The sequence below is a fragment of the Gluconobacter cerinus genome, from assembly GCF_002723935.1.
GTDB classification, from domain to species: domain Bacteria; phylum Pseudomonadota; class Alphaproteobacteria; order Acetobacterales; family Acetobacteraceae; genus Gluconobacter; species Gluconobacter cerinus.
On record NZ_BEWM01000002.1, the window covers coordinates 457273 to 572615 of the forward strand.

96 protein-coding genes, 1 pseudogene and 1 riboswitch (2 of these 98 only partly in view) are annotated in these 115343 nt (G+C 56.4%); of the genes and pseudogenes, 56 read left to right on the forward strand and 41 right to left on the reverse strand.

From position 1 onward, the window contains the following. From GCE01_RS06080 to GCE01_RS06105, 6 genes are all read left to right on the forward strand, one after another. Positions 1 to 1150, forward strand: the 3' portion of a protein-coding gene (locus GCE01_RS06080; RefSeq protein WP_244591106.1) for a mechanosensitive ion channel family protein. The gene continues 29 nt to the left of window position 1, outside the view; 1150 of the gene's 1179 nt are visible here — the last part of the coding sequence; its start codon lies off the left edge, out of view; it ends in the stop codon at positions 1148 to 1150. A gap of 171 nt (positions 1151 to 1321) precedes the next feature. Further along, a complete protein-coding gene (locus GCE01_RS06085; RefSeq protein ID WP_099211676.1) occupies positions 1322 to 3847 on the forward strand; it encodes a TonB-dependent receptor plug domain-containing protein in 2526 nt (841 codons plus the stop codon). A 149-nt stretch (positions 3848 to 3996) separates the two neighbouring features. After that, positions 3997 to 4335, forward strand: coding sequence for a P-II family nitrogen regulator (locus GCE01_RS06090; RefSeq protein WP_029495718.1), 339 nt, complete (start codon positions 3997 to 3999; stop codon positions 4333 to 4335). After that, on the forward strand, positions 4335 to 5678 hold the full coding sequence (locus tag GCE01_RS06095) for an ammonium transporter (protein ID WP_099211678.1): 1344 nt from the start codon (positions 4335 to 4337) through the stop codon (positions 5676 to 5678). Before GCE01_RS06090 ends, GCE01_RS06095 begins: the two co-directional genes overlap by 1 nt. A 58-nt stretch (positions 5679 to 5736) precedes the next feature. Beyond that, on the forward strand, positions 5737 to 6279 hold the full coding sequence (locus GCE01_RS06100; protein ID WP_099211680.1) for a hypothetical protein: 543 nt from the start codon (positions 5737 to 5739) through the stop codon (positions 6277 to 6279). Between the two features lie 137 nt (positions 6280 to 6416). Further along, on the forward strand, positions 6417 to 7460 hold the full coding sequence (locus GCE01_RS06105; protein WP_244591107.1) for a hypothetical protein: 1044 nt from the start codon (positions 6417 to 6419) through the stop codon (positions 7458 to 7460). Between the two features lie 11 nt (positions 7461 to 7471). Here GCE01_RS06105 and GCE01_RS06110 read toward each other — a convergent pair whose 3' ends face one another. Next, entirely contained in the window at positions 7472 to 8257 is a 786-nt protein-coding gene (locus tag GCE01_RS06110; protein WP_099211682.1) for a meso-2,3-butanediol dehydrogenase, read from the reverse strand. Between the two features lie 77 nt (positions 8258 to 8334). On the opposite strand from GCE01_RS06110, the gene GCE01_RS06115 reads away from it, so the two are divergent. Beyond that, positions 8335 to 8619 carry a helix-hairpin-helix domain-containing protein gene (locus GCE01_RS06115; RefSeq protein ID WP_099211684.1) on the forward strand — a complete coding sequence of 95 codons (285 nt, stop codon included), beginning with the start codon at positions 8335 to 8337 and terminating at the stop codon, positions 8617 to 8619. Here GCE01_RS06115 and GCE01_RS06120 read toward each other — a convergent pair. Together GCE01_RS06120 and GCE01_RS06125 are read right to left on the reverse strand one after the other, a co-directional pair. After that, complete coding sequence (locus GCE01_RS06120; RefSeq protein ID WP_099211686.1) at positions 8616 to 9515, reverse strand: retroviral-like aspartic protease family protein; 900 nt, start codon at positions 9513 to 9515, stop codon at positions 8616 to 8618. The genes GCE01_RS06115 and GCE01_RS06120 overlap by 4 nt on opposite strands. Continuing rightward, positions 9512 to 10462 (reverse strand): tyrosine recombinase XerC, encoded by a 951-nt coding sequence (locus GCE01_RS06125; RefSeq protein WP_099211688.1) that lies wholly within the window; start codon positions 10460 to 10462, stop codon positions 9512 to 9514. The genes GCE01_RS06120 and GCE01_RS06125 overlap by 4 nt, the downstream gene beginning before the upstream one ends. A gap of 33 nt (positions 10463 to 10495) precedes the next feature. Between GCE01_RS06125 and GCE01_RS06130 the strand changes: the two genes are divergently transcribed. Continuing rightward, positions 10496 to 12736 carry a primosomal protein N' gene (locus GCE01_RS06130; protein ID WP_099211690.1) on the forward strand — a complete coding sequence of 747 codons (2241 nt, stop codon included), beginning with the start codon at positions 10496 to 10498 and terminating at the stop codon, positions 12734 to 12736. A 66-nt stretch (positions 12737 to 12802) separates the two neighbouring features. Here the strand turns inward: GCE01_RS06130 and GCE01_RS06135 are convergent, their stop codons facing one another. The 3 genes from GCE01_RS06135 to ykgO all read right to left on the reverse strand — a co-directional run bounded on the left by GCE01_RS06135 (position 12803) and on the right by ykgO (position 13891). Then, entirely contained in the window at positions 12803 to 13033 is a 231-nt protein-coding gene (locus GCE01_RS06135; protein WP_046900693.1) for a hypothetical protein, read from the reverse strand. 64 nt (positions 13034 to 13097) lie between these two features. After that, positions 13098 to 13724 (reverse strand): tetratricopeptide repeat protein, encoded by a 627-nt coding sequence (locus GCE01_RS06140; RefSeq protein ID WP_244591108.1) that lies wholly within the window; start codon positions 13722 to 13724, stop codon positions 13098 to 13100. Positions 13725 to 13765: 41 nt separating this feature from the next. After that, positions 13766 to 13891, reverse strand: a complete 126-nt coding sequence (gene ykgO, locus GCE01_RS06145) for a type B 50S ribosomal protein L36 (protein ID WP_007281615.1) — start codon at positions 13889 to 13891, stop codon at positions 13766 to 13768. A gap of 142 nt (positions 13892 to 14033) precedes the next feature. Here ykgO and GCE01_RS06150 point away from each other — a divergent pair, with 142 nt between their 5' ends. From GCE01_RS06150 to GCE01_RS06170, 5 genes are all read left to right on the forward strand, one after another. Continuing rightward, entirely contained in the window at positions 14034 to 14522 is a 489-nt protein-coding gene (locus GCE01_RS06150; RefSeq protein ID WP_244591109.1) for a hypothetical protein, read from the forward strand. Positions 14523 to 14688: 166 nt separating this feature from the next. Continuing rightward, the gene (locus GCE01_RS06155; RefSeq protein WP_099211696.1) at positions 14689 to 16698 is read left to right on the forward strand and encodes an FUSC family protein; all 2010 of its coding nucleotides are present in this window, start codon (positions 14689 to 14691) and stop codon (positions 16696 to 16698) included. Further along, complete coding sequence (locus tag GCE01_RS06160) at positions 16692 to 16892, forward strand: DUF1656 domain-containing protein (RefSeq protein ID WP_046900697.1); 201 nt, start codon at positions 16692 to 16694, stop codon at positions 16890 to 16892. Before GCE01_RS06155 ends, GCE01_RS06160 begins: the two co-directional genes overlap by 7 nt. Before the next feature lie 16 nt (positions 16893 to 16908). Further along, positions 16909 to 17859, forward strand: coding sequence for an efflux RND transporter periplasmic adaptor subunit (locus GCE01_RS06165; protein WP_064274642.1), 951 nt, complete (start codon positions 16909 to 16911; stop codon positions 17857 to 17859). A gap of 129 nt (positions 17860 to 17988) precedes the next feature. Beyond that, positions 17989 to 19176 carry a lipase family protein gene (locus GCE01_RS06170; RefSeq protein ID WP_099211698.1) on the forward strand — a complete coding sequence of 396 codons (1188 nt, stop codon included), beginning with the start codon at positions 17989 to 17991 and terminating at the stop codon, positions 19174 to 19176. Between the two features lie 44 nt (positions 19177 to 19220). Here the strand turns inward: GCE01_RS06170 and GCE01_RS06175 are convergent, their stop codons facing one another. Continuing rightward, entirely contained in the window at positions 19221 to 20336 is a 1116-nt protein-coding gene (locus GCE01_RS06175) for a CDP-glycerol glycerophosphotransferase family protein (RefSeq protein ID WP_099211700.1), read from the reverse strand. A 228-nt stretch (positions 20337 to 20564) separates the two neighbouring features. Here GCE01_RS06175 and GCE01_RS06180 point away from each other — a divergent pair, with 228 nt between their 5' ends. Further along, on the forward strand, positions 20565 to 21878 hold the full coding sequence (locus GCE01_RS06180; RefSeq protein ID WP_099211702.1) for a lipopolysaccharide biosynthesis protein: 1314 nt from the start codon (positions 20565 to 20567) through the stop codon (positions 21876 to 21878). 40 nt (positions 21879 to 21918) lie between these two features. On the opposite strand, the gene GCE01_RS06185 is transcribed toward GCE01_RS06180, so the two are convergent. After that, positions 21919 to 24030 (reverse strand): S9 family peptidase, encoded by a 2112-nt coding sequence (locus tag GCE01_RS06185; RefSeq protein WP_244591110.1) that lies wholly within the window; start codon positions 24028 to 24030, stop codon positions 21919 to 21921. A gap of 232 nt (positions 24031 to 24262) precedes the next feature. On the opposite strand from GCE01_RS06185, the gene GCE01_RS06190 reads away from it, so the two are divergent. Further along, complete coding sequence (locus GCE01_RS06190; RefSeq protein WP_099211706.1) at positions 24263 to 24745, forward strand: DUF2501 domain-containing protein; 483 nt, start codon at positions 24263 to 24265, stop codon at positions 24743 to 24745. A gap of 73 nt (positions 24746 to 24818) precedes the next feature. Here the strand turns inward: GCE01_RS06190 and GCE01_RS06195 are convergent, their stop codons facing one another. After that, entirely contained in the window at positions 24819 to 25583 is a 765-nt protein-coding gene (locus tag GCE01_RS06195; RefSeq protein WP_099211708.1) for an SDR family oxidoreductase, read from the reverse strand. 105 nt (positions 25584 to 25688) lie between these two features. Between GCE01_RS06195 and GCE01_RS06200 the strand changes: the two genes are divergently transcribed. Next, the gene (locus tag GCE01_RS06200; RefSeq protein ID WP_099211710.1) at positions 25689 to 26111 is read left to right on the forward strand and encodes a winged helix-turn-helix transcriptional regulator; all 423 of its coding nucleotides are present in this window, start codon (positions 25689 to 25691) and stop codon (positions 26109 to 26111) included. Between the two features lie 34 nt (positions 26112 to 26145). Here the strand turns inward: GCE01_RS06200 and mdoH are convergent, their stop codons facing one another. The 7 genes from mdoH to GCE01_RS06235 form a co-directional block, all read right to left on the reverse strand. Beyond that, positions 26146 to 28320, reverse strand: a complete 2175-nt coding sequence (gene mdoH / locus GCE01_RS06205; RefSeq protein ID WP_099211711.1) for a glucans biosynthesis glucosyltransferase MdoH — start codon at positions 28318 to 28320, stop codon at positions 26146 to 26148. After that, on the reverse strand, positions 28296 to 29843 hold the full coding sequence (locus GCE01_RS06210; RefSeq protein WP_099211713.1) for a glucan biosynthesis protein: 1548 nt from the start codon (positions 29841 to 29843) through the stop codon (positions 28296 to 28298). The genes mdoH and GCE01_RS06210 overlap by 25 nt, the downstream gene beginning before the upstream one ends. A 168-nt stretch (positions 29844 to 30011) precedes the next feature. Then, entirely contained in the window at positions 30012 to 30662 is a 651-nt protein-coding gene (gene bioD, locus GCE01_RS17085; protein ID WP_099211715.1) for a dethiobiotin synthase, read from the reverse strand. Then, on the reverse strand, positions 30659 to 31429 hold the full coding sequence (locus tag GCE01_RS17090; protein WP_099211716.1) for a methyltransferase domain-containing protein: 771 nt from the start codon (positions 31427 to 31429) through the stop codon (positions 30659 to 30661). Before GCE01_RS17090 ends, bioD begins: the two co-directional genes overlap by 4 nt. Then, complete coding sequence (locus GCE01_RS06225) at positions 31422 to 32048, reverse strand: alpha/beta hydrolase family protein (RefSeq protein ID WP_099211718.1); 627 nt, start codon at positions 32046 to 32048, stop codon at positions 31422 to 31424. Before GCE01_RS06225 ends, GCE01_RS17090 begins: the two co-directional genes overlap by 8 nt. After that, the gene (locus GCE01_RS06230) at positions 32045 to 33226 is read right to left on the reverse strand and encodes an aminotransferase class I/II-fold pyridoxal phosphate-dependent enzyme (RefSeq protein WP_099211720.1); all 1182 of its coding nucleotides are present in this window, start codon (positions 33224 to 33226) and stop codon (positions 32045 to 32047) included. Before GCE01_RS06230 ends, GCE01_RS06225 begins: the two co-directional genes overlap by 4 nt. Continuing rightward, positions 33223 to 34575, reverse strand: coding sequence for an adenosylmethionine--8-amino-7-oxononanoate transaminase (locus GCE01_RS06235; protein WP_099211996.1), 1353 nt, complete (start codon positions 34573 to 34575; stop codon positions 33223 to 33225). Before GCE01_RS06235 ends, GCE01_RS06230 begins: the two co-directional genes overlap by 4 nt. Positions 34576 to 34701: 126 nt before the next feature. Between GCE01_RS06235 and GCE01_RS06240 the strand changes: the two genes are divergently transcribed. Further along, positions 34702 to 34905: a hypothetical protein gene (locus tag GCE01_RS06240; RefSeq protein ID WP_046900711.1), complete on the forward strand. Its 204-nt coding sequence runs from the start codon at positions 34702 to 34704 to the stop codon at positions 34903 to 34905. A gap of 6 nt (positions 34906 to 34911) precedes the next feature. Here the strand turns inward: GCE01_RS06240 and GCE01_RS06245 are convergent, their stop codons facing one another. After that, positions 34912 to 36366, reverse strand: coding sequence for a protein adenylyltransferase SelO (locus tag GCE01_RS06245; protein WP_099211721.1), 1455 nt, complete (start codon positions 36364 to 36366; stop codon positions 34912 to 34914). Positions 36367 to 36709: 343 nt separating this feature from the next. Here GCE01_RS06245 and GCE01_RS06250 point away from each other — a divergent pair, with 343 nt between their 5' ends. The 6 genes from GCE01_RS06250 to GCE01_RS06275 all read left to right on the forward strand — a co-directional run bounded on the left by GCE01_RS06250 (position 36710) and on the right by GCE01_RS06275 (position 47668). Further along, positions 36710 to 38932: a peptidase domain-containing ABC transporter gene (locus tag GCE01_RS06250; protein ID WP_369826507.1), complete on the forward strand. Its 2223-nt coding sequence runs from the start codon at positions 36710 to 36712 to the stop codon at positions 38930 to 38932. 3 nt (positions 38933 to 38935) lie between these two features. After that, positions 38936 to 40393 (forward strand): HlyD family type I secretion periplasmic adaptor subunit, encoded by a 1458-nt coding sequence (locus GCE01_RS06255; protein ID WP_174694797.1) that lies wholly within the window; start codon positions 38936 to 38938, stop codon positions 40391 to 40393. A gap of 63 nt (positions 40394 to 40456) precedes the next feature. Beyond that, positions 40457 to 42229 carry a tetratricopeptide repeat protein gene (locus GCE01_RS06260; RefSeq protein WP_099211723.1) on the forward strand — a complete coding sequence of 591 codons (1773 nt, stop codon included), beginning with the start codon at positions 40457 to 40459 and terminating at the stop codon, positions 42227 to 42229. 6 nt (positions 42230 to 42235) lie between these two features. Beyond that, a complete protein-coding gene (locus tag GCE01_RS06265; RefSeq protein WP_099211725.1) occupies positions 42236 to 45190 on the forward strand; it encodes a glycosyltransferase in 2955 nt (984 codons plus the stop codon). A 172-nt stretch (positions 45191 to 45362) separates the two neighbouring features. Beyond that, the gene (locus GCE01_RS06270) at positions 45363 to 46286 is read left to right on the forward strand and encodes a hypothetical protein (protein ID WP_099211726.1); all 924 of its coding nucleotides are present in this window, start codon (positions 45363 to 45365) and stop codon (positions 46284 to 46286) included. A 146-nt stretch (positions 46287 to 46432) separates the two neighbouring features. Next, positions 46433 to 47668: a glycosyltransferase family 4 protein gene (locus GCE01_RS06275; protein ID WP_099211728.1), complete on the forward strand. Its 1236-nt coding sequence runs from the start codon at positions 46433 to 46435 to the stop codon at positions 47666 to 47668. Positions 47669 to 47684: 16 nt separating this feature from the next. On the opposite strand, the gene GCE01_RS06280 is transcribed toward GCE01_RS06275, so the two are convergent. Further along, a complete protein-coding gene (locus GCE01_RS06280; protein ID WP_099211730.1) occupies positions 47685 to 48821 on the reverse strand; it encodes a glycosyltransferase family 32 protein in 1137 nt (378 codons plus the stop codon). A 218-nt stretch (positions 48822 to 49039) separates the two neighbouring features. Here GCE01_RS06280 and GCE01_RS06285 point away from each other — a divergent pair, with 218 nt between their 5' ends. Further along, the gene (locus tag GCE01_RS06285; protein WP_099211732.1) at positions 49040 to 49450 is read left to right on the forward strand and encodes a hypothetical protein; all 411 of its coding nucleotides are present in this window, start codon (positions 49040 to 49042) and stop codon (positions 49448 to 49450) included. 45 nt (positions 49451 to 49495) lie between these two features. Here GCE01_RS06285 and GCE01_RS06290 read toward each other — a convergent pair whose 3' ends face one another. The 3 genes from GCE01_RS06290 to GCE01_RS06300 all read right to left on the reverse strand — a co-directional run bounded on the left by GCE01_RS06290 (position 49496) and on the right by GCE01_RS06300 (position 54004). Next, positions 49496 to 50722: a glycosyltransferase family 32 protein gene (locus GCE01_RS06290; RefSeq protein WP_174694798.1), complete on the reverse strand. Its 1227-nt coding sequence runs from the start codon at positions 50720 to 50722 to the stop codon at positions 49496 to 49498. Between the two features lie 163 nt (positions 50723 to 50885). After that, the gene (dps, locus tag GCE01_RS06295; protein ID WP_046900719.1) at positions 50886 to 51425 is read right to left on the reverse strand and encodes a DNA starvation/stationary phase protection protein Dps; all 540 of its coding nucleotides are present in this window, start codon (positions 51423 to 51425) and stop codon (positions 50886 to 50888) included. A gap of 59 nt (positions 51426 to 51484) precedes the next feature. Continuing rightward, positions 51485 to 54004, reverse strand: coding sequence for a glycosyltransferase family 2 protein (locus tag GCE01_RS06300; protein ID WP_099211734.1), 2520 nt, complete (start codon positions 54002 to 54004; stop codon positions 51485 to 51487). A 268-nt stretch (positions 54005 to 54272) separates the two neighbouring features. On the opposite strand from GCE01_RS06300, the gene pstC reads away from it, so the two are divergent. The 6 genes from pstC to GCE01_RS06330 are packed head-to-tail and all read left to right on the forward strand — an operon-like array spanning position 54273 to position 59606. Next, a complete protein-coding gene (gene pstC / locus GCE01_RS06305) occupies positions 54273 to 55241 on the forward strand; it encodes a phosphate ABC transporter permease subunit PstC (RefSeq protein ID WP_046900721.1) in 969 nt (322 codons plus the stop codon). Beyond that, positions 55238 to 56110, forward strand: a complete 873-nt coding sequence (gene pstA / locus GCE01_RS06310) for a phosphate ABC transporter permease PstA (protein ID WP_086633433.1) — start codon at positions 55238 to 55240, stop codon at positions 56108 to 56110. Before pstC ends, pstA begins: the two co-directional genes overlap by 4 nt. 17 nt (positions 56111 to 56127) lie before the next feature. Further along, positions 56128 to 56898 carry a phosphate ABC transporter ATP-binding protein PstB gene (pstB, locus tag GCE01_RS06315; RefSeq protein WP_283092261.1) on the forward strand — a complete coding sequence of 257 codons (771 nt, stop codon included), beginning with the start codon at positions 56128 to 56130 and terminating at the stop codon, positions 56896 to 56898. A gap of 6 nt (positions 56899 to 56904) precedes the next feature. Further along, a complete protein-coding gene (gene phoU, locus GCE01_RS06320) occupies positions 56905 to 57624 on the forward strand; it encodes a phosphate signaling complex protein PhoU (protein ID WP_086633432.1) in 720 nt (239 codons plus the stop codon). Then, positions 57621 to 58343 carry a response regulator gene (locus GCE01_RS06325; RefSeq protein ID WP_046900725.1) on the forward strand — a complete coding sequence of 241 codons (723 nt, stop codon included), beginning with the start codon at positions 57621 to 57623 and terminating at the stop codon, positions 58341 to 58343. Before phoU ends, GCE01_RS06325 begins: the two co-directional genes overlap by 4 nt. A 3-nt stretch (positions 58344 to 58346) precedes the next feature. Continuing rightward, entirely contained in the window at positions 58347 to 59606 is a 1260-nt protein-coding gene (locus GCE01_RS06330; RefSeq protein WP_099211736.1) for a sensor histidine kinase, read from the forward strand. Positions 59607 to 59666: 60 nt separating this feature from the next. On the opposite strand, the gene GCE01_RS06335 is transcribed toward GCE01_RS06330, so the two are convergent. Then, positions 59667 to 61082, reverse strand: coding sequence for an amino acid permease (locus tag GCE01_RS06335; protein ID WP_086633430.1), 1416 nt, complete (start codon positions 61080 to 61082; stop codon positions 59667 to 59669). Positions 61083 to 61251: 169 nt separating this feature from the next. Continuing rightward, a complete protein-coding gene (locus GCE01_RS06340) occupies positions 61252 to 62493 on the reverse strand; it encodes a lytic transglycosylase domain-containing protein (protein WP_099211738.1) in 1242 nt (413 codons plus the stop codon). Positions 62494 to 62556: 63 nt separating this feature from the next. On the opposite strand from GCE01_RS06340, the gene GCE01_RS06345 reads away from it, so the two are divergent. Genes GCE01_RS06345 through GCE01_RS06365 form a run of 5 tightly spaced genes read left to right on the forward strand, consistent with a single transcriptional unit; the run spans position 62557 to position 67818 of the window. After that, positions 62557 to 63030: a flagellar basal body-associated FliL family protein gene (locus GCE01_RS06345; RefSeq protein WP_099211740.1), complete on the forward strand. Its 474-nt coding sequence runs from the start codon at positions 62557 to 62559 to the stop codon at positions 63028 to 63030. Further along, positions 63030 to 64136, forward strand: coding sequence for a flagellar motor switch protein FliM (gene fliM, locus GCE01_RS06350; protein ID WP_099211742.1), 1107 nt, complete (start codon positions 63030 to 63032; stop codon positions 64134 to 64136). The genes GCE01_RS06345 and fliM overlap by 1 nt, the downstream gene beginning before the upstream one ends. An 18-nt stretch (positions 64137 to 64154) precedes the next feature. Further along, complete coding sequence (locus GCE01_RS06355; protein WP_099211744.1) at positions 64155 to 64658, forward strand: DUF6468 domain-containing protein; 504 nt, start codon at positions 64155 to 64157, stop codon at positions 64656 to 64658. 5 nt (positions 64659 to 64663) lie between these two features. Next, positions 64664 to 65383, forward strand: a complete 720-nt coding sequence (locus GCE01_RS06360) for a MotE family protein (protein WP_099211746.1) — start codon at positions 64664 to 64666, stop codon at positions 65381 to 65383. Further along, positions 65383 to 67818, forward strand: a complete 2436-nt coding sequence (locus tag GCE01_RS06365) for a hypothetical protein (RefSeq protein ID WP_099211748.1) — start codon at positions 65383 to 65385, stop codon at positions 67816 to 67818. The genes GCE01_RS06360 and GCE01_RS06365 overlap by 1 nt, the downstream gene beginning before the upstream one ends. 5 nt (positions 67819 to 67823) lie before the next feature. Here GCE01_RS06365 and GCE01_RS06370 read toward each other — a convergent pair whose 3' ends face one another. Beyond that, positions 67824 to 68480, reverse strand: a complete 657-nt coding sequence (locus tag GCE01_RS06370) for a TetR/AcrR family transcriptional regulator (RefSeq protein ID WP_232309175.1) — start codon at positions 68478 to 68480, stop codon at positions 67824 to 67826. 115 nt (positions 68481 to 68595) lie between these two features. Between GCE01_RS06370 and GCE01_RS06375 the strand changes: the two genes are divergently transcribed. The 5 genes from GCE01_RS06375 (at position 68596) to GCE01_RS06395 (ending at position 77363) form a co-directional block, all read left to right on the forward strand. Beyond that, positions 68596 to 69804, forward strand: a complete 1209-nt coding sequence (locus GCE01_RS06375) for an efflux RND transporter periplasmic adaptor subunit (protein WP_099211750.1) — start codon at positions 68596 to 68598, stop codon at positions 69802 to 69804. A gap of 6 nt (positions 69805 to 69810) precedes the next feature. Further along, positions 69811 to 72987, forward strand: a complete 3177-nt coding sequence (locus tag GCE01_RS06380) for an efflux RND transporter permease subunit (protein ID WP_099211752.1) — start codon at positions 69811 to 69813, stop codon at positions 72985 to 72987. Continuing rightward, a complete protein-coding gene (locus GCE01_RS06385; RefSeq protein WP_099211755.1) occupies positions 72984 to 74438 on the forward strand; it encodes an efflux transporter outer membrane subunit in 1455 nt (484 codons plus the stop codon). The genes GCE01_RS06380 and GCE01_RS06385 overlap by 4 nt, the downstream gene beginning before the upstream one ends. Before the next feature lie 12 nt (positions 74439 to 74450). Next, positions 74451 to 74792: a hypothetical protein gene (locus GCE01_RS06390; RefSeq protein ID WP_046900735.1), complete on the forward strand. Its 342-nt coding sequence runs from the start codon at positions 74451 to 74453 to the stop codon at positions 74790 to 74792. A 354-nt stretch (positions 74793 to 75146) separates the two neighbouring features. Beyond that, positions 75147 to 77363, forward strand: a complete 2217-nt coding sequence (locus GCE01_RS06395) for a TonB-dependent receptor (RefSeq protein ID WP_099212000.1) — start codon at positions 75147 to 75149, stop codon at positions 77361 to 77363. 64 nt (positions 77364 to 77427) lie between these two features. Here GCE01_RS06395 and pnuC read toward each other — a convergent pair whose 3' ends face one another. From pnuC to GCE01_RS06410, 3 genes are read right to left on the reverse strand one after another with little or no spacing between them, the layout of a single operon-like run. Next, a complete protein-coding gene (gene pnuC / locus GCE01_RS06400; RefSeq protein ID WP_099211757.1) occupies positions 77428 to 77988 on the reverse strand; it encodes a nicotinamide riboside transporter PnuC in 561 nt (186 codons plus the stop codon). Then, the gene (locus GCE01_RS06405; RefSeq protein WP_099211759.1) at positions 77979 to 79121 is read right to left on the reverse strand and encodes a phosphotransferase enzyme family protein; all 1143 of its coding nucleotides are present in this window, start codon (positions 79119 to 79121) and stop codon (positions 77979 to 77981) included. The genes pnuC and GCE01_RS06405 overlap by 10 nt, the downstream gene beginning before the upstream one ends. A gap of 4 nt (positions 79122 to 79125) precedes the next feature. Continuing rightward, positions 79126 to 81501 carry a TonB-dependent receptor gene (locus tag GCE01_RS06410; RefSeq protein WP_099211761.1) on the reverse strand — a complete coding sequence of 792 codons (2376 nt, stop codon included), beginning with the start codon at positions 81499 to 81501 and terminating at the stop codon, positions 79126 to 79128. An 83-nt stretch (positions 81502 to 81584) separates the two neighbouring features. Next, positions 81585 to 81717, reverse strand: a riboswitch (TPP riboswitch). A gap of 138 nt (positions 81718 to 81855) precedes the next feature. Between GCE01_RS06410 and GCE01_RS06415 the strand changes: the two genes are divergently transcribed. From GCE01_RS06415 to GCE01_RS06425, 3 genes are all read left to right on the forward strand, one after another. Beyond that, on the forward strand, positions 81856 to 83937 hold the full coding sequence (locus GCE01_RS06415; RefSeq protein ID WP_244591113.1) for a S46 family peptidase: 2082 nt from the start codon (positions 81856 to 81858) through the stop codon (positions 83935 to 83937). Positions 83938 to 84055: 118 nt separating this feature from the next. After that, positions 84056 to 85285 carry an MFS transporter gene (locus GCE01_RS06420; RefSeq protein ID WP_174694799.1) on the forward strand — a complete coding sequence of 410 codons (1230 nt, stop codon included), beginning with the start codon at positions 84056 to 84058 and terminating at the stop codon, positions 85283 to 85285. Then, positions 85282 to 85863, forward strand: coding sequence for a YdcF family protein (locus GCE01_RS06425; protein ID WP_244591114.1), 582 nt, complete (start codon positions 85282 to 85284; stop codon positions 85861 to 85863). Before GCE01_RS06420 ends, GCE01_RS06425 begins: the two co-directional genes overlap by 4 nt. Here the strand turns inward: GCE01_RS06425 and GCE01_RS06430 are convergent. Then, positions 85857 to 87116, reverse strand: coding sequence for an AGE family epimerase/isomerase (locus GCE01_RS06430; RefSeq protein ID WP_099211765.1), 1260 nt, complete (start codon positions 87114 to 87116; stop codon positions 85857 to 85859). The two genes, GCE01_RS06425 and GCE01_RS06430, sit on opposite strands and share 7 nt — an antisense overlap. Before the next feature lie 161 nt (positions 87117 to 87277). On the opposite strand from GCE01_RS06430, the gene rpe reads away from it, so the two are divergent. The 4 genes and pseudogenes from rpe (at position 87278) to GCE01_RS06450 (ending at position 92080) form a co-directional block, all read left to right on the forward strand. Continuing rightward, positions 87278 to 87952: a ribulose-phosphate 3-epimerase gene (rpe, locus tag GCE01_RS06435; RefSeq protein ID WP_046900742.1), complete on the forward strand. Its 675-nt coding sequence runs from the start codon at positions 87278 to 87280 to the stop codon at positions 87950 to 87952. After that, positions 87952 to 89619: pseudogene (locus tag GCE01_RS17390) on the forward strand (heparinase II/III family protein). Before rpe ends, GCE01_RS17390 begins: the two are co-directional and overlap by 1 nt. 10 nt (positions 89620 to 89629) lie before the next feature. Beyond that, the gene (locus GCE01_RS06445; RefSeq protein WP_099211767.1) at positions 89630 to 90748 is read left to right on the forward strand and encodes a glycosyltransferase family 4 protein; all 1119 of its coding nucleotides are present in this window, start codon (positions 89630 to 89632) and stop codon (positions 90746 to 90748) included. Positions 90749 to 90853: 105 nt separating this feature from the next. Further along, a complete protein-coding gene (locus tag GCE01_RS06450) occupies positions 90854 to 92080 on the forward strand; it encodes an SMP-30/gluconolactonase/LRE family protein (RefSeq protein WP_099211769.1) in 1227 nt (408 codons plus the stop codon). 19 nt (positions 92081 to 92099) lie between these two features. On the opposite strand, the gene GCE01_RS06455 is transcribed toward GCE01_RS06450, so the two are convergent. Genes GCE01_RS06455 through tyrS form a run of 4 tightly spaced genes read right to left on the reverse strand, consistent with a single transcriptional unit; the run spans position 92100 to position 95713 of the window. Beyond that, positions 92100 to 92705 (reverse strand): response regulator transcription factor, encoded by a 606-nt coding sequence (locus tag GCE01_RS06455; protein ID WP_046900746.1) that lies wholly within the window; start codon positions 92703 to 92705, stop codon positions 92100 to 92102. After that, positions 92702 to 93826 carry a sensor histidine kinase gene (locus GCE01_RS06460; RefSeq protein WP_099211771.1) on the reverse strand — a complete coding sequence of 375 codons (1125 nt, stop codon included), beginning with the start codon at positions 93824 to 93826 and terminating at the stop codon, positions 92702 to 92704. Before GCE01_RS06460 ends, GCE01_RS06455 begins: the two co-directional genes overlap by 4 nt. Further along, positions 93823 to 94437 carry a hypothetical protein gene (locus GCE01_RS06465; protein ID WP_099211773.1) on the reverse strand — a complete coding sequence of 205 codons (615 nt, stop codon included), beginning with the start codon at positions 94435 to 94437 and terminating at the stop codon, positions 93823 to 93825. The genes GCE01_RS06460 and GCE01_RS06465 overlap by 4 nt, the downstream gene beginning before the upstream one ends. A gap of 25 nt (positions 94438 to 94462) precedes the next feature. Then, positions 94463 to 95713 carry a tyrosine--tRNA ligase gene (tyrS, locus tag GCE01_RS06470; RefSeq protein WP_099211775.1) on the reverse strand — a complete coding sequence of 417 codons (1251 nt, stop codon included), beginning with the start codon at positions 95711 to 95713 and terminating at the stop codon, positions 94463 to 94465. A 189-nt stretch (positions 95714 to 95902) separates the two neighbouring features. Between tyrS and GCE01_RS06475 the strand changes: the two genes are divergently transcribed. Beyond that, positions 95903 to 98692, forward strand: coding sequence for a TonB-dependent receptor domain-containing protein (locus GCE01_RS06475; protein ID WP_099211777.1), 2790 nt, complete (start codon positions 95903 to 95905; stop codon positions 98690 to 98692). Between the two features lie 115 nt (positions 98693 to 98807). Here the strand turns inward: GCE01_RS06475 and GCE01_RS06480 are convergent, their stop codons facing one another. The 6 genes from GCE01_RS06480 to GCE01_RS06505 form a co-directional block, all read right to left on the reverse strand. After that, positions 98808 to 101027: a pyrroloquinoline quinone-dependent dehydrogenase gene (locus GCE01_RS06480; protein WP_099211779.1), complete on the reverse strand. Its 2220-nt coding sequence runs from the start codon at positions 101025 to 101027 to the stop codon at positions 98808 to 98810. Then, positions 101027 to 101407 (reverse strand): glycerol dehydrogenase, encoded by a 381-nt coding sequence (locus GCE01_RS06485; RefSeq protein ID WP_099211781.1) that lies wholly within the window; start codon positions 101405 to 101407, stop codon positions 101027 to 101029. Before GCE01_RS06485 ends, GCE01_RS06480 begins: the two co-directional genes overlap by 1 nt. Before the next feature lie 87 nt (positions 101408 to 101494). After that, positions 101495 to 103051, reverse strand: coding sequence for a carbohydrate porin (locus GCE01_RS06490; protein WP_099211783.1), 1557 nt, complete (start codon positions 103049 to 103051; stop codon positions 101495 to 101497). A 280-nt stretch (positions 103052 to 103331) separates the two neighbouring features. Continuing rightward, positions 103332 to 104750: an ABC transporter permease gene (locus GCE01_RS06495; RefSeq protein WP_099211785.1), complete on the reverse strand. Its 1419-nt coding sequence runs from the start codon at positions 104748 to 104750 to the stop codon at positions 103332 to 103334. A gap of 2 nt (positions 104751 to 104752) precedes the next feature. Beyond that, positions 104753 to 105622: an ABC transporter ATP-binding protein gene (locus GCE01_RS06500; protein WP_099211787.1), complete on the reverse strand. Its 870-nt coding sequence runs from the start codon at positions 105620 to 105622 to the stop codon at positions 104753 to 104755. A gap of 105 nt (positions 105623 to 105727) precedes the next feature. Beyond that, positions 105728 to 106393: an alpha/beta hydrolase gene (locus GCE01_RS06505; RefSeq protein WP_064274695.1), complete on the reverse strand. Its 666-nt coding sequence runs from the start codon at positions 106391 to 106393 to the stop codon at positions 105728 to 105730. Positions 106394 to 106530: 137 nt separating this feature from the next. Between GCE01_RS06505 and GCE01_RS06510 the strand changes: the two genes are divergently transcribed. Further along, positions 106531 to 107622 (forward strand): cysteine desulfurase family protein, encoded by a 1092-nt coding sequence (locus tag GCE01_RS06510; protein WP_099211789.1) that lies wholly within the window; start codon positions 106531 to 106533, stop codon positions 107620 to 107622. Here the strand turns inward: GCE01_RS06510 and GCE01_RS16820 are convergent. Continuing rightward, positions 107619 to 107789 carry a hypothetical protein gene (locus GCE01_RS16820; RefSeq protein ID WP_167386124.1) on the reverse strand — a complete coding sequence of 57 codons (171 nt, stop codon included), beginning with the start codon at positions 107787 to 107789 and terminating at the stop codon, positions 107619 to 107621. The two genes, GCE01_RS06510 and GCE01_RS16820, sit on opposite strands and share 4 nt — an antisense overlap. A gap of 86 nt (positions 107790 to 107875) precedes the next feature. Between GCE01_RS16820 and GCE01_RS06515 the strand changes: the two genes are divergently transcribed. Genes GCE01_RS06515 through GCE01_RS06530 form a run of 4 tightly spaced genes read left to right on the forward strand, consistent with a single transcriptional unit; the run spans position 107876 to position 111103 of the window. Beyond that, the gene (locus GCE01_RS06515) at positions 107876 to 109024 is read left to right on the forward strand and encodes a cysteine desulfurase family protein (protein ID WP_099211791.1); all 1149 of its coding nucleotides are present in this window, start codon (positions 107876 to 107878) and stop codon (positions 109022 to 109024) included. A 17-nt stretch (positions 109025 to 109041) separates the two neighbouring features. After that, positions 109042 to 109356, forward strand: a complete 315-nt coding sequence (locus tag GCE01_RS06520; protein ID WP_046900759.1) for a ferredoxin family 2Fe-2S iron-sulfur cluster binding protein — start codon at positions 109042 to 109044, stop codon at positions 109354 to 109356. Between the two features lie 5 nt (positions 109357 to 109361). Then, positions 109362 to 110444: a tRNA 2-thiouridine(34) synthase MnmA gene (mnmA, locus tag GCE01_RS06525; RefSeq protein WP_086633404.1), complete on the forward strand. Its 1083-nt coding sequence runs from the start codon at positions 109362 to 109364 to the stop codon at positions 110442 to 110444. 2 nt (positions 110445 to 110446) lie between these two features. Next, on the forward strand, positions 110447 to 111103 hold the full coding sequence (locus tag GCE01_RS06530; protein WP_099211793.1) for a glutathione S-transferase family protein: 657 nt from the start codon (positions 110447 to 110449) through the stop codon (positions 111101 to 111103). Positions 111104 to 111117: 14 nt separating this feature from the next. Here GCE01_RS06530 and GCE01_RS16825 read toward each other — a convergent pair whose 3' ends face one another. After that, positions 111118 to 111333 (reverse strand): hypothetical protein, encoded by a 216-nt coding sequence (locus GCE01_RS16825; protein ID WP_160298810.1) that lies wholly within the window; start codon positions 111331 to 111333, stop codon positions 111118 to 111120. A 154-nt stretch (positions 111334 to 111487) separates the two neighbouring features. Here GCE01_RS16825 and GCE01_RS06540 point away from each other — a divergent pair, with 154 nt between their 5' ends. The 3 genes from GCE01_RS06540 to GCE01_RS06550 all read left to right on the forward strand — a co-directional run bounded on the left by GCE01_RS06540 (position 111488) and on the right by GCE01_RS06550 (position 114500). After that, complete coding sequence (locus tag GCE01_RS06540; protein ID WP_099211795.1) at positions 111488 to 112573, forward strand: DNA topoisomerase IB; 1086 nt, start codon at positions 111488 to 111490, stop codon at positions 112571 to 112573. A gap of 149 nt (positions 112574 to 112722) precedes the next feature. Next, a complete protein-coding gene (locus GCE01_RS06545; protein WP_099212006.1) occupies positions 112723 to 113976 on the forward strand; it encodes a cation:proton antiporter in 1254 nt (417 codons plus the stop codon). A gap of 59 nt (positions 113977 to 114035) precedes the next feature. Beyond that, positions 114036 to 114500: a hypothetical protein gene (locus GCE01_RS06550; protein WP_232309178.1), complete on the forward strand. Its 465-nt coding sequence runs from the start codon at positions 114036 to 114038 to the stop codon at positions 114498 to 114500. A gap of 17 nt (positions 114501 to 114517) precedes the next feature. Here GCE01_RS06550 and GCE01_RS06555 read toward each other — a convergent pair whose 3' ends face one another. Next, on the reverse strand, positions 114518 to 115343 hold the 3' portion of the coding sequence (locus GCE01_RS06555; protein ID WP_099211798.1) for an SMP-30/gluconolactonase/LRE family protein. 119 nt of this gene lie beyond the right edge of the window; 826 of the gene's 945 nt are visible here — the last part of the coding sequence; the start codon falls outside the window, past its right edge; its stop codon occupies positions 114518 to 114520.

The following is a 115343-nucleotide window of genomic DNA, read 5'->3' on the forward strand; positions in this document are numbered from 1 at the left end:
GCTGCCTGACCCGCTGGGTTCTGTTCTTCTGCTGATTGCAGCGGCGCTGATTGCTCTTCTGTTCAGTCGGATCATCACGGATGCGCTGCCCCGTCTGCCGGGTCTGAGGAAGATCCAGTTCATTCATGCTTTAACCATCAGGTTAAGGATGAATGTCCGCTATTTTCTGATGATCATAGCCGCCAGCGCAGCTTTGCCAGCGACGGAGGGCTTCTCTCCCGAGACTGAAAAGCTTCTCGCGCACGTGCTGGCCTGTCTGTTCATTATGAACCTCGGCTTCGGCATTATCAGGGCGTTTCGTCTGGCGACCGATCAGTACCTGAACCGGATCAGTGCCAAGGAAAACGTGGATGACATTACGGTCCGGTCTCATCAGACGCAGATCCGGGTGCTCCGTCGTCTGATTGAGATCACCTTCGGGGTGCTGACCGTCGCTGCGTCTCTGATGGTTTTCAATTCAGTTCAGAAATTTGGCGTTTCGCTCTTTGCCTCTGCCGGTGCGGCCTCCCTGATCGTGGGTCTCTCCGCCCGACCGGCCTTGTCCAACTTGATTGCGGGTATTCAGATCGCCATTACGCAGCCGATCCGTATGGAAGATATGCTGATCCTGAACGGAGACTGGGCCTGGGTTGAGGAGATCAATGCGACCTACGTCGTCCTGCGGACATGGGATCGCCGCCGCTATATCGTGCCTATTTCCTATTTCCTCGAAAACCCTTTCCAGAATTGGACTCATAGTTCGCAGTCTTTGATCGGCTCCATCTTTCTCTGGCTGGATTACCGCACACCGATGGACCGATTGCGGGCAATCTTCATGGAAGAAATCGAGCATTGTCCAGACTGGGACAAGGACCGTTCCTCCATCGCCTGCCAGATTGCAGACAGTAATGCTCAGGTCATTTCCATCCGCATGATTGCAGGGGCGGCGGATGCAGGAAACATGTGGAACCTGTCTTGCGATATCCGCGAACGCATGCTGCGCCGTATCCAGGTGGAAATGCCGGAATGTCTGCCGCGCGGACGGACTGCGGTCGTATCGGATTCTCCATCTGACACGCCGTGGCCCGAAAGCCTCATGTCACCGCCCGTTAACCGGCCAGGCGACGGAAAATATCGCGGACCGGACCTAAACAAGTCAGCAGTTTCCTGAAATTTCTCAGTGTCGCACTCCTGGGTTCAAAAGTTTCGTTTTGACCCCGCAGGAGTGTGGCATTTATGCACTGGAAATCCTGTGATACATTCTGACAAAGGAATAATCGTAGACACATTTTAAAACGTTTCTAATCTGAACCGAACACCGGATCTGATTAGGACTGCCTGAATGCGCCTCAAGTCACTTCTTCTCGCTACTACAATCGTTACGGTTTTGCACCCAGCACATCAGGCCTCTGCTGCCGTGCATAAAACGACCAAGGCCACGGCGCCTGCAAAGGTGACGGCCAAGACCACAGGGAAGAAAACAGTCGTCCGCCAGGCTGCCGCCACGCCGCGTCGCCCACACGCGGTTGATAGCAACAGCAATGAACAGATGATCGTGACGGGAACGCACGCGTTCAACCGCCGCGCCCGGGATTCCACGAGCCCGATCAGCGTTCTTACCGCTGCCACGCTGCGTCGTTCCGGTCAGATGAACCTTGCGGACGCTATCGTCCGTACGGATCCGTCGATCACAGTAAACGCCATGGGCAGTGATGCCGGTGCGCTGACGTCCTCGATCCGTATGCGTGGTCTGAACCCGAACGAAGTTCTGGTTCTCGTGGATGGAAAGCGTCGTCATACGACAGCCAACATCTACGCCGATGCCGGTCCGCAGCAGGGCTCAACGCCGGTCGATCTGAACATGATCCCGGCTTCTGCAATCGATCATATCGAAATTCTGCGCGATGGCGCGGCCGCAATGTATGGCTCGGACGCCATTGCAGGTGTTGTGAACATCATTCTGAAAAAGACGCCGCATGGCCTGAACATGACCGCGCAGACGGGTGCAAACGCCTATAACGGCGATGGCTGGCAGTATCAGCTTGGTGCAGATGGTGGCTTTGGCTTCCTGGGTGATGGGTATGTCCACATCAGCGGGCAGATGTACCACACCGATCACATGGTCCCGAACACGACGGACGTGCGAACTGTTCCGGGGAATTCTGAATACAAGGGCTATAATGTCCCGCACGATTCCAACAAGATCCTGAGCACACCAGAAGAAACCCGCGAAAATCTCAGCATCGAGTTTGGCAAGACGCTGACGGAAGGTGTGAATGGCTATGGCCTCATCACCTATGCTCACCGTCATTCCGAGGCTTACGAAAACTATCGTATGCCGTCTGTTGCCCCGACGCTGTATCCTTATGGTTTCTCTCCGCTCGAAACCATTGAAGAGAACGATTATGCCGCGACACTGGGTCTGAAGGGAGACAATTTCTTCGGTTTCTCCTGGGACCTCAGCTCCACGTATGGTGCGGATGAAGACGATGTCGGCAACAAGAACACTGCCAACCCGAATCTGATTGCAGCTACGGGAACGTCTCCAACAACGGTTCGTGCCGAGACGTATCGCCTGTCCCAGTGGACCAACAATCTGGATTTCCGCCGGCAGTTAAAAATCGCTGATCTTGTACCGGTCACGGTGGCTTTCGGCGGCGAGCATCGTCTTGAAACCTACCAGATCTGGCCGGGCGAAGTTGGATCTTATGCTGACGGTGGAACGCAGGGTTATGCGGGTCTGATGCCAGAGAACGCCGGTAAGTGGAGCCGTGACGTCTGGGCTGCCTATCTTGATGGTGACTTCCATCCTCTGAAGCATTGGGATCTCGATTTTGCAGGCCGTTTTGAGCACTACACGGACGTTGGCAATACCGAGAATGGTAAGGTTTCCACACGGTACGACATCACCAAGCGCATTGCCGTTCGCGCCACGATCAGCAATGGCTTCCGTGCTCCGACCCTGCCGGAAGAAAATTTCAGCTCTTTGAATGTGTCGCCGACGGGGGCATCCGGTCTGCTGTCCACGTCCGGTGCGGCTGGCAAAAGCCTTGGCGCGCAGCATCTGAAGCCTGAGCGCTCCACGAGTGCTGAGGGTGGTATTATTCTTGAGCCTGTTGATGGCTGGCATCTCTCGGCGGACGTTTATCAGATCAACATTCGTGATCGGATTTCCGGCGCCGGTTCTGTTTATGGTCCCTCTGCAATTTCGGCTATTGGAATGACGGGTGCGACCCTGCCAGTGGGTATTGATACGTCTGACGTGTCTGCAAATTACTTTGCCAACGTTGGCAGCACCCGGACCCAGGGTCTCGATATCCAGTCTGACTATCTGCTGCACATGCATCAGTATGGCAATCTGGACCTGACCATGGCTCTCAACCTCAACCGGACCCGTGTCAGTCACATCAACACGAATTCCCAAGGCAATCCTTACCTCAACGAACAGAGCATTGCGTATCTGACGTCAACCTCTCCGCGGAGCAAGATCATCCTGAACGCGTATTGGACGATCGGGAAGTGGGATGTGAACCTCCGTCAGACGCGCTACGGCGAAACGACGTCCATGCTGACCTATCAGGATCAGACGCCTGCCAGCCTGAGCTGCAAGGGGCAGAGCCTTCAGTATTCCAACGTCTGCTGGGGACAGTTCAAGAATACGCCGGTCTGGCTGACGGATCTTGAGGTTGGGTACCGTCTCAACCACATGTGGCACTTCGCTGTGGGCGCCAATAACATCTTCAACCAGCGTCCGCGTCGCCTGACCAAGTATCTGAACTACCTCGGGGCGAATGCTTACGACACGGACTCTTCCGGTATTGGCATTGCTGGCGGTTATTATTACGGCCGTATCAACGCCACGTTCTGATTGTCCTTCAAGACCCAGACGGAGCAGAAATGCCCGGAGGTGCCGGTTTTCCGGTGCCTCCGGGCTGTTTCGTATATTGTTGTTGAACTGGTACAATCTGGGCCATACTGGCCACCAGTCTTCTGATTCCCAACGAGGATATGCCGTTCGTGAAGCTCGTCACCGCAATTATCAAACCCTTCAAGCTTGACGATGTCCGGGAGGCGCTGACGCCACTGGGCGTGCAAGGTCTGACCGTGACGGAAGTCAAAGGTTTTGGCCGTCAGAAAGGCCAGACGGAAATCTACCGCGGCGCCGAGTATCACGTCAGTTTTCTTCCGAAGCTCAAGATTGAGATCGCAGTGGCGGATTCCGTTGTGGAAGATGTTATTGAAGCAATCATGACGGCAGCGCGTACCGGCAAGATCGGGGACGGCAAGATCATGGTCTCCAATCTCGACCAGCTCATTCGCATCCGCACGGGAGAGACCGGGGAGGGCGCTCTGTGATGAGACGTTCCGGTCTTTCGGTCATGGCTGCTGGCGCACTTCTGCCAGTATCCGCGATGGCTGCTGATGCGCCTGCGGCCATCGACACAGGCGATACAGCCTGGATGCTGATCAGCACGGCACTCGTCCTGATGATGACAGTGCCTGGTCTTGCGTTGTTCTACGGCGGCATGGTTCGCAAGAAGAACGTTCTCGCGACCCTGATCCAGTCTTTTGCCATCTGTTGTATCGCCAGCCTCGTCTGGATGGTTGCGGGTTACAGTCTGGCCTTCTCGAACGGCACGCCGTGGATCGGTGATCTGTCCCGCGCTTTGCTGAACGGTGTTGCAGCAAACTTCCACAACGGCGTTGATTCCGCTTTCACGCTTGGGGCAGGGACGGCAGCCGCTGTTCCGATGACGATCCCGGAAAGCGTCTATATGATGTTCCAGATGACGTTCGCCGTCATCACGCCAGCCCTGATTACAGGGGCCTACGCGGAACGCATGAAGTTCTCTTCCATGTGCGTCTTCACGATTTTCTGGCTGCTGCTGGTTTATGCGCCTGTCGCTCATTGGGTCTGGAGCCCAACGGGCTGGGTCGCTGGCCTAGGCGCTGTGGACTTTGCCGGTGGCACGGTCGTGCACATCAACTCCGGTGTGGCTGGCCTTGTCTGTGCGTATGTTCTTGGCAAGCGCCGGGGCATCGGAACGGATGACATGTCTCCGTTCAACCTGACATACGCCATTATCGGTGCGTCCCTGCTTTGGGTTGGCTGGTTTGGCTTCAACGCAGGCTCCGCGTTGGGCGCAAACGGTCGTGCAGGCATGGCCATGCTGACAACGCAGCTTGCTGCCGCCGCTGGTGGTGTCGCCTGGATGGCTGTCGAGTGGGCACGGACGGGTAAGCCGACGGCACTCGGCATTATTTCTGGCGTGGTCGCCGGCCTGGTCGCCATCACGCCAGCTGCGGGCTTTGTCCTGCCGGGTGGTGCTGTGGTGATTGGTCTGATTGCCGGTGCAGTCTGCTTCTGGAGTGCGACGTGGCTCAAGCACGCTCTCGGCTATGATGACAGCCTCGATGCGTTCGGTGTTCACGGTACGGGTGGTATTATTGGGGCTCTGCTGACAGGCGTTCTGGCTTATGGGCCGCTCTCTGCGACGGACGCCAACCCGTCCGGTACGGTTGGAAGCCTTTCACAGCTTCTGGCTCAGGCGGAAGCTGTCTGCGTGACGATTGTCTGGTGCGTCATCATGACATTCGTGATCCTGAAGGTTCTGGATCGTGTCATGGGTCTGCGTGTTTCTGCAGAAGAGGAACTTGAAGGCCTCGATACGACCATGCATGGTGAACGCATCAACTGATCGTAGTCACCGGTGTTTCTGAACCGGGAGGCTGCGACTTCCCGGTTGACAGACAAGGATGTTTTTCATGGTTTCCAGCCGTATGTTGTCCCGCCTCTCCCTGGCCGCTGTTCTGGCTGCCGGTCTTGCCTCGGTTCCTGCACACGCGATGACAGCCAAGGAATGCCATGCTGCATTCCAGTCCGCCAAGAAGGGCGGCACCCTGAACGGTCAAAGCTACAAGGCCTTCAAGGCTGCAAGCTGTGGTAGCGAAACGGCTGAAGCCGCGCCTGCGACAACTGCTGCCCCGGCAACGGCTGCGACAGCACCAACAACGACGGCGCCTGTTACGACGGGTAAGGCGAACCCACCTGATTCGTCTGTTGCAGGCACGAAGGCACCGATTGCGTCCAAGAGTGCTCCGGTCACGTCTGGAAACGTTGTATTCCCAACGGCTGTGTCGTCCCAGTTTTCCAGCCTGTCCGCTGGCAAGGCTCGCATGAAGACCTGTGTTGCCCAGTACAATGCGAACAAGGCGAACGGCGGCAACGGCAGCCTGAAGTGGATCCAGAAGGGTGGCGGGTACTGGTCCCAGTGCAACAGCCGCCTCAAAGGCGAATAACTTCCTACGCTCCCGTGGGTGTCAGAAACCTCCGTTCCTTTACCGGGACGGAGGTTTTTTTTATGCCGGTCATTCAGGATTGAGAATGCTGTTGGAGAGTTTCGGTGTAAGGGGAATGGTCAGGCGTTGGTGTCATCATGAGGTGTCATGTTCTGGTCGCGTTCGGAAAGTCACGATCAGTGATCAATAGAGGCTTTCTCTTTATTGGGCTGGTAGCTCTTACGGTCATCCTGGGACTGATGCCGCCTGCGTCTGCGGAAGAGCAGTCGGACTGTGTCACTGCACCAGTTATTCTCCCATTACTGGGAGGCGAGGGAGATGCGCCGCTGATACCGGTGAAAATCAACGGCAAACCCGCTGCGATGTATGTCAGCCCGGCCTTCGATTACATTTACGTCCGGAATTCTGAAGGAATACAGTTTCCCAAGGGCTATGATGACGCCAAAGTCGTTATTAACGGCACCTATAAGGAAAGCGCCTTTCATTCCAAAATTAAAGAACTGGTTCTGGATGATATTCCGCTGAAAGATGTAGACGTCGTCTTGCTCGCGAAGGCCAGTACGCAGGTGGTTGACGGGCGACCGATTGTGGGTGTGCTCGGACGTGCGGCATTATCCCGCCTGGCAGTTCTGATAGATATTCCGGAAAGACAATTCGCGTATCTTGATGTCAAAGATACGAAAGCCTGCAAGCTGGCGTTTAAAACATTCCTGGGAAATGACAGTCATTCCGTGGACATGGAAGATGACTTCACAGTTCATATTCGGGTTGGCGAAAAGAAGAAGCGCGTCAGTCTTGATCCTGATCTGACATACACGACATTTCCGTCTTTCTGGATTTCATCACTAAAAGAAAATCTGGAAGGTCTGGGAGATCAGAAGAAATTCACTCACTATGATGATTTTCTGAGTGTGGGGCAGGGCGCGCTTGTCAAAAACCTTTTTATGGGCGGCGCGCCGATAGAGAATGAAAAAGTTGTCTTTCAGGATGAAGTAGAAATTGGAAGTCTGGGACTTCCGTTCTTCACGGATAAAATCATCATCTGGAGTCTGGAAAACAACCGGATGTATTTCGCCATCCCGGCTCACATGCGCCCTCTTTCCAAAGGGCAGGGGCTGCATTTCTTCGCCACACATTCAGGAAACGTCTCCGTGCGCGACCGGCGCGGAGACGTACAGTAATGTTCTGTAGATCAGCTCATAGGGAATGGTGGCTGCCCGTTTGATGCGGTCACACCGCCATCAACAGGCATAATCAATCCCGTAATATAAGCCGCATCCTCACTGGCCAGGAATGTGATTGCTGCGGCCATATCTTCCGGCTCTCCCAGACGCTGCAACGGAACGCGGTCTTCGACGCTTTTGACGAAAGCTGGATCTTTAAGGGCATCAGCTGTCATGGCAGTGCGTGTGACCGACGGACAGATGGCATTGACGCGAACGCCGTCCTTTCCGTGATCCATCGCCAGAACACGCGTCAGGTTCACAACACCGCCTTTGGCAACATCGTAATATGCCGTGTTCCAGTCTCCCCTCATTCCAGAGACGGAGGCCGTGTTGACGATGTTGCCTTTGCTCTGGATCAGCAAGGGCAGAAAGGTGCGGCTGACATTCAGGGTTCCGGTCAGGGTTGTGGCACACACGGTCTGCCAGGCGTCCAGATCGCCGTCCAGAACTGTGCCGATTGTGGTGACACCGGCGTTGTTCACCAGCACATTCAGTGTGCCGAACGTCTGTTTGGTGAGGTCCAGCAGTTTCTGAACTTCGTCGGGTTTTGAAATGTCTGTCAGAGAGGCCGTAGCTTTGTTCGCGTCGAGGCTCTTCATGACCTCGTCGAGCTTTTCCTGATCCCGGTCCACAAGAATGACATGCGCGCCTTCGTCAAGGAAACGAAGGGCTGTCGCGTGACCAATACCCGATGCCGCCCCCGTCACGAGGACCTTGCGGCCAGTGAAACGTGATAGTCCCTGCGTCGCCATGAATAATGTCCTTTTGTTGCTAGGACTTTAAAGTGCCGCTTGTTACAATGGTTGCCTCAAATAAAGGGTGAGCAGGCATGAGTGATCTCACAATGCTGAAGAATGTTGGCAAAGCAGCACTCGCAGATTTTGCCATATTGGGGATTACCTCAACTGCGCAGCTGGCATCCTGTGAGCCGGACGATCTTTATCTGAAGCTCTGTCACCTAACGCAGCAGCGTCATGATCCCTGTGTGCATGACGTGTTTGCAGCCACCATCCATCAGGCGAAAACAGGAGAAGCCCTGAACTGGTGGGCTTTTACCCCCGCCCGCAAGGAACGGATGAAAGCCGGGACGTTCTGTACGCTCCCAACTCCTTAACGAACGAAAATCTGGTTTGTGGCGTAAGAGAGCCAGATGTCGTGTTTGGCGAACCAGTCTGAGCCCAGCAGCATGTCGGCCTGATCATGAACCGGGGCGACAGTTAGAACTGGATCAACCCACACCGTGCCCCCCATGGAAAAGCGCTTGAAGCGATGCCAGTGGTATCGGCGTTCATGCAGGTCCACACCAGCAGTGATACCGCCAGGGTCGAGCGCGAGCAGCTCATCCGTGAGACCAAGGCGATAGGCGAAGTCGGTGCTGACAATATGGGAGCGCGCACCGCTATCGAGAAGTGCTGTTCCGCGCGTCCCATCAAGCGTGAAGGTTACCATCAGGCGCCCGTCAACCTGTCGGGCCGGAACCGTATTCCACTGGCCTTTCCAAGTGGGCTGAAGCTGGCAGGACGAGCTGTTTGAGGAAACTTTCCAGAACATGAGCTTCTGATGGGGAACGTCAAATTCCAGATCATACCCATCCAGAACATCTGCCCCGAGAAGCCCCAGAATAGGCGGATGAATCATCGGGGAACCAGGAAGAGAGCCTATGGGCATGGACCCGGCGCCCAGAGATAGGTGCCCCAGTTGCAGATCGGCAATACGGACATTGGCCACAAGACGTGGTGTTCCATTGGGCCCCTGCATAACAGTGTGACGGTCGGGGTCCTGAGGTAGATGAAGCGCTGCAACGCCCTGCGGTGTCATCAGACTTCCCTGTGAGCCGGTATCTACGATCATGGAGACCGCGTGGCCGTTGATCTGGGCGGGAACGCTTAGATATCCACCATCATCGCGCAGCGGCAGAACGGCCGCTTGTACCGTGTGGCATGGCACTGCTTCAGCCTTTCCGGTCAGAGCCATAAGAGCAGCCAAAATGCCCCATGTCAGTCTTTTCATTCCTGCTCCGCCCGTGGGTGTGCCTTGCGCCAGACGTCCAGCAGGTGCTTTTCGTCTGCCAGAGTATAAGCCTGGGTGGTGGAAAGACTGGCATGTCCCATGAGTTCCTGAATGGCACGCAGATCAGCGCCACCTTCCATCAAATGAGTCGCAAAAGAGTGGCGAAGAGCATGCGGTGTGGCGGAATCCGGCAGGCCTTCTCCCTTGCGCCATTCGCGCATGGCTCGCTGGGCGACGCCGGGGTTCAGGCGGCCTCCCCGCACACCGCAGAACAGCGGAGCTTCAGGGGCCGGAGAAGGGTGAACGCCTTTCCATAACTCCAACGCGTCACGGACTGCCGGAAGCAGTGGGACCAGACGTTCCTTCCCCCCTTTGCCCACCACGCGCAGCATGTTCTCACCAGCGTTGGTCAGATCCCGCACATCAAGGGCCAAGGCTTCACCAATCCGCAAGCCCGTCCCGTACAGAAGTGTAAAGAGTGCTTTGTCGCGGATAGCAGCAGCGCTCGTAAAGGCATCGTCGGAAATTCCTTCCGGCGCGGCCAAAGCCTGTTCTTGCCCAAGAGGACGTGGAAGGCGCTTTTTCAGTCGAGGGGTCGCGAGGAGTCCCGGGGCAGGATTCGAGACGTCATGGCGCATGGCCAGATAGCGAAAGAACGATCGCAGGGCCGAAACATGTCGTGCTCTGGAACGAGCGCGCGCATCGGCATTTGTGGCGCGACGTGTGGGTTTTTCGCTCCGGGCAGTTTCATAAGCCAGCCACGCCCGGAGATCAGCAAGAGAGAGCGTTGCCAGAGCAGTCAGATCAACCTCGCCCCCCAGATGCTGCTCAAAGAAAGAGAGGGCCATAACGATATCATGGCGGTAGGCCTCAACCGTTCGCAGGCTGGAGCGCCGTTCATGGGTCAGCCATTCGGTCCAGTCGCGTAATGCGTCATGGGCCATCATGGCATTTCGGGCTCAGGGAGGTTAGACACAGGCATGGCATCCAGCAGCCTACCCAAGCCTGACCTCTGGCGAAAGCCACCCTCCACCGGAACGCGTGTCTCGGTGCTCGTTCCGCTGCCTTTTCCGTGTCCGTTAGACTATCTGGCACCCATGGCGCTTCAGCCGGGCGATCTGGTATCAATTCCTCTGGGAAAGCGGGAAACGGTCGGATGTGTCTGGGATACGACCAGCACAGTCCCTGCTGACTTCGCGACGGCTCCGGGGCGGGAGGTTCCGCTGTCCCGTTTGCGTCCTGTTGCTGAAAAGCTGGACGTACGCCCCCTGCCGGGCAGTCTGCGGCGGTTTATTGATTGGGTTGCTGCATATACCCTGACGCCGCCTGGGCTTGTACTGGCGATGGCAACCCGCATTCACCTGAAGGACGCACCAAAACCTGCGTTGGGTTGGGTCAGAACGGAACAACCGGAAGAAGGCCTGCGCATCACTCCGGCCCGTCGCTCCGTCCTCAATGCGGCTTCCGATGTACCGATGACGACGGCTGATCTTGCGGCGGCCAGCGGCGCTAGTTCCGCTGTGATCCGAGGGCTCGCGGCTGCAGGGCTCCTTCGGGAAGCCGTCATTTCTGTCGCGGCCCCTTTCGCAACGCCGGACCCAACCCACGGCGCACCGCAGCTGTCTGAAGAGCAGGCAGACGTTGCCGAGCAGCTGTGCCGCCCGGTGAAAGAGCAGCGTTTTGACGTCACTCTGCTGGAAGGTGTGACAGGATCAGGAAAGACCGAAGTTTATTTCGAGGCTGTCGCGGCCTGTCTGGCGCAAGGGAAACAGGTTCTGGTCCTGTTGCCGGAAATTGCTCTGTCAGCGCAGTGGACGGATCGGTTCATCCGTCGTTTTGGAGCAGACCCAGCGGTATGGCACTCCGACCTTGGAACCAAGCGCCGACGCGAAACATGGCGCGCTGTGGCGGACGGGACGGCGCGTGTCGTTGTGGGCGCACGATCAGCGCTCTTCCTGCCGTTTGAAGATCTTGGACTTGTCGTGGTGGACGAGGAGCATGAGAGCGCCTTCAAGCAGGAAGAAGGCGTCATGTATCATGGGCGGGATATGGCTGTAGTTCGTGCCCGGCTGGCGAACGCTCCTGCCATTCTCGTGTCTGCGACGCCGTCACTGGAGACACTGGCGAATGTGGAAAGCGGCCGCTATCACCATGAGCTTCTGACTGCACGGCATGGCGGAGCGACGATGCCGGACGTCTCTCTGGTCGATATGCGGGCTGATCCGCCAGAGCGTGGGCTCTTTTTATCCCCGGTGCTCTGCAATGCCATTGATGAGACCCTGAAGAACGAGGAGCAGGCGATGCTGTTCCTCAACCGTCGTGGTTACGCACCGCTGACACTCTGTCGCGCCTGCGGGCACCGAATGCAGTGCCCCAACTGCTCAACCTGGCTGGTAGAGCACCGCGCGCGTGGCATCCTGACATGCCATCATTGCGGTCACACCGAGAGTATTCCGTCAGACTGCCCGCAATGCCACGCCGAACACTCGCTCGTACCCATTGGGCCGGGGATTGAGCGCATTACGGAAGAGGCAAAGCTGCGCTTTCCAGATGCAAAGATCCTGGTCATGTCTTCGGATACACTGGGCTCCCCGGCGGCTACGGCGGAAGCCGTGCGGAAGATCACGGATGGCGAGATCAATCTCATCATCGGAACACAAATCGTTGCCAAAGGCTGGCATTTCCCGAAGCTGACGCTGGTCGGTGTTGTGGATGCGGATCTGGGGTTGGGCGGCGGCGATCTAAGGGCAGCGGAACGCACGGTTCAGCTTTTGCATCAGGTCGCCGGTCGTGCAGGGCGTGCTGAACGTCCTGGCCGTGTCCTGCTGCAGAGCTATGTGGGTGAGCACCCTGTCATGACGGCGCTTGTCTCCAATGATTTCCAAACCTTTATGGAGCAGGAAGCTGAGCAGAGACGCCCTTCTTTCTGGCCGCCATACGGCCGTCTGGCGGCGCTGATCATCAGTGCTGCAACGGCAGACGCGGCAGATGCGCTGGCAAGGGAAATTGCGTTTGCGGCGCCGGAGCGGGAAGGGGTGCAGGTTCTTGGCCCAGCCCCCGCGCCTTTGGCTGTGCTGAGAGGGCGACACCGTCGGCGACTGTTGCTGCGAACAATGCGTGGCATCGCCGTGCAGCCGATTTTGCGAGACTGGCTGAAAGATATCAAGCCGACTGGTAGTGCCCGGATCGATATTGATATTGATCCAATTTCGTTCCTCTAAGAGCTGCGAGGAACGGAGAAAGGTGATCTGGCCAGCAACCTGAAAAGGTGTCTGGCCAAACCAAACTCAGGCCTTCCGGTTGCGGAAGAACTGGATGGTTGCTGCCACGACGGAAATCACGGCGAGTGCCTGCTGGAAATAAGGGCGGAAACGCTTGGGGCCGATCGTGGCCATGCCGGTCATGACTGCCAGGCTGATTTCGCGGGCGCGACCGGCATGTTTGCAGCAGGCTTTGACTTTGCTGCAGCAACCCTGTTTTGCGGGAGCCTGATCGGCGGGAACTGTTTTGGTTTTCATGAAGGTCCTCCTGAATAGAGTGAATCAGGGAATGAACGCTGACGAATACAAGAGGTTGTGTTCGTCAGTCTTCCTGTCCGTCTTTCTCTGTCTGAAGGATTTTGAGTTGCTTGTCTGCATCAGGAGCATGCGGATCAAGCTGCATCATCTGTTTGTAAGCACGAAGGGCAGCGTCTGGCTCGTGCCTTTCCCGCTCTGCATCCGCCAGCATTCCCCATGCCGTTGCGTCACCGGCGTCTGCCTGAATAACCACCCCGAGATCGGAAATCGCACCATTGTTGTCGCCCGCCGCAAGGCGCACGGCAGCACGATAACGGCGGAGAATGGATTGGTCAGGCTGGATGGTGATGGCGGAGGTGAGGTCGTCTTCCGCGTTCTGGAAATCGTGTTTGCCCAGTGCATCCTGCGAATCGGATAGGAGCATCCGTACAGCGCCTGTCAGGCTGCGGCTGCGCAGGCTTTCAGCCTGATCAGCAAGCTGACGCGCATTTTTTTCATTTCCAGCGAGAGCGAGAGCCTTTTCCGCCTCAACAAGACGTTCCTGAACGGTCTTGTGGTGCGGATGTGTCTTGCTGGAATCGTTTTTTGCAGGGGAAGGAGCGCTGGCCGGTCCGGACGTTTGGGACGGGGCAGGGGTCGGCGGTATGGCAGAGGAAATGGCCGGTGCACAAAGCAGAACGGCGCCAGCCATCAGCCAGCGCCGTCTGTTTGATATCCGGCGGATCAAAGCTATTAGCCCTGACGTGCCTTCATGCGCGGGTTCTTCTTGTTGATGATGTAAACGCGTCCACGACGGCGGACAACGCGGCAGTCCTTGTCGCGGACCTTTGCGGACTTCAGGCTGTTGCGGATCTTCATGATGTTTCCAGGCTCTCGACTGTATGGCCCACAATGGACCGGATAGCGGGCCGAAACGCCCGCAAAAGGATGGCCTCGCTTAACGACCGTCCCTTAAGGAGTCAAGGTCAACAGCGTCCCGCAGCGCGGAAAAGCTGCCAGAATGCGTTCTGCAACGGTGTGTGACTATCATGCCATGAGGCTTGTCCGGAGATTATTTTCCCCTAATCATGCCGTCATGATCAAGCGTCGCTTTGTGGCCTCCCTCCTTTTGGCCGTCCCGCTCGCCTTTCCAGTCCTGGCTCATGCCGAGGATGGAGGGGCCAAAACCAATGATGACGACCCATCGATCAATGCTTTGGGCATCGGGGTCAATCAGGTCCTCAAGGTTCTGCAGACTCACCCCGATTCTGCCACGGATGCCTGCATCAACGCCCTCAAGGAAATGCATGCTGCGCAGGACCAGCTGAGCAAGGAAGAGGGCCATGAAAACAATCAGGACGTTGAGGTGGCGCGGGACGTGACATCGTCCACCATGGAAGACGTGACAACGATCTGTGGTGCGGATGCACGGACGCTGTGCAGGGAGTCAGCGGAAAGTAATCCGAAGCTCGACGCAGCGTGTCATGCTTTGCCCCATGAAGACGACTGAGGATTCGGTACATCACGTTCAGGCGATAAAATCCGTCAAATCATGTCAGGGGCAATACAGGGCTAACCTTCTTCTAAAGTGAGGAGTAGGGTTTTCAGTCTGAGTTGATGACTGGAACTGTAAGCTGCGCCGGAATGACCCGTTTGCCTGGCAGGGATAATCTGTCTTGACCGCCACATTACAGTCGGTCTTTCGCCCGGGATGGATCCAGTTCAGCCTCCGAACCTGGATTGCGCTCGTTCTGGCTTTGGCCACGGCGTTCTGGGCGCAGGTCGATACACCGGCCGGTGCTGGTGTGACTGTCATGATCCTGGCCCAGCCCCTGAGAGGGCAGGCCCTTTCCAAGGCATTTTATCGCTTTCTCGGGACCCTGCTGGGTGTCGGCGTTTCTATCCTTCTGATTTCCATGTTCAGCCAGGATCGTGGCCTCTTTCTGGGAGGCGTCGCGCTCTGGATGGCTGGTTGTGCCTTCGTGGGGACGCTGGAGCGCGACTTCCGGGCGTATGGTGCCCTTTTGGCTGGCTACATGGTGGCACTTGTTGCTGTTGCCAGTATCGATGCGCCCCAGAACATCTATCATGTCAGTGTAGCGCGTGCCTCAACGGTCGCTATCGGCGTTGCATCCATTGCGGTTGTCAATCTGCTGTCTGGCTCACCGCAGGCCTGGCGCAATCTCGCCAAGGGGCTCCAGAATCTGGGGCAGAGAATCCGTGGCCTGAGCCACTCCGCCATCATGGGAGAGCCGTCCCCCTCCGCGCAGGGGACAACGGCTCTGGCCTCCGAAATCCTGTCTCTGATGACGCAGATTTCTTACGCTCGGACGGAGCTGGATCGTAGCCGCCTGCGGATGGCAGGAGCCAAACTCAGCATCATCGGTATGTTGACGGTTCTCACCTGTAGCCGTGCGATTTCTACGTTGCTGAGTGAAGGTGGGGTAACGGATATTCTGGTCCGCTACGTGCGTCAGTGGCACGAGCGTGTTGAGGACGGCACGAACCGTCAGGAAACGATGGGCACCATCCTGTCTAACATCCGACGGGAAGATCCGGAGTATTTCCCGACACCTCGGGATGCCTGGTTTCTGGAGCGTGCTGCGACGCTTCTGAGTAACCGGCTGCATATCCGCACGGGTATCAGTACACTCATGAAAGCAACCCCGGCAGGGGAGGCGCTGAAACTGGCGACGCTTTCAAACAATCCAGACTACATTACAGCGTTCATCAACAGCATGCGTGTGCTGCTTGGTTTCAGTTTTATAGCAGCATTCTGTGTGGGAACGGGCCAGCCAGCTTCTGCCACCGCCCTTTCCCAGAGCGCACTCGTTCTTGTCCTTGCATCTTCGTCACTGGACACAGCCGTGTTCGGTAAAGGCGCGATGATCGGGACGCCTTTGGGAATTCTTGCGGCCGGGTTTCTGTCTTTCTGGGTCTTACCCCACGTCTATACGCTTCAGGGGCTGGCTTTTGTTCTGCTTCCCCAGACCGTTATTGCCTGCCTGCTTCTGATGAATCCGAAAACAACCGCTGTGGGCTTTCACTATGGTGCGTTCTTTCTCGTCTTCGTAGGCTTGGGGAACCACCACAGTTACGACCCGGGCGCGTTCCTCGAACGCAACACATTCTATTTCCTGTCAGCGGTTCTTTCATTCATCCTTCTGGTTCTGCTGTGGCCCCCAACCGCGCGCCGCCATCGGTTCCGCATTGCCGTGACCATTTCTTCGGATCTGGAATCACAGCTGAGCGGTCATGGTGAGGCTATGGGCCCCGCGTTGCTCAGCCGGAAATATGATCGTCTGAGCCAGCTTCTGTTATGGACAAAGCGTCTCCCGAAACGCGGTACGGCCTCAGAGCATGTCTTTGAGCGCCTTGTCGCGCTGGAGGATCTGTCCAGCACGATTGCCCGTGTGCGTCTGTACCTCGATCAGGCGGCACGGATGCCGTCTCTCAGGCACCTTGTGAGGCCTGCGCGTAAAGCGCTCGCACAGGATAGTCTGGCGCTGCTGGAGAGTGAACTGGCAGATATGACGCAGGCCTTCCTTGACCGACTGCGTCTGGGCGCCCCCAGTGAGGAAATTCTGATCCTCAACTGTGTTGGTGGGCTGGAGTCCGTGCGCGTCATGCTTCTGCGAAATCGGACAGCCGTTCATCATTATGGAATAGGACGCAAACGATGGTGATGAGACAGGTCGTAGACCTTGGCGGTTTGCTTGTGTCCGCGTTCGTCGTCAATCTGGCGTTGTCACTTCTGACGCTGGCCATTCTCCGCTGGCTCATGGGCTGGCTTGATCTGTGGCGTTTCGTCTGGGATCCGCCGCTTGCCCAGTTCGGCATCCTTATCTGCCTGCTCGGGCTCTATACCCTGATCCTCTGATACAAGGCCGTTTCAAGTGCTATCCAGTGCCCATCGTCTGATCCGCCTGACCATTACGATCTCCATTCTTGTGGTGGCTGCCGTCGTGGTGGTTATCCTTTGGGATTACTACACGGCCTCTCCCTGGACCCGAAATGGCCAGGTACGTGTTCAGGTCGCCAATATCGCGCCACGTGTTTCAGGGCAGATCCTGCATGTGAATGTGCTGGACAATCAGCCTGTTCACCATGGAGACGTCCTGTACGAAATTGATCCGTTCGATTTTCAGGTTGCGGTGGATGCGGCCAAAGCCAAGGTGGCCGAACGCAAGGCAGACATGGAGTTCAAGGAAGTTCAGGCCCAGTGGCGTAAGGCCATTCCCGGTGTGGCGGTCTCACAGGAAGAAAAGAAGCAGTACGTTGCACTGTCCCAGCAGGCAGCAGCGCAATACGCTTCTGCTCAGGCGGACCTGCGTCAGGCAGAGATTAATCTGGACCGTACAAAAGTCCGCAGTTCCATCGACGGTATTGTCACAAACCTGATCATGCGACCGGGTGACTTTGCAACGGCTGGTGTTGTGAACATGCACGTCATTGATACCAACTCATACTGGATCGACGGCTATTTCGAAGAGACCAAGGTCCATGATCTGGACGAGGGCGATCTCGTTCGTATGGATCTGATGGGCTACCACGACCCGCTTTTCGGACATATCGAGAGTATTACGCGCGGTATTGCCAGTAACAATGCACTGGTGAATGAGCAGGGTCTGCCGACAGTTGATCCGGTTTATACATGGGTGCGTCTGGCACAGCGTATTCCTGTGCGCGTGAAAATCGACAAGGTCCCGTCCGATCTCACATTGGCCGCTGGCATGACCGCAACCGTGACGGTCGTTTCAGAGACGGGAAATCGTCGTCATCGCTCAACGCAGGATGCATTTCAGCATTTCGGTGATGATGTTCGTCATCTCTTTGGTCACAAATAACCGAAATTCCAGTATCCGGGGCGAAAAGGCCCCGATTTTGGTTGGCACGAGATTTTCACACAACTTTTTCTGTCAGAACCCGTACCTTACTTTGTCAGGCCCACAGAGCATTTCAGGTAAGGAAGAATTGTGCGCGTATCTTTTTCCCGTAAGACGATCAGTCTGGTTATGGGTGGCGTTTGTATTGCTGCCATCTCAGCGCAGGCGAATGCCGCACCTCAGAACAGCGCACAGAAGCCGGGTGTTCTGCTGAACTCTGCTCCGTTGGCGGATACCCTGAGCCTTCCGAATGCTGCTCGTTCCCTGCGCATCACCTATCTTTCCACAGATGGTGTTACGGGGAAGGGGCTTGTCCCCGTGACTGCCGAAGTCATTGTTCCTGCTGGCGAAGCCCCTGCAGGCGGGTGGCCGATTGTCGCCTGGGCGCATGGTACGGTTGGAAATGATGACAGCTGCGCACCGTCTCTGAACCCCTACAGCGAGCGCAATACTCATTACCTGTCCGAATGGATGAAGCGCGGTTTTGCGATTGTCGCAACGGATTATCAGGGGCTGGGAACACCGGGCGTGCACCCATATCTGAATACACGCGCTGAAGCTTATAGCGTGCTGGACTCTGTACGGGCTGCGCTGAAGTCTGTGCCGGGCTTACAGAACAAGGTGATGATCGTTGGGCAGTCCCAGGGCGGTGGTGCAGCCTTTGCCTCTGCGGCGTTTGCACCGACTTACGCTCCGGATATCAATGTGCGCGGGACTGTGGCGACAGGCATCCCGTACATGACGCCGGAAATACTGTCTGGCCTGTTGCAGGAAGCTGGCAAGTCATCGGGATATAGCCCGTTGGTGGCTTACACGCTGCTGATTGGTTCGTCCTACGCCGGTCTGCATCCGACCTTCCGTCCCGAAGACGCCTTTACGTCCAAGGCTATGCCGGCGTTCAAGGCAGCGGCTGACTCCTGCCTGACAGGCCTCTCAGACATGGCGGAGAAAGACGGTCTGACGCTTGCGAATGCGCTTCAGCCTACGTTTGTGAAGGCCATGACGCCCGCATTCAAAACAATGACGTACCCGACCCTGAAACTGGCCCAGCCACTTTTTGTTGGAACGGGCACCGCGGATCAGGACGTTCCGCCACAGCTGCAGGAAGGCCTGGTCAAGGCAGCCTGTGCCGCTGGATCAACAGTACAGGCGCATTTGTATAAAGGGCTGGACCACTCCCAGACAGTCAATGCATCCCTGCCGGACTCTGCGGCTTTCACAAAGGCTGTGATGGCGGGTGAGCCTGTCACACCGCAGTGCACACCGATTCCTCAATAATCAATTAGATCACCCTGAGGGAGAGCACTCTTCCTCAGGGATTTTCAGACGTTGTTCATAAAACTGACGATCGCGTCAGCCGCTCTCTGTGATGCCCCGAGCAAGGGCTCCCCAAACGTTTCCCGGAACAGTTTTTCCTGCATTGGCCGATAGAACGCATGACGTTCCTCCGCCCTTGCAACCGCAGGCATGATGTCTGCGGGGTCATCGACCACGTCTCCGAGTGTCCAGTGTAAAAAATATGGATCGTCACGCCATGGGAGCTTGTGAGGATTCAGGAAAATACAGGGGCGCGGGATGGCCAGAAACTCATAAACCTGACTGCTGACATCCCCAATATAAAGGGCCGCCTGAGACGTATAGGTCATGTCCAGCATGGCATTTGAGCCAGTGTCCACGAGCACCTCGGGGCTTTGCTGGCGTTGAAGTAGACGCTCCCGGATGCCAAAGCCTTTGTGGAACATCTTGATGTGAGGGGCCACGACCAGATTGTAATCGTTCTGTGCCTTAAAGCCTTTGATGATGGTATCCATACATGCGGGTGCAGATGTCAGGACACGCTGATAGTGCGGGTTATAGAGCGCGAAGGGACGCTCGTTGCTGAAAGAAACGGCATTTTCCCGGCGGACGGCTTCGAATACATCGAATTTAGGATAACCCACGATGCGTGATGCACCGTTCTGGAGAAGCCCTTTGTCCTGGAAGTAAGTTTCGACTTTCGTGCCTGGCACAAGCGTCAGATCAAACTCTCGAACAAGATGCTCGTCATTAACGTAACGGTCTCCGGCGCCATGCATCAGTAGGACAAGTTTCGGGCCGTTCAGCCCCATGTCTTTCAGGACACCTGCCGTATATTCCGTTGCAACAACCACATCGTACTGGTTCAGCTCTTCAACGTTCTCCCGAAGAATGACCAGTCGCTCCTGATCCAGCCGCCGTGCGCGTTTCAGAATGTTTGCTTTCCAGGATCTGGGAAATGGCAGCAGCGGAAGCGGCGGAACATTCAGGGCGCGTCTGATGCGGGCCAGATGATCAATGGTCTCTGGAAAGCTGTAGTATTCCGTGACGTCACATCCCGGTATTGCCGCAAGTGCACTGGCAACGGACGCGGTGTGATAGCACTGATAAGGCTCGGCAATATAAATGAAGGCGATTTTCATGAGCGTCTTTTGCGTCCTGCCCGGAGCAGACTGCCTGCTGCTCTTGTCCGGAACGCCGTCTGCTGGAAGGGCGCCATCCCGGTTATGAAGTGCCTCTGAAACACTTCGGAGGCTCGGAATAGGGCCCTGTTCATAGCCCTCGGGTCTTTGCTGTCAAGAACGCGGCAAAACGCAGGGATGTATGTTCCGGCATGGACACTCCCGGGGCTTTGTGGTCAGAAAGCCCGCATGTCCGCCGAGCGCTCTGTTTTCAGATCCATTTTCCGAAATGTCAGTGTTCTCACCCTTGGCCGTGTGGTCAATGCCCTGTGCAGCTTTGTCTATATCGCGTTCACCGTGCGCGCTTTGGGCCTCTCTGACTTCGGATTGCTGATCCTCATTCATTCTCTGGCTTCGACCGGATCCGTTCTGTCACGGATGCAGTCCTGGCAGACGCTGATTCGCTTTGGCAGTGACGCATTCAGCAAGAACGAAACGGACCTGCTGCGGAAGGTCGTTCATTTCTGTATCCGGCTGGATACGATGTCTGCGGCAGGGTCGATTATTTTTGGGCTTGTGGCCGTACAGATTTATGGTGTGACGGCACACTGGTCTCGGCATGTCCGGTTTCTGGCGGATCTGTACGTGATCGTGAGCCCACTGATGTATTCAGGCTGGGCCAACGGTATTCTGCGAATGGCAGGGAAATTTCACCTTGTCCCGATTATTGATACCTGTGCCGCGATCGTAAAGACTGTGGGAGTTCTGGTGGGATATGCCCTGCATCTGAAGCTTGGATATTTCCTTGCGATGTGGGCGCTCGCGATCATCATCGATTACGGTTTCTACTTCTATTACGCGATGGATATCCTGCGAAAGAAGTTCCGGTTCCGCTATTTCCAAGCCTATCGCAGTTGGCGCTGGCAGATCCCCGGCATGTGGCAGTTTACGCGTGCGGCCAGCGTGAACCAGACACTCGGTAACATTTCCGGGCATGTTGCAACACTTCTGGTCGGTAACGGTCTTGGCCCGGCGGAAGCGGCTGTTTTCCGCGTTTGTCGCCAGATTGCGGACGGGATTGTTACGCCTGCCCAGCTCATCTCGCCGGTGCTGTACCCGGAACTGGTCAAGATGCGGGATAAGCAGGACTGGAAAGGCCTCAAGCGCGTTACATGGAAAATGTTTGGCGTGCTGACCGCACTGTCCCTGCTGCTTCTGGTGCTGTCTGCGTTTTTTGGCTCAAAGATTTTCCGTCTGATGCTGCATGTTCATGTTCATCACACATCGCTTTACATTTCCATCATGCTGATGGCAGCCGTTTTCAGCCTGCTGGTTATTCCGCTGGAGCCACTGCTGATCGTCGTGGGGCATGTGAAGTTCCTGATGACCAGCCGCACGGCCATCATGGCGATCTATTTTCCTGCGCTCTATGTCCTGACCATGCATTTTGGTCTTGCCGGTGCCTGCCTGACGACGGCCGCCTGTAACGCGGCTATCTTACTGTCACGGTTTGCGGGGGTCTGGATATTTGGCGGACGGATCGGGAAGTCTAAACCCGAGTGATGTCTGGTCCACTGTAGGTGTGGGCCAGACTGTCATCCCTTTAGCGTAGAGGCGCGCGATCCATTGCCCAGATGGCGAAAGCCTGCACCAGCGCAACTTCTTCCAGTCGTTTGAAGCGCCCGGATGATCCACCATGGCCAGCATCCATGTTGATGCGGCACAGGAATGGGCCGCCTGAGGCCACTTCACGGAGCTTGGCAATCCATTTTGCAGGTTCCCAATAGGTCACTCGCGGATCTGAAAGGCCACCCATGGCAAGAATGGGCGGGTAGGGGCGCGCCTGAATGTTGTCATATGGGGAATAGCTGGCAATGAGATCGTAGGCCTCTTCGTCTTCGAGTGGGTTTCCCCATTCAGGCCATTCTGGCGGCGTCAGCGGCAGGGAAACGTCAGACATGGTGTTGAGCATGTCCACGAACGGCACCTGCGCGGCGATCCCGGCAAAGAGGTCCGGCGCCATGTTGGCGACAGCGCCCATCAGTAGGCCGCCCGCTGAGCCCCCATGAGCAACAATGCGTCCTGCTGAGCCATAGCCCTCTTTGGCCAGATACTCTGCGGAGGCAATGAAATCCGTGAACGTGTTGGGTTTGGTCTTGCCACGTCCTTGAAGGAACCAGTTCCAGCCTTTCTCGGATCCACCACGGATATGCGCGATGGCATAAACCCATCCGCGGTCAACGAGACTGAAGACTGTTGTGGAAAACCCTGCATCCATCGCAATGCCGTAGGAGCCATATCCATAGAGCAGAAGGGGGGCAGAGCCATCCAGCGGCTGGCCTTTCCGCATCAGAACGGTGACGGGAACCTGCGCGCCATCAGCCGCCGTCGCGAACAGCCGCCGCGTTTCATACTGCGCTGGATCATGGCCAGACGGGACATCGCGAACCTTCTTCAGGGTTCGCTCGCCTGTTGCCAGATTGTAGTCATACCAGTGCGCTGGTGTTGTCGGGGATTGATAGACGTAGCGCAGAACAGAGCCGTCATATTCCATAATGCCCTGAAGGGTCAGATCATATGCGGGTTCGTCCATTCCGATCGTGGCGGCCTGCGCACGAACATTTCCTGTTACGCCTGCCTTTACGACGCGGATATAAACGTTTCCGTCTTTCCGCTCTGCCCACGCCAGATAATCACGCGACGCCGTAGCCGCCAGAAGGTAGTGCCCCTCCAGATACGGGACGAACGGGCGCCAGTTTTCCCGATCTGTGGCCGTATCGGGCGTTTGCATGAACTGGAAATCGACAGCGCCGCCTGCGTTGGTGAGAATGATGAAACGATCATTCCAGTGCGTGAAGGAATAGCGCTCTCCCCGGACCAGAGGGGCTGCAACAACAGGCATTGCCGTCGGCTCGGCAGCAGGAATCAGAAGCGTCTCATTCGTATCGTGATCCCCGCGTTCGATGACGATCCACTTGCGAGAGGCGCTGGTGCCGATGCTAAGGAAAAAGCCTGCATCGGTTTCATCGAAGACGAGTATATCCGTTCCGCCGGTCAGAGGCCGGCGGTAAATCCGCGAGGGGCGGCCATTGTCGTCCCGGAAGATCCAGAACAGCCACGCACTGTCAGGGGAAAGAGCAAAGCTTCCAGTCGTGCTTTCAACCGCCTCGGAGCAGAGTTCTCCGGTCTCCAGGTCCTTGACCTGAATGCGATAAACTTCAGAGCCCTGCACGTCTTCGGAATAGACGAAGTAGCGATGATCTGCAGAGTGGGCCGTCCCGCCGAGCGCATAATAGTCAAACTGTTTGGCGCGGGCGTCCACATCCAGAAGGATCTGCTCTTCTCCGCCGTCGCGCGGGCGCCGTGCCCGGAGAGGATGCTGAGCCCCATCTTCGAAGCGACTGTAATAGGCCCAAGGCCCATCAGGCACGGGAATGGTTTCTTCGGCAGGGGGAATACGACCGATCATTTCCTGCAGAAGCTCTTTGCGAAGCGGCTCCATGCCAGAGAGCACGGCTTCGGCGTAAGCATTTTCCGCTTTGAGGTGATCGGTGATGTCCTGGCGAAGGACAGATGGATCCCGCAGAACCTGCTGCCAGTTCTCGTCCTTCATCCAGGCGTAGGCGTCAGTTCTGGTCCGGCCAAGCTGTGTTGTTGACAGGGGCTCCTGCTTTGGAGCCGGCGGAACGGGGAGGGATTGCATCGCGTCTGACATATCCGAAACCTTGGCGCAGAAATGCCGGGGACTCAATCCAGCGTTAATTGACTGCCTGAATGCGGGTTCTCATGGCGTTATAAAATCGGGAAAGATTATTCGAAAAGAAACCAAGTCGGCTCTCAAGTGTTTCTAGAAAACGGCCGTGAGATAGCCAACAGAGTACTGCTCTGGTGATTATATTTCTGAATAGCCGCTGTGTAATAATATCGAACATGGAAAGACTCCATCCATGAATACCAATAAGTATTTTGCCGCCGTAGCCGTACTTGGCCTCGCTGTTTCCGGAGCTGCCTTTGCACAGACAGCACCGCAGCCAGGACAGCCGATTGTTCCTCCAGGAACTCAGGCCGTGATTACGCCAAATCATGTGCAGGCCGTCGGTAATCTCAACGGTATTGCAACTGCATCAACACCTGGCACGCTTGGCGAGAACGGCATGCCGTCCATCGACAATGCCCAGGCTGGCAACGTGGCAGGCCTGACGTCCTATTGCATCCATAAGAAGCTCTCGCTGGGTACAGGGCCGCGCTCGGCATCCCGCAAGCTTGCCAAGCGCTCTGATGTCCAGAATGACCAGTATTACTCACTGGGTGGCCGTGGTCTGCTCCAGACGAGCAGCAACACGCCGTTCGACATCTCCACGCTCCCGAAAGACAAGCAGGTTCTGGTCTGCCGCGATCTCTTCAAAAAGGCTCAGAGCCTCGGCAACTGATCCTTCTGAGTTTTCGTTCTGAGAAAAGCCCCGGAGCAACTGCTCCGGGGCTTTTTTTATGAGCATTGACGTCTTAACCGTTGCGGGCTTGCGCGGCAAAAGCATTGAGCTTGGTCAGTGTTTCATCAAACTGACCATTGGCCTCTGCAAAGCGCAGAAAGCGCACGCGTTCGACAAGAATTTCGGGTGGCGTGGGCTGTTGCGTCAGCAACGCCATGACTTCATCCGTAAAGTCCGTCAGGGGCTGATAGCCGGGGCGCGTTTCCTGGCCATGCGTGAGGCCTGTCTGCACTGCGGGTGGGGCAAGTTCGATAATCTCGACTTTCCCTTTCAGAACCTCTCGGAGGGTAATCGTGTAGGAATGGATCGCGGCTTTGGTGGCATTATAGGTGGGTGTTGTCGTCAGCGGCACGAATGCCAACCCGGATGTCACATTGATCACGACGGCATCCGACTGCTTAACCAGATGATCCGTCAGGCTGTTGATCAGGCGGATCGGCCCAAGGAGGTTGGTCGTAATCGTCGCTTCGGCGTCCGTCAGATCATGCGTCTGCGCCAGATCTTCAAATCGCATGATGCCGGCATTGTTGATCAGAACATTAACTGACGGATATGCGCCCAGAAGCCGTTCTGTAAAATCGGCAATCCCCTCTGGGCTTTCAATATCCAGCACCAGTGCATGCATGTTCGCCCGACCGGCGATCGTTTCATCCAAAGCATTCTGGCGACGCCCGGCGACGATAACCGTGTTGCCAGCATCATGCAGTCGCTGTGCAAGAGCCTGGCCTATGCCTGAGCCGCCACCGGTGATCAGGATTGTGTTGCCACTCGGTTTCATTGGATTTGCTCCATTGAGAATTGGAACACTCTATCTAGCGGGCTATCGTCAATTCGAAAGAAGGCACCTCAAAGATTTATACGCACCGAAAAGAGAGTGACCCCCATGACGGATAACCCCTACGAAGCCTCGCCTGAACGCCGTGCCAAGCGTTTGGCCGAAGCAACGCCACCTACGGAGTGCGATGCGCGCGTTGAGCGATTGGTGACGGAGCTCATTGGTCGCGTTGCTGACAAATGGACGATGATCATTCTGGAGGTTTTGGAAGAGCACAAGGAATTGCGCTTCACGCAGTTGGCACGAAAAGTCGAGGGTATCAGCCAGAAGATGCTGACCCAGACACTCCGGCAAATGGAACGGGACGGGATGGTGACCCGTACGATTCACCCGGTTATTCCGCCACGGGTGGACTATCGTCTTACACCGCTGGGACTAAGTCTGGGTGCAGCATTTTGTGGGGTGTGGATCTGGGCAGAGAAAAATCTGTCTGAAGTGGAAGCCGCCCGGAGTGCGTTTGACAGTAAATAATCTGTGGCTGGCATACTTTGCCAGCCACAGAGAGTTAGTCCGGAAGGTTCTCGACGAGTGCCACGCCTTCGGTCGTTCCGAGGACTGAGGCCTTTTCCTGTCGGGTCAGTTTGGAAAGGGCGGCCTTGATGGAGGGCGCCTCTTTCAGCTTGACCAGTCCAACCAGCAGGTTGGCATCAATCGCACTGCCAGCCTTGCGGGTTGGCGGAAGTGCGCCAAGGTGGGCGTCTAGAAGTGTCCGATCCGTCCGCAAAAGGGCGAATGCCTCGCTGGGCGGCTGATGAGGCGCGTGCAGGGCTTCTGTGCGCAACCGTTCGTTTTCTTCTGCAAGACGAAGAATAGGCGGCGGGGTCGTTTCTTCTTCGATCAGCAGAAATCCAGCCCGACGGAGTCCTAGTCCAACATCGCGGCTGGCTGTCACGGCCGCAAGTGGAATAGCCAGCACAAGCCCAAGCAACACTGGCGTCATCCACAGAAAGAGTGCGTGTGAAACGGACCAGGCGGCTGCGGCCAGCAGAAGGCCGAACACTGTGTAAACCCAGTATCCACGTGCAACTTCACGGAGTGAAACCCGCCCGTCTTCACGGTTCTGGGCATTCCAGCCGGAATCACGGCCCAGCAGAATGGAGATAACTCCAGACGTCTGGATCAGCATGGCAATCGGCGCAATCAGGCCACCAATCAGGGTTTCCAGAATGATGGAAAGGAAAAGCCGGATAGCACCGCCGGAGCCGCGCAATGCAGCGCGATCAAACATCATGGCGATGAACGCCAGGAACTTTGGCGCCAGAAGGATGCCCATCGTGCCGATGAACACAAACTTTGCCTGCACAGGATCGACGCGTGGCCAGTGCGGATAAAGCGTCGGCTTCGTGCCGAAATATTCCGGATGATAGAAATGGGACTGAAGGGAAATCAGGATCCCGAACAGTAGGAACAACAGCCAAAGCGGAGACATGATGTAGGAACCAATGCCCGTCAGCATATGTGTACGGCTGACCCAGTGCAGGCCTTTGGTTCCAATAATCTTGGCGTGCTGGAGATTGCCCTGACACCAGCGCCGGTCACGGATGGCCACATCCGTTAGGGACGGGGGGCTTTCCTCATAAGACCCGAACAGGCCAGGCACCATGTGAATGGCCCAGCCGCCGCGTCGCATGAGCGCTGCTTCGACAAAGTCATGGCTGAGAATATGGCCGCCGAAGGGTGGCCGGCCTTTCAGATGGGGCAGGCCCGCCTGTTCGGCGAAAGCCCGCGTCCGGATAACGGCGTTATGGCCCCAGTAATTGCCTTCCGAGCCATGCCACCAGGCGATGCCATGGGCAATGAGTGGGCCATATACGCGGCCTGCAAACTGCTGCATGCGGGCAAACAATGTCCGGCCGCCCACAATAACCGGAAGGGTTTGGATCAGCCCGACGCCCTCATGGTTTTCCATGGCAGAAACGACACGCACGATCAGGCTGCCGTCCATCACGCTATCAGCATCAAGGGTGAGCATCTGCTGGTACGAGTCACCAAAGCGTGTCACCCAGTCGCCCAGATTGCCTGCCTTGCGATCTGTATTCTGATGGCGGCGGCGATAGAAAATGCGCCGATCATCACCAGTGGCCCGACGGAGGGCAAGGAAGGCACGCTCTTCCTGTAACCATACGTCCGGATTGGTCGTATCAGACAGAATGAAGAAGTCGAACGCATCAATCTGGCCGGTGGCAAGAATGCTGTCATAGATGGCCTTCAGGCCGCCCAGAACGCGTTCCGGATCTTCATTGTAAGTCGGCATCAGCACAGCAGTCCGTGCTTTCAGCACTGGAAGAGCACCGTCCCGATGAATGCCGAGCCCAAGGCCTCCGCGTGTGATCAGGGAGACGAACCCACCAAGACTTGAGGTGAAGGAAAGCGCGATCCAGAAACCGAGAATGGCGAACAGAATCAGCACAATCACGCCAAGCGTAGACACGCCCAGCGAGTTGAAAACCTGATTGATTCTGTAGATGCCAAACCCGGTCAGCGCGAGCGCTGAGCCAAACACGAAAAGGCGTCGCAGCCAGAGCGTCTTCGGCGTCGTGTCCAGAACCCTGAAAGGGCGGCCATGCCGATCAGGCTGCTGATGGAGGTTTTGAGGCTCCATCCTGAGCGGAGCCTCATGAGGCAGGAACGGTGCTTCGGACGGAGACATATTGGTTACGGCGTCCAACGGTACATCCATTTTTCTGAGATCGGACCCTGATCGCTTGCAAGCTGCGCCTGGAGTTCAGAGGCTTTGGCATCGCCCGGCACGAATTCAAAGGTTGTTCTCCAGCCTTTGATGTTCGGGTTTGGCTCAACCACCACATTCCGGATGGTGCCGGGTGAAGCCTGTGAAATCAGGTGGAAATGTGCGTCCTGCGGAATGTTCTGGAATGGCGCGCCCGTAAAGTCGATCACGAACATGCGCGCATCGGCGTGGTCAGTGACTGCACCAATACGGGTTCCAGCGACACGTGCCAGCGGTGTGGGCCACGGCGTATCCCAACCCCAGTACATTCGGTAGGTAAAGTTGTATTCCTGACCGGCCTTAAGAGCGTCTTTCGGACGCCAGAACGTCACGATGTTGTCGTTGACCTCATTGGGCGTCGGAATTTCGACGAGATCAACCGCTCCATCACCCCAATTACCAATAGGTTCGATCCACAGGGACGGACGCTTTTCGTAGTTGAGGGCAAGATCTTCGTAGTCATGGAAGGAGCGCTTGCGCTGCATCAGGCCAAAGCCGTGCGGGCTGCTATCCTGGAAGGCCGAAAACTGGAGGTCCGTCGGGTTGACCAGTGGACGATAGAGCTGCTGCCCAGATCCGGTCCATACCTGAAGAGCCTCGCTGTCATGGGCGGCCGGGCGCCAGTCATCGACGTGGTTATGTTCGTTGGCATCGAAATAGAACATGCCAGTGAGGGCCGCGATGCCGGACTCGGTAATATCCTGCCGGGGGAAGAGCGATGACTGTACATCAAAGACGGTCGTGTCGCCGGGGCGGATCGTGAAGCTGAAAGCTCCCGTGACGGACGGACTGTCCAGAAGCGCATGAATGACAACGGACTGAACGCCAGGTTCCGGCTTTTCCAGCCAGAATTCGCGGAACAGTGCAAACTCCTCGCCTTTCGTGTTGCCAGTGCCGTTGGCGAAGCCGCGGGCGGATAAGCCGTAGTTTTGCCCCTTGGCCACCGCACGGAAATAGGATGCGCCGAGAAATACGGCACATTCTTCCATTTCGCCCGGTGTGTTGATGGCGTAGCGCAGGCGAAGACCGGCAAAGCCCAGATCATCGGTGACGCGTAGCATCGGGTTGGCGTAGCTGAACAGGTCAGGGTCGTAGGCAATCGGTGTCGATTGGCCGCCGATGACTTCATTCATCGCGATCCGGGGCTTGTAGAGAAAGCCGCGCGGGAAAAATTCGACCTCAAACGCCAGGCTCTGCCCATGCCAGAGGGCACGGTCCGGGTTAAACGTAATGCCCCGGAACTGGTCAAAATCCAGATTGGAAATGGCAGAGGGCAGACTTTGCGGAGGTGGAGCGTAAGGAGATCTGGCCAGTTTCTGCGCAATGGCGCGAACAGTTCCATTGTCGAACGGAACGGTCTTTGGAGCCTGCTTGGCAGCAGGCGGCGCGGACTGGGCATAAGCGAAGCGGCCAGACGTTCCCATCAGGGACAGGCCTGCCCCAAGCTTTACCAGATCACGACGCAGGATACTCATACTTTTCCCAACAGTCCCAGTTGTATGCCTCCCCCTGAAATCAGAGGGCGGTCTTTGATCAAGCGATACGCCGGATGCACTTCGTTGCGAAGAGACGTTCTATGATTACGCAGCTATTTCACAAGGGTCGGATGTGTTCTTTTCATGGCACATCCCAAAAAGAACACATCATTGTGAATTCTGTTGCTGCAAGACACAAAGCGGCGGTACACGGCCAGAAATTTCAGAAACGACGGTTTCATTTATGCTCTCTAGACGTGGAACGCTGAAAAGGATCCGAACGTTCCCGAAATGAGCAATGTCGCGTGCATTTCCTGGATTTTCAGGCCCGCTGAGGACGACACCCAGAACAGGAATACCTCTGCGACGAAGCGCTTCGAGACTCAGGAGCGTATGGTTGATGGTTCCTAACCCGCTCCGCGCAACAAGAACGACGGGAAGATCCAGTCGCCGCATGAGATCAATCATCATCATGTCGCTTCGGACAGGCACCATCAGGCCGCCCGCACCCTCAACGACAAGGGGCGCTTTGACGGCGGGAAGAACAAGACGTCCGGGATTGATTGTAACGTTTTCCAGCGCCGCCGCTGCGTAGGGTGCGAGAGGGGCCTGAAGCGCATATGCCGGAGGAATAATCCGATCAGGCGGAAGGGTGGCCAGAGTTTTGACGGTAGAGGTATCGCCTGCTTCGTCAGAAAGGCCCGTTTGAAGCGGCTTCCAGTACGTCGCAGTCCAGGCTTTCGTCAGGATCGCACTGACAAGCGTCTTGCCGATTTCGGTGTCCGTCCCGGTGACGAACACACCGCGAAAGCTGTTCATGGCATATCCTTCCTGAAAATTCCGATCCCCAAGGCGTAGGTGACGCTGGTGTGCTCTTTGTCAAAACAGGACATGGCGCGCCTGAGTGCGTGTACTCCCGCAGGAGTGCTTCCTTTGCCAGGGAGAGACGCGCCGATCTGCTGTAATCTGCGGAGGAATGTTCTGGCGTTTGGGACCGGATCTTGCATGTTTGCGGTATGCCATTGGCCGCGCCCTCCAGAGGGCCATTCCTGCTGAAGCATGGTTGCGCCGGGATAGGACGGAACGCCGCAGGGGGTATCTGTCTTCTGGCAAGCTGAGCGCCACTCTTTCAGGCTCCCTTCAAGGAGCGTTGCAATCATCAGAGTGCCACCTGGCGCCAGTAAGCGGCAAAGACGTTCGAGCCCCTTGCTGCGGTTTTCAAACCATTGGAAGCACAGGCTCGATGCGATCAGGTCAAATGGTCCCGTCGCATCCGGGCGCTCTCCATCCATGACCTTGAAGGCGATGTTCTTCTGCCCGTGAAGGCGTGATCTGGCGCGTGCGAGCATAGCCGGCGCAAGATCGGTGGCGAGAATGGTGCTTTTAGGAAAGCCTCTGGAGAGATGCTCTGTGAGGAAACCCGTGCCGCATCCGAATTCGAGAATACGGGTCGGCTGAGTCTCGGTCAGGTCAGCGACAATCCGCTCGGCCAGAAAAGCGGCGCAGCGGCGTTGGATATCTGCCGCAGCGTCATAGTCCTCCGCCTCATCAAACCGGGTGACGATCTGGCGTTTGCGCTCATCCATGCTGTTCGACCTGACGCAGCACAAAATCAGCACAGAGTTCCGGCTGTTCGAGAGGCAGAAGATGGCCGCCTTCAACCCTTTTACCCGGAACACTGAAACCTGCCTCGGCAGGAGGGAACGGATCTGACAGTCCTGTCATCCAGTGAAGCTGGTTCCCCCAGCGGGTCGCTGCATTGCGTTCATCGTTCTGAATCAGGTGTTCCAGACCCTGATTCAGAACGGCCGTCACGGGATCTGACGGAATAGGTTTGTCCGTTCCGCATCTCTGGTGGAAATCGTTCAGGACCGTTTTAGGGGAGCGTTGCAGCTGGCGCTTCATTCTTTCCAGAACGCGAAGGGGCACGCCTTCCGGAAAATCGTTGCTCTCAGAAAACCGTCCAAACCCATTGAACATGATGAGCCCCAGGCATCCGGGAAGATCCTGCCCCAACAGGTCCAGTGTTCCTGCGGAATGGCCGATCGCCAGATAAGGTTGCTCCGGTTTAGGGGCTGCGTAATGGCATCCGAAATATCCCTTATCCACAACGGACGCTTTGAGGTCAGGCAGGTGCTGAAGCATCGGGTCCCAGAAAGATGCGTCAAATCCCCAGCCATGAACGAGATAAAGGGAGACAGTCATAGCGTCTGCTCAGATGCCAGCCGGGTAACAGCCTCGCCTAATTGGGTAATCTGTGAATCTGTCAGTCCAGCGTGAAGGGCCAGACGCAATCGTGCCGTTCCCTGAGGCACGGTTGGGGGGCGAATGGCTACGGTGAGAAAACCTTCGTTTTCCAATGCCCTGGCAACATCAAGCGCTCGTTGGGATTCACCGATCAGGACCGGCACAATCTGCGTGGACGACTCTGCTGTCGAAAGACCAGCCGCGTTCAAAACCGTTCGAAGGTGTCCTGCATGACCCAGCAGTGTCTGCCGTTCACGGTCCATCGTCGGAATAATGTCCAGTGCGGCATCAATGGCCCCCAGAACAGCGGGCGGAAGGGCCGTACTATAGATAAAGCCTGAAGCGTGATTGAGCAGATAGTCACAGAGAGGTCTGGAGCCCGCGATATAAGCTCCCATTCCCCCAAGGGCTTTGCTGCATGTGCCCATTGTCAGATCAGCCAAACCGCCGGAAAGCCCATGCCCATGGGCTCCAAGAACGCCCGTGGCATGGGCCTCATCAACATACAGGAACGCATCGTAGCGATCGGCCAGAGCGCGCAGGGCGGGAATGTCTGCGCGGTCCCCATCCATGGAAAACACGCTCTCTGTTACGATCATCCGCAGGCCAGGCTCGGTGGCTTCCCGTTTGAGCAGTGTCTCCAGATGCGCAAGATCATTGTGGCGAAAACGATGCTGTCGGACGCCCGCTGCTGCACATCCGTGATGGAGGCTGGCATGGTTCAGTCGGTCAGAAAAAACCAGCATGGGATGACCGGTCCGAGCAGTCGAGAGGGCGCACAGGGCAGGGACCACCGAGGCATTGGCTTGCCAGCCGGATGCAAAAAGCAACGTGGCCTCATATCCTTTGAAGCGCGCCATCTTCTGCTCGACAGCCTGATGGATTTCCAACGTTCCACTCACAAGGCGAGACGCCCTTGCTCCCGTTCCAAAGCGCAAAGCCCAGTCAGAGGCGCGTTCTTTGAGCAGTGGGTGGTCGGCAAGGCCCAGATAATCATTTGAGGACACATCAATCATGCGACGGTTGTCTCGCAGGATGGTCTGTACGTCCCGTGTGACCGGACGCAGTGTTCGCCGTGTTCCCGCAGTCTCGCGGTCGTGAAGAGCGGATGTGAAATGGGCGTCAAACAGGCTCATGCGTTGTTCCGGAGAACAGTGACAATGCTGGCTGTCAGAAGAGACAGATCTTCCTCGCTAATCGTGAATGCTGGCGTCAGATACACAATGTTCCGGAAGGGGCGGATCCATGTCCCTTGGTTCACGAACGCGCGGCGCAGGACGTCAGGGTCTGCAATGTTTTCCAGTTCCACCACGCCGATTGCACCTAGCACGCGAACATCTTTCACGCCTGGAAGTCCGCGGCATGGTTCCAGCTCCCGTTGGAGTTGAGCTGAGATGCGAGCAACCTGTTCCAGTCTGGGTTCCTGTTCGAACAGATCCAGTGACGCATTCGCCACGGCGCAGGCCAGTGGGTTGGCCATGAACGTCGGCCCGTGCATGAGAGCCTTACCAGTTTCCGTGGAGAGAAACGCTTCGAAAACGCCTCGTCTCGCCACGGTTGCAGCCAGGGCCATCGTCCCGCCGGTCAGGGCCTTGGAGAGAGCGATGATATCGGGGACGATCTCAGCCTGTTCACAGGCGAACATCGTTCCGGTTCGGCCAAAACCGGTAAAAATTTCATCCAGAATGAGCAGAATGCCGTATCGGTCACAAATTCTGCGAAGGCGCTGCAGAACGTCCGGGCTGTGGAACAGCATTCCGCCTGCCCCCTGAACCAGCGGCTCCGTGACGATGGCGGCTACTGTATGCCCTTCAGCGTCCATCAGGGCTTCAAGTCTGGCCGTGCTGTCATCATCAACTGGAAGATCCGCAAGGATCTGGCGGGGAAGAACGCCCGCGAAAAGGCTGTGCATGCCCTCTTCCGGGTCGCAGATGGACATCATGCCCAGTGTGTCCCCGTGATAGCCGCCCCGGAAAGACAGCATCTTTGTCCGGCCATGCGTGCCACGGTTGATGTGATACTGAACTGCCATCTTGACGGCGACTTCCATCGCCACTGAGCCGGAATCCGTAAAAAACGTGCGTTCAAGGTCGCCGGGCAGAAGTTCAGCCAGACGTGCTGCCAGACGCCGGGCCGGTTCGTGAACCATTCCTCCGAACATCACATGAGGCATGTCGCTGGCCTGCCGAACCAGTGCCTGCTGAATGTGAGGGTGGCTATAGCCATGGCAGGCGGTCCACCAGGCGGCGACTCCGTCCACGAGTTCGCGCCCGTCTGACAGCGTAATCCGGCTTCCGGACGTGCGGATGGCTTCCACAGGAAAAGGAGCCGTCTGCATCTGGGTGTAGGGCAGCCAGAGATGGGGAAGGTCGGCAGCGGACCGGTTCGCCCCGGCGGATGATGATTTGCAGGACATGCCAGCGTTTTCCCGCATGGCTGGAGGCAAGTCCATCCCCCCGGTCATGATGCTGTCACAGGTTATCATAAAAAGGTCACGCTCTAACGGGAAACGATCTGGCATGAACCCCGTTATTGCAGCGCCCTGGCTGGTGTCAGTGGCGTGGAAAGATAGGTTCTTCCTGGGGCGGAAGGGCAACTGAGGTCAAGACTGATGCTGAATTCCAAGGTTATTCATGTGAACGGCGTGTTTCTGGGCACGGCCATCATGAATCGTGGGATGGATACTCTCCGGTTCTACGCAACGCATGAAAGTGTGCGCGCACTCCACAACACCTGCATGCCGGATCTTCTGGCTCTGTACTGTCAGGTCAGACGCCTGTTCAACAACAGTCGCCTGACATTTCAGCCAGCCTAAATATCTTCAGGTCCCACAGAACGTATTGCGGACATGCTCGTTCGAGGCTGGTGGCAGATCGAGCCCGTCATCGGCGTCCTCGAACGGGCGAGCGAGGGCTGCGGCGAGCTGGTAGAAGAGGGTATAATCCCCAGTTAGTGCAGATTTGATGGCTGCTTCAATCCGGTGATTGCGGGGAATAATTCGGGGATTGCTTGCCTGCATGAGCGCAAAACGCTCGTCAGCCGTTTGATCTTCCGTATCCAGTCTTTCTTTCCAGCTTTGTAGCCACGAAGTGGCAGCTTCCCTGTCTTTGAACTGAGCCAGAAAACCTGTGGTGTCGTCTGTGCGGGCCACGGTGTTCAGGTGCCGGAACGTGAGCGTAAAGTCCGCCTCGTCACGATGCATCATGGTTAAAAGACGGGAGATAAGGGTCGTATCCGTCCGACCTTCCGAGAACAGGCCGAGCTTTCGACGCCATCCGGAAAGATAAGCTTCCCCGAAAATGCTATCGAAACGGCTCAGCGTGTCTGTCGCAAGGCTGACTGCGTGATCAGTATCAGCATCAATGCATGGCAAAAGTGCTTCTGCCAGGCGACCTAAATTCCAGAGCGCCATATCCGGCTGTTGCCCGTAGGCATACCGGCCATTCTGATCAATGAAGCTAAAGACTTTTCCGGGGTCGTAGCTATCAAGGAAGGCGCAGGGGCCAAAGTCGATCGTTTCTCCCGCAATGGACATGTTGTCGGTGTTCATGACGCCATGAATAAATCCGACCAGCATCCATTGGGCAATCAGCCGAGCTTGGCGGTCAACGACGGCATTTAAAAGCGCCAAGGCCCGGTTTGGGCTGTCTGCTAGCTCAGGATAGAGCCGTTCAATGACATGATCTACGAGGAGCGTCAGGCCTTCTCGATCCTGGCGTGCAGCGAAGAACTGGAATGTCCCGACCCTGACGTGCGTAGAGGCGACCCGTGCAATTACGCCCCCCGGCATAAGCGTCTCTCGAACGACGTTCTCACCTGTCGTGAGGGCTGCAAGCGCACGTGTTGTGGGAATGCCGAGTGCGGCCATGGCTTCGCTGACCAGGTATTCCCGTAAAACAGGCCCCAAAGCCGCATGGCCGTCTCCCCGACGGGAAAATGGCGTAGGGCCTGATCCCTTGAGGTGCAGATCCCACACTTTGTCCTGTCTGTCCGTCAGTTCTCCGACCAGCATTGCGCGGCCGTCCCCGAGCGAAGGAACAAAATGCCCGAATTGATGCCCGGCATAGGCCATAGCAACGGGTGGCGCTCCGTCAGGGCGCTGACCCTGACTCAGGAAGGCAAGGCCATCTTTTTGGCAAAGCCAGTGAGTATCGAGCCCGAGACGTGTGGCGAGCGGTTCGTTCAGGGCAACCAGTTGCGGATTACGAAAGGGACGAGGGGCCAATGCGCTCGAAAAGCGCTCGGGCAGGGAGGCATAATGCCGGGAGATCTGCATGCAACATCCTTGTGTGCCCGTGTGACAGAGCTTCGAGAGATAGGTTTCCTGATTGGGAAAGAAAAGAAATCAAGAAATTTTCCGGTCACTCATTGTTCGGAAAACATGGGCATCCGGATGCAAAGATGTGAGGTCACAACAGTTCAACCAACAGTTGTTGGCTTTATCTTTATGTAAACCTAAGCAGATTCGAGCCGGGAGTGACTGTATTTTGTAAAGATTTTTCCATTCGCGAAGACAGGGGGAGGTGACGGAAAAGACAGTATTCTCTATTCATGAAATATGAACGGGCATTTCTGCCTTTGATGCCGCCTGTGCGGGACCACAGCATAGAGGACGTTTCGTGGATCAAACCCAGCGCGTGTCTGGCCCCGGAAGGGACGTAAGCCCGGCAGTCATCCGACTATATGCCGCTTTGGCTGCAGCCCGGTTTCATGGGCTTGAACTCGATATCCGAGATTTTGCTGCGGAGCCTGGGGAGAACACACCGTCTCCCGCATCTCTTGCGCGCTGGCTGAACGAACAGGGCGCGGTTGCCAAGGGAATGCGTCTGAAGTGGCGCTATCTTTTGCGTCTGCAGAACTCTCCTCCTGTTGTTCTGATGTTCAAGGACGGCTCGGCCGGCCTCATGGTGGCGACAAACCCTGAAAAAGGCGTTGTCTGGCTCCGTGATCCGATGGGAGGGGATGGCGACACGCCCATCCCGGTAGATGAACTCCGTCTGTCGCAGGTTTGGACAGGCGATGTGCTTCTCGTAAAGCGTCGTCGTGATGAATCCGAGGCTGATGCGCGGTTTGATCTGCTCTGGTTTGCCAAGATGGCAATGCGAGAGAAGAAGATCCTTCGGGACATTGCCTTCGCATCCATGATCCTGAGTATTCTTCAGATCTTCCCGGCTCTGATTGTCATGCAGGTGTTGGATCGCGTCGTAAATTACCATTCCATGGCGACGCTGGTCTCGTTGTCGTCTTTTGTGCTGATTCTGACGTTCTACGAAATTCTTCTGACGTATGCGCGGCGGGAACTGTCTCTTGTTCTTTCGTCCCGGCTGGACGCAAGAATTTCGTTGCACGCTTTCAATCGTCTGCTTGCCCTGCCGCTGGAATTCTATGAACGCGAGCAGACGGGTGAAATTCTGGGCCGCTTTGTTGCGGTCTTCAAAGTCCGTGACTTTCTCACCGGCCAGTTGATGTCCACAATGCTGGACCTCTTTACACTGGTTGTGATTCTTCCGGTTCTTTTCCTGCTGAGTTCGACACTAGCCTGGCTGACGCTCGCATCCGCAGGTTGTATCGGCCTGATCGTGGTTCTTTTCCTCCCCGCTGTGACGCGCGTTATGGGGCGGCAGATCCGCGCTGAAATGAATCGTGGCTCGACCCTCTATGAGACGGTCGCTGGTATTCGAACCGTCAAGACCCTTGCGCTGGAATCGACCCGTCGCGAAGAGTGGGATCAGAAAACAGCTGATGTGGTTCGCTGGAAGCTGGCAGCGGGACGTATGTCCAACTGGCCGCAGACGCTGGTCATGCCGTTTGATGCGTTCATCAACCGTGGTGTGATTCTTGTTGGTGCGTATCTTGTGCTGACCAATGCAAGCAACATGCAGGCCGGTTCGCTGGCAGGCTTCATGATGCTGGGTGGGCGTGTCGCAGCCCCTCTGGTGGGGCTGGCTAAGTTGATGGAAGCCATCAATGAAGTAACGGTCTCGCTGGTTGAGGCGGGTGCAGTGCTTAACCAGCCGACCGAAACGAAGGCTCTTACGACAGGAATGCGGCCCCGGATCAAGGGTGCCCTCTCCTTCATGGACGTCAACTTCTCCTATCCGGGCTCGACTACGAAGGCTCTGGATAATGTGGCGTTCGAAGTTCCTGCCGGCACCATGCTTGGGCTGGTGGGACGTTCAGGTTCGGGTAAATCGACCGTTACCCGTCTCTTGCAGGGTGTCAGTCGCAATTATACCGGGTATCTGCGTCTGGACGGTGTAGACCTGCGTGAAATCAATCTGACCCATCTGCGCCGTTCTTTCGGTGTGGTTCTGCAGGATAACTTCCTGTTCCGTGGAACAGTGCGTGATAACATCACAGCAGGTCGTCCTGGCCTGACGATTGACGATGTCGTTCGTGCTGCTCGCCTCGCGGGAGCAGAGGAATTTATCGAAAGAATGCCAGCCGGGTATGATACCTGGATTGAAGAAGGCTCCACCAATATCTCTGGTGGTCAGCGACAGAGACTGGCGATTGCCCGTGCTGTCATTTGTGATCCGAAACTGATGATTCTGGACGAAGCAACTTCGGCGCTCGATCCGGAATCCGAAGCGCTGGTGAATGCCAATCTTCAGCGGATTGGTAAGGGGCGCACGATGGTGATCGTTTCCCATCGCCTTTCTTCCCTTGTGAACTGCCATCAGATCGCTGTGATGGACAGAGGCAAGCTCATGGATATCGCACCGCATCATGTTCTTCTGGAACGCTGCGAAATCTATCGCACGCTCTGGATGCAGCAGAACCGTCATATGAATGCTTCGGCGTCTCCAGATGATGCAGACCAACTGGCCGAAGGAGAATAAGACATGAGCTCCTCCGACATGATCCCGAACAACGACCAGGCTCCTGAAGAGAATGGTAGTGAAAACTACACCAGCCATGTTCCGCGGACGGCAACAGATCCGTTTGCTCCACAGGGCATGCCTATTGCGCTGCTGGAGTTTCATTCTCCGACGGCTGGTCTGGTCAATCTGCCCGCCACGGCATCTGCGCGGTATACAATTTGGCTGATTGGAGGCCTGTTCCTCGCGTGTCTGGCAGGAATGGCTTTGTTTCCGCTCAATCGAATTGTCAGCACGACGGGACGTCTGGTTTCTACCCAGCCGACCATTGTTGTTCAGCCGCTGGAAACGTCGATTGTTCACTCGATTGATGTTCAGGTCGGCGATTTTGTGAAGAAAGGCCAGGTGCTCGCACATCTGGACCCGACCATCACGAAAGCTGACATGACCAATATGGCCGAGCAGCGAGATTCATATCAGGCTGAACTGGATCGTCTGAAAGCAGAAGCTGACGATCAGGATTACCATGTTGATACGTCAAACCCTGCATCTGTTCGGCAGGGTGCGGCTTTCCTGCGTCGTCGCAATGAATATCTCGCCCATATCCAGAATTACGATCAACAGATCGCTGGCTTGCAAAGCGATATGCAGGGATACCGTGCCAATGCAGCCATGTATGCCAGCAAGATGCGGGTCGCCGATGAAGTTCTGAAAATGCGGCAGCATGAGCAGGCGGATCAGGTTGGATCACGTCTCTCCACGCTTGCCGCGCAGAACGATATGATGGAAGCAGAGCGGGCCGAAATTTCTGCCCAGCAGAACGCCAATTCTGCCGAAAACAAGCTTGCAGCCATGCGGGCGGAACGCGACAGCTACATCGAGAACTGGAAGGCGCAGGTCTACACGACCTTGACCGAGACCCAGCATCATCTTGATGAATACAACAGCTCCTACGAGAAAGCCCGTCTGCGGCAGGACCTGATTCTGCTGAAGGCACCGGAAGATGGCGTTGTCCTTACGATTGCGAAGGCATCCATTGGCTCCGTGCTTCAGTCGGCTGGTCAGTTCATGACGCTTGTCCCCACGGGGTATGGCGTTGAGATGGAATCAGTGGTTCGCGCCTCTGACGCGGCCTTCATCAAAATCGGTGATCATGCTCTCGTAAAGTTTGCTGCATTTCCTTTCACCCAATATGGCGGTGCTGAGGCAACTGTGCGGGTTATCAGCGCAGACTCCTTCGATAAGTCCAGCGCTGGAGCGGGAGGTGATGCCAGTGCGGTTTCCGGTGGCGTCAGTGATGACGTCTATTACAGGGTCCGTCTCCGGATTGATCGTTACACGCTTCACGGGCAGCCAGATTTCTTCCATCCGGCACCTGGTGTTCCAACGACAGCTGATATCGACGTTGGAAAGCGGACCATTCTCCAATACCTCTTCAGTCGTCTGACCCCGACCCTGACAGAGGGTATGAGAGAGCCATAAGGCTGAGAAAACGCCCGGCCAGTCCGGGCGTTTTACATTTTTGCCGTACCCGAGTTGAGCAACATGACATTCAAGCGCCGCATTACGTCTCTCCTCTCTTCCAAAGGAAAGCTGGAGCAGGCGATCCATTTGATGGAGACGGGGGAAACCGTTCGTGGTTTCGCTCTGTTGAGCCGTATGGCGGCTCAAGGCGACATGGAGGCGTCCTTTCGCGTCGGGCGGGCCTATCTGGACGGAGCTGGTGTTCCCCCCAGCCTGGAAGAAGGTGCTCGCTGGATTCTGGGCGCTGCAGAAGCCGGTCATGTCGAAGCGACTTTTGTGCTGGCCACGCTTTATACCGTTGGTCTTCCCGAAGGCTTCGAAATTCGGGCACAAACGGCAGGACTGGATCTTTCTGCCCGTCCCGTCTCTGGAGAAAGGCACTCTGATTTTCATCAGGGCCGTCACTGGGCGCAGGTCGCCGCAGATGCGGGTTCGGCCGATGCTCAAGCTTTGCTGGGCTATATTCTCACGAATGGCCCGGAAGACCTGCGTGATCTTCCTCGGGCTCGTGCTTTGTACGAACAGTCTGCTGCAGCCGGATGCTCTCAGGGCCATCTGGGGCTGGCACTGGCTATTTTACATTCAGCAGAGACGGAGGATGCCCGGAAGATTGCTGCATCCCATTTGAAAGAGGCAACCAAGGGCGGCTTAGGCACTGCCTTCGACATTCTTGGTCGCATGAGTGAAGCCGGTGCAGGTGTTCCACAGGATATGGGGGCTGCGGCCCGCTATTACCGTCAGGCTGCTGAGCGTAATATCGTCGGCGCACAGGCACGTTACGGCCTGTTTCTGCTGGAGGGCGTTGGTGTTGAGCTGCACTATGGGCGTGCTGAAACCTGGTTGCGCCGTGCTGCCCTGAACGGAGATGCAGAGTCTGCTGCGCTCCTGGGGGACCTTTATGCCAAGGGCGGAGAGCTGCCACCTAATCTTATGGAGGCGGCGAGCTGGTATCGGCTGGCTGCAGAGCAGAAACACGGTGGGGCAGCACGCGCCCTTGGATTGCTTTACCTGACTGGGAATGGTGTCCACCGAGACCCTGATGTAGCGACGCACTGGTTTCGTGTGGCCTCAGAGTCCGGAGATCACCATGCCGATGCAGATTTCGGCAATCTGATTTTGACCGGCGCGTCTGCGACAGATGATCAGAAGCAGGCCCTGAAGGAACGTTTTGAGCGCGCTGCCGAAAAGGGTGATCTGGTTGGAGCCTTTAATCTGGGCGTATGCTTTGCGGAAGGGGTCGGCAGCACGCAGGATGCAGCGGAAGCAGCCCGCTGGATGCAGAAAGCCACAGACGGCGTTGTGAATGCGCAGTTCTGGTACGGGCGGATGTTGTTGGAAGGGCGCGGCGTTCAGCCTGACCCGACACAGGCAATGCATTGGATGGAAAAGGCCGCCGATGCGGGTATGGCTGAAGCTCAGGTCGCCGTTGCTCAGCTTTTGGTAACGGGGCAAATCAATGGTCGGCGTGACCATGCGCGGGCTCTAAGTCTTTACCAGGCAGCAGCAGACAGCGGAAATACAGACGCAATGTTCTCATTGGCTGCAATGTATGGCGGCGGTCATGACGTTGAAGAGAACCGGTCAGACGCACAAAAATGGTTTCGAAAGGCGGCCCAGCGGGGAAATGGCCTGGCGCAGCTGATGTTGGGCCGATATCTGGTGCGTGGCATTGCGGGTGTGACGGATCTCGTTGAGGGACGGAGCTGGCTGGAACGCGCCAAGGCTCAGGGCATTCAGGACGCGGAAGCCGAACTTATTAATCTCGATGATGCCCGCGCCGACGAGGACGATTGATTTTACGTGTCTTCTGACAAAGAGCGCCCGGATCTGACCGGTACGACCTCCCGCGCGGCTTTTGGTGGGTACGGTCACGAAGTTACAGATCAGGAGAGGGCAGAGTGGCGGGACGTCATGAACGCCCGGGCGCAGACGGCCTTCAGGCGTGGTCAGGAGGCAATGCAGACCGGGCGTTTGCAGGATGGCCTCTTCTGGCTTGAACGGGCCGAGCGCATGGCCCGTCAGAGCCCAAATGTGACGTGGGCTCTGGCGCTTGCTTATTTGCAGGTAGGCCGGGTCGCTGAATGTCTCATTCGTATGGAGCAGTTGTATTACGTCTTTGGACTGCGTGAGGCGGCCTTCCTGTCAGTCGTGTGTCTGGTCAGACAAAACCGGACAGAAGAAGCGGCGTCCCGGATGGGACAAACCCTGTCACGTTTCCACATCCTGCCAGAGCTTCGGGAGCTTGCGACGCAGCTTTCGATACAGAGCGGACTTGCGGGCTGGTGCACGGCGTCAAATGGGGGGTGGGTTGACGTTCAGTTGTCTGGAATCTGCCGCGTTCTGCTAGATGGTGTGGCCGTTGGGCGCGGGGTCAGTGGGCGCCACACTTTACCTGACGGGTGGCAGAAGGGCCGCCGTCTGGAAATTCGGTCAGGGCGAAAGCAGGTTCTGGGAAGTCCGATCGACATTCAGGCATTAACGCGCTGTGAGTCTCTTGTGCAGGCCACAGCCAGCGGTCTGGACGGTTGGATCTGGTATCCGGCCGAGCCTGATCATGTGCCGTCCCTTCGACTTTGGGACGGAGACGTCTTGCAGGTTCCGGCCCTGGCGACGAACGTGGATAGTGACGTTCCCCTCTCAAGGCCTCGTGTCTTTGCCATTCCAAGGAATGCGCTGCCAGCTGGGGATAACGGCCTTCTGATGGTCGAGGATGAACATGAGAGGCCGTTGTCCGGTGCCCCAGTTGATCCGATGATTGGACAGCTTCTGGAAGGAGATAATGATCTTCCAGCGCGCTTGTCCCCCACTCCGGTTGTGCCGTGGAACCATCGTCCGGCTTATGGTCGGGTGAGCCCCGGATGCACGATTGTCATTCCGGTCTATCGTGACAAAGCGGGGACGCTCGCCTGTCTGCAAAGTGTACTGAAAACCGTCCCTGCGGATGTTGATGTCATTGTGGTGGACGATGCCACACCAGAGCCTGCCTTGGCTGCGGCGTTGGATGATCTTGCTTTAAAAGGGCAGATTACTCTCCTTCGCCACGCCTGCAATCTTGGTTTCCCCACCTCCGCGAATGATGGAATGCGTGCGGGGTCTGGCCGGGATATTATTCTCCTGAACAGCGATACCATTGTGTTTCCGGGATGGGTCGAGCGTTTGCGCGCTCGTCTGACCACGACGGATGTTGGCACACTGACACCCTTTTCGAATGATGCCAGTATCCTGTCCTATCCGGCAGTTGACCAGACAAACAACGTTCCTGCCAGAGCTAAGGCTAGAGAGCTGGATCGTTTGTGCGCGCGTCAGTTTTCCGCGGATGCCGCCCAGATAGACCTTCCGACGGGCAATGGCTTTTGCATGGCCATTACGGCGGACTGTCTGGCTGAAACAGGCTTCTTTCGCGAAGATCTGTTTGGCCAGGGATACGGGGAGGAAAACGACTTCTGCCTGCGAGCGTCGGCTCTGGGTTTTCGTCATTTTCCTGCGCCTGATGTGTATGTCGCCCATGTGGGATCAGTGTCTTTCGGAAGCAGCCGCAAGGCGCTGATGGCGCGAAACCTCGATATTTTGAATGCCCTGCATCCCGGATATGACGCGGTAGTTGCTGCTTTTTTGAAGTCTGACCCGCTTTTGGAACTCCGCAGAACGCTGGATGTGGATCGTCTGGCGCAACGCCGAGGTAACCGGCCGTCAATTTTACTTATTCAACATGATGCTGGCGGTGGCGTAGGGCGTGCCGTTCATCACAGAGCAGTCGACTTTGAGCGGCGGGGCCTCTTGCCTCTCGGGTTGCGGCCGACGGAGCAGGGCTGCCTGTTAGAGTGTTTGTCGGACGAAACGGAGACTTTCCCCAATCTGAAATTCAAGCTGCCGGAAGAGCTTCCATTTCTTGTGGATGTCCTGTCTCGGCTTGGTGTGCAGAAAGTGGAGTGGCACCACCTTGTTGGTCATGCGCCCTGCATTCGGACGCTCCATCACGCGCTGAACGTTCCGTATGATATCTTCATTCATGATCATATCTGGTTCTGTCCCCGTATTTCGCTTCTCAATGGGGAGGGTCGATATTGCGGGGAACCGGATGTCGCTGGATGTGAAGCCTGTGTCTCACGCTGGGGAAGCTATCTTGGGGAAAATATCACCGTCCCCGAGTTGATAGAGCGATCTGACCGGGAGTTTCGTGGCGCAGAGCAACTACTAGTGCCGTCACGAGATACTGCACAGCGTCTGTCACGCCATTTTCCTGGTATGGATTTCCGTGTCACACCCCTGGAAGACGATGTCGCTCTACTGGCCAATCTGCCTGAAAAGACAATAATTGTGCCGGGTCGCCCATTGCGAATCTGTATTGTTGGTGGATTGAGTCAATGGAAAGGCTATGACGTTGTTCTGGAAATGGCCCATCATGTTGCAAGAATGCCCGTCCAGATCGAGTTGATACTTGTGGGACATACGCCAGATGATCAAGCTTTAATTGCAGCTGGCGTCCGAGTTACAGGAGAATACCGGGAGGACGAGGCTGTTAGCCTTGTTCAGAAGCAATATGCCGATATAGGCCTTATTCCCTCTATTGCGCCTGAAACCTGGTGCTATGCATTGGGGTTATTATGGAAAAGCGGCTTGCCTGTGGTGTGCTTCGATATCGGTGCGCAGTCAGAGCGCGTGAAACGTAGTGGTCGCGGGGGCGTCATGCCCTTGGGTATGCCTGTTGAGTTAATGCTGGCTTTTATTTTGCGTTGCTGGCGTCAGGGAAGTTGAGATGAACGGGTTTACGCTTCGACTGGAAAGAGTAAAATATAAAACAGGAACAGAGCAGATCATCCTTCCTGAAGACAGCTCATAGACTGGTCCTCCAGTTATGGAGTGTCTGGTGTAGCGCGGACCTGAAGATTTTTTTCCTCCCGATAGACGGGAACAAGTGGAGTAGGGAATGTCAAAGACGGCTGAAGCACCGACGCAGAATCGGGTCATTGACCTCAAGGCTGGTGCTCACATGATGGTGCTGGATGCAGGTATCTTCTGCATCTTCCATGCCGCCGGGCAACCTGCACCGGGTCCTGCCGGTCTGCCTGGCGTCCGTATCTCCCGCGCACCCGGGACGCCCGCTGGCATCGTAACAGTCAGCACCTTTGAGGAAGATGGCTGGATCGGTGCATCCAATGGTGCTGCTCTGGTCCGCGTGACGCGTGGCCCTGCTGCTGTTCTGGTGACGACGTATCAGGAGCCGAATAGCCAAGCCGAAGCTCCCAAAATTCAGGTCGCTCAGCTCGCCGGTCCTACGTCGACAGCTCCTGCCGCTGTTGCTGTGGCCGAATCTGCAGCGGCTCCTGCACCGGCAGCAGCGGGCGTGGCAGAGATTTCTGCCCATGTTCAGCGTCAAGGCGACGTCGCTGCTCCGATCGGGGAATGGATGGGCACGCCGGGCAGTCAGGCGTGGATCGAAGGTTTTGCCATCGCTCCGAAAACCAGTATTCCGACGTCCGACATCGAGTATCAGGCTGTTCTGGGTAAGGGATGGCTCTCCCCTTGGTCCGAAGGCGGTCAGTACTGTGGTTCCCGTGGAATGGCACTGCCAATTCTCGGACTGCGCGTGCGGTTGAAGGGTGAGTCAGCGCAGACGCATCATGTACGCCTGTCTTCCACGTTCACGGATGGCACACGTCTGGGCCCTGTAGACGGGACGGATGCACTTGAAGCAGACAGCCTTGCTCCGCTTGAGGCGTTCTTGCTTGAAATTATTCCGAATGATGCCGCCGAAGAGGCCCCAGTGAAGGCGCCGGCAAAGGCCGCTGCGAGCAAGGCCACAAAGACAACCAAGGCGCCTGCCAAACGCAAGGCAAGCTCTGCAGACTGAATTGAGTAGAGGGCTGTTCACTCCCCGGAGTGAGAACAGCCTCTACGGGCTCTTGCACATGACAAGGGTCGCTTCATACGGCACCTGAGGTCTTTTGTTATTTGACCTCTTAGGGGCTAGATCTTCTCCAGCAGCCGGGATTTGGTGTGCGCTTCCTTTTTGTTCATCAGAATTTTCCCGGCCAGTTCTTACATTTCGTGCGCCACCTGCATGAGCAGGGTGGCCATGAAATTGTTTTCATTTCCGAGGCAAATGCGGGTGAGGTGCCTGGAGTCAGGCGCGTCATCTATCGGGTGCCTCGTTTGCCATCCTCATCTACACATCCCCATCTCAGAGAATTTGAATACGGGATACTCCGAGCAGAAGCCGTTGCGACCGCTGCTAAAACTCTTAAGCAGTTAGGGTACGAGCCTGACATCATCATCGGGCATCACGGCTGGGGAGAGCTCCTGAACCTCGGGGATGTTTTTCCAGGGTGTCCAATACTCGGATATTTCGAGTTTTTCTATCACGCCGACCGGAACGATGTGGGGTTCGACCCTGAGTTTCCGTCCAGCCCGGACCTTGCGGCTGCGGTACGAATCAAGAATTCGATCAATCTACAAGCTCTTTCCCAGACCAATGGCTACGGCCAGACGCCAACACAGTTTCAGCGATCAACTTATCCGGCCTGGGCACAGGAGAAAATTTCGCTTCTTCGCGAAGGTGTAAACCTCGATCTTTGCAAGCCAGAGCCACAAGCTCGGAAGCGCAATCTCGTCATTAATGGCGTCAAGATCGGTCCAAGGGATGCTCTTATTACGTATGTCGCGCGTAATCTGGAGCCGTATCGCGGTTTTCACTCTGTAATGCGTGCCCTGCCTCGTATTTTTGCTGAACGTAAAGATGCTCATATCATCATGGTGGGCGGTGATCAGGTAAGCTATGGCGCTCCTCCGCCGGGGCGGGGAAGTTGGCGCGAGATCCTGCTCAAGGAGCTTGAGGGCCAACTGGACCTCAGCAGAATCCATTTTGTGGGCAAGGTTGCCTATGACGACTTCCGAGCTCTGTTGAAGCGCTCAGATGCGCATCTATATCTGACATATCCATTCGTTGCGTCCTGGTCCCTGAGAGAGGCTATGGCAACGGGCTGTCCGATTGTTGGAAGTGATACAGCACCTGTCAGCGAGTTTATCACAGATGGCCTAACAGGGCGGCTAGTACCGTTCCTTGAGCCGGATCGTATTGCGGATGTGGTTCTGGAACTGCTCGAAGACCGCAAGCAGGCGCGTCGTCTGGGGCAGGATGCGCGCCGCTATGCTGAAGCTGAGTTGTGTCTACAGGGTTACCTGAAGCGCTATGACGCTCTGGTGCAGGAAATCGTCAGCGGGCACCACCGCTGACGATACAGCCAGTTTCTTACTGACTGTGCCAGGATGCGTTACCCTTGTAATGCACCTCATACTCTTCAACGAAGTCATTGAAACGGGCTTGGTCATCTATCCGAAGCACGGGAAGCTGTGCCTTGAGTTCCAGGCTCTGGAAGAGCGCCCGGCTCACGGCACGATTCAGAACGCCTGGGCCGGTCTTGAAGGCAATGTAGAGGCCGGGATGACGGAACATGTTGGCCCAAGCGGTCATCAGGGCATTGGCAATGACTGGATGCGAGGCAGTCGCTCCAAAAAAATCATTGTGAAGGACGTAGTTGTCGGTGGTGAATAGCTGGCAAGTCGTTGGAATGGTGGCGAGAGCATTCCATTCTGCATCAGACTTGATGCGCAGGTCCGCATCAATCCACCAGCCGCCTTTTGCCAAAATGACGTGCAAGCGCAAAAGATCAGCGCCTTCTGCCGGGTGACGGACCTGCTGGAAAAGGTCGGATGCTTCCTTTCCGTAGTGGTCGTACAACCACTTGGTCGCTGTTTCCCGTGTGAAGATCGTAAAGCGATCTCCCAGCATGTTCTGATGGTATTCAATATTCTCGCTGATCTCTACGGGCGGGTTCGCGTCCCAGTACATGTAGAGGTGATGGGGTATTTGAGGCTGCGACTTTGGAAAGCCATCTTCACCGAAAGAGCGGATCCAGCGGAGAGCGATTTCAAGATAAAGGCGATCGATCTCTTCGCCTGAGTGAAACTCCTCGAAGCAGTTTCCGATCAGTTTCAGGCTTTCATCGAAATTATTTTCGCGCCAAGCCGCCCGAATTCCGCGAATATAATTCGCCTGCGGGAACGAATATTCTTCTAATTCAAGTATTTCTTCTTCAGGAAGCGCTTCACTGGCTTTGAGAAGGCATAGGAGCCGAACTTGTAGAAGTGATTGTGGTAAAGGATATTCTGTTTGGCTCTTGCTGTGCAGATCCAGGGCGCGTCTGTAGAAAAATGAAGCTTCTTTAACGTTGCTGTGGATATGGAGAATATTTGCGATGGCAAATGAATGCTCTACCGTATCTGCGCCATGTTTCTCGAAATATGCGAGGGCTTGTCCGTCACCTGCGAGGGTTGCCGCTGTGATGGACGGAGCATTATCGGATTCATGGTCAATATTCTGAGTCATCAATACCACTTGCGCGAATGTGTGAGCTAATCCGTAGCTTTGTCTCTTTGCAGATAGGACTACTCTGAAGCCAGGCGCAATAGGATCTTCAATTTGATTATATCTAAGACGTGCAACTCACATTTCCTGTGATCCTCAGGCATGCTATTTTCCAAACCCAATAAAATGGCGGCAATCCTCCGAAATGATAGATTCGGGGGCAGCAGGGAGAAAATTTTATGTCTGGCGAAATGCTTCCTGGCCTTGCGGTCTTGGTTGAGGGCTGGGTCATCAAGAAAGATGCAACGCTGGCTCCTCAGCGCATGACCAGCGACGATATTCAAGATCTGGCCAAGGCGACCGTCGAAACCTTGAAAGAGCGCGCTCTGGGCGATGTGGAAAACGGCTGGGGCAGCTTGCAGACATTAACGGGCGGCTGGGTTGTGCAGCGCGAGCGAGGCAAAGTGCCCACCCCGTTGGGAAAAGAAGATTTTCGGAAATTTGTGATGCTGGCGCTTGAGGGAATGGCTCAGCAGCCTTCAGGCTCAACTGTTTTGAGCGATGATGTCGATGAACTGTCTATTGAAGATGAAGCACCATCCCTAGATGCTTTTCGCTTTGCCAGAGAGCATCTCCAGCGCTGCCTGTGAAAGAAACCTGGCCCCGAAAGAAAAGCTTTCGGGGCCAGTAAGCCCTCAGGCTGTGTACCAGGAAGGCAGCTGGGTTTTGTAAGGTGTATCAAATTCTTCAATCATGTCGTTGAAGACATGGTGGTCGAAGACTTCGATGGATTTTGCAGGTGTCCGGCCCTTGAGGGACCGATGGGCAATCCGGTTCAGTGCACGGTTAAAGATGCCTGGACCCGTTTTGTAGGCAATGAAAAGCCCTTGATGCAGATAGCAGTTCCGATACAGGGACAGCAGGCAGTCCGTCAGGACGTCGCTGTTAGCAACAGATCCAAAAAAGTCATTATGAACGACGTGATTGTGCGTGAGGAAGAAGGCTGAACCTTCCTTGCGCTCTGCCATGAATTGTAGCGCTGCATCGCTCTTGACCCGAATGTCGGCATCCAGCCACCAGCCACCAAGGAGCTGGATGACGTGGACGCGCAGAAAATCAGCCGCCTCAGCTGGGTGTCGGGCACTCAGGAACAGTGTGCGGGCTTCAATCCCGTAATTGTCGTAAAGCCACTCAGCCGCTTCTTCCTTATCGAAGGTTTTGACTTCAAAGCTGGAGATCGCTTTGTGATAGTCAAAATTCTTCTGGATTTCTGCTGGCGGATTTTTGTCCCAATAGAGAAACATCTTCCGCGGAATACGATTATAGATATCGTCGCCCTGCGGAGTTGCTGAAAATACAGAGGGGGAGGCTCTAAGCGCGACTTCCAATGCGACAGAATCAACTTCTTCGCCTGTATGGAACTCGTCGTAAGCATTGCCCATGATGTTCAGGGCATCACGTGGTGGCGTTCCACGCCAGGCGTGGGATGTCCCATCGATATAGTTTGCAAATGGGATGTTCAGGCTGCGCAGCTCAGCGAGTTCATGTTGTGGAACAGGCTGGCCTGCCTTGAGCAGGCAGAGAAGCCGGACCTGCAAAAGGGACTGTGCCAGAGGATACTGCGTCGGAGACTTGGAGTGCAGTTCAAACGCACGGCCGTAATATGTCGCGGCTTCGGCTACGCTGCGGTTTGTATGCAAAATATTGGCAAGCGCAAAAGCATGTTCAACAGTGTCTGCGCCATGCTGTGCAAGATATGCCGCAGCCTGAGGGTCCGGTAGTTCTACTGAAGCGGGCGCCGGTGGCGCTACAGGTTCTTCGGCGGCATTGGAAGGTGGCGTATCTTCTTCTCTCAAGGCTTCCCATTCGGACAGATCCCAAGCCGCGCTGTCTTGGTGTGTCGTTTGATCTTCGGAAGTCATGCCTATTGTCCCGCTTCAGGAAAGTCGTGATCAAGGCTCACCTCAGGCGGCGCCTTTTGTGCCTTTATTGGTAATCGCGATATTGTTGAGGGGCAAGTGCCACAATAAAAAACGGAGCGGCCAAAGACCGCTCCGTTTTCAGGCTCAGTAATCCAGGCGCGTATTAGGCGCGCTTGCCTTCGTGGTCACCATCACGCATCTGGCCAGTCGGTTCCTGCACGTGGGCTTCCAGGAACCACAGGTGCTTGTCCAGACCACGGGAAACCTCGGTGAAAAGGTCGGACGTGTCATCGTCGCCTGCTTCGTCCGTGATCTTGATGGCTTCACGCACGTTGTTTGCAACAGTGGCGTAGCGATCAATCAGAGCGGCAATATGGTCTGCAACCCGGTAGATGTCGGTCGGGTATGGCTTGCAAGATGAATTCTTGGAGACATCCTGCACAGTCCCATATGCCGTGCCGCCGAGCTGTGTTGCACGCTCAGCTGTCGTATCCACAAAATCGTCAATGCTGGTGCGGAAGCCGTCCAGCATTTCGTGGACACCGATGAACTGTGGTCCCTTGAGGTTCCAGTGTGCCTGCTTGGTGATCAGGGCAAGATCAATCAGATCGGCCAGACGGGCGTTAAGCGTTTCGATTGAAACGCTTTTCGTGTTGTCCGCTGTATCGTTCTGCGTGACATGGCGATTGGACTTGGTGGCCATGATAGGTCTCCTGCAAGAGGGTTCGTTATCCGGATAAACGCCGAAACCTCAATTTGGTTTCACAGTGTTTCCGGATCCACAAGATCGAAAAACGGCTGCTGATCTACTGTAAAGTAGCGAGGATATGACGGATCCCGTTCGAAAAGTGGATTGTCACTCCAACGGGCCAGCATGGTCTGGGTTTCATGAAAGAAGCGGGCTTCATGTTCCGGGCGATCATCGCTACCCCGGGACAGGCTTTCATGATGATAGGCCACCACTTCTGCAGAGAAGATGATCCGATAACCCGCATCACGAATTTTCAGGCAAAGATCGACGTCATTATAAGCGACTGTCAGTTCTTTTTCGTCGAAACCACCAATTTCATGAAAGACGTCTGACCGGACCAGCATCGCTGCTGCCGTGACGGCGGTGACTTCATGTGAAAGCATGGTGCGTCCAATGTAACCATATTCCGTCACTGGATCACCACGGTGAACATGAGCGCCTATGCCCGCTGGCCCGACGATCACGCCCGCATGCTGGATCGTATCGTTCGGATAGAGGAGCTTCGCGCCGACTGCTCCGATATCTGGCGCGGCGAGGGCTTCTCCGATGGCAATATGAAGCCAGTTGGAATTTTCAACGAAAACATCGTTGTTCATGAACATCAGATAGTCGGCGCTGGTCTGTTCAACAGCAAGGTTGTTGAGGCGTGAATAGTTAAAGGGTTCCTCAACCGTCAGGACTGACACACGCGGGTGCTTCTGTATCTCGCTGATGAAATCAATCGTTTCATCCTCGACTGACCAGTTGTTGACCAGAATGATATCAAAATTTTTGTATGCGGTTTTATTGAGGAGGGCATCAACACACTGACGCGTGGTTTCAACCTGATCTTTGAACGGAATGATAATGGTGACTTTTGGGGCTTTTTTTGTCAGCCACTCAACGCCATAGAGCGTTAGCCCACGGATTGAAGAGACTTTGGCTTTGATCTTTCGGCGTTTGAGATGGTCATGCACACACCGGACGCCTGCTTCGATGGCATAGGTCTTGTTGGCGACATTAACGGCTGTGGAATTGGGTGTTTTACGCCAGTGATAGAGAACTTCGGGAACGTGATGAATTTCTGAAGGCGACAGGATTTCCGTTGCCCGCAGAACGAAGTCATGGTCCTGCGCGCCATCGTAGTCTGACTTCAGGTGGCCGATTTTACGCATGGTTTCTGCTTCAACCATCGTCAGGTGACAGATGTAGTTGCAGCCCAGAAGATAACGATAATTGAAATCGGGTTTCAGGTTAGGTTCCAGGAAATATCCGGCCTGATCGATCTTGTCTTCGTCCGAATAAAGGAGCTTGGCCCCTGTCTCCAAAGCTGCATGAACCATCACTTCAACGGCGACATCGACCATGAGGTCATCATGGTCAAAAAAGACCACATAGTCGCCTTGAGCAGCATCCATTCCTGCATTTGTTGCACCCGAAATACCTGCATTTTTCGCGAGAGGCACAGCGCGGATGCGCTGGTCTGCTTTGCAAAACCGCTCAATGACGGCAGTCGTCTGTGCACATTTTCCAGCATCATCAACGATGATGAGTTCCCAATTCGAGTAGGTCTGAGACAGGACTGAATTGAGGGCTGCTTCAAAGTCACTTTTCAAGGGCCGATAGGTCGGACAAAGAATGGAAACCAGAGGTTCAGTGCGGGCGCTGCCCTGGAGTTGACGCTGTTTGGCGACGCGCTCTCTCAAAAGAGGGTAATATTTATGTGCCCAGCGATTGTAATCGCCAAGGTTATAGCCGCGTCTCGGAACAAGATCCCTGACTTCCTGGCGCAATTCAGAAAGCTTCCGGTGAAGCCCGTCTATGGTTCCCAGAAGGTCAACGAGACGTGTTTCCAAAGCATCGTCGGCAAGGGACGTGATAAAAGGACTTCCGTTCAGCTCGGTCCGGTCCGGAAGGGTGACAACCTGGAATTTGTGCGGCGCGCTCCCCCGAAGCCGTTGAGGAATGGGAATTTCGAAACCGCAGTTTGGATCGCATCCCAGAATGGCTGCGACATCTCCTCGATATCGGTCTGCTCTGGATTGCGCCATTGGAACACCGTCAACAATGACGGAGATCATGCATCGACCGTGCTGCTCGGCGCCCGGCTTATCAGCACAGAGAATCCAGCCCCGAAGCGCGCCCTGCTTCACGCCGTCAATGTAGCTTTGATATTGAGGTAAAGATTTTTCGGAAAAATGAATGATGGCCGCAGGAGGAACGTCCGGGGTTGACGGATTGGCTAACGGCAGAGCTGTACGATCAGGAAAACGGATGGAAAATTCGTGACGTTTTCCATCCATGAATTTTTCCGGAATGGAAAATTCAAACCCTACCTTTGGTGTGGGCAACTGAAGGGCGGACTGAACGTCTGGTCGCTCTTGATCGCATGCGATCTGCATGACCTCTTGTTGGTCGATCAAAACGTGAAGTAGGACCGATCCCTGCCTACGACTATCTACCGCCCAGCCGCGAGCTGTGCCATTCTCAAACAGATCAAGATGTCCAGTAAATGGGCCAAACGTCGTTGGGAGTGATTGGTTCAACGCCACTGGTTTCCTGCTCCGTTTCTATGCATTCGTAATTTTATCGAAAGACAAAATTAAGGCCTACTTTCTGGCATGTTAAATCAATTGCCGAAACGGGTCTTGGTGATCTGATTTCGCATCGAGCGAAAAAAATGTGTCGCGAGTGACATAAATCTTTCATGCCCTGCCTGGTCCACGCCGGTTGTCCTTCTGGGTTGGGACGGCTAATGCACGGAAGTGGCGGCATCTGCCGTCAGTGTGCACCAGTTATCACAGCCAGAGCCTTTGACGCATGACACTTGCCCCAGCCAGGCAACCCGAAAAGGTTTCCGTTTCCGAACATACGGAAAAGCGGAGTAACGCAGATACCGCATTTCAGGCGGTGGTCGGTGGATGCTCTCTGCTGGTCCTGATTGTCCTCGGTGGCCTTGTTGTGTTGATGGGTGTTGGTGGGCAGGACGCTTTCAAGACATTCGGTCTTGGGTTCGCGTTTCGGGATGTCTGGAATCCAGTTTCCAACGAATATGGTGCTTGGGCTCCTCTGTTTGGTACAATCATCAGCACTTTGATTGGTGTGCTGATTGCAACGCCACTGGCATTCGGAACGGCCTTCTGGCTGACGGCCATCGCTCCTCCAAAAATTTCGGCGATTGTCGGAACGGCTGTTCAGCTTCTAGCTGCAGTGCCGTCCATCATCTTTGGTATGTGGGGCTTCTTTACGATCGTGCCTTTCATGGCGCGGCATGTGCAGCCCTTTATGATGCACCATTTCCGGCATGTTCCCGGCATCAACATGCTGATCCATGGTGCGCCTTTCGGAACCGGCCTGATGACCGCGGGTCTTGTTCTGGCCATGATGATCGCGCCTTTCATGACGGCGGTCATGCGGGATGTTTTCAGCGCCATGCCCGGTATGCTTCGTGAAAGCGCCTACGGGTTGGGAGCAACGCGCTGGGACGTGATGTGGAAGGTCGTCGTGCCCTGGTCCCGGTCGGGCATGATCGGCGCTATTGTTCTGGGTATGGGGCGCGCTCTAGGTGAAACCATGGCCGTGACATTCGTGATCGGAAACGTGACAGCCGTCGGCTGGTCTTTGTTCGCCCCTCGAAGCACCGTGGCCTCTCTCATTGCACTGCAGTTTCCGGAAAGCCCGGCCGGGTCGCTTCGTTTGTCTTCTCTGCTGGCACTGGGTTTCATTCTGATGTTGCTGTCGTTCGCCAGTCTGTCTCTGGCCCGGATGCTGAGAGGGGATAGCAAATGAGCAATATGACCACGCTTTCTCCCGGTTGGGCTCCCAATCCTTGTGGCGCGCGTCGCCGCCGGAAAGATCGTGTCGCGACTATTCTGGGCATGATTGCGGCGGGCATTCTTGTGCTGGTTCTGACGTCCATTCTCTGGACGCTTCTGGCACGCGGTATCGTTGGCCTGTCCGCGGGTGCTCTTTTCAAGCCCATGGGCCCACCAGGTTCTGGAGGTGGGTTGGCAAACGCTATTCTTGGTAGCGTGATTCAGACGGCGATGGCGCTTGCTATGGCCACCCCCCTAGGGCTGGGTTGCGGCATCTATCTGTCCGAGTATGGCTCCAAGCAGAACCGTTTTGCCTCGTGCGTGCGTTTTGTTTCTGATGTGCTGATGTCTGTCCCGTCCATTCTTGTGGGGCTGTTCGTCTATCAGGTTTTGGTGGCGCCGTTTGGTCACTTCTCTGCTTTTGCGGGCTCCGTGGCCCTCGCCATTCTTGCTGTGCCCATCATTGTGCGCACAACGGAAGATATGCTGCGTCTCGTACCGGTCTCGATGCGCGAAGCCGGAGCGGCGCTGGGTGCAACGCGCTGGCGCGTTACCCTTTTTCTCTGTCTGCGTTCGGCTAAAACCGGCGTTTTGACAGGTATTCTTCTGGCTCTGGCCCGTGTGAGTGGCGAGACGGCTCCCCTGCTGTTTACATCACTCGGTAATCAGAACTGGTCCTTCAGCCTGAACCACCCAATGGCCAGCCTACCGGTGACAATCTACCAGTATGCAGGTGCATCTTACGACGACTGGGTACAGCTTGCTTGGGCTGGTGCTCTTCTGGTGACACTGGGTGTTCTGGCCATCAATATTGCCGTTCGTTTTTCGGCCCGGCGCGGATGACTTTACAGGATTTCAAAATGAACGAGACCAAGCCGCAAGTGGCCCTCGCCGTTCGCAATCTGAACTTCTACTACGGGCAGAACCATGCCCTGCACGATATCAGCATCGACTTTCCCGCCCGGAAAGTGACGGCGATGATCGGCCCCAGCGGCTGTGGCAAGTCCACGCTTCTGCGGATCTTCAACCGTATGTACGATCTCTATCCGGGACAGCGTGCAACGGGAGAGGTGATTTTCGACGGCCGCAACATTCTTGAAACCGGGCTGGACCTGAACATCCTGCGCGCGCGGATCGGAATGGTGTTCCAGAAGCCGACACCGTTCCCGATGTCGATCTATGACAACATCGCATTCGGTGTGCGCCTCCATGAGCGCCTGAACAAGGCTGACATGGATGTGCGTGTGCAAGACGTGCTGACACGTGTTGCCCTGTGGAACGAAGTGCGGGATCGCCTGAATGCGCCGGCTGCGGGTCTCTCGGGCGGCCAGCAGCAGAGACTTTGTATCGCACGTTCCATTGCGACCCGCCCTGAAGTTCTGCTGTTGGACGAGCCGACGTCCGCGTTGGATCCTATCTCTACCGCACGTATTGAAGAACTGCTGGACGAGCTCAAGGAAGAGTTCACGATTGCGATCGTGACGCACAACATGCAGCAGGCAGCACGGTGTGCTGATCAGGTTGCGTTTTTCTACATGGGACGGCTGATTGAAGTGGACGCGGCAGACCGCATCTTTACCAATCCAAAGCAGCAGCAGACCCAGGACTACATCACCGGAAGATTTGGATAATCCGCCATGGCTGACAGATCTCATATCGTCAAAAGCTACGAGCAGGAGCTGGGTCAGCTCCGGTCCATGATGTCCCAGATGGGTGGCATCGTAGAAAATCAGGTCGCGTTGGCGCTTTCGGCCATCGCAGACCGGAATGAGGAAGCTGCCGATGCCGCAGCCCGTCAGGATCCGGACGTAGATGAGCTGGAGCGGGAAGTTGAAAGTCTCGCCATTCGCCTCCTGGCCCTGCGAAGCCCGATGGCCAGCGATCTGCGTGAGATCGTTGCGGCGCTGAAAATCACCGGCGATCTGGAGCGTATCGGCGATTATGCCTCGTCCATCGCGCGTCGGTCCCTCCGCATTCGCGGCGCTGACGGGCAGATTTCGCTCTCAGGTCTGCGGAGCATGGGGCGTCTGGTGCAGGACAATCTGCGCCGGTCTATTGATGCGATCACGCAGCAGGATTCCAACCGGGCCATGGAAGTCTGGCACGCCGACCGCGCGGTCGATGAGTACTACACCGCGTTGTTCCGTGAACTCGTAACGTACATGATGGAAGATCCACGAAACATCCGTGCCTGCACGGAGCTTCTGTTCATTGCAAAGAACCTTGAACGGATCGGTGATCACGCCACCAATATCGCTGAGCGCGTGTTCTACGCGGTGACCGGAGACAACCTGCCAGCCGTTCGTCCGCGCGGTGCTCCAGCGACTGCCGATACTTCAGAACAGCCAGACCGGTGAGCGGAAGCACCCAAATCAGGGCAAAAGGCCTTATCCTCGTTGTCGAGGACGATCCCGCTTTGCTCCTGATGATGCGATATAACCTCGAGCAACGGGGTTATCGTGTCGAATCTGCGGCCGACGCTGAGACCGCACTTCAGTTCCTCGAAACGGCGCGTCCAGACGCTGCTGTTCTGGACTGGATGCTCCCGGGAATGTCGGGGCTTGACCTGTGCAGGCGTATTCGCAGCAACCCGATCCTGCGCGATCTTCCGGTTCTGCTGCTGACAGCGCGGTCAGGCGAACAGGATGCGATCCGCGGGCTGGATACAGGCGCGGATGACTACCTGATCAAACCCTGTAGCGTTGATACTCTGGATGCCCGCCTGCGTGCTCTGCTGCGGCGACACCAGTCTTCTTACGACGTGCTGTCTTTCGCAGATATTACGCTAGATCCTGAAACCCACCGGATTGAACGGGCAGGCCGTCTGCTGTCACTTGGGCCAACGGAATATCGTCTTCTGGATCTGCTGATCCGGAATCCCCGCAAGGTTTTCTCCCGGGAAGATCTTCTGCGGCGGATCTGGGGACAGAATATCCATGTGGAAATTCGCACGATCGACGTGCATATCCGCCGGCTTCGCAAGGCAATCAATGGCCCGAACGAGCCGGATCTGGTGCGCACTGTCAGGGCTGCGGGTTATGCTCTGGATGATGGTCCTGTCACGGATGGACTTTGACGGGTGAGGGCTGAAAGCCTGGCAGCCGTCTCTCATGAAGGTCTGCCTTTCTGGGCAGGTCTTGTTCTTGTGGGAGCCGCGGTTGCCGGGTGGGGATGTGCATTTCTGGCATTCCGGCGACCGGCTTTACCGCTGCCGGTAGTGACGGAACATTCAGCCCTGCCACCCGCAGTACCAACGTCAGAGACTGCGCTCCCTATCGAGATTTTCCCTGGCAGTGTTCTTCTGCTGGACCGTCTGGGGGCAGTTCTTCAGGCGAACGAAGAAGCACTCACACAGTTTGGCGATAGTGTGGGCGCCATTCTCCGTCACCCCGCCGCGCGTTCAGCTCTCTCGGCCGCATTGCGCGTTGCTTCTGACAGCGCAGATGACCTGCCTTCAATGTGTTCGACAACGTTTACGCTGGACGTTCCTGTCCCGCGTACGCTTCACCTGTCACTCAGACGAATTCCTGCCCAGCATGACCGGCATACACGCGTGCTTGTCATGCTATCGGATCGGAGTGAAGCACAGGTCCTGGACAGGATGCGGATCGATTTCGTAGCCCATGCCAGTCATGAGCTTCGCACGCCTCTGGCCTCTCTGAGTGGCTTCATTGATGCCCTGCGCACCGGTGGAAGCAGCATGAATGAAGGGACGCGGCAACAGTTTCTCGATATCATGGCCCAGCAGTCTGCTCGGCTGAAACGCCTGATTGATCGGCTGCTGTATCTGTCGCGCGTGCAGGCTCACGAACATCAGCGTCCCCGTGATCTGGTGGAAGTCGCGGATCTGATGGCCATTGTGCTTGGCGAAGTGGCGCCCCGGTTTGATGAGCCGGGATGTTCTCTGAATCTTGCCATTGAGGATGACCTGACAATCCGGGCCGATGAGGATGAGATGGTTCAGGTGCTTCTGAACCTGATCGAAAACGCCTTGCGCTATGGCCGTGAAGAGGGGCGGCCGTTTGCTGTGACGCTGTTCGCCCGACGGGCCCCTGAACGGGATGACCGCTGGCCTGAAGAAGGGGGCGTCCTGCTTGGAGTGGAAGATAATGGTCGCGGCATGGAAGCGCATCATCTCCCGCGGCTGACAGAACGATTTTATCGGGTGGTGGACAAGGTTGAGCCTGCCAAGCAGGGAACGGGCCTCGGCTTGTCTATCGTTCGGCATATTCTTGACCGACACGGAGGACGACTCAGGGTTGCGAGTGCCCCGGGGCGCGGTACGACGTGTCTGGTGTGGCTTCCGCCTGTTGGCGCATTGCCAGCCGAGAATTCCTGATTTCAACCTGAGCCCATAAAAAAGCGCCCCGCTAAGGAGCACTTTTTTTGTCGTCGTAACTCAGTGGGCTTTTCGGGTGCGCGCCAGAAGGAGCCATCCACCTACGAGGATAAGGCCGATGAGCGGGATGGCGCCAATGGTGATTGTTCCATCCGGATAATCGAAAGCCATCATCAGAAGAACGAATGCCAGAAACCCCAGTGTTGCCCAGTTGGTATAGGGGGCACCAGGCATGGCAAATGTTGTTGGAGCGATTTCGCCGCGATTAATGGCTGATCGCAGGCGAAGCTGGCACAGCAGGATGAAACCCCACGTGCTGATGATTCCGATGGCCGAGAAGTTCAGAACCACTTCAAACACACGGGACGGGATCAGATAGTTCAGGCCAACGCCCACCAGATAAACAGAAAGCGTTGTCAGAATGCCCATGTAAGGCACGGAGCTCTTGTTCATCTTGGAGAGCATCTGAGGGCCAGATCCCCCAAGGGACAGAGCACGCAGGACGCGGCCTGTGGAGTATAAGCCTGAGTTGAGGCTGGACAGAGCCGCAGTCAGGACAACGATATTCATGATCGTGCCAACACCCGGAATTCCAAGTGCCTGAAAGAACGTCACGAACGGGCTGACGCCAGCATGGTAAGCTGTCCATGGTAGCAGGCAGACGAGCAGGACAACCGAGCCAACATAGAAGAGACCGATACGCCAGATGACGCTGTTCACAGCGCGAGGCAGAATTTCACGTGCATCGTGGCATTCGCCAGCGGCAGTGCCAATCAGTTCAATGGCCGAGTAGGCAAATACGACACCTTGCAGCAGCAGAAAGACTGGCATGATTCCATGCGGGAACAGGCCACCGTTCTCTGTGATCAAATGAAGGCCTGTGGTGTGCCCGGCCACCGGCATCCGGCTGCCGAGAATAAGCGTTCCGGCGATGAGGAATGCGGCAAGGGCCACAACTTTGATGAGCGAAAACCAGAACTCCATCTCACCGAAATAGCGGACGCCGATCATGTTCATCGTGCCAACGATGCTGAGAGCGCCAAGAGCAAAAACCCACTGGGGGACGTCCACGAAAACGGCCCAGTAGTGCATGTAAAGGGCGACGGCGGTGATATCGACGATACCCGTCATGGCCCAGTTGAGGAATGAGAGCCAGCCCGCGGCATAAGCGGCTTTTTCGCCAAGGAATTCGCGGGCATAGGTCACGAAGCTACCGCTGGTCGGGCGGTACATGACCAGTTCTCCGAGCGCACGGAGAATCAAGAAAGAGAAAACGCCACAAACGGCATAGATCAGCGCAAGGGAAGGACCGGCAACCTGAAGGCGGGAGCCAGCACCAAGGAACAGTCCGGTTCCGATGGCGCCACCGATGGCGATCATCTGAACGTGTCGACGACCAAGATCCTTGTGATACCCTTCCTCGCTGATGACATCTTCCGATGGTGGAGTGTGATCGTGAGCAGGGCTGGTCGTCATCTGCGCATCCTGAGGGCCGGGGTCGGCGTGGTGAATCAATGTCTAGACGTGGGTCACCTACACTTCGTGCGTGGCAGGTATGTCCAATCTGCATGGGAACATACGGCAAAGTCTGCCCATTGCCAACGAGCATTGAGTTTCCTTACGGAAATTAAGACTTTTGAGACATTTAATGTCCGGGGGGGACCGCCATGCAGGCCATTCCCTGGGCCGTCAGGCTGCTACAGGCACTGGCCGCGCCAGCCCGACTGATGCCAGCAAGACGGGCTCTATAGAAGCGTGTCCCGTGCGACAGAGTAGGCTGGACCTGAATTTGTGAAGCCTGAAGCGGAGAGAACGCAGACTGGCGGGCCATATTCGCTGCAAACCGGGCTTGCCCGGGATTCGCGAAGGCTCCGACCTGGATACCCCAGTCTCCGTAAGATCCAGGGGCGCGATAGCTCACGGCCGTGGGTGTTAGGCTTGCAGAGGAATGGGATGTTCGAGGTGGTGTGGGAATAACCGGCGCGGGCGGCAAAAGCGTGCTAGCCACGGTCGATTGTTCGACCGTGGCGGCCGGGGCTTCAAGTTGATGGTTGGGGGCCGATACCGGGGTGCAGGCCATGCTCGGGTCATAGGCCGCATCTGGGTCACAGGGGCCGAGAGGGGGAAGGTCCGGCGGCATCGTATCTGACGGTACGGAAGTAATGTGCCGTCTGGACCAGGCTTTCTGGACGCTCTGTTGTGTTGAACCGTACTGCCCTGAAGGCTGCGCCATGGCCAGTTGGGTGCTGGTATCAGGCGCTTCTGCGACCTCCATGGGAGATGCGTTCAGTTGCTGTGACGACGCATAGGCTGCCAGTGGACCTGTCATGGCGATCTGTGTGCCGAGATGCGGCGTGATACTTGCGATGTAATTGACAGTTTCGTTGGGGAGTGCGCGTCCTTGGTAGAGGTAATCCTCAAGGCGTTGCGGTCCAGCATTGTAAGCCACCAGAAATGCGGGAGCTCCATATTTGCGAGACAGTATTTTGATATATCCGGTTCCCGCCATGATGTTGTCATGCGGTTCATACGGATCAGAACCTAGCCCGAACCGGCCCTGCATCTCAGCATAGGTCTGTGGCATGAGCTGCATCAGGCCCATGGCTCCGGCGCTGGACGTGATGGGTTGGCCATTCAGATACTGGTGTCCCCCCGATTCCTGATGAATGACCGCTCTGATCCAGGCTTCGGGAATCGAGAAGCGACTGGCAGCCTGCTGAATGTATGGCCCCCAGGGATCACTGGCTGTGCCGGGGGCTTTGTAAGCGCCGTTTGCTGCATAATATCGATTGTAGGGCGAGGGTTGGGAGGCGCATCCGGCGAGAAGGATTCCCGTCAGGCAAAAGCTTCCAGCATACAGGACAAGGGGCCTTTTCCGACGCGTCATAAACCCAATGTTAATCTTTTGCTCAGATGATGCGGTCTGTCCGAAAGAGAAGGCAGACAGGCAGTGACGACGGAGACTCCGGAACTTGAGATCCCGGCGAAAGCTGGCGGAAAACGCAGGATTATCCTGATCGCAGCAGCGCTCTGTGCCATGCTGGCTGGAGGCGGCGTATTCGCCTGGCGGCATTTCCAACATCCTGCGTCCCGTCTCGTAAAAGCGGCGTCCCAGCCGATATCCCTGACACTCATTACCATCCCGACGCTGGTGTCCAACCTCGATACCGGAGATGGCAGGGCGCGTTATGTTCGGATCAGTGCGCGCCTTCAGGTTGAAGACAGCAAAGATACGGCAAAAATCGGGCCGCTCATGCCTCAGATACAGGATGCCTTCCAGACCTGCCTGCATGGGATGCGCCCGGACGAGCTAACCGGAGCGGGAATTTATCGTCTGCGGGAAACCATGCTGGCGCAGATTTCCAATATTCTTGCTCCCTTGTCCGTGCATGATCTCTTTTTCGTGGAAGTGCTGGTGCAGTGATGCCAGACGCACAGAAGGCGACGTCGGAAGGTGATGCAAACGATGCGCCGATGCCACGTTTTGCCCTTTCAATGGATGATCTTGGTTTTTCAGAGGATGACGGTGCGGACCGGATTCTGAATCAGGACGAGATTGATAGTCTCTTCGGTAGCGACGCCCACGTGAGCGGTGGCGGCGAAGGGAGTGGTCTGGAAAAGCTGCTGAGCACGTCGTTCGTCTCTTACGAGCGGCTCCCTATGCTTGAAGTGGTTTTTGACCGCCTCGTCCGGATTCTCACGACCAGCCTACGGAACTTCACTAGCGATAACGTTGAAGTCTCCATGGATCGCCTGGCTTCCCAGAGGTTTGGAGATTATCTGGAGAATGTTTCCGGGCAGTCCATGTTCGCCGTCTTCAAAGCGGAGGAATGGGACAATTACGGGATTCTCGTTCTTAGCTCGTCCCTTGTTTACAGTGTCATTGATGCATTGCTGGGAGGGCGTGATCGTGTTCGTCCTCATGGCGATGGGGAGAGGCGCGCAGAAGGTCGACACCATACGGCGATCGAGCGCGCGCTGGTTGAGCCTCTGATCCGTGTGATCCTTTCGGATCTCTCCAAGAGTTTCAGCCCTTTATGTGCTGTGAATTTTCGTTTTGAACGGCTGGAGTTGAATTCCCGCTTTGCGACTATTTCCCGGGCGGCAAATGGCGTCGTTTTGGCGCGATTTGGCATCGATATGGATGGGCGCGGTGGAGATGTGGATCTCATTTTGCCGCATGCAACGCTGGAGCCTGTTCGGGAAATCCTGTTGCAACAGTTCATGGGTGAAAAATTTGGCCATGACGGCATCTGGGAAAGTCATCTTGCTCAGGAGCTCTGGAATACGGACGTCACGCTCGACGCTGTCCTGGAAGAGCAGAGCATGAATCTTCAGGACATCATGTCCCTCTCGCCGGGCGAGATGCTGGTGCTGCGCCGTGATCCAACGGCTCTCGTTCAACTGCGCTGCGGCGGGAAAACGATCTTTCGGGGGCGGGTTGGCAAAAAGCAGGGTCATGTCGCGGTTCGTATTGAAGAAAATCTTATTGGCGGAGGGGCCGGTGATCGCCCTTCTGCGTACAGCTGAAAAGGCGGAGCAGTTTCCATGGACAGGTTCCAGATCGTACTTGAAGTTGCTCTGTCAGCCCTGCTGCTGATTACGATTTTCTACAGCCTTTATCTTGGCCGAGCGCTATCGGTCATCCGTCGAAACCGGGGAGAGCTGGATGCTCTGATTGCGAGTTTGCAAAGCAGTAGTCAGCAGGCTCAGTCTGGTATCGACCATCTGCGTCAGACAACTGAAATGGTTGGACGGTCGCTGGGTAAAACGGTGGAGAGCGGAAAGAGTCTCAAGCGTGAACTGACGATGCTGTGTGAACGATCAGAAGCAGTTGCTCAGGTCTTGGAAAAAACAGCTTCAATCGGTCGTCCCGCCAACCCGGAGCCTCTCAGGGAGGCAGACGCGCCGGATATGGAGGGCCCTCGTTTTTCTGGCCGTCTCAGGACAGATGAAGGACGATGGGGGTCACCCAGCACATTGAAAACGCCATCCGGTAAGACTGCAGCCGAGCGCGAGCTGCTGCGTGCCCTTCGTCAGAAGCAGGTGTAACGCTCATGCTCTTTCGCTTGCTGCACATTGCCTGTGGTTTGATGATTATTCTGCTGGGTGTGAAGGTTTACGATCTAGTTGGGTATGTCGATGCCTCAACGGATTCATCGTTGATGTCGTCTGCCATGGCGCAGCCGGCCGCGACGCAAGTTGTCCCTAAAGCTGCTGCTGACGAGGCTGCGAGCAAACGCGCCGATGCAGAGGACGGGAAGCCTGCTCAACAGAAGGCCCCCTCCTCGGACCTTTGCAAGTCAGGGGGCTGCCAAGGCGCATTGTCTCCGACAGGCACGGTGGACGCTATAACTCCTGACCCGACACTGAAAGCAGAGCTGGCTGCACGGCAGCAGGAACTGGATCGCAAGGCTGTGGCGTTGGAAGATCGGCAGCGACTGGTGGATGCAGCAGAAGAAGAGCTGCAACGTCGGATGACCGCACTCCAGACATCCCGTTCGCAGTTTGAAGAGACAGCACGACATTCGGACGAGCTTCTGAACCAGGATGCGGAAAGACTGGTCAGGATTTATGAGGCGATGAAGCCTGTCGATGCGGCCGCTATTTTCAATATTCTTGATCTGCGGGTTGGCGTGGGTCTTTTGAACCGTATGAGCCCGCGGAAGGCTTCAGCGATCATGGAAGCCATGTCTCCACAAAGAGCCATTCTGGCGACGCAGCTTCTTGCCAATGCTCATGCGCATCCAGGTATGCATATCGGGGATAACGGGTGATGTTGGCGCGGGGCTGGCTCTTCGCTCTGGCCATGCTGCTGCTCTCACAAAACGCAGTAGCTTTGCCGCCCGCCGCAAGTGCGCTTCTTCCCTCAGGGTGGTCATTCCTGAACGATCCATCTCCTCTTCTATCCGGTCAGGAAAAGGCTGGAGCGTCGGTCGGGCGTACAGATCTCAGTGCCCGGCCTGTCAGGCAGGCGAATGAAGGTGTTGTCCCATCCGCAACTGGATTGTGGTTGCCTCTCGGGGAAATGACGCCCGTTGCCGCATTTCAAAATGGTCGACGTCTCCTGATCGTTGCTGCCGGTCGCCATGTCATCGACACCGCAGGGCTAACGAATGTTGCTCCATTCGAAGGTGTATCTGCTCGTATTATGGCGGATGTGACAGCTGTCAGCATCCTGTGTCCTGAAGGATCTAGTCCATTAATCAGACCCGTCGGGCATGGATGGACGGTGTCTTTCGGAAGTCAATCAACCGCATCCCCAGATGTTATGTTGTTAGGGCAAGATGAGGGTGCCCTGACCTTCACGCCGCCTCGGGAGGACGGAGCTCTATTTGTTGTCACGTTTCGGGATCCGGATTCGGGCCGGCGGCTGCTGCTCGGTCTCTCACGGTCCGGTTCTGTCTCAGGTGATTTGATCCGGCGGGGAGCAGGCTTTGAGGTGCGTCCTAGTCTGATGGGGCTGGTCATCGCCGCAGATGCCGATGCAATCGAGTTCAGGCAAAATGGAAAGCAGTTCTTTCTTGATAGAGTTGGCCCCACCGATACTCCGCTGCTTGCTGGAGGAAAAGTTGCTGCTTATGGGGCTTCGGATGCCGGAGTAGCGTTGGCTGGTAGTCCCCCGGAAGATTTGCGGGAGAGTGTGCGTCGCGCTCAAATTGCGGCGGCCATGGCATCAGCGGGCCAGCGTTTTGATGCGCGGATCCGGCTGGCACAGGCAGCGGCAAGGCTAGCTAATGGTGCGTTGGTTTCACAGGTTCTGCAGGTAGCACTGGAAGATCAGCCTGAAGGGAGCACCCGCAAAGATGTACGAAGGCTGAGGCAAATTTCGGCTGTGCTGAATGGTCGTGCTGATCCGTCTCTGTTGTCAGAAGAAGAAGGGGTAACGCCGGAGGATCAGTTTTGGCGAGGAATGGTACGCGCGCAGCTCCCCATTACGGGAGAAGGACTTGATGTCGATGTACAGCGCACCCGCACGGCCAAGTTGATTGCTGCGGGACTACCTTCTGTATCGGGATATTCTCAGCCTTTGCGGCATCGTCTGTTGCCGGTGGCTGCAGAGTGGGTTGCGCGGTATGGCACAGCAAAAGATCGGGGCGTTCTCTTATCCCTTCCCTCGGTACCGGAAACCGTTCTTGCACGTGCTTTAACGGCCGCTGAGACTGATGCGCTGGATGCAAGAGGGGAGCTTGAGACGCTCGCTCATGATCCTTCTCCTATGGTTTGGCCGGTTGCCAGCGAAGCTGCTCTTCGCTTCGATCTTGAAAAAGATGCATCACCCGCGAAAGCAATTGGTGAACGTGTGGATGGTCTTATGCCTGCCTTTAGAATGGCCGGAAGGGAGCGTGAGGCACGACTGCTGAGTATTGATGCGTTCATCAAAGGGAAAGAATGGCGCGCCGCTCAACAGGGCGTGCAAGACGGGCAGGCTGTTTATGGGAAAGCTGGTTTTCCCGGTCATGACAGATTGCTCGTTATTGCCCGTGGGTTCGCAGAACAGAAAGACATTGAAGCAAAGAGTGCTCTTGCTGAGGTCGAACTGTTGAAAGCAGCAATGACAATGGAGCCGAATGACCCGACATTACAGGCTTATTTTCTGAAGGCTCTGGAGCGTCGATATGCGGTGCTAGGCCTCCCGGACGCTCAACGGACGGTATTGCGTGGTCTTCTTCAGAACCAGCAAGGACCTGAACATCAGGATACTATGGTGAAGCTGGTTCGTCTGGATCTTGATGCGAACGACCTGAGCGCTGCACTCCATGATTTACCGGCAGAAAACCCCGCCGATGTATCTGTGCTGCCGGGAGGTCAGCCAGAAGCGTTAGAGGTATCAATGCTTCGTGCTGAAGTCGCGCGTGAGCAACATGATTTGCCTAGGGCTGCGCGCTACCTCATAGGCCGGACAGAGACACAGGCATTGAAAATGCGTGCGCAGTTGATGGAGCAGGCGAAGGACTGGGTTGGCGCAGTTTCTGCTCTAAAACCTGTCATCGATGCAGCCTGGACAGGGCGTAAAGAGGCTTCAGCTCTGTCGCCGGATCTGGAAGCGCTGGTTCTGGAGCTGGCTGGCGATGCTTCAAGGGCCCATGATGATACCACGCTCGCTACCCTAAAAGGGCATTATGGTTCTCTCATGGAGCGTTCGGCGTCTGCAGGGGTTTTTAAGCTTCTGGTTGGTGAAAGCTCGGCCAAGTTTCCTGCCGGTGGATAAGGCCCTTAGGTGCTATGCGCCTTGAGAAAGGTCTGTATGCCGTAGGCGATGAACTGGACCAGGTTTTCGCCTTCTTTGGGCGGCTTGCAATGCGTGAGGTGCGCCAGGAGCGGGCCACCCAGGGTCATACTGAAAAGCAGATCTGCCGCTTCTTCAACGTTCTCGATATGGAGATGGCCGGCCTCGGCCTGTTTGGTCAGCCACTGCTGAACGGGGAGGGCCCGTCCGGAAAGATGAAACAGGTCTGTCACGATTTGTCGTACGGCAGGATTTCGCGTGGTTTCCGTGATGATGGACTTCAGAAGGCCAAGGCGCTCTTCATTTAGGAGTTGCTCCGCGAGGAGCGTCATCATCATCTGGAGCTGTTGGGGAAGAGGGTCTGTTTCAACCGGGGTATACGGAAGCGGAGCGAAAAGCCGCTCTATGATAAGGGTTTCGAAAAGAGATTTTTTAGACTCGAAAAACTGGTAGAGCGTCTTTTTGGACATTCCGGAGCATGCGGCAATGCTGTCCATGGACGCTGCATGATACCCATGAGTCGTGAGCATTGAACTTGCAGCATTCAGGATCCGCGTCTTGCGCTCTACGTCATCCACTGAACCGTTATGATCGCAGCACCGCAGCTTGCGGGTATCGGGTAGGGCGGAAGTGGGACTGTTCAAGATCAACTCCGGGATTATTCGTACCGGCCGAATTGACGTTCATCAAAGAAACCGGCTAGTTTCCGGAACAACTGGAAACTGCGTGGTTTCTGTATCACAGGATAGCGGCTGTATCATGCCTTCTTTTCAGAAAACATTTTGGATGTCGTCCGCGACTGTCGTCTTGGAGAAAGGTCAGATGCGCCGTCAGGCCAAAACAATGATCCCTTTGCTGGCAGCCGTGCCTTTCTTGGTTGCTGGCTGTCAGAAAAAAGCCGCCGCTCCGCAATTGCCGCCGCAGCCTGTTGGCGTCATGACGCTGCAAACCCAGCCGGTTACGCTGGAGACGTCTCTTCCCGGCCGAACGGATGCCTATGAACAGGCGCAGATCCGTCCGCAGGTGAATGGTGTGATTGTCTCGCGTGACTTTGAGCAGGGTGCGGACGTCAAAAAAGGGCAGCAGCTGTTCCAGGTTTATATTGCGCCGTATCAGGCCGCTTATGACCAGGCCAAGGCGCAGCTCATGAATGCTCAGGCCGTTGCCACGCGCGCGGCTGGTCAGCTTCGCCGTTATGCGCCGCTGGTCAAGGCGCATGCTGTCAGTTCACAGGACTATGACAACACGCTTGCAACGGCCCGCGAAGCTGAAGCGCAGGTTGCTCAGGCGAAAGCCAATCTAGAAGCCGCCGAAGTCAACCTGAATTATACTCATGTCCGCGCCCCGATTGATGGCCGTATCGGCCGTACGCTTTATACGCCGGGTGCGCTGCTCACGGCAGGGCAGACACAGCCGATCGCAGTGGTGACACGGCTTGATCCGATTTATGTGGACGTCAATCTGGCGGCCTCTGACATGCTGCGTCTCAAGCATGAACTGGCAACGGGGCAGGTTGAGCGTAAAGGCGATGATGCCGCTGCCGTGGGTCTGAAGCTGGAAGATGATTCAGATTATCCCCAGCGCGGCAAGCTCCAGCTCTCGGAAGTCACGGTCGATCCTGCAACGGGAACGCTTGTCATGCGAGCTGTTTTCCCGAACCCGGATCATCTGCTTCTGCCGGGAATGTTTGTGCATGCCCATATCCGCGAAGGTATCGACCCGAACGGCATTCTGGTGCCGCAAGTGGCCGTGCAGCGTGACTCGAAGGGCAATCCTTTCGTGATGACCGTTGATGCCGAAAACAAGGTGCAGCAGCGCCCGATCCAGACGACCCGGACGATTGGAAAGGACTGGCTGGTGACGGGCGGCGTCAAGGCTGGTGACAAGATCATCGTGAACGGTCTGCAGAAGGTTCAGCCGGGTGCGAAGGTCGCACCTCAGGAAGTTCCCGCGGGAAAGGCTGAGTAACAGCACATGACGCTCTCACGCTTTTTCATTGATCGGCCGATCTTTGCATGGGTGATCGGGCTGATCATCATGCTGGTTGGTGGCGTTGCCATCACCCGCATGCCGATTGCCCAGTATCCCAGCATCGCACCGCCGCAGATCGCCATTTCTGTCATGTATCCGGGTGCTTCGGCGGAAACCGTGAATAACACGGTTGTCCGTCCGATTTTGCAGCAGATGTATGGTCTGGATCATCTCGAATATCTGTCTGCCTCGTCCTACGCGAGCGGACAGATGGAAATCGATCTGACCTTCGAGCAGGGGACCAATCCTGACATTGCTCAGGTTCAGGTTCAGAACAAGCTCCAGCTGGCGCAGCCGCGTCTGCCGTCTGAAGTGACAGCTCAGGGTTTGGGTGTCACGAAGGCGACCAAGAACTTCATGATGGTTCTGGCCTTTATTTCCGAAGACGGAAGCATGTCCGGTCAGGACATTGCCGATTATGTGGCGTCCAATATCTCTGATCCGCTGTCGCGTGTATCAGGTGTGGGCGATCACACACTGTTTGGCTCAGAATATGCGATGCGTATCTGGCTTGATCCGTCCCGGCTGTATAATTACGGCCTGACGGTCGGCGATGTGCAGTCCGCCATTCAGGCACAGAATATTCAGGTTTCGTCCGGTGAGTTGGGCGGTTTGCCCGCTAAAAAAGGCATCGGATTTGACGCAACGGTTATTGGTCCGACGCGTCTGAGTTCGCCTGAAGAATTTAACAAGATTCTGCTCAAGGTTCAGCAGGATGGCAGCCAGGTTCGCCTGAGCGATGTGGCCCGTGTCGAGCTTGGAGCACAGAGTTACGCTCTCGGTTCCGTCTATAACGGTCATCCTGCATCTGCGATGGCTCTGAAGCTGGCGCCGGGCGCCAATCAGCTTCAGACGGAAGCTGCAGTCCGTAGCCGAATGACAGATCTGCAGCGCTATTTCCCGCATGGTCTGAAGCTGGTTTACCCGCTTGATACGGAGCCGTTCATTACGCTCTCTATCAAGGAAGTTATCGAGACGCTGGTTATCGCCATCATTCTCGTGTTCTTCGTGATGCTGATCTTCCTTCAGAACTTCCGTGCCACGCTGATCCCGACGATTGCTGTCCCGGTTGTTCTTCTGGGCACGTTCGGGCTGCTGTCCGTGATGGGATACAGCATCAACACGCTGACCATGCTGGCTATGGTTCTGGCTGTCGGTCTGCTCGTGGACGATGCGATCGTCGTTGTTGAAAACGTCGAGCGTGTGATGACGGATCAGGGCCTGTCTCCCAAGGAAGCTGCTCGCCAGTCCATGGATGAGATTTCCGGTGCCCTGATTGGCATCGTGCTGGTTCTGACGGCTGTGTTCCTGCCGATGGCCGCCTTCGGTGGTTCTACCGGTGTGATTTATCGCCAGTTCTCCATCACCATTGTTGCCGCCATGTGGTTGTCTGTTCTGGTGGCTATGGTCATGACGCCGGCGCTCTGTGGGTCCATGCTGAAGCCTACCCATAAGGGCCATGAGCGTGGTCCAGCCGCTTGGTTCAATCGCAATTTTGACCGCCTGACCAATGGTTATCTGAGCGGTGTGAAGTGGCTGATCCGCGCGCCTGTTGTCAGTATGGTCGTCTTCCTGCTGCTGACCGCCGGTGTGGTGTTCCTGTTCAATCGCGTGCCTGGCGGGTTCCTGCCTGACGAAGATCAGGGAATCATCTTCGGTCAGGTCACGATGCGGAATAACGCAACGCAGGAGCAGACCGCTGCCGTCAACAAGAAGATCACGGATTACGTCCTGAAAAATTATGGGGACTACGTTCAGTCAGTCTTCACGATGAACGGCTTCAGTTTTGCCGGGCAGGGTCAGTCTGCGGGTGCATTCTTTATTCGAATGAAGCCGTGGGATCAGCGCCCTGGTGCTGCCCATACGACGATGACTGTGTCTCGTGAAATCATGATGCACTTCTGGATGGATCCGGACGCGCAGATCTTCGCAGTCAACCCCCCAGCCGTGATGGAACTGGGTAACGCTACCGGTTTCGATCTGGAGCTTGAGGACACAGGCCATCTGGGCCACGCAGCACTGCTGGCTGCGCGGAATCAGGTGCTGATGGAAGCAGCTAAAAATCCGCTTCTTCAGGCTGTTCGTCCGCTCGGCATGGAAGATGCGCCGCAGTTCAAGCTGGACATCAACCGTGAACGTGCGAATGCACTTGGTCTGACCAACGCTGACATCAACACGACGCTGGAAGGTGCTCTTGGCTCCATTTACGTCAACCAGTTCATGCGTGATGACCGTGTGAAGCAGGTCTATATTCAGGGTGAACCCTGGGCGCGTATGACGCCGGAAGATCTGAACCGCTGGTACGTCCGCAATACGACGGGCACGATGGTTCCGTTCAATGCCTTTGCTTCCGGTACGTGGGAAAGCGGCCCGCAGAAGGTCGAAGACTACAACGGCATGAATTCCTACGAGATTCAGGGGCAGCCCGCCGTTGGGTCCAGTTCCGGTCAGGCTATGAGCGAGATGGAAAAAATCCTCGCCAAGCTGCCACGTGGCATTGGGTATGAGTGGACGGGTCTGTCCTACGAACAGCTTGCATCCAGTGGTTCAACGGGGCCGCTTTATGCTCTGGCCGCTATCGTGATCATGTTCTGTCTTGCCGCGCTTTATGAAAGCTGGGCCATTCCGTTTGCTGTGCTGCTGGTGCTACCACTTGGTGTGCTCGGAGCGATTGCTGCAACGCTGGGCCGTGGCCTTTCCAACGACGTTTACTTCCAGGTTGGTCTGCTGACGACAGTTGGTCTGTCTGTGAAGAACGCGATCCTGATTGTGGAATTTGCTAAGGCTTTCTTTGAAGAAGGGCAGTCTCTGGAAGAGTCCGTGATTGAAGCCGGGCGTGAACGTCTGAGGCCAATTCTCATGACGTCCATTGCGTTCGTCTGCGGTGTGTTCCCGCTTGCGATCGCAACGGGGGCAGGCTCTGCCGCACGTGTGGCCATCGGCACCTGCGTGGTTGGCGGCATGCTGTCTGCAACCTTGCTTGCGATTTACTTCGTGCCGGTCTTCTTCGTGGTGGTGCTGCGTCTGTTCCGTGTGGTCCGGATCCGGGACCGGAAGGACGCCTATGCCCATCTGGATAATAAGGCGACACCTGCCATTGAAGGGGAGCACGGCGCATGAAGGCCCGTCTTGGATTTGCCGCGCTGCTGATGCTTTCCGGCTGCAACATGGCTCCCAGATATCATCAGCCGACGCAGGCTGTGCAGAATGCTTACCCGCAGGATACAGGCGCTAAGAACGTCTCTTCGGTGGCCAAATCCTATAATCTGGGATGGGAAGATTTCTTCACGGACCCTCGTCTGAAAGCTCTGGTCCAATTGGGGCTCAGGAATAACCGGGATTTAGCCGCTCAGGCAGCGGCTATCACGGTGGCTCGTGGGCAATATGAAATTCAGAACGCATCCCTGTTCCCGATCATCACGGCCGGCGGGCAGGGCATGTTCATGGCGCCGTCAAGCACGGCAGGCTTCTCTTTTGCGCCAGGGCTTGGGACCAGCGTTTCGACCCTGCGGCTTTATCAGACGTCCATCGGCTTCTCGTCTTACGAGGTGGATCTCTGGGGTCGTATTCGCAACCTGACGAAGCAGCAGGCCGAGACGGTTCTGAACAGTGTTGAGGGCGCCCGAAACGTTCTGATTACGACGGTCTCGCAGATTGGCACGACCTACATTCAGTGGCTTGCGGATCGTGAACAGCTTCGCGTTACACGCGACACCCTGAAGTCCCAGCGGGATACGCTGCGTCTGACGCAGCTTTCCTACGACAATGGCGAGACAGATGCCCTGACGCTTGCGCAGGTCAAGACGCAGGTCGAACAGGCTTCGGCGTATGAGGCGCAGTATTTGCGTGCCGTAGCGGATGACGAGCATGGTCTTCAGGTTCTGGTGGGTGTGCCGTTGCCGGCCGATCTGCCGCCGCCAGCACCATTTGGTGCTCAGACGATGATCAGTGATCTGCCGGAAGGGTTGCCGTCGGATCTTCTGGCCCAACGCCCTGATATTGTCGCGGCGGAGCACACTCTGATTGGTGCCAATGCAAGTATTGGTGCGGCGCGCGCAGAGTTTTTCCCGAAGGTCACGCTGACGGCGTCTGAAGGGACAAGCTCTCTTCAGTTCCGCAAGCTGTTTACGCCGGGTGCCGAGACATGGTCGGTCTCGCCGTCCATCAGTCTGCCAATTTTCACCTGGGGGCAGAGTGAGGGAAATCTGCTGATGGCGAAGGGGCAGAAGCTTCAGTATGCCGCGCAGTATGAGAAAACTGTGCAGACAGCTTTCCGGGAAGTGTCCGACGCGCTTACGGCACGTGAGACCTACACGGCGCAGCAGCAGCATATGCAGTCGCTCGTTGACCAGTCACAGAAGGCCTATGATCTGGCAAAGATGCGATATGATGCAGGGATCGACAGCTATCTGACGACGCTTGAGCAGCAGAGAACGCTTTATCAGGCTCAGCAGAATGCCATTCTGGTTCAGGCTGCCCGATTCCAGAATCTTGTCACGCTTTACCGTGCGCTTGGCGGTGGGTGGAGCCAGAAGACGGTTTCGCCTACAGTGCCTGCCGCAACGCACTGACCGGAGAGCATCATGCGCAGGATCCTGACTACTACTTTGGCCGTTCTAGCCCTGACGGGCACGGCTGTCGCGCAGGATGCCGATGGTGACGGGCCCAAGAAGCCGAGCATGCACGAGCTGTATCATAGCTCTTCGCTGCCCCGGAGCCATGCTGACTTCAGTCGCTTCAAGTATCGCCCACCAGGGGACAAGGTGGTTGAACAGCCGGATGCGTTTCGGCTGCTTTTCCGCACCCGTGACGGCCAGCCGGATGGTTATGCCGAACGTCGTGGCGATGCCGTGATCTACTATGATCGCTATGGCAAAGTGACGCATGTTCAGCCGCTCGCGCCGGACGATGAAACGCCGAACTGACCTGTTTCTTTGACGACTGTTTTTAGAAAGCCCCGCCCTGTTTTCAGGTGCGGGGCTTTTTTTGTTCATAAGGAAATACGGGCTTATTCCGCTTCGTTCGTGACGAGGTTTGTCGGAAATGAGAAACACTTCATCAAAAACCAGTTGAGAATGTTTCTCATTACCAATATAGGGATTTCGAAATGTAAAGTTGTTTATCTGAATGAAGAGGTTCCGGTGACTGGTTCGCTGCGCACACACATCACGTCTCTTTCAGTTGCCGGTACGCTCCTGATGTCTTCGCAAGGCTATGCTGCTGCACCTGTGAAGCATGAGAAAAAATCAGATCGCAAACCGGAGTCATCAACGCGGCATCTGGAAGACAGTGCGGGTGTTGAAGGGTCGGATGTCGAACATCTGACAGTTCAGGGACATGGCTTTAACACCATGCATCAGTCTCTTGGGCTTTCCCGGATGCCACAGGACGTGATGCACACGCCGCAGAACATCAATGTCGTGCCGCAGGCCCTGATGCAGCAGCAGAATGTCAAATCTCTCGATGAAGCTCTGAGGAATGTGCCCGGTGTGACAACGTCCATCGGGGAGGGCGCTGGCGGCATGAACGGGGATCAGTTCCTGATCCGTGGTTTTCAGGCCCAGAATGATATCTATGAAGATGGACTGCGGGACTTCGGTGTCTATTCCCGCGACTCATTCAATTTCGAAACTGTGTCCGTCATCAAGGGGCCGTCTTCCGAAGTGTTTGGGAATGGCACGACGGGCGGTGCCATCAATATGGTGACCAAAACTCCTGGTTTGAAAAATCACTACTCCGCTGATTTTTCAGGCGGTTCAGGCAGTTATTATCGCGGCACATTGGATGTGAACCAGAAAATCAATGACTCTACGGCCTTCCGCATTACGGGAATGGGCGATGAGCATAATGTTGTGGGACGAGATTATATCTTCTCTCATCGCTGGGGTGTTGCTCCGTCTCTTGCATTCGGGATTGGCAAGAGAACAACGCTTGTTCTGCAATACATGCACCAGCAGGAAAACTCCGTGCCTGATTTCGGTGTTCCGGTTGTCACGAAACCAGGGGCAAAGTACGGGCAGCCTATTACAGAATACGGTATCCGCCGGACGAACTGGTACGGCACGGATAACGACCAGAACGCCACAAATTCCAACATGGAAACAGCGCGGTTCAGCTTCAAACTGAACAGGCATGTCACGTTCTATGATGATTTGCGGGGTGGTGAGTATTACCGGTCTTTTGCGGCCTCAAAAGCGACCTGCGATACGACGTGTGTGAACAACTACTTCAACGGGGATGCGTCAAAGGCGCTTGTTGCACGGTCCGGACCAGTGGGTGCGGGGGCGGGTACAGGAGGCGGAACCTACATGGCGCCGCTGCCGTATGAGCAAACGAGCTGGTCTGTGCAGAATGTCGGCTCAATGGTTGCAGACTTTCATACAAGCTTTCTCCGGCATCAGGTTGTTGCCGGGTTTGATGTCGAACGCGTCAATGATGTTCGCTCACAGTCGACGTATCTGAAGCCAAAACCGTATGCAAACCTGGTTAATCCGAAGGGGAATGTCGGCAATCTTGATCTGGTACCGGGTGATATGAACCCGGCCGGTCTGGTGTCTCTGGGGTCACTGGGGGCGAAGTCGCATAGTAATGGCTACGGGTTCGATACGGGCCTGTTCCTGTTCGATCAGATCTGGTTCACCAAGTGGCTTTCTGTGAAAGGGGGCTTCCGCTGGGATCGTTGGCAAACGAGCTACAACCTGACGGGAGGCAATGTCGCGAAGAACCCCGATCAGCATTTTCATGATGTGACGGGCGTGTTCAATCCGAATGCCAGCCTCGTTGTCACGCCGGACGACCATCAGACTTATTATTTTACCTGGGCCAATTCCACGACCCCGATGGGAATGTACGTCACCAATGGGTCTGTTCCCATCCGTCCGGGGACCAATTCTTTTGCCAGTCCTGAGAAAGCTCAGCTTTATGAGCTTGGCGCCAAGTACAGCATTCTGCATGACCGGTTGGGTCTGACGGCCTCTTTGTTCCGTCTGGACAAAGGGAATGCATTGAACGCTGATCCGGTGACGGGTGAAATTCAGGGCTCTTCTGACCGGCAGCGTAATCAGGGTCTGGAACTGTCTGTCGGCGGTGTCATTCTGCCGGGCTGGAACGTGTCAGCGACCTATGCCCTTTATGATAGCAGCACGACGTCTTCTGCGACCAAGGCGAACCGCGGCAAGAATGTTCAGTATGTGCCACACAATCAGGCAACCCTCTGGTCAGCGTATAGCGCCTTCCCGGACAAGCCCTATAACCTGACAGTCGGTGGTGGGCTGACCTGGCGTGAGCATGTCTGGCTCGATACCGCCAATACTCTGCGTGCTCCGGCAAATCTGGACTTCAGCGCCATGATTTCCCATCGCTTTAACCGGCACTGGAAAATCTCCATGAATGGCTACAACCTTGCCAACAAACTCCATTACCAGAGCCTTTTCTCGAACCGTGCGACCCCCTCTGCAGGGCGTATGTTCCTGGGTGAAGTCAGCGTTGCGTATTGAGCGGCCAGGTTTTTGATTTTAAGCTAGCGCTTGGCATGATGGGAAAACGCATTTTGTTTTCCCATTACGCTTGGGAGGCTTTTTGCCATTTGCGCAGTCCATGAACCGCCAGAAGGACGAATATCGCGTAAAGGGCAGCTGTCGGGTAAAGGTCGCGACTGACGAACATGGCAACGTAAGCTGTGTCGATCACGATCCAGCAGGCCCAGCTGATCGTATGCCGCCGCGCGGCCCAGATCTGTGCAACCAGACTGTAACTGCTGAGCAGGGCATCAGCCACGGGAGTAGGATCGTCTGTAAAGCGCGCCAGAAAGAAAGCCCACAGTCCGCCCCCAAGTGCGCCGATCAGAAGGCCAAAGAATAACCCGCGTTCCGAAAGTGGCCGAATATGCAGGGTCTCATCGCCTTGCGCACCGTCTTTCATCCAGCGCCACCACCCATAGAGCAGGCAGCCACAGAATACGGCCTGAAGGCAGGCGTCGGCGTAAAGATGGGCTTTAAAAAACACCCACCCGTATAAGAGAGCGGCAAGAAGAGAGAGTGGCCAGCAAGCCATAGTGCGGCGTGCCGTCAGCCACACGCCGATGGCACTCAGAAGGGCCGCGATGAGTTCCGTCAGGGACATGCGGCAATGGCATCCAGAGTTTCGCGGAGCCAGTTCAGAAGGTGTTGACCGTCACGGCCTGCAAACCAGTGTGCATGGCCTAAAAGATAGTCTGCGTAGGCGACACGGGCTGACGCCTCATCCTGAACAAGCGTGTTGTAATACGCGACCTCAGACAATGCGAATTCGACATGAACAAGCGGCAGGAACACAACGACCAGTTCGCGTTCTTGCGGAGTGAGGGGACGGACCCTGTGATAGCCCGCTAACAGGGCGTTCAGCTGGCTCCACGAGACAGCAAAGTGCGAGGACAGCCAAGAGATGGCAGTGCGCTCGATCGCCACTGCGAGATCGTACGCAGCGCAGGTGAAATCAGACATACCAAAATCAAAGATCCCGCAGATTTCGGCGTCTGGAGTGGCGGACGTCCAGAACTGGTTAGACGGATGCCAGTCTCCGTGTCCCCAACAGGGGATAATCTCTGTCAGGAGTGGTCGCAGTTTTGCGTGGAAAGGTTCCAGGACACGTAAGATCTGCTGCCACGCCTCTGCATTCAGTGCTGTGTTGAGGCCCGGTTGAGACGCAGCCCAATCACGGAGGCCAATCTCAAGATCGGGGTTGGTAATAGCGTTGAAGTTGGACAGCAAAAGCCGATCAGGCCGGGCGGGGTCGGCGTAATCTGTCGCTGCAAGATGAAGACGGGCGAGTGTGCCGCCAGCGGTATGCGCATGTTCTGAACAGAGAAACGGCTCCCAGGACTGAACATCTCGATAAAGATCCAAGCCGGGTAAGGGAGGGAAAACCTCATAAACCCAACCATGATCTGTCAGAGCGCAGTGTTGTTCCCGCGTTGTAAGCGCCGCCGTGACGGGTAAGTCATGGCGGCTAAGATGCGCCATGAAAGCGTGTTCTTCCGTCAGGGCGTTCTGATCGCGAAGGCGTGGATCATGGCGCTTCAGAAAAAGCATCGTGCCGTCGGTAAGGCGCATCAGGGCTGTCGCGGAGAACGGGCGTTGTCCATGCCACAGAACAGTTTCCGGAACAGCGGTAATGGAAAAAAACGCCAGAACACGTTTCGCCTCGGCGAGCGTTAGCGGCGGCCAGTGCCGTTCAGCCTGCACACCATTGACGCCGAACTGTCCGGGAGCAGTCACGGCTTCAGAAGCCTGTGGACGCTGTGAACAGGGCTGCGAAACCGCCGCCGATATAATAACTCGGGGCGCTTCCGCTGATCGTGCTGCCGTAAATGCCAGTCGTGTCCTTTGCGTTCAGGGTCGGGCTGGCGACGCCGGAGAGGGAGCGCTCATTGGTGATGTTGATGAAGTTCAGGCGCAGGGTTGGCTTGTGCAAGCGGGACAGATCACCGAAGCGATAGCCGACGGAAATATCGCCGGTCGTTCGGTCTGACATCCGCTCATCATTCATGAACGTTGCGTATTGGTGCCCCGTGTAATGCAGGGTGGCCACGCCGAAGATGTGCCCGTCATCGTAGCTGATGCCAGCCGCGGCCTGAAGTGTCGGGCTTCGAACGGCGATTTTGCCTTTGGTCGGCAGAAGATCGCCACCTGAAGCAATGTTATTATCAATGGTGGCGTGTAGATACTCGCCCGAGACGTAAGGGCTGAAGTGGTGCCAGGGGCGGAGGCCGATTTCCACATCTACACCGCGGGAGGTCTGGCCTCCGGCATTCATGGTCGTCTGAATGATGGAGCCGTTCTGGGAGGCCAGCGTTGAGATTTGGCGGTTGGTGAAATTGTAGTTGAACAGCGTCAGGCTGCCGATGATCCATTGTCCCGTGCGGCGATATCCCAGTTCTTCGGAAATGGAATATTCGTTGCGGACATCCGCACTGCCGGTTGTCGCGAGTGCGCCCGAGGTTGGGTCGTAGGTGTTGTAAAGCGCCGTCTGGTCTGGCGCGCGGAAATTGGTCGTGGCGTTGAAGAAAATCTGGTTCTGCTCATCAATGCGCCAGCGGACGCCAAGACGCGGCAGAGGCTCCATGCTGTTGGACGCTACGCGATACTGAGGGCCGGGAACATTGTTCGTGCCAGCGCGGCTCATCATGACGGCCTTGAAACCCGCCTCGATGGTCAGGCGATCATGCAGGAGCGAGATATGATCGCCCACATACAGCGCGTTGGTCTGGGAAATGGTGTGGAAGCTGCCGCCCAGCAGTTTCTGCCCGTTCGCAAGATGGATCAGGCTACTGCTGTTTTCCGCCCAGATATCGCCTGAGGCGCCGGTGGCAGAAACGGTTGTGAAGGGCTGTTGCTCGTTGTCGTCTCCGTAATCGTACCAGTAACCGAGGACGAAATCGTTCCAGCCAGTGTTGTAATGCAGGGTTGAATTGAATCCGGAGCGATAACTGCGTTGCGTGTAGTTGGCACGCACGACAGCGGTTCCATCCTGTGCATTGGGCAGCGTGAGCGTGTCACTCAGGGGCTGAGTGCCGTTATAGAGACCGGTTTCCGTTAGTGTGGAGCCACCCGGAACGTTGCCATAGGCGAACTGTGCGTAGGGTGTGACGTCGAGGGAAAGCTTATGCGTCAGATGCAGGTGGACGGGCGCTCCTGCATAGAAGGTGCGTTCTGGCGCGCGCCACAGACGCCAGTAATTGACGGCATTGTCTGCGTTGGAGGCGTCATAATGGCCAGCAAGGTTGTTCGCGCCATGAATGCCATCGGCTTTCCAGCTTTCCATCGTAACCTGCGGATAATAGCTGGTGATGGTTGTATTGAAGGAGCCAATGAGACTGGCGCGGTTGCCTTGACCCCACTCCTTCAAAAACTTGAAATCGACATGCTGGCGTTTGTCCCGCCCCGGTCCGCGCCAGTTGTCGCTGGCGCTGTGGGAGTAAGACACAAAGCCACGAATGCCGGAATTTCCGATATTGCCCGTTTCAAGGCGAATGAATTCACGGTTGGTGTCGAAGGAGCCGTAGGAGACGCTGGCGAAACCCCCGGCCTTTTGTGCCGGGTCGAGAAAGGACAGGCTCATCAGCCCACCGGCAGCGTTCAAGACGGGACTGTCCAGATCGGCCGAACCCTGGGCAAGTGCGACCTGACTGTAGTTCTCACTGTCAGCGAACTGGCTCGGATAGCCGGAATAATAGGCGACATCGTTCAGCGGCGTGCCTTCCAGCACATAACCGATGGCGTCATTGTTCAGGCCGCGCACGGTCAGGTTGGTGTTGGGCGAAAAGCCGAACGGGTCGGAGGTGGCGACATTCGCACCGGGCAGCATGGAGGCAAGCTGATAGGCCGTCGCCATCGGGGGCTGCTTGTCCATGTAATCGCGGCTGACTGTGCTGATAGAGCGCACACTGTTCTCCGGTCGGATCAGTCCACCGCCGGGCTGGTGCCCGGGTGCGCTGTCAGAAACGCGGTGAACGGTGATGTGCTCGGGCTTCGGGGCGATGGACGCAGGCGGGGTAAGAGCTGTGGTGTCCGCCGCGCGCACTGTACCGGCACAAACGGTCAGGCCGAGCAGGAAGACAGGAACCTGGCGGGATTTGCGCGGAAATACGGTGGTCATGATGGTGCTGTCCCGCCTGCAATACTGCGATCCCCACATGCGCAGCGGGGACGACGAGAGACACCGAAAATCCAGTCTTTGGATCTGTCAGTAGCCACCATCCCTCCGCCAGCATGAACTGGATCAGGTTCTATGGGTCACTGCGCTGGTATGGCTCTAAAGCGCATACCCTCAGCAGTCTCTCAGCCCTTTGTCAGGGCACCCCAAGGTGAAGAAGCACTCCTTCATGGGCTGCGAGAGAATGTCAATAAATTCCGTAAGGCGTGGGGCGATCAAAATTTCGTCGGCAGGGATGGAGCAGCGATGCAGAGCAGGATAGAGTATTGTTATAAGATAACATTTCTAGGATCTGTCATGCGTGTTGTGAAGCGCCTGTTACCTACTCTGCTCATTGCAGGCACAGCCCTCGGTTCAGCTCAGGCGGAGGAAGGAATGTGGACGTTCGACCATCTGCCAGCCCGTCAGTTGAAGCAGCAATATGGCTTCGAGCCTTCGGCTGAATGGATCAACCACGTCATTCAGTCTTCAGCACGTCTGGCAGAGGGATGCTCGGCGTCTTTTGTCTCTGGTGATGGGTTGGTGATGACAAATCATCATTGTGCCAATACCTGCCTGACCGACCTGTCGGACAAGACGCACGATTATTTTCATGATGGTTTTTCGGCAGCAGATGTTTCCAAAGAGCCGCAATGTCCGGGTATGGAGCTGGATCGTCTGGATCAGGTGAAAGATGTGACAGGCCGTGTCGCTGATATGACCTCAGGCAAGCACGGTGCGGATTATGCAAAGGCGCTTCAGGCTGCCAATAGCGTTCTGACGAAGGAATGTGCGGGCGGAGACGCAACACACTGGCGGTGTGATGTTGTGACGCTCTATCACGGTGGTCAAACTGCGCTCTATCGCTATCGTCGATATCAGGATGTGCGTCTTGTGATGGCGCCGGATCAGGATATCGCATTCTTTGGCGGCGATCCGGACAATTTTACCTTCCCACGTTATGATATCGACCTGTCGATGTTGCGGGTGTTTGAGGACGGTAAGCCGGTCCACACACCTTTCTTCAAGTTTGATCCGAAAGGGCCAAAAGCAGGAGAGCTGGTGTTCACGTCTGGTAATCCGGGGCGGACGCAGCGGTCTCTTCCGGCCAGTGCATTGACGTTTCAGCGGGACGTTATCCTGCCAACCATTATTGGGGTGTATTCTACCAGCGAAGGGGCGCTCTGGCAGTATTCGCGTGAAAGCAAGGAACATCTGATTGAAGCGCAAAATACGCTGTTCGGCGTTCAGAACGGCCTGAAATCTCTGTCGGGCACCGTGAAGGCCCTGCGGGAGCCCGGCGTGATGGAAAAGCGTGAAGCGGAAGATCGCGCTCTTCAGGCCTGGATTGATGCGGATGCCGAGCGCCGCAAGATCTATGGCGAGCCGTTCAAAAAAGTGGAGGCTGCACTGGCCATACAGCGCCAGTCTTATGGCCATGACTTTGCCATTGCCCGTACAGTTCATGGCCTGCTGGGTGATGCTGTCATGCTGGTATCAGCCGCGCAGGAGCGACAGAAGCCGGATGCCGAGCGTCGTGCGGGCTACCACGATGCCGAACTGGCTGAACTTGAAGCTGAAATTTCTGCCAAAGTGCCGGTGCATGTCGATCTGGAAACCATGACGCTGGCTCTGGGCATGACCACGATGCGTCAGATGCTGGGTGAGGACGATGCTGCCGTGCATCTGGTTCTGGGCACAAAAAGCCCGAATGAACGCGCGGCAGAACTGATGCAGGGAACGAAGCTTGCTGATCCTGCGCAGCGCCTTGCGTTGTATAAGGGTGGTGCAAAGGCCATTCAGGCTTCTACGGACCCGATGATTGTTCTGGCACGTCAGTTGCAGCCGGTTCTGGATGTGATCCGCAATCGAAGCCGTGATCAGATCGAAGCACCAATGCATGAAGCTCAGGGTGCGATTGCCCGTGCCCAGTTTGCGCGCGCCCAGGCAGAAGGAAAGGCAGATACGCTTTATCCGGATGCTACATTCTCACCAAGACTGTCTTACGGCACCGTCAAAGGTTGGCAGGAGGGTGCCACGACGATTGCGCCCTTCACAAATTTTGCCGGGATGTACAAACATGCGACCGGGAGCGATCCGTTCCGTCTCCCGCAGGTCTGGCTGGATGCGAAGCCTCATCTGACACTTTCCACGAATCTCGATTTTGTTTCGACGAATGATATTGTGGGTGGAAATTCAGGCTCGCCGGTCATTAACCGGCAGGGCAATGTGGTGGGCCTGATTTTCGACGGTAATCTCGATAGTCTGGCTGGCGATCTTTATTACGATGGCGAGCGCAATAGAGCGGTTTCGACGGATACGAGCGCCATCATGGCTGCACTCAAGACCGTCTATCATGCCGATGCCCTTGCTCAGGAACTAGAACAGGGACACCTGTAATCATGATGTGAGGGTCATTCCTGCGGAATAACCCTCGACATCCAATGTAAGATTCCTGACAGTGGGTGGATGCCAGTCTGTCCGTCTTCCTGTTGTTTTCAGCCTGGAGTGTCCCCTGATGCTGGGTGACACTTTCCGCTCTCTGGGGCGGCGCAATTATCGTGTCTGGGTCTGGGGAGCACTGTTCTCCAACATCGGAACATGGATGCAGTTCACGACGCAGGACTGGCTTGTTCTGACTGAATTGACCCATCACGATGCCATGGCCATTGGGATCGTGATGGCCCTCCAGCTTGCCCCGCCTCTTTTGCTTATGCTCTGGACCGGACTGATTGCGGACCGGGTCGAGAAGCATCGATTTCTGCTTTTTACCCAAGGTGCCTTGGGTGTGCTGGCTGTTGCACTGGGCCTTCTCGTCGTTACGGGATCGGTCCGTCTCTGGCAGGTGGATCTGTTTGCTTTCCTGAGTGGCTGTGTCGCCGCGTTTGACAGTCCTGTTCGTCAGACATTTGTGGGTGAGTTGGTGGGAGAGACCGATCTTCCAAATGCCGTGGCCATCAATTCCATGTCCTATAATGCTGGACGGATGATCGGGCCTGCGGTGGCAGGGTTCTGTATTGCGGAAATTGGTTCAGGCTGGTCGTTTGTTTTGAACGGCCTTTCGTTTTTCGGCGTCATGGGCTCTTTGCTCTTTATTCGTCGTGAAGACCTGTTTCGGCATGCCAAAGCGAGAGAAACCGAGCGCAATGCCCTGACCAGCGGACTGCGCTATGTCTGGGCGCGCGAAGACCTTCGGACGATTCTGATTATGTTGTTCATTATCGGAGCGTTTGGTCTCAATTTCCCGATCTTTATTGCGACCATGGCAGTTGGCGTGTTTCACGTCGGCGCGCATGGTTATGGAATTCTGAATTCCGCCATGGCCGTGGGCACCATTCTGGGGGGCTTTTTGGCAGCAGGTCGTAAAAAGGCAGATTTTGACGTTCTGCTGAATGGTTCATTGATTTTTGGTGTGGGTTGCCTGTTGGGAGCATTGGCTCCGACATACTGGCTTTTTGCCTGCACGTTGCTTATTACCGGCGTATCATCTCTGACATTTACAGCCACCAGTAACAGCTTCATGCAGCTTTCGAGCGACCCATCCATGCGAGGGCGCGTGCTGGCCATCCGGTTTGCTGTTTTTGCAGGGTCATCCCCATTTGGTGCCCCTGTTGTGGGATGGGTTGCCAATTATTTTGGGCCACGGTGGTCCCTGGGTGTCGGAGCGCTGTCGGGATTTTTGGCGGCAGTGGTGGCGTTATTATACATCCTGCGCATGCGGGAGCAGCAGGGCGAGAAGCACTCGTGACCGTTCGCTGGGGAAAGCGGATTGCGGCAGCGGCGTTGGCTGGCGGTATTGTGTGTGCGAGTTGGTGTGCATGCGTTGCCGTAACGGGTATGCGTGCTTCTGCCAGCCCCGCAGAAATGGGCGTCATTTTCGGCACAGCCGTCACGGATGCGGGCGTGCCGAAGCCAGCGTTGCAGGACCGTCTGGAAACCGGATTGTTACTCTGGAAAGAAAAGCGCGTTCGGGAATTGATGGTGAGTGGAGCTGTGGAAACTGCCAATCATCAGGATGAAGCTGAAATCATGGCGCACTGGCTGGAAAATCACGGTGTTCCGGCAGAAGCGATCATCGTTGATTCACAGGGAAACAATACCTGGCTGACGGCTGTGCATGTTGCGCAGGAAGCGCCGGAAGGGGCTGTCGTCGTTTCGCAGTGGTTTCACATCATGCGGGCAGAATGGGCATTGCGGCATGCTGGCGTGAAAGACGTGTCAGGCGCTTATCCGAAAGTCTTTCGGCTGCCTGAACTCTATTATTTGTTCCGGGAGGCCGTGGCGCTCCCGGTATACTGGGTGACGAAACCGACCCCTGCTCAGTAAGGCACGCCAATCTGTTCAATCGCTGTTGCGAGTGACGGAGCCAAGGGCATCATCGGTGCCAGAGTGGACTGGTAGGCATGGTAAAGGTCGCCCTTACCTTTGTAGATATGTTCTGTTGGCTCACCTTCTGGGCTAACTTCGTTGAACCAGCTGCCAAAATCCCGATCAATCAGGGTGGTGTCGATATAATCCCAGATCGTACGATACCAGTGCTCGTAATGTGGATTTCCCGTGCGCTTATACAGGTTGATTGCCGCCGTCAGAGCTTCTGCATGAGCCCAGTGGACGCGCGAAGGCACATGGGGTTTGTGATCCCAGTCGATTGTGTAAACCATTCCAGGAAGACCATCGACGTTCCAGCCTGACTTCATGCCGGTCTCGAAGAGCGCCTGTGCGTCATGAAGCATCCAGCCCGGTGCTGTTTCGCCTCTGCGGAGTAGAGCTGCCTCCAGTTTCACTGTCAGGTGAGACCATTCGACAAAATGACCCGGTGTCATGCCGTAGGGGCGTAGATCGTCCGTAGGTTTGTCTTCATGATAATTCTGCAGCAGATCCCAATTTCGGTTGAAGTGCTCGGGCATTGCGAAGCCCTGTTGTGGGGCCAGTTCATGCACAAACCGGGTGACGATCCGCAGCGCGCGGCGCAACCACTTCACATCACCTGTAACATCCGCAAGAGCCATGAAGGCTTCTGTGGAATGCATGTTACTGTTGGCCCCGCGGTAGTTCTCTTCGTCAGACCAGTCATCTGCGAAGCTCTCGCGCATGACGCCTTCGTCTTCAGACCAGAAATGCGTCTCGATCTGATGGATGGCATCCTTGAGAAGTGCGTTGGCACCTTCCACCCCGATCAGAACAGCAGAGGACGCGGCCAGCGCGACGAACGCATGCAGGTAGGCCTGCTTGCGCTCATGAGGCTGATCCGCGAAGTGGTTCCAGCCTCCGTGCTGCTGGTCCCGAAAGGATGTCATGAGCGCATTTACGCCATGTGCGACGAGCGGCGCGCTTCCTGGAATACCCTGGAGTTCCGCAGTCGCATAAGCGTGCACGCACCGCGCAGTCAGGGTTGCTTCTGCCTTGGCGCCTTCAGGAAGATGGCCCTCCATATCCAGCCCTGCAAAACCCCCGTCGATACAACCTTCCTTGCTGAAATCCAGCAACCGACGGCCCTGCATTTCGAGCCAAGCCCGGTGAGATGGTCGGCGGATCCAGGCGTCTCTACTAAGCAGAATGGGGGAGAGGCGATCGGTCATAAAAACTCCATACTACGGTGGTAGTAGTCAGACAGTCTGATGAGGACGCATCAGCAGCGGTTGAGTTCCTGAGGGCCTCGTCGGCGGTACTCGCTCACGAACGCGCGGGGATGTGCGGAACTGTCTTGCGTCTGGAGGTTGCTTTGCCGATACATAACAACATGACAGAACGATCCCCGATCATTGTCGCCCCCAGCCTGCTGGCTGCCGACTTCGCCCGTCTTGGAGATGAGATTGCATCCATCTCTCGCGCGCCCTGGTTACATCTGGATGTAATGGACGGTCATTTCGTGCCGAACATCTCGTTCGGTCCTGGGGTGATCTCGGCCTTGCGAAAGCATACCGATGCGAAGTTCGACGTGCACCTGATGATCGATCCAGTGGATCCGTATCTGGAAGCAACAGCCAAGGCTGGCGCGGATCACATTACGGTGCACGTGGAAAACGCCCCCCATATTCACCGGACGCTTCAGACCATCCGTGCGCTTGGTTGCCGCCCGGGAATTGCGATCTGTCCGGGGACGCCGCCAGAAGCACTGTCAGAGGTGCTTGATCTGGTAGACATCATTCTGGTCATGACAGTGAATCCCGGGTTTGGCGGCCAGAGCTTTCTGGAAAGCCAGCTGCCAAAAATCCGAACCCTGTCGCGCATGATTGAAGACAGTGGCCGTGATATCGTGCTGGCGGTTGATGGCGGCATTGACCCGGTCACAGCCCCAAAAGTGGTGGCTGCCGGAGCGCGGATGTTGGTGGCAGGGTCTGCCGTCTTTGGTAAGCCGGACCGTGATTCAGCCATTCATGCACTTGAAGGCCCGTTCAAGGAAGACAGCGCCTGATGCCCATTCGTCGCTGGATTCAGGACGCACGACTTTCACTCGCACGACTGCCCGTTGGTGGCGGAACTTCAGAGGGACCGGTTTATATTTATCGTGACCCGTGGAAGGGGGACGCCGAGCAGGGCGCCCGCCTTGTCGCGGGTCGCTTTCGGTTTGAGCGGCAGGACTACGATCTGCCACGCGGAAAGTGGGAACGCGGCCCTTGGCCGGAACCTGCAAAACAGTGGCTGCAAAGTTTTGCATGGCTGCGGGATCTGCGCGCATTAGGCAGTGACGATGCCCGCATGACGGCCCGCGCGCTTGTCGCGGACTGGGTAGCGCATCCTCCAACGGATCCGCTGGTCAAGGATGCCTGCGTAACAGGTGCGCGCCTCTCATCCTGGCTGGCAAACCACGAGTTCTGCCTGGCTTCGGCGGACCGTAAACTTCAGCAAAAAATCATGGATCGGATGTTGGTAGAGGGGCGGACCATTGCCGCTCTTTTGCCACTTGAACCGCAAGGCTGGCGTGGGCTGACAGCCTTGCGTGGCCTGCTGGCAGCTGCTCTGGCTATGCCGGATCACAGCGGGTTCATGACGCGCTTCCTGCGTTACCTTCCCGCGGAAATTGAACGTCTGATTCTTTCTGATGGGACGGTTGCTGAGCGGTCTCCGGAGGCACAATATCAGACGGCGCGCGAACTGGCAGAAATGTCCGTCATGTTCCGCACAGCGCATTCGAGCGTGCCGCCCTTTATTGACGTGGCCCTGGACAGAGTCTGTCCGGTGTTGCGTGCCATGCGTCATGGTGATGGTGGCCTGGCCGTTTTTAATGGTTCCAACGAGCGCTACAGCGCGATGGTGGAAGATGTTTTGGCGCAGGGATCCAGGCAGAAGCTGATTGCGCCCGCCATGCATCAGGGGAAATTTACCCGGCTGGCTCTCGGGAAGTCCCTGTTGATTGTGGATAGCGGTGCGCCTCCACCGACCAGTTATGATCAGGCAGCGCATGCTGGAACCTTGTCTTTCGAGTTTTCAAACCAGCGGCATCGTCTTTTCGTCAATTGCGGCAGTGCGCAGGTGGGGGCGTGGGCGCAGGCGCTGAGGGCCAGTGCAGCGCATACGGTTCTGGTCGCGGATGGTCTGTCGTCCTCAGACTTCGGGCCTGACGGACATGTCACGCGGCGTCCGGCGCATGTCACATGAGAGCATCAAAGCAGTGGGGAAGCCCATTGGCTGGATCTGTCTCATGACGGGTATCATCCGCCGCTTGGAATGAAGTGGACGCGACGTCTTTACCTTGGGGCGGACGGAGAAGACTTGCGTGGGCAGGAAGTTCTTGAAGGTGAGCGCGAGACGCCGTTTGCCCTGCGGTTCCATATTCACCCGGACGTGCATGTCACACGGGACGACGAAGATATCATTCTTCAAATGGGCGGCATGATCTGGCGCTTCCGTCAGAAAGGCGGCATGTTGCTGCTCGAAGATGACGTCTATCTGGCGCGCGGTCGGCGTGAAAAGACCAAGCAGATCGTTATCGCTTCTCTCAGGCGCGTTGTTCCTGCGGCGGAAGAGGCAGCCGAGAATGGTGGAGAATCGCAGGAAAGTGCCAAACCTGCGGCACCCTCAAAACCACTTCAGGTTGTCTCCCAGACGGTAACCTGGCTTCTGGAACGTATCCCGGAATAAAGGTGCTGTTGTGAAAATCCTTGAAATCACAAACGTTGATTTCTCTCTGCGCCAGTTCCTGTTTCCCTTAATGAAGGCGCTTCGTGCCGCCGGGCATGAGGTTCAGGGGGCCTGTGCGGAAGGCCCCCATCTGGCTCCAGTACGGGCAGACGGGTTTGTCGTTCATGCCGTGCCGATGGCGCGGTCATTGTCACCGGTTGCACAGCTTCGCGCGTTTGTCGCGCTGATCCGGCTTATTCGCCAGGAGAAGCCTGACGTCGTGCATGGACATATGCCCATCAGTGGCATTCTGGCGAGGTTTGCTGCACGTCTTTGTGGTGTCAGGATCATTGCCTACACCTGTCATGGCTTCCTGTTCAATCAACCTGGATCTTTGGCACGCCGGATACTCTCTGTTGTTCTGGAATGGGCTGCAGGTCGAATCACTGATCTGTACATGACCGTCTCGGTTGAAGAGGCACGGGACGCACGACGCCTGCACCTGAATGCGCATCCCGTTGCTATTGGCAATGGCCGTGACCCCCGGTGCTATCATGCCAATCCCTTGGTACGGGCCCGTATCCGCAGGGAGTTGGGTGTTCCGGAAGATCGCCCCGTGGTCATCGTGGTGTCGCGACTGGTGCGCCACAAAGGCCATCCGGAGCTTCTCCGAGCCATGGAAGATGTGCCAGGAGCTGAACTCTGGGTTGTGGGGGAGCGGCTGCCATCTGATCATGGCGATGCTCTTGGGCCCGCGTTTGACAGGGCCAGACAGCTTTTAGGCCCGAGGTTGCGGATGCTGGGTTATCGGGAAGATGTGCCGGATCTTCTTGCCGCCGCAGACGTGTTTGCGCTTCCAAGCCACTTTGAAGGGCTTCCTATGTCCGTCATTGAAGCGATGCTGACGGAATTGCCTGTGGTGGCGACTGATGTTCGCGGTCCACGAGAACAGGTCGTGGATGGACAGACCGGATTTCTGGTGCCTCCTGGGCTCTCTGCGCCATTGGCACGGGCGCTGAGAACAGTGACACAGGATCTGCCTCTGGCGCGCGCTATGGGAGAGCGCGGGCGTCAGCGCGCAGTTGCGTCCTATAGCGAAAAAAGGATCATGGACCTCGTGGTGCGTCTGATCGAGGCTGAAGCACGATAGACGTTTTTCTCGAAATTCTCTGGTATTTTCTGGTTATTCCGAAATTTTGATTTTCGCCTTTCAGGAAAACAACGAGAATAGGCACGTTCTATTTGGAGAGGGACGATGTCTGACGAAACGAGTGTTCAGACTGACGGGAATAGCCGGTCAGGTGTTCTTCTGGCGCGCCGCACGGTTCTTTCGGGGGCGGCGGGGCTGGTCTGTCTTGGGGCTGCCAAAGCCAAAGCGGCTCAGCCGCAGGGGGCAGTAGAACCGCCGAGTGTTGTCAGCCAGCCACCTAGAGCGTGGGGCGAGAAAGCAGGCCCCAGTTATCTGCCCGATCCTGACGTGATTGCGATTGATCCCTCGTTCCGTGATTTGACGTATTTCGCGGCCCCCATTCGTCGCGTGTGGGATCAGGGCGGTTGGCTGGAAGGCCCTGCATGGAGCAGTGAAGGGCGCTTTCTGGTTCTCAGTGATGTTATTCGCTCCCGTGCGCTACGCTATATTTGGGAAACCGGAGAAATCACGGATTTCCGCCCCGATGGCTATGCAGCCAATGGGAACTGTTTTGATTTCGATGGTCGGCTTGTTGTCTGTGAAGACTTTTTCCGGCGCGTCGTCCGGTGGGAGCACGACGGAAGCGTTAAGGTTCTCGCGGATAAGTTCGAAGGGAAGGGGTTAAATTCCCCCAACGATGTTGTGCCTCACCCCGATGGAAGCTTGTGGTTCACGGACCCCGGTTACGGCACGAACATTACGGAAGGTCATGCAGATGAACCCGGTGGGCCGACCAATCTGGATGGAAAAATTCGCTGGAATATTGGCCGTGAACTAACGGGCGAAATTGGCGGGACCAAACGACAGAGTGACCATGTCTTTCGCATCGCCCCGGATGGAACGCTTCAGGCCGTTTTGCAGGAAAAGGATCTACTTGATCCGAATGGCTTGTGTTTTTCTCCCGACTACAAAAAGCTTTACGTCGTTTCGACGCCTAAAGGGCCGGGGCAGAAAGCGGGTGGCGATCAGGTCATCCACGTCTATGACGTGAATGGCAGCAGCCTTACCAACGGGCGTATTTTTGCGGACATGAAGCTGAATGGTGCGCAGATGAACCCGGATGGCATTCGTGTGGATGTATTCGGGAACTTGTGGTGTGGCGCGTCGGGTCCACTCGGCTTATGCGGGGTGTTTGTTTTTAATCCGGCGGGCAAGCTCATTGGTCGGCTTCGCTTACCGCAGGGGTGTTCGAACCTGACATTCGGTGGCCCAAAACGCGACTATCTGTTCATGTGCGCAGCCGGGTCGCTGTTTGTGCTGCAGGTTGGCGTGCAGGGATTTGCGCCGTCCTGAACCGTCGTTGCGGCTGGAGTTAGAGCCAGCCGTTCTGCCGGGCGACGCGCCCGGCTTCAATCCGGTTACGGGCATCGAGTTTCTGAACAATTTCCGAGAAGTAGTTCCGGACTGTCCCCGCGGACAGGGAGAGCTCTTCGGCAATCTCCTTGTTCGTTCGCCCGGCTTCAGCCAGACGGAGCATGGACCTTTCACGGTCTGACAACGGGTCGGGCAGGGCATCCCAGACAGACTCTGCCAGATCTGATGCAATGGCCCGGCCACCAGCAGCGACTTTCCGAATAGCATCGGCGAGTTGCGTAATCGGGGCATCCTTGAGCATGTATCCCCGCACGCCGGCCTGAAGAGCACGGCGCAGATATCCGGCACGGCCAAAGGTTGTCACGATCATGACACGGCTTGGAAGGCCCTGTTCCCGGATTTTTTCTGCCAGTTCAATGCCTGTCATGTTCGGCATTTCGATGTCCGTGATGATGACATCCGGGCGCAGGTCGGCCGCGAGCTGGAGCGCCCGTTGTCCATCTGGTGCGCGCCCCACGATCTGAATGTCTTCTTCAAGGCCCAGAAGCGCTTCAAAAGCATCCAGAAGCATGGCTTGGTCTTCGGCCAGAATAAGGCGGATCATGGGGTAATACTCGCTGTGAGCCGGAGGCCGCTTGAGGTATGGCTTAGCATTAAAGAGCCTCCCGCAGCGGCAAGACGTGTTCTCATGCCACGAAGGCCGTTTCCTTCCTGCGGAGGGGCCGGAGACCGGCCTGACTGCTCGGCGCCATCATCTTCAATGCGAATGGCACAGGGTTGCCCCCCAGCATCACAGTCAAAACTGATGGTGCAATGTCGCGCACCGGAATGACGGATCACATTCGTGACGGCCTCTCGCAATGCCATTGCGAGAACGCTGCTTTGTGGGTGATCTTCGAGACGCTCAGCGTGATGGATGGTCAGACTGATGGATGCTGCTTCAAGCGCCTTGCGGGCACGCTCCAGCTCATGCTGAAGGGACGCACCATTCATGCCGGTGACAGCCTCGCGGACTTCTTTCAAAGACGTTCGGGCAATCTGTGTGATGTCCTGAAGTTCACGCTGTGCACGGTCGGGGTGAGTCTCGAACAGGCGGTTGGCCAACTCGGCTTTGACTGAAATGACAGTCAGGGAATGGCCCAGAAGATCATGTACATCCCGCGCGATACGCTCGCGCTCTGCTGTAGCGGCCAGCGTACGGATTTCGTGTTGTGCCTTGCGGAGTTGCAGGTTTTGCAGGCCGAGCTTCCACTGCATCCACGTCCCGATATAGGTGATGATGCTAAAGAAGGCCCCGATGCTCGCGTGCAGCATGGATTTGTCCTGAAGCCAGACAAACGCGAACAGGGCGATCTGCAAACATACAATTGTCAGGACAGCTTGCCGCATCTGCCTGAAACAGGCGCACATGGCGGTGGCATAAATATTGAAGACCAGCCAGTCGCCCTGCGTCCATGCGGTCGCAAATCCGATAAGGGCCGTGAAGATAATCTCTGGCAGCCCATAATACCGGTCATTGCGGTAAGGCGCGAAATATAGCAGCAGGAAAACGCCTGTTGCGCCCGCAGAAAACAGGGCTGCCGGAAGGGTGGGTGCTCCATGGATCAACCAGGGAATAGGGTAGATCAGAAGATAAACGAGATAAGAGACCCGATACCGGTTGAAGCTCGGCCAGTTGTCTTCCTTGTTTCCAGGAAGCGGGATGAAGGTCTCTATTTCTGTCATGAGGGCAAAGCGTTCTTCGGCAGAAAGGACAGGGTTCCGGAATTGCGCAGACGGATAACGGCACCGACCCAGATGGCCAGAGCAGTTCCAAAGCCTGCAACTTCAAGATGTAGCGGTTCTGGAAGCAGGAAAGAAAGAGCTGACACGCTGACAATCACAAAACCCATGATGACGTGAATGGGTTCGTGCATCGCGCGGCCCATAGGGATGTACGAAAGGCCAATAATGCATCCGAGCAGCGGGTAAAGCAGTTCCGGATGATGCGTGCTGCGGACGGAGGTAATCATTACAGTAATGGCAATGATGCGCATGATCTTTACACGGCGCAGCAGGGCCGCGTCCCAAATGCGCTCGGGGCGACACTGGATCAGGTCGCGTCTGGCAAACCCGGCAAGCAGGACTAGCGTGATGACAGCAATCGGGATGGCCATGGCCATTGTGGAAACATGCGCTGCCATGGCACCGCGTGCTGCCCAGACGACGGCGAACAGCAGTCCGGCGGCATCGGTGGAAAGAGCTTTCCAGTTTTTCTGATTTGTCACGACCGCAGACTCCACTGTTTCGGAAAGATTATGACACAAGCCATGACCCGAAACAGTGAAGGACGTCATGACAAGGTCATGACATCTGTCAGGTTCAGACCGGACGGATAAGGATGTGTTTCTTCTTGCCGGACGAGACCTTCAGCGTACCCTCGCGTAAATCCTCAAGGGTGAAGGTCTGGTTTTCATCGGAAATGACGACGTCATTGACGCGGCCACCACCGCCACGGATCAGCCTACGGGCCTCACCGCCACTGGCGGCCAGTCCAGCCTCCTGAAATACGCGGAACGCCGGAAGACCTTCGGCCAGCATATTGGCGGGAAGATCGATTTCCGGGAGAGCGGCCGTTGTGGAGCCCTGTTCGAAGACCTTGCGGGCCGTCTCGGCAGCCTCTTCTGCAGCCGTGCGTCCGTGACAGATCGCAGTGGCTTCCGTGGCAAGGATCTTCTTGGCTTCGTTGATGTCTGCCCCTTCAAGGGCGCCCAGACGTTCGCATTCTTCAACGGGAAGATCCGTGAAGAGCTTAAGGAAGCGGCCGACATCGGCATCTTCCGTGTTGCGCCAGAACTGCCAGTAGTCAAAGACCGAGCGCTTCTCGGCACGGAGCCATGTGGCGCCCTGTGCAGACTTGCCCATTTTCACGCCGGACGACGTGGTGACGAGAGGCGTGGTGAGACCAAACACCTGCTTGCCATCGGTGCGACGTGTTAAATCGATACCGGCGACAATGTTGCCCCACTGGTCCGAACCGCCCATCTGAAGCACGGCTCCATGGCGACGGTTCAGTTCACGGAAGTCGTAGGACTGAAGAATAGAGTAGTTGAACTCCAAAAACGTCAGGCCCTGCTCACGGTCCAGACGCTGCTTCACACTCTCGAAAGACAGCATACGGCTGATGGAGAAATGAACGCCGACGTCCTGTAGCAGGTTGATGTAGGACAGCTTGTCCAGCCATTCCGCATTATTCGCGAGGATGGCGCCGCTGGATGGGTCTTCATCGCTGAAGGTGATGAACTGGCGCAGGGACTGCTCAATGCCAGCAATGTTGTGCGCGATGGTGTCGTTCGTCATGAGCGAGCGGGCTTCGTCACGGAAGGACGGATCACCAATCTTTGCCGTGCCGCCACCCATCAGGGCAATTGGGCGATGACCATGCTTCTGCAACAGGCGCAGCGCCATGATGGACATAGCATTGCCCACATGCAGGGAGTCTGCCGTCGGGTCGAAGCCTACATAGGCAGTAATTGATCCAGCCAACATGGCTTCATCGAGGGCGTCGAGGTCGGTGCACTGGAAAATCAGGCCGCGTGCCTGGGCTTCGAGAAGGAACGGACTCTTTGGCATGGATCGGTCTTGCTGCTGCGCTGTCGGAAAAGGGGAAGGTCTGTCTATCATAACATCACGCAAAGCACGACCATGTGCCCCATGACACTGGACGCAACGGGATGGTCATTGTTTGTCGCTTGAATGACGGCACCTTCGGTCACTAGAGATATGTTATATCGTAACATAATGTCTGAGTGTGTATCCCCCATGTCTGTCCGTCCTTTTCGGAAAGCTGTTCGTCCTTTTTATCCGGCTCTGATTGGCAGCATGATGTGGAGCCCTGTCGTCTTTGCAGATGACCGGACAGAGACCCTCAAGTCCTCGAAGTCCGAGGATATTGTTGTAACGGGATCTTATCTTGGAGGGGCGGGGAACAAGACCGCCAATCCGGTTCAAATCATTTCGGCGAAGGATATTCAGAAAACCTCGGCCATCTCCCTTGGAGATTATCTGACGCGTCTGCCCTCTGTCGGCTCATCAGGAACACCCAATACCCGCACGAACGGTGGTGGGGGCGTGTCCTGCACAGACCTGCGCAATCTGGGGCAGGGGCGTGTTCTGATCCTGATTGATGGCAAGCGCACGGCGATGAATGCTGGCTCGGAATGTGTGGATCTCAACGCTATTCCCGTGCAGCAGATCGACCGGATCGAGATCCTGAAGGATGGGGGGTCCGAGCTTTATGGAGCGGATGCTGTCTCAGGCGTCATCAATATCCGCCTGAAACATGATCTGACGGGAGGAAACCTGACGATCAAGGGCGGCATCACACAATATGGAGACAGTCGATCCGGGCTGATTTCTGGCTACAAGGGCTTCAATTTCGATCATGGCCGCGGCAACGTCACCCTGTTTGGTCAGTACGATACGACTGGACCGATTTCTTCACGGGATCGACGATGGGCTGCGCTGCCGCAGAACGACAATCCGGCTTCTGGAGCGCCAGGTTTTGGCTCCTCCATCATCCCATCAGGCGTGGCGTTTAATCCGGTTACGGGGAAGCGCATGGTCCCTGACGGCAATGGCAGTTTTCGGGCCTTTCAGTCTTCGGATCTGTATAACTTCGCTGAAGGCTCAATGCTCCAAAACTATCATCAGAATGCTGCCTTGTCTGGTGATGCCCATTACGATCTGAACTCACACATCACGCTGTATTCCAACGTTCGTTACAGTCACACTACGGCGTCCCGGCAGCTTTCCCCATCTCCTGTGCAAGGGAGCATCCCGCCTTCCAGTCTTCCGTCTTCCTGGATCATTCCAGCGGATAGTCCTGATAATCCATGGGGTAAGGATTACGCTGTGACGAAGCGGATGGAAGATGTCGGATACCGGCAAAATGACTTTGCTGTGGATACCTGGACGGTCATTGGTGGTGCCAAAGGACGCATTGTCGGGGACTGGCAGTATGATGCCTCCATGACCTATGGCGTCAGTCAGTTGACGGCACAGACGCAGAATATGGTCAACTATCGCCACCTGCTGGAAACGACCGGCACGGAGCAGCTTGATCCGTCCAGTTCGTCGAGTGCGGTGCGATATAATCCGGATATCTGTGTGGCTGCGTCAGGATGCGTTCTGCAAAACCCGTTCGCGCCTTATTCGGAACAGGCTGCAAATTACGTCCGGTTTACACAGCGCGACCACGCGGATTACCAGATGCGGGACGTCAATCTGCGTTTTCACAACAACCATGTTGTGAGCCTGCCATATCGTCATGGCGGCCAGATCGGCTTGGCATTCGGAATGGAGCACCGGAGCGAGCAGCTTAGCTACAAGCCCGATCCCGTTGTGGAGCGGGGGGATTCTACGGGTGCGACAACGGCTTATACGGGCGGCGGCTTTCATGTGACGGAAGGGTATGTTGAAGGGAAAATCCCGCTTCTCGAACATGCTTTTCTGGCGCGGGATCTCACCGTGGATCTTCAGGGGCGTGTCTCGGCGTATAATACGTTTGGAACGACGAAGAACTGGAAGGTCGGGCTGCACTGGGCACCTGTTCAGGACATCGCGTTTCGCGCCACGTTGGGAACGTCCTACCGGCAACCAAGCATTTACAGTCTCTATGGGGGCCGCACGCTGAGCTATCCGTCTGCGTCCGACCCATGCAGTCAGGCGGGAGCCTATGGAGCGCGGGCTGGAACTGTTCGGGCAAGGTGTATGTCTGAAGGGATCAATCCCGAGACGTTTAGTTCGGCGTTCGTGGGGCAGTTGCCCACGCTGTCGGGCGGAAATGCGGCTCTAAAGCCAGAAACGGGCCGTACCTATACAATCGGAACAGTTGTCACGCCGCACTGGGTGCCGCATCTCTCGCTGTCCGTCGAATACTGGCACTATACGTTGCAGAACATGATTTCCGCACCGGGCACGCAGTATATTCTGGACGGATGCTATACGGGAACGGAACCACAGCTTTGCTCGCTGGTCTCGCCACGGTCCACAAGCGGGCAGCTTACGGCAATTTCTGCCGTTCAGCAGAACCTTGGTGGCCTGCGGACGAATGGTCTGGATATCGACCTGACATACCGGATGCGTCTCGGGCGGCGTGACAGTCTGTCCCTGTCCGAAAACTATCAGCAGTTGATCGGGTATTTCCAGCAGTACACGCCGGGTGGGGCCTGGCGGAATTATACAGGACGACTGCTCTACCTGTCTGGCAGCGGGATGCCGCGTGAGCGGAGCTACACTACGGTCAGCTGGCAGCATGGCGCGTTCAGCCTGACCTACATGGTGCAGTATATTGGCGGGATGCACTGGAATGACGGCACGAACGATCTGGCACCGCAGACGGCGGGGCGTACGCGCTCACCGGGCGTTTTTCTTCAGGATGTGACGGTGGGATATCGAGCGGGTCGATGGACGTTTAATACGGGCATCAACAACCTGTTCAACAGGCAACCGCCTTTCGTGGTGGACGGGGCTTCCAATACGGCTGTGGCGCAGTATTCGGGCTTTATTCCGGGCCGTTATGTGTTTGCACAGGCAGGTGTGGATTTCTGACAAGTATAAAAGAGAGGCGTCCACGTGTGACGCCTCTCTCGTTTCAGTCCGGGTATTCAGTCTGGACTGACCTGCCCATACTCAGTTGTACAGGCAGGGGTTCGCATAAGTTTTTTCAGTGCTTGATGGCGTCTGGCAGAGCGTAGACCACAAGCTGGTCCGTAACCGGTGTCATCATGAAGTGATGTCCCCCTGCCATGATGGCAACATACTGATGGCCGTTGGCTTCGTAGGTCATCGGGTTAGCCTGCCCACCACCCGGGAGCACTGCGCTCCACACGACCTTGCCGGTGTGTTCGTCAATGGCACGGATCTGGTTATCCGTAGCTGCTGCGATGAACACCAGACCACCAGCCGTCACGACAGAACCGCCATTGTTCGGTGTTCCAATCTCCCATGACAGGCCGGTGGGGAGCCCCCAGGGGCCATTGGCACGAGCTGTTCCCAGCGGATGCTGCCACAGCACTTTCTGACCGTGCTTCATGTCGATCGCCGTGATCATTCCGTAAGGCGGCCGATGGCACAGCATCTTGGTGAATGGGTCCCAGAAAGGAGCAATGGCGATCGCATAAGGTGTGCCTTCCATCGGGCCATTCCCTTCAGCCGCCCCGGCACCCGGTTTGTAATGCGGGTCGTCGATCGGCATCAGCTTCAGCGCATCGGCCTTCCGGCGGGTGATAAGCTGGGCATACATTGGTGATGCATTCCAGTTGGCAATCAGGATGCCAGTGTTTGGGTCATAGGACATGGAGCCCCAGTCACTGCCTCCATTGTTGCCGGGATACATGATCCAGGGCTTGTCCAGACTTGGGGCCGTGAACTCACCGTCATAATGCGCGCTGCGGAATTTGATCCGGCAGTAGAGCTGATCGATCGGAGACATCCCCCACATGTCTTTTTCGCGGAGTTCCGGCATCCGAAGGGCGGGCATTCCGACAGACCAGGGCTGCGTCGGCGCGCGGCTGTCACCGGGCACATGTCCTGCTGGAGCAGGGCGCTCCTCCACTGGCAGGATTGGCTTTCCCGTTCTGCGGTCCAGCACAAAAGTCTGGCCACGTTTGGTTGGAACAATCAGAGCCGGTGCCAGCATGCCGTCTGGCCCTCGAAGGTCCATCATTGTGACCTGGGAACCCATGTCATAATCCCAGACATCCTTGCGGGTCGTCTGATAGACCCAGCGTGGGGAGCCTGTCTTGACATCGAGGGCAACGATCGACGTGGAAATGGCATTTTCTGCCGGGCTACGCAGCCCGCTATAGTAGTCGCCGCCCGCATTGCCAGTCGGGACGTACACAAGGCCCAGGGCATTATCTCCGGTCATGGCCGCCCATGAGTTCGGCGTGCCACGGCTATAGTGGCGATTGCCCGTTGGCTGGCTGTGATCGTCAGGATTGCCAACATCCCAGGCCCAGACAAATTTTCCGCTTTCAGCATCGTAACCCCGGATCACGCCAGACGGTGCCCAGCGACGCTGACCATCCAGCACTTCGTGATTGACGACGACAATACCGTTCACCACAGGTGGCGGAGCCGTTATGGCCACGAAGCCGGGGACGGATTCACCCATGCCCTGCATCAGGTTGACCTGTCCGTTATGGCCAAACGCGGGGCAGAATTCACCTGTTGCCGCATCAACGGCCACAAGGCGCATATCCAGTGTGCCTTCAATGATGCGGTTGTGGCAGGGCTGACCCTCTGGCACGACAGCAGACGTGAAATACGTCACACCCTTGCAGGCTGCCGTGTAGGGGATGGACTCGTATTTGACGTTCAGATTACGGCGCCAGATCTCTTTTCCAGTCACCGGGTCCAGCTTCATGATGTCGTTCTGAGCTGAGCACATGTAGAGGCCGTCACCCACCTTGATGGGTGTGGTTTCAGCCGCCCATTTGTTGGTCTGACCCGGACGTGGATAGCTGCCCGTATGGTAGGTGAATGCAACCTTCAGGTTGTTGACCGTCTCGGGGGTCAGTTCTGTCAGAGGGGAATAGCGCGTTTGGTTATCGTCACGGCCATAGGCCGGCCAGTCTCCATGCGCCGGGTTTGCACTCTGCTGGGGCGCCATGGATGGAATTTCGGAAATGTCGATTGATCCGATATCCGGCAGGTTTGCAGCATTTACACCCGGAGCCTGCGGGGCATACGGAGAGGGTCCGGCAAAATAGCTTGAATCCGCCGGTGTGTTTTCTTTGGGTTCGTCGGCGTTGCCCGGGCCGGGAATAGTCGCCGAAGGTGGCCCCCCGGAGCCTGCGGGAGCGAACTGAGCGTGGGCGGCGAGAGGCGAACAGGCGAGCGCGAGGCCTGCGGCTGTTGCGAGAAGGTGAGACCGGCGCATCAGACGGCTCCTCTGAGTGTACGGCGGGATTTCAGGCGGCGAAGGACCGGAATGGTCAGGACCACAAGAATGCCGAGAATGGTCGGGCCGAAAGCGCGCGGCAGAAGGTCAATCGGGCTGACCCCGACTTCCCACAGGGACCAGACCCATGTGTAGGCCAGGGCGCCGAGGTACAGGAATGCGCCAAGCGTGCGGCCCATCACCATGAACACCCCGCTGGCGACCAGCACGATCCCGCAAATGACGTAGTAAACAGAGCCGCCCAGCATCGCGAGGTCAGCCCCCATGATGACAAAGATCAGGCCCACAAGAAGAATAACGACCCCCAGAAGCAGCGTCAGCCACTCCGTCAGAGTCTTCGTGCCGTTACGGACAGCCATGGACGTGTTCTCCGGTAAGGAATGTGCTGTTTCTGCCGCAAGAATTGATTTTGGAATGATTCATGATCCCGGTTTCCATGTGTGGTCTTAGAAAGTAATTCCGGTTTCGAAATCCAGTATCAGTGGATTTTTGTACCGGTTGGTCCCGCCTGTGCTCCAGATGTACTGGGCACCAGGACGGATCAGCAGCCATGGGGTGGGGCGCCATCCGTAGTTCAGTTCGATGGCGTGTTCCCCGCTTGGGCGGTAAAGACCGGTGGCGCCATTTTTCTGAAGTTCGGCGACCCAGTTGGCCATCTTGGCATTCACCCAGAGGAACTTCATGCCGAGGCTAACTGTGTCATCGGGGCGATTTTTGAACGTGCCTTTGCGTGTCAGGCCCCAGTCGACGAAGTATGGCGCGATGGCCGTTCTCGGATCACCCCAGGTGAAGGACGCAAAAAACGATGTGCCGCGATGTGCATCCCCTGTGTCGCGCTGGATCATGCGATCGAACTGGAACCATCCGCCGAAACGTCCCCTGACCTTTGCTGTTGGTGCACTAACTAGATAGTTACTTGGAATTTCAAACATTCCATATTGGGAGTACACATTGTTGACCTGTGACGTATCCCAGTATCCGCCGATCTTGACGTTGGTTTGCAGGGGACCACTGTAATCGTCTTTTCCGCCCTGATGCCAGACAAGCTGGAAGGGCAGAAAGGTGCCGGTGGCGCCGTGCAGGTTCATCTTCCACCCGTTATGGGTGTTTCCAATCGTCGGATCAGCAGAATAGACGCCAAACTGAATGGAATAATGGTTGTTTCCGGCAGGGTAGAATTTCACCCATGCGCCGGGATGGGCCGTCGGATAGTATCCATAGCCTGAGTTGTAAGCGATGGACTGTGGCATGCCGCAGATGGCGTTGGTCTGGAACTGACAGTAGTTGTTCATACCCCAGTAGATGGACCATGTTTCGAAGTCGGTTTCAGAGTTGATTTCGCCGATCGTCGTTGAAACGTAGCGGTTCCAGTTCATCTCCCAGGACAGCAGAGACAAACGCACTGTGGGAGAGCCGTAGATTTCCTGCGGACTGTTTAGTGCAGGAAGTTTTGCACCGAGGCCCTGTCCCGCGCGGGAGGTCACGATGAAGTGGAACAGGCCGATGCTGTAGCCTGTGAGCTTCTTGAGATCGAAATCAAAATTCAGGCCGATTTCGTGTGCGTACCTCACATTCTGGGACTTGCCGCCCATCGGGTTGCCAGCAGAATCCTGAAAGTAATGGCCCGTGATGTTCACGCCCTTGTCCGTCAGCCATGGGCGCCAGCCGCCCCAGTCCCCGGTCATGGTGCTTTGCTTCATCCAGTCATGCAGGCTGGCGGGAAGAAAGGACTGATCCGTTGTTATCGGCTGGGCAAGGTCGTTCACGCCAGGTTGGGATGGTGTGACGGTTACGGGCTTTGGAGCAGGACGGATTGTTTTGATACGGCTTTTCGCATTGCTCCTGTAGCGAAGGGCAGCATGTTCCGAGGTTGTTCGCTCATCCTCGGATACGGTTGCGGTGGAAGATTGCGCCCGTGCAGTGCCTGTGGTGAAGGCAAATCCTGACGTAATGGCGCAGACCAGTCCCAGCGATTTGACCCATTGTCTCTCGAACGGCTGCATATTCTCAACGGCCGGGCGGGCCGTGTCCCAACTCTGCTTAAGTAACGGACCGTTCCGTTACATGAACATGAATCTATCTCACGAGACGGACGAGGCCCGGGAATGACAAAGAAGAGAGAAGTTTTACAGACGCTCTTTCTGTGATTTGGAAGAAAGGGTTCTATTTGTTTTCATTAACGTTTTTCTTGGAAAGACCGCCAAAATCTATTTGAGCGGTCATAATCCAAAGGCAGGATCACGCTTGCGTGTCCCTCCGTACAAGGCCTGCCTGGTGAAGGTCCTATTCGGTTTCGTAGGGCCAGTCTGCCTTGCTGAGACTGCGAGGCGCAAGGACATAGGCCACGCAGCCCAGAGCTATGGAAAGTCCTGCAATCACGCCCGCAATGCGTGTTCCCATAATGAATGGGTTGCAGGTTTGCAGAAGGAAGATCGGAATGAAATTGAAGGCATAAACAACGCCCTTCCAAGGATTTCCGCTCACCAGAAAAGGAAGCCCCCCGCAGAGGGCAAAGCCAAGCGCCAGCCCCATAAATTCCAGACTGAACAACAGGGTGTCGCGCAGGGCGAATGATGTAATCAGGGCGTATGGAATGATCAGGCTGAGAACACGCAGCGGTATCGTGACGGACAGGCGGGAAAGCTTTGCCGAAAAGACAGACCGGACAAAGGAAAGACGATCGCCAAAACGCCCGGTAATCAGCAGGAGAGGCCAATGCTGCCGTTGAGTAAGCCAGTTGTCGCTAACGGCGATCATCGCGCCTGCGCTGAAGACAAGTGGCTTCCAGCATGCTGCGAAACTCTTGTGAGTGAAGAGCGACATTCCCATTGCCGATATGGACATCAGAACAGGAATGAACAGGCAGCTTAGCAGGATGTCAGTTTTGAGTGTCAGAGGTGAGGTCGGTGCCAGCAGCATCTGGCGAAGCTGATAGAATGTGATGGGTTTGCGGGCCCGTGTCTTTGCTTTGCCATAAGGAAACTCCGGCAGCGCGTCTTTCAAAGACGCAGAAGCGTCGAGAGCATGCGGAGTAGCCGGAGTACCGTGAAGGCGGTTGGGCAGGGAGAGAATACTGACGATCATGACCAGCAAAAGACAAACATCTGCTGGAATGGTGAGGATGGGTGGACGCGTCAGAAGCCATAGGCTGGCATTTGAGAGGAGGAGGAGGCCGAATTGCCCCAATATCAGGATGCCCCCTGCCAGACTGATCAGAACGCGTAGTTTCTGGGACTGGCCTTGGGGCGGGACGTACCACTGCAGCACGGTAGGGATTGAATTGAACAGCACAAAGAAGAGGGCGTCGTGGAACGGAATGGGCGCAAAACTCAGGGCGGTACTGAGCAGTAAGACGGACACGACATCCACGATGCAGACTGCTCTTGCTTCCGCTAAAGCCAATCCGGGAATAGCAGGAGCCTGAGCTGCACCGATCTGTCTTGTAGCATGCAGTTGCAGGCAGTTCTGGATGAACATGGATGTGAGGATGAGACTGACAACATTGGCGTGCGACAGAGCCTGCTCAAATGTCTCATGCGTCAGAAGCCTGTGCAGCCTCCGAAGATCCATTAAGGACGTAAACAGAAAGAACCCAACTGAAATCAGCAGGTAGTTTGCCCGAAGGAACACGGGGCTGGCGTAGAGTTGCAGGGCTCGCCAGAGGTCAGACCATTCCTGCCGGGTGAGGGAGAGGCTGCCCATGGTCAATGCTCCCGCGGAGCCGTGATTTCAAGGAAGGCGTCTTCAAAGTCGGGAATGGAGACGGATGTTCCGTCAGGAAGGGCGAGGTCCTCGGTCCACCCGTGAGCAAGAATGCCGCTCTCCCGCTGCCCGAGTATCTGGCATGGCAGAGTGTGCAGTACTTCCGGAGTGCTGTGGTCCAGCCACCGGGTCTGTGTTCGGAAAACTTCTGCAGACACATCCAGAACAAGATGGCCTTGCCGAACAAACAGCAGGCGTGAGCACAGACGTTCGAGATCTGACAGAATATGGGATGAAATCAGAATACTGGCGCCAACGCGCGTTGCATAACTGCCGAGCAGATTCATGAAATCCCGCCGGGCATGAGGATCGAGGCTGGCGACAGGCTCATCCAGTACGAGGAAATCGGGCTCGTGCCGCATGGCCAGAAGAATAGCCAGACGCTGTTTCTGGCCGCCCGAGAGGTTGCGAACAATCTTTTTGAAATCCAGATCGGCCCATTGCAGCAGGATGGGATCAATAGGGGGCAGATCGCCGTAAAACGCGCCGATATAATCAATCAGTCGACCAACACTGAACGCTGTAAATCCGCTCATGGTCTGGGGGACAAACCCGGTACGGGCCCGGAGGTCTCGCGGCAGCGAAAGAACACTTTGGCCAAAGATGTCCACAGAACCCTGATCGGGGATCAGAAATCCCATGAGACAGCCGATCAAGGTGGATTTTCCGGCACCATTGCGCCCGAGGAGAGCTACGGTTTCACCGGGTTCGACTGTAAAAGAAACGTGGTCGAGCGCAGTGAAGCTGCCGAAGCGTTTTGTGAGGTCCGTCACACGGACGGGTAAGGTCGGGGGGGCGGGCCGGATTGTCATGCAATAAACGTTGCACAATGTTACTGAACCGACAAACAAAAAAAATAGCCTGCGATCCGCACAGGAAAGCAGGCTATTTTTATAGTCCTGGTTGAAGAACCGGGATCAGTCGGCGGCCAGTGCGAGAGCCTTGCGGCCACGCATGGTCATGACGTGATCTTCCAGTGCTTCTCCGACGCGCTCAGCCTGCTTGGCGAAAATGTGGTCGGCATCGTCGAAGATACGATAATCGACCGTCACATTCTTCTGCGTGTTGAGCTTGTCGACCAGTTTGCGAATGCCTGGCTCGGGAGCCATTTCGTCCTTGCCGCCAGCGATCATCAGACCACTACACGGACAAGGTGCAAGGAAGCCGAAGTCATAATCATTGGCTGGAGGCGCAACGCTGATCCAGCCACTGATTTCCGGGCGGCGCATCAGAAGCTGCATGCCGACGAACGCCCCGAACGAGTATCCGGCGATCCATAGTTCGCTGGAGTTCGGGTTGACCATCTGCATCCAGTCAAGTGCTGCAGCTGCATCGGAGATTTCTCCGATACCGCCATCGTAACGCCCCTGGGAGCGGCCGACGCCGCGCGAGTTGTAGCGCATGACCGAGAAGCCCATCTTCTCGAAGTGGCGATACATCGTGTACGTAATACGATTATTCATGGTGCCGCCGTGAAGCGGGTGTGGGTGCAGCACCAGGGCGAGGGGAGCGTTTGGTTCGCTGGAGTGGTGGTAACGACCCTCAAGCCGGCCATCTGGGCCGGCGAACATCACTTCAGGCATGAATACTCTCGCTCTATGTCCGGCAGGATTACGGCCCTGCCTTCCGGTGGGCGTCTGTATATCGAGTTGAAAGCCAGAATTTCCACCAAAATCGACTCGGGATTGCGATTCCTGCAACTCTGCACGATCTAGAGAACATGACGAACGCATCTGCTCCGAACTATCTTGACGCCAATGCAACCGAGCCTCTGCGCCCCGCAGCGAGGGAGGCTGTGCTGTCCGGTCTGCTGCTGTCCGGCAATCCGTCTTCGGTCCACGCGGAAGGGCGCGAAGCCAGGCGATGTCTTGAAGATGCCCGTAGTCGTATCAGTGCGGGTTTCGGGCGGATTTCCGGGACCTGTGTGTTCACATCAGGTGGCACGGAGGCTGACGCAATGGCCATTCATGCGTTCGGTCAAGGGCGTCGGATCCTGATCGGCGCAACGGAGCATGATGCCGTTCGTAAGGCCGCCCCGAATGCGGACGTTATTCCGGTGAATGACCAGGGCATTCTGGACCTGGAAATCCTCCGTCAGCGTCTCGCGGATGGGGCGCCAACACTTGTCTGTGTCATGGCCGCCAATAACGAGACAGGGGTTTTGTCGCCACTGGAGGATGTGGCTGCACTCTGCCGCGACTCGGGCGCACATCTGCATGTGGATGCGGTTCAGAGCGCTGGGCGACTGCCTTTCAGCCTGACTGAGTGCAGCGTTGCTCTCTCGGGGCACAAGATGGGCGGACCAAAAGGCGCAGGTGCGTTGCTGCTGCCACGGGATGAACCGATTGATGCCCTGATGGTGGGCGGCGGTCAGGAGCGCGGTCGGCGAGGAGGAACGCAGCCTTTGCCAGCTATTCTGGGCATGGCTGCTGCTTTTGATGAGGCGCAGGCTCAGAACTGGTCCGCTATTGAGGCACTGCGGGAGCGCGTCGAACAGGTGGCGGTGGCTGCGGGAGCCCGTGTTGCCGGGCGTCAGGTCGCCCGCCTGCCGAACACAAGCTGCCTGGTCCTCGACGGGGTTGCCGCACAGGTACAGCTCATGACGCTGGATCTGGAAGGATTTTGTGTTTCTGCCGGTTCGGCATGCTCTTCTGGAAAGGTCGCGGCATCTCATGTTCTGACGGCGATGGGCGAGACGACCGGCGCCTCTCAGGCCATACGAGTGTCGTTGCCGTGGAATGTGAGGGCAGAGCAAGTTGACGCGTTTTGTGATGCCTATGAGCGTATGGCGCGTCGTTTGAGCAAACGTTAAGGCGCGCTCATGTGGTCATTTTCCAGCCTGAGTTTCCGGGCCTGCTCTTCCAGAAGGGCGCTGCGGGCGTTGATCCATCGGCTTGAAGGGGAAATGAGCTTGAGGAGTAGAATACCGAAGGTGATGGCAAACAGAGTGCTGCCAAGGGGATCAGGTCCATGAGGCATTCTCTACCTGAAACAGGGTTCGAGGCTGAAAAACCCATCTATATCTGGAACCGTAACGATCTGTGTTGGTCAGTGGAAGGTATAGCGTGATTTATCTGGATTATTTTTCCACAACGCCCTGCGCCCCTGAAGTTGTGGAAGCCATGCTGCCCTGGTTCGCGGAGGATTTTGGTAATCCACACAGTGTCCATGGCCCGGGTCAGAAAGCGGCGCAGGCTGTCGATGCAGCCCGCCAGACTATCGCTGACCTGATCGGCGCTGAAGCCCGGGAGCTCGTTTTTACGTCTGGAGCCACGGAAGCAAACAATCTTGCCATCAAGGGAGCCGCTCGCCACCTGAAGCGCACGGGAGATGAGCGTCGTCGCGTCATTACCGTCTCTACTGAGCATAAATGCGTTCTGGAATCCGTGCGGGATCTGGAGATTGAAGGCTTTGACCCTCTTATCCTGGGAGTGGACGGGCAAGGGCGTGTTGATCCCGAGGCTCTGCGGGAGGCACTGGCGGTGCCGACACTGCTTGTCAGCATCATGACGGCGAATAATGAGACGGGCATCCTGCAGGACATTCCACTCCTGTCACGAATCGCCCATGAGGCTGGGGCGTTGTTTCACACTGACATGGCGCAGATGGCCGGGAAGTTGCCTGTTTCACTGGATGGTATCGATCTGGCGTCTTTTTCCGCGCACAAGATGTATGGCCCCAAGGGGATCGGTGCCCTGTATGTGCAGCGTCGGCCCCGTGTGCGACTACAGCCGCTCTTTTCCGGGGGAGGGCAGGAACGGGCCTTCCGGTCAGGCACGTTGCCCACCCCTCTTGTCGTAGGGTTCGGGAAAGCTGCGGAGCTGGCGAAACGAAGATTGGATACGGATATTTTGCAGATTTCCGCCCTGCGGGATGATCTGTGGCGCCAGATTGAAACGGCACTTCCAGGGTGTGAACTGAATGGACGTGAAGTCTCGCGCCTGCCGGGTGCACTGAATTTCTGTCTGCCGGAAGGCGTGCGGGCGACGGACATCCTTGAACGGGTCCCGGAAGTTGCCATGTCTACGGGGTCAGCCTGCTCGGCCGCAGAAATTACTCCCTCTTATGTGCTGACGGCGATGGGACTTTCTGCAGAGAAAGCATCGCGGTGCTTGCGCCTGTCGGTCGGACGCTCTACCTCCAAGCCCGGTATTGACCGTGCGGCGGCTCTTCTGATCGAGGCTGTCCGTACCTGCCAACCTTCAAGAGACTGAAACAAGACGGACAGCCCATGCCCAAGATGACCTTTATCGAACGTGACGGTTCCCGCCGTGAAGTTGACGCGCCTGTCGGCCTGTCGGTGCTGGAAATCGCTCACAAGCATGACATTGACCTCGAAGGCGCCTGCGAAGGTTCCCTGGCCTGTGCGACGTGCCATGTCGTGGTGGACCCGGAATGGGCTGGCAAGCTGTCCGAGCCGACCGACGATGAAGAGGACATGCTGGATCTGGCCTTCGGCCTTGAGCAGACGTCCCGTCTGGGCTGCCAGATTGTCATGACCGAAGATCTGGACGGTCTGACCGTTCAGCTTCCAAAGGCGGGCTGAAGACCATGCGTATCCTCGTTGCCATGTCAGGAGGCGTGGACAGCTCCGTAGTGGCCGCGCTGCTCAAAAGGCAGGGCCACGAGGTGATCGGCGCGACCCTCCAGCTTTACGATCACGGTCAGGCGTCCAAGCCGGGGGCCTGCTGTGCCGGGCGGGACATCATGGATGCCCGCGCCGTAGCGGATAAGCTGGATTTTCCGCATTACGTCATTGATGCGGAAAGCCGCTTCCGGGACAGCGTTATTGAGAACTTCGCGGACGCCTATGCGCGCGGGGAAACTCCCGTGCCATGCGTGGCCTGCAATCAGGGCGTGAAGTTCACGGATCTTCTGGGCATGGCCCGCGATCTGGGCTGTGAAGCGATGGCGACCGGGCATTACGTCCGGCGTGTTGAAGGTCCGTCTGGTGCTGAAATGCATCGCCCCGTTGATGCAGAGCGGGACCAGACCTGGTTTCTGTTCGCGACGACGAAAGACCAGCTTGATTACCTGCGCTTCCCGCTTGGCGAGATGCCGGACAAGGCGCATGTGCGTGAACTGGCGCAGGAGCTTGGACTGGAAATCGCGGCCAAGCCGGACAGTCAGGATATCTGTTTCGTCCCAAGCGGGTCTTACGTTGATATCGTCGAGAAGCTTCGTCCCGAAATCCGGGGTGAAGGCGAGATCGTGGATGAACAGGGCAAGGTCCTTGGGCATCATGAAGGCGTTGCGCGCTATACGGTTGGTCAGAGCAAGCGGCTGGGAGACATCCATACGGCCGTTGGCGAACGCCAGATGGTAACGCGGATTGATGTGCCAAAGCGCCGGATTGTTGTTGGACCTCGCGTTCAGGCGACCGAAGTTGAGACGCGCAAGGCGATCCGTCTGCGGGACATGAACTGGCTGATTGATGCTCCGCCGGAAGGTGTATCTTGTGGCGTGCAGATCCGCGCTCGTGAGAAGCTCCGGGATGCGGTTGTGAAGCCATTGGCGAATGGTGAGGCACTCGTTGAGCTTCTGGAGCCAGCCATGCCGGCCCCGGGGCAGGCCTGTGTTCTGTATGATGGGAGCCGTGTTCTGGGCGGCGGGTTTATTCTGGCGGGAGCGTAAGCATGGCAGGGACACTTCTGATCGGGTCGCGGCGGTATTCGTCCTGGTCCTTGCGTGGCTGGCTGGCCGTCAAGCTGGCGAAGCTGGATGTGGAAGATAAGGTCATTGCTCTAAAGGGCGGTGGCAAGACCACGGAAATCCACGCACTGTCTCCCAACAAGCTGGTGCCCTATTTGCAGCATGACGGCGCGCATGTCTGGGAAAGTCTGGCCATCTGCGAATACTGCGCCGAGCATGAGCCGTCTCTTTGGCCGCAGGACCGTGTGGTGCGTGCTCATGCCCGCAGCGTCAGCGCCCAGATGCACGCCGGTTTCCGCCCAATCCGGCAGAATTGTCCGATGGATGTGGAACGTGTTCCAGCACCTTTGTCAGAAAGTAGCGAAGACCTGGCCAAGGATGTTGCTCTGTTAAGCGAGACGCTGAAGGGGGCACTTCTGCGCTCCGGCACGGCCACGCTGTATCTGTTCGGGGACGTCCTGACGGTGGCTGACTGCATGTATGCGCCCGTCGCTATCCGGATTCACACGTATCAACTTAATGTTGACCCCGTTGTGAAAGCTTGGGTTCAGAGCATGTTGCACCATCCGCTCATGAAGGAATGGTACAGCCTTGCGGATGCAGAGCCTGCTGAGTGGCGACTGAGTTACGAAGACAAATAAGGGGCTGGCTTCGTTCAGTGGTGAACGAAGCCCATTCCAGTTTGAAGGGCGGTGCGAAACACATCAGACCAGATGCTGTTACCGCCGCCGCGGCCTCCACCAGGGCCACTGCCCGTCTGATTGAACGACGGGGCATCGTTGCTGTCAGCAGTTTCTGACATATCGGACGGTGCATGCGATGCGCAGCTTGCGAGCAGGAGCATACTGCATCCCAACAACAGTCGTTTCACATCTGTATCCCTTACCCGTAATGCCCTTCTTGTAAGTCACCTGTGGAAAAGCAGGTGTCATGTCAGGAAGTATCAGGAAGCGTAAGCAGATCTGACGAAACTCCGGTTCCAGCAGCACGCTGTTACAGTTGGACGGACAGGGAACCGCGAAACCGTGACAGCAAGACTTTCACCTGAGCAGAAACAGGCCCGGCGCGCGGGCCTGCATTATGTGGACAGGACGGAACCAGGAATTACCCGCAGACGAGCCGGCAAAGGCTTCGCCTATTACGATCCTTCCGGGGAGCGCATCACGGATCAGGACGTTATTGGGCGCCTGAAACGCCTGGGAATTCCTCCGGCTTATCGCGATGTCTGGATCTGTGCTGATCCCGATAGTCATCTTCAAGCTGTTGGCACAGATGCGCGGGGGCGGTTGCAGTATCGCTATCATCCCAAATGGCGGGAAACCCGGGACGTCGCCAAGTTTGGCCGAATGCTTGTCTTCAGTGAGCATCTTCCTGCCTTGAGAGCGCAGGTGGCAAAGGACCTAGCGCGAAAGAAGCTGGGCCGGGACCGCGTTCTGGCCGCGATTGTCTTCATCATGGAACGGACGATGGCCCGTATCGGAAATGACCGGTACGCGCGTGAGAACCGTAGCTATGGCCTTACGACGCTGCGGCACCGGCATGTTGATGTGACCGGAAAGCACGTCACGCTTGATTTTCGGGCCAAACATGGGATTGAGCAGCATCTGGATTTGTCTGACGCTCGACTGGCGCGGCTTGTGTCACGCCTCGAAGATCTGCCGGGGCAACGTCTCTTCCAGTATCTGGATGAGAACGGTGAACGCCACGATGTGCACTCACAGGATGTGAACGACTACCTTCAGACCATCACTGGTGAAGACATTACGGCCAAGGACTTTCGCACTTGGGCTGCCACGCAACTGGCTGCCGTCACGCTCTGTGCCTTCAATGGCTATGATACGAAAGCGAAAGCCAAAAAGCAGGTTGTGGAAGCGGTGAAGTCCGTGGCTGCCCGGCTTGGAAATACGCCTGCGGTCTGTCGAAAGAGTTATATTAATCCGTGCGTGGTGGATGGGCATCTGGACGGGACTTTGAGGGCTGCGTTTCAGAAACGGGCGCAGGATGTTCTGGATATGCCGGAGCATGGACTATCGGCTGAAGAAGCAGCGGTGACGGGCTTCCTGGCAAACCGTCTGCCGCATCTTCGAAATAACGGCACATCAAAGTCCTGAACCGCAGTATGTTGAAATCTTTCGCAGGAAACTCTGCCTGTTACAGAAGCTTCTGTTTCTGACGGACCGTATAAAAATGCGTCGCAACGGAATTGATGGCTGGCGACGGAAGGTCAGTGCATGATGCACTGTCAGGAGGAGAAGAACGGATGAACTCGCTGGGTCTCTTTGCCTTGCTGATGCTGGGAGCAACGTGTTTCGGGGTTTTGAACGAGCGCCTTTTCAAGCTCCCCCTGACCATCGGTATTCTCCTGATTTCCATGGTCATTTCGATGCTGATCATGCTGATCAATCCTCTGGTGCCAGGCTACGACCTCCAGCACATTCCCCGGACCCTTCTCGGGCAGGTCAATCTTCCAGAAACGCTTCTGGAAGGGGCGCTGTCCTTCCTTCTTTTTGCCGGGGCCATGCAGGTTAATCTCGGACTGCTGCTCTCCCGCGGAAAGGCTGTGGCTGCGCTGGCTATCTTGGGAACGGTATTGGCCGTGGGGCTTCTGGCAGGCGCAGCATGGTTGGTCTTTCCGCTTCTGGGCATGAATGTTCCTTTCAGCTGGTGTGTCGTTCTGGGGGCCATCCTCGCGCCGACTGATCCGGTTTCCGTCGTGGGAATGTTGCGTCGGCTGGGCTTGCCAGAAGCTCTTCAGGCCACCTTTGCAGGAGAAAGCCTGTTCAACGATGGCGTAGGCATTGTGATGTACGGGACCGTCATCGGTCTTGCGACTGGAGAGGTCCATAGCGTTGCAATGACGGACTTCATCGTTCGTTTTCTTGTGGAAGCGGTCGGTGGTGGCGTGCTGGGAGGTGTGCTGGGCTGGATCGCCCTGAAGATCATTCGGGGCGTGCAGGACATGCAGATTGATCTGCTGGCTTCGCTGGCCTTGGCAACGGGCACTTACAGCCTCGCCAGCTCTTTGCACATGTCCGGCCCGATTGCCGTGGTTGTGGCAGGGATGTGGCTGGCGACCGATACAGGCAAGCGTGCAATTCCGGAGCATTCCCGCCAGGAGCTCACCACGTTCTGGGGGCTGATCGACGAAATCCTGAACGCATTGCTGTTCCTGCTGATCGGATTTGAGCTTCTCGAAATTACTCCACATCTGCCCAACCTTGTGGCGACACTCATCATCATTCCACTGTCCGTGATTGTTCGCGGACTGAGTGTGTTCCTGTCCACAATGCCGGTTCACCTGAAAAAAGGTGAGCGTGGCAGAGCTCTCGGTGTTTTGACCTGGGGTGGGCTTCGGGGCGGGATTTCCGTGGCATTGGCCCTGGGATTGCCCCCGGGAGAACTGAGGGAGACGCTACTGCCGGTTTGCTATGGGGTGGTGGTCTTTACAATCATCGTGCAGGGACTGACGATGGAGAAGGTGGTCAATCGGCTTTACCCGAAAGCCACCAGTTGAGTGTATGCCTGCTGAGAGATTTTGGCAGACTGAAAATGGATCGGCAGGAGTGCGGTAAAATGGTGACTTTAAAGCGGGTGATGGGTCTACTAATCGTGACGGGTGCCGTCATGGGCGTGTCCGGGAATGCATTTGCCGCCAAGGGCTTCCCGGGACAGGCAGGATGCTGGGCCGCCCTTCCGGGTGAAGACGAGCGACCGGAAGTGACGTGTCGGAGCTTCACGGAAGATCTGCTGAAAAGTCTTGAGAAAGCCACGCCTGCACAGGTGACGTCTATTCTGGGTGTTCCAGGCAAGGACCATAAGCCCACCTATTTCGAGAGCGCCAACAAAACGCCCGGAGCCTATAACGGCTACGTTGAATTGACGTATACCGCCGGACACGTCTCGGATCTGTCTGCTGTTTTGACGCAGGTTCAGCCGAACGGCATGGCAAGTGACGAGAAGGATTATCAGTGGGGGGTCAGTAAGGCTGGCTGCTCCGATTTTCCGGGAAGCAAGAAAGCCTGCGATACGTCCAACTAAAGAACGGTGCTCTGGATTCAGTCACTGAGGTCCAGAGCTACCAGTTTTTCACGACAGGTAATGAAGAGGCGCCTGTTCTCCGGGCCACCAAATGTACAGTTTGTTGGTGACCACGGAAGAGGGATGAACCCAAGCGTGCAGCCCGAGGCGTCGATCACGTAAATCCCATTATCTGCGGTGGTCCACACCCATCCGCGATGGTCTACGGCCAAGCCATCAGGGACGCCATTTTCAGTGCTATAGAAGGGGCGTTTACCCGTCAGCTTTCCATGGCGGCCGACATCAAACGCATGAATGTGACAGCCTTGACCGCCAATTTTTCTGGATGTGTCCGTTACGTAGAGGGTTTTCCTGTCTGGCGAAAATGCCAGAGCGTCGGGCTGGTCCAGATCAGCCATGCGCGTCAGATCCCCAGTTTTTCGATCGTATCGATACACGCTGCGATGGGGAAGTTCTGGTGCCGCGATATACCCTTCTCTTGCAGAGTGGATGCCGAAGATTGGGTCAGTGAACCAGAGGGTATGATTGGGGCCAGTGACAATGGCATTTGGGGCGTTAAGGCGGCCGCCCTGGTAGTGCGTGACGAGGGGCAGGGTTTCCTGACCGTCCCGTGAAAGACTGATGCAGCGACGTCCCTGTTCGCAATGCACCAGCGTGCCATCCGGGAGGAGGGCATTGCCGTTGATGAACCACGTGGGATCAATAATGGTGTGAACATGGCCGTCTGGGTGCCATGCCATCACCCTGCGCGAGATGACATCTGACCAGATGAGCCTGTTGCGGTCCTGATCCCAGACCGGGCTGTCGCCCAGCGTTGTTCCCTCGTGGAGCAGCAGAAGCGGA

Coding starts and splice junctions, on each gene's coding strand:
- GCE01_RS06550 (WP_232309178.1), top strand. CDS start 114,036: ATGGTGACTTTAAAGCGGGTGATGGGTCTACTAATCGTGACGGGTGCC.
- GCE01_RS06085 (WP_099211676.1), top strand. CDS start 1,322: ATGCGCCTCAAGTCACTTCTTCTCGCTACTACAATCGTTACGGTTTTG.
- pstB (WP_283092261.1), top strand. CDS start 56,128: ATGAACGAGACCAAGCCGCAAGTGGCCCTCGCCGTTCGCAATCTGAAC.
- GCE01_RS06480 (WP_099211779.1), bottom strand. CDS start 101,027: ATGCGCCGGTCTCACCTTCTCGCAACAGCCGCAGGCCTCGCGCTCGCC.
- GCE01_RS06290 (WP_174694798.1), bottom strand. CDS start 50,722: ATGACTTCCGAAGATCAAACGACACACCAAGACAGCGCGGCTTGGGAT.
- GCE01_RS06185 (WP_244591110.1), bottom strand. CDS start 24,030: ATGTCAGACGCGATGCAATCCCTCCCCGTTCCGCCGGCTCCAAAGCAG.
- GCE01_RS06135 (WP_046900693.1), bottom strand. CDS start 13,033: ATGAAAACCAAAACAGTTCCCGCCGATCAGGCTCCCGCAAAACAGGGT.
- GCE01_RS06115 (WP_099211684.1), top strand. CDS start 8,335: ATGAGTGATCTCACAATGCTGAAGAATGTTGGCAAAGCAGCACTCGCA.
- mnmA (WP_086633404.1), top strand. CDS start 109,362: ATGCGTATCCTCGTTGCCATGTCAGGAGGCGTGGACAGCTCCGTAGTG.
- GCE01_RS06200 (WP_099211710.1), top strand. CDS start 25,689: ATGACGGATAACCCCTACGAAGCCTCGCCTGAACGCCGTGCCAAGCGT.
- GCE01_RS06175 (WP_099211700.1), bottom strand. CDS start 20,336: ATGAAAATCGCCTTCATTTATATTGCCGAGCCTTATCAGTGCTATCAC.
- GCE01_RS06505 (WP_064274695.1), bottom strand. CDS start 106,393: ATGCCTGAAGTGATGTTCGCCGGCCCAGATGGCCGGCTTGAGGGTCGT.
- GCE01_RS06230 (WP_099211720.1), bottom strand. CDS start 33,226: ATGAGCCTGTTTGACGCCCATTTCACATCCGCTCTTCACGACCGCGAG.
- GCE01_RS06270 (WP_099211726.1), top strand. CDS start 45,363: ATGTCAAAGACGGCTGAAGCACCGACGCAGAATCGGGTCATTGACCTC.
- rpe (WP_046900742.1), top strand. CDS start 87,278: ATGACAGAACGATCCCCGATCATTGTCGCCCCCAGCCTGCTGGCTGCC.
- GCE01_RS06460 (WP_099211771.1), bottom strand. CDS start 93,826: ATGACAGAAATAGAGACCTTCATCCCGCTTCCTGGAAACAAGGAAGAC.
- GCE01_RS06140 (WP_244591108.1), bottom strand. CDS start 13,724: ATGGCTGGCGCCGTTCTGCTTTGTGCACCGGCCATTTCCTCTGCCATA.
- tyrS (WP_099211775.1), bottom strand. CDS start 95,713: ATGCCAAAGAGTCCGTTCCTTCTCGAAGCCCAGGCACGCGGCCTGATT.
- GCE01_RS06285 (WP_099211732.1), top strand. CDS start 49,040: ATGTCTGGCGAAATGCTTCCTGGCCTTGCGGTCTTGGTTGAGGGCTGG.
- GCE01_RS06130 (WP_099211690.1), top strand. CDS start 10,496: ATGGCATCCAGCAGCCTACCCAAGCCTGACCTCTGGCGAAAGCCACCC.
- GCE01_RS06195 (WP_099211708.1), bottom strand. CDS start 25,583: ATGAAACCGAGTGGCAACACAATCCTGATCACCGGTGGCGGCTCAGGC.
- dps (WP_046900719.1), bottom strand. CDS start 51,425: ATGGCCACCAAGTCCAATCGCCATGTCACGCAGAACGATACAGCGGAC.
- GCE01_RS06530 (WP_099211793.1), top strand. CDS start 110,447: ATGGCAGGGACACTTCTGATCGGGTCGCGGCGGTATTCGTCCTGGTCC.
- GCE01_RS06125 (WP_099211688.1), bottom strand. CDS start 10,462: ATGATGGCCCATGACGCATTACGCGACTGGACCGAATGGCTGACCCAT.
- GCE01_RS06510 (WP_099211789.1), top strand. CDS start 106,531: ATGACGAACGCATCTGCTCCGAACTATCTTGACGCCAATGCAACCGAG.
- GCE01_RS06380 (WP_099211752.1), top strand. CDS start 69,811: ATGACGCTCTCACGCTTTTTCATTGATCGGCCGATCTTTGCATGGGTG.
- GCE01_RS06410 (WP_099211761.1), bottom strand. CDS start 81,501: ATGACCACCGTATTTCCGCGCAAATCCCGCCAGGTTCCTGTCTTCCTG.
- GCE01_RS06375 (WP_099211750.1), top strand. CDS start 68,596: ATGCCTTCTTTTCAGAAAACATTTTGGATGTCGTCCGCGACTGTCGTC.
- GCE01_RS06260 (WP_099211723.1), top strand. CDS start 40,457: ATGACATTCAAGCGCCGCATTACGTCTCTCCTCTCTTCCAAAGGAAAG.
- GCE01_RS06340 (WP_099211738.1), bottom strand. CDS start 62,493: ATGACGCGTCGGAAAAGGCCCCTTGTCCTGTATGCTGGAAGCTTTTGC.
- GCE01_RS06240 (WP_046900711.1), top strand. CDS start 34,702: ATGCTGAATTCCAAGGTTATTCATGTGAACGGCGTGTTTCTGGGCACG.
- GCE01_RS06360 (WP_099211746.1), top strand. CDS start 64,664: ATGCTCTTTCGCTTGCTGCACATTGCCTGTGGTTTGATGATTATTCTG.
- GCE01_RS06160 (WP_046900697.1), top strand. CDS start 16,692: ATGGTGATGAGACAGGTCGTAGACCTTGGCGGTTTGCTTGTGTCCGCG.
- GCE01_RS06210 (WP_099211713.1), bottom strand. CDS start 29,843: ATGAGTATCCTGCGTCGTGATCTGGTAAAGCTTGGGGCAGGCCTGTCC.
- GCE01_RS06365 (WP_099211748.1), top strand. CDS start 65,383: ATGTTGGCGCGGGGCTGGCTCTTCGCTCTGGCCATGCTGCTGCTCTCA.
- GCE01_RS06120 (WP_099211686.1), bottom strand. CDS start 9,515: ATGAAAAGACTGACATGGGGCATTTTGGCTGCTCTTATGGCTCTGACC.
- GCE01_RS06150 (WP_244591109.1), top strand. CDS start 14,034: ATGCGTTCTGCAACGGTGTGTGACTATCATGCCATGAGGCTTGTCCGG.
- GCE01_RS06415 (WP_244591113.1), top strand. CDS start 81,856: ATGCGTGTTGTGAAGCGCCTGTTACCTACTCTGCTCATTGCAGGCACA.
- GCE01_RS06495 (WP_099211785.1), bottom strand. CDS start 104,750: ATGGGCAGCCTCTCCCTCACCCGGCAGGAATGGTCTGACCTCTGGCGA.
- GCE01_RS06385 (WP_099211755.1), top strand. CDS start 72,984: ATGAAGGCCCGTCTTGGATTTGCCGCGCTGCTGATGCTTTCCGGCTGC.
- GCE01_RS06180 (WP_099211702.1), top strand. CDS start 20,565: ATGTCCGCCGAGCGCTCTGTTTTCAGATCCATTTTCCGAAATGTCAGT.
- GCE01_RS06475 (WP_099211777.1), top strand. CDS start 95,903: ATGTCTGTCCGTCCTTTTCGGAAAGCTGTTCGTCCTTTTTATCCGGCT.
- ykgO (WP_007281615.1), bottom strand. CDS start 13,891: ATGAAGATCCGCAACAGCCTGAAGTCCGCAAAGGTCCGCGACAAGGAC.
- GCE01_RS06465 (WP_099211773.1), bottom strand. CDS start 94,437: ATGACGTCCTTCACTGTTTCGGGTCATGGCTTGTGTCATAATCTTTCC.
- GCE01_RS06335 (WP_086633430.1), bottom strand. CDS start 61,082: ATGACGACCAGCCCTGCTCACGATCACACTCCACCATCGGAAGATGTC.
- pstC (WP_046900721.1), top strand. CDS start 54,273: ATGACACTTGCCCCAGCCAGGCAACCCGAAAAGGTTTCCGTTTCCGAA.
- GCE01_RS06100 (WP_099211680.1), top strand. CDS start 5,737: ATGTTTTTCATGGTTTCCAGCCGTATGTTGTCCCGCCTCTCCCTGGCC.
- bioD (WP_099211715.1), bottom strand. CDS start 30,662: ATGAACAGCTTTCGCGGTGTGTTCGTCACCGGGACGGACACCGAAATC.
- GCE01_RS06095 (WP_099211678.1), top strand. CDS start 4,335: ATGAGACGTTCCGGTCTTTCGGTCATGGCTGCTGGCGCACTTCTGCCA.
- GCE01_RS06520 (WP_046900759.1), top strand. CDS start 109,042: ATGCCCAAGATGACCTTTATCGAACGTGACGGTTCCCGCCGTGAAGTT.
- GCE01_RS06190 (WP_099211706.1), top strand. CDS start 24,263: ATGAATACCAATAAGTATTTTGCCGCCGTAGCCGTACTTGGCCTCGCT.
- GCE01_RS06455 (WP_046900746.1), bottom strand. CDS start 92,705: ATGATCCGCCTTATTCTGGCCGAAGACCAAGCCATGCTTCTGGATGCT.
- GCE01_RS06430 (WP_099211765.1), bottom strand. CDS start 87,116: ATGACCGATCGCCTCTCCCCCATTCTGCTTAGTAGAGACGCCTGGATC.
- GCE01_RS06280 (WP_099211730.1), bottom strand. CDS start 48,821: ATGACTCAGAATATTGACCATGAATCCGATAATGCTCCGTCCATCACA.
- GCE01_RS06235 (WP_099211996.1), bottom strand. CDS start 34,575: ATGATAACCTGTGACAGCATCATGACCGGGGGGATGGACTTGCCTCCA.
- GCE01_RS06545 (WP_099212006.1), top strand. CDS start 112,723: ATGAACTCGCTGGGTCTCTTTGCCTTGCTGATGCTGGGAGCAACGTGT.
- GCE01_RS06390 (WP_046900735.1), top strand. CDS start 74,451: ATGCGCAGGATCCTGACTACTACTTTGGCCGTTCTAGCCCTGACGGGC.
- GCE01_RS06490 (WP_099211783.1), bottom strand. CDS start 103,051: ATGCAGCCGTTCGAGAGACAATGGGTCAAATCGCTGGGACTGGTCTGC.
- mdoH (WP_099211711.1), bottom strand. CDS start 28,320: ATGGATGTACCGTTGGACGCCGTAACCAATATGTCTCCGTCCGAAGCA.
- pstA (WP_086633433.1), top strand. CDS start 55,238: ATGAGCAATATGACCACGCTTTCTCCCGGTTGGGCTCCCAATCCTTGT.
- GCE01_RS06500 (WP_099211787.1), bottom strand. CDS start 105,622: ATGACAATCCGGCCCGCCCCCCCGACCTTACCCGTCCGTGTGACGGAC.
- GCE01_RS06245 (WP_099211721.1), bottom strand. CDS start 36,366: ATGCAGATCTCCCGGCATTATGCCTCCCTGCCCGAGCGCTTTTCGAGC.
- phoU (WP_086633432.1), top strand. CDS start 56,905: ATGGCTGACAGATCTCATATCGTCAAAAGCTACGAGCAGGAGCTGGGT.
- GCE01_RS06105 (WP_244591107.1), top strand. CDS start 6,417: ATGAGGTGTCATGTTCTGGTCGCGTTCGGAAAGTCACGATCAGTGATC.
- GCE01_RS06355 (WP_099211744.1), top strand. CDS start 64,155: ATGGACAGGTTCCAGATCGTACTTGAAGTTGCTCTGTCAGCCCTGCTG.
- GCE01_RS06420 (WP_174694799.1), top strand. CDS start 84,056: ATGCTGGGTGACACTTTCCGCTCTCTGGGGCGGCGCAATTATCGTGTC.
- GCE01_RS17090 (WP_099211716.1), bottom strand. CDS start 31,429: ATGGATGAGCGCAAACGCCAGATCGTCACCCGGTTTGATGAGGCGGAG.
- GCE01_RS06485 (WP_099211781.1), bottom strand. CDS start 101,407: ATGGCTGTCCGTAACGGCACGAAGACTCTGACGGAGTGGCTGACGCTG.
- GCE01_RS06110 (WP_099211682.1), bottom strand. CDS start 8,257: ATGGCGACGCAGGGACTATCACGTTTCACTGGCCGCAAGGTCCTCGTG.
- GCE01_RS06255 (WP_174694797.1), top strand. CDS start 38,936: ATGAGCTCCTCCGACATGATCCCGAACAACGACCAGGCTCCTGAAGAG.
- GCE01_RS06450 (WP_099211769.1), top strand. CDS start 90,854: ATGTCTGACGAAACGAGTGTTCAGACTGACGGGAATAGCCGGTCAGGT.
- GCE01_RS16820 (WP_167386124.1), bottom strand. CDS start 107,789: ATGCCTCATGGACCTGATCCCCTTGGCAGCACTCTGTTTGCCATCACC.
- GCE01_RS06225 (WP_099211718.1), bottom strand. CDS start 32,048: ATGACTGTCTCCCTTTATCTCGTTCATGGCTGGGGATTTGACGCATCT.
- fliM (WP_099211742.1), top strand. CDS start 63,030: ATGCCAGACGCACAGAAGGCGACGTCGGAAGGTGATGCAAACGATGCG.
- pnuC (WP_099211757.1), bottom strand. CDS start 77,988: ATGTCCCTGACGGAACTCATCGCGGCCCTTCTGAGTGCCATCGGCGTG.